The sequence below is a fragment of the Candidatus Planktophila sp. genome (assembly GCF_036734405.1).
In the GTDB taxonomy this organism is placed as follows: Bacteria; Actinomycetota; Actinomycetes; order Nanopelagicales; family Nanopelagicaceae; genus Planktophila.
Map to the genome: position 1 here is coordinate 309,251 of NZ_DAIMYR010000001.1, position 107,304 is coordinate 416,554.

General features: G+C 45.5%; 114 protein-coding genes, 3 tRNA genes and 1 riboswitch (1 of these 118 running past the window's edge). Of the genes, 90 read left to right on the plus strand and 27 right to left on the minus strand.

The genetic code is table 11. The features are described from left to right. From purL to AC9UC2_RS01550, 8 genes are all read left to right on the plus strand, one after another. On the plus strand, nt 1-1,106 hold the 3' end of the coding sequence (gene purL / locus AC9UC2_RS01515; RefSeq protein WP_509524433.1) for a phosphoribosylformylglycinamidine synthase subunit PurL. It extends 1,120 nt beyond the left edge of the window; only the last 1,106 of its 2,226 coding nucleotides appear in the window; the start codon falls outside the window, past its left edge; the stop codon is at nt 1,104-1,106. 4 nt (nt 1,107-1,110) lie between these two features. After that, nucleotides 1,111-1,407, plus strand: coding sequence for a sterol carrier family protein (locus AC9UC2_RS01520; RefSeq protein ID WP_509524435.1), 297 nt, complete (start codon nt 1,111-1,113; stop codon nt 1,405-1,407). Then, complete coding sequence (purF, locus tag AC9UC2_RS01525; RefSeq protein ID WP_509524438.1) at nt 1,404-2,867, plus strand: amidophosphoribosyltransferase; 1,464 nt, start codon at nt 1,404-1,406, stop codon at nt 2,865-2,867. The genes AC9UC2_RS01520 and purF overlap by 4 nt, the downstream gene beginning before the upstream one ends. After that, entirely contained in the window at nt 2,867-3,925 is a 1,059-nt protein-coding gene (purM, locus tag AC9UC2_RS01530; RefSeq protein ID WP_509524440.1) for a phosphoribosylformylglycinamidine cyclo-ligase, read from the plus strand. The genes purF and purM overlap by 1 nt, the downstream gene beginning before the upstream one ends. A 42-nt stretch (nt 3,926-3,967) precedes the next feature. Further along, nucleotides 3,968-4,144 carry a DUF3073 domain-containing protein gene (locus AC9UC2_RS01535; protein WP_445822001.1) on the plus strand — a complete coding sequence of 59 codons (177 nt, stop codon included), beginning with the start codon at nt 3,968-3,970 and terminating at the stop codon, nt 4,142-4,144. Further along, on the plus strand, nt 4,141-4,956 hold the full coding sequence (locus AC9UC2_RS01540; RefSeq protein WP_509524444.1) for a DUF8083 family protein: 816 nt from the start codon (nt 4,141-4,143) through the stop codon (nt 4,954-4,956). The genes AC9UC2_RS01535 and AC9UC2_RS01540 overlap by 4 nt, the downstream gene beginning before the upstream one ends. Before the next feature lie 95 nt (nt 4,957-5,051). Next, on the plus strand, nt 5,052-5,249 hold the full coding sequence (locus tag AC9UC2_RS01545; RefSeq protein ID WP_509524447.1) for a BldC family transcriptional regulator: 198 nt from the start codon (nt 5,052-5,054) through the stop codon (nt 5,247-5,249). Nucleotides 5,250-5,273: 24 nt separating this feature from the next. Beyond that, on the plus strand, nt 5,274-5,465 hold the full coding sequence (locus tag AC9UC2_RS01550; RefSeq protein WP_509524449.1) for a DUF5302 family protein: 192 nt from the start codon (nt 5,274-5,276) through the stop codon (nt 5,463-5,465). A 4-nt stretch (nt 5,466-5,469) separates the two neighbouring features. Here AC9UC2_RS01550 and AC9UC2_RS01555 read toward each other — a convergent pair whose 3' ends face one another. From AC9UC2_RS01555 to AC9UC2_RS01580, 6 genes are all read right to left on the minus strand, one after another. Continuing rightward, on the minus strand, nt 5,470-7,503 hold the full coding sequence (locus tag AC9UC2_RS01555) for a M3 family metallopeptidase (protein ID WP_509524451.1): 2,034 nt from the start codon (nt 7,501-7,503) through the stop codon (nt 5,470-5,472). A 29-nt stretch (nt 7,504-7,532) separates the two neighbouring features. Further along, nucleotides 7,533-9,656, minus strand: a complete 2,124-nt coding sequence (locus AC9UC2_RS01560) for a DEAD/DEAH box helicase (protein ID WP_509524453.1) — start codon at nt 9,654-9,656, stop codon at nt 7,533-7,535. A 157-nt stretch (nt 9,657-9,813) separates the two neighbouring features. After that, nucleotides 9,814-10,557 carry an energy-coupling factor ABC transporter ATP-binding protein gene (locus AC9UC2_RS01565; RefSeq protein ID WP_509524455.1) on the minus strand — a complete coding sequence of 248 codons (744 nt, stop codon included), beginning with the start codon at nt 10,555-10,557 and terminating at the stop codon, nt 9,814-9,816. Between the two features lie 2 nt (nt 10,558-10,559). Next, entirely contained in the window at nt 10,560-11,315 is a 756-nt protein-coding gene (gene cbiQ, locus AC9UC2_RS01570) for a cobalt ECF transporter T component CbiQ (protein WP_509524457.1), read from the minus strand. Nucleotides 11,316-11,356: 41 nt separating this feature from the next. Continuing rightward, nucleotides 11,357-11,665, minus strand: coding sequence for a PDGLE domain-containing protein (locus AC9UC2_RS01575; protein WP_509524459.1), 309 nt, complete (start codon nt 11,663-11,665; stop codon nt 11,357-11,359). Next, nucleotides 11,658-12,332: an energy-coupling factor ABC transporter permease gene (locus AC9UC2_RS01580; RefSeq protein ID WP_509524462.1), complete on the minus strand. Its 675-nt coding sequence runs from the start codon at nt 12,330-12,332 to the stop codon at nt 11,658-11,660. Before AC9UC2_RS01580 ends, AC9UC2_RS01575 begins: the two co-directional genes overlap by 8 nt. A gap of 118 nt (nt 12,333-12,450) precedes the next feature. Between AC9UC2_RS01580 and AC9UC2_RS01585 the strand changes: the two genes are divergently transcribed. Together AC9UC2_RS01585 and AC9UC2_RS01590 are read left to right on the plus strand one after the other, a co-directional pair. Then, on the plus strand, nt 12,451-13,401 hold the full coding sequence (locus AC9UC2_RS01585; protein ID WP_509524464.1) for a tetratricopeptide repeat protein: 951 nt from the start codon (nt 12,451-12,453) through the stop codon (nt 13,399-13,401). Further along, nucleotides 13,373-13,903 (plus strand): low molecular weight protein-tyrosine-phosphatase, encoded by a 531-nt coding sequence (locus AC9UC2_RS01590; protein ID WP_509524467.1) that lies wholly within the window; start codon nt 13,373-13,375, stop codon nt 13,901-13,903. The genes AC9UC2_RS01585 and AC9UC2_RS01590 overlap by 29 nt, the downstream gene beginning before the upstream one ends. Here the strand turns inward: AC9UC2_RS01590 and AC9UC2_RS01595 are convergent. Next, nucleotides 13,900-14,547: a TrmH family RNA methyltransferase gene (locus AC9UC2_RS01595; RefSeq protein ID WP_509524469.1), complete on the minus strand. Its 648-nt coding sequence runs from the start codon at nt 14,545-14,547 to the stop codon at nt 13,900-13,902. The two genes, AC9UC2_RS01590 and AC9UC2_RS01595, sit on opposite strands and share 4 nt — an antisense overlap. A 22-nt stretch (nt 14,548-14,569) precedes the next feature. On the opposite strand from AC9UC2_RS01595, the gene AC9UC2_RS01600 reads away from it, so the two are divergent. Then, on the plus strand, nt 14,570-14,917 hold the full coding sequence (locus tag AC9UC2_RS01600; RefSeq protein ID WP_509524473.1) for a hypothetical protein: 348 nt from the start codon (nt 14,570-14,572) through the stop codon (nt 14,915-14,917). Nucleotides 14,918-14,926: 9 nt separating this feature from the next. After that, nucleotides 14,927-16,093 (plus strand): D-alanyl-D-alanine carboxypeptidase, encoded by a 1,167-nt coding sequence (locus tag AC9UC2_RS01605; RefSeq protein WP_509524476.1) that lies wholly within the window; start codon nt 14,927-14,929, stop codon nt 16,091-16,093. On the opposite strand, the gene AC9UC2_RS01610 is transcribed toward AC9UC2_RS01605, so the two are convergent. Together AC9UC2_RS01610 and AC9UC2_RS01615 are read right to left on the minus strand one after the other, a co-directional pair. Then, the gene (locus AC9UC2_RS01610) at nt 16,090-17,163 is read right to left on the minus strand and encodes a YncE family protein (RefSeq protein WP_509524479.1); all 1,074 of its coding nucleotides are present in this window, start codon (nt 17,161-17,163) and stop codon (nt 16,090-16,092) included. The two genes, AC9UC2_RS01605 and AC9UC2_RS01610, sit on opposite strands and share 4 nt — an antisense overlap. Nucleotides 17,164-17,179: 16 nt before the next feature. Then, complete coding sequence (locus AC9UC2_RS01615; protein ID WP_509524482.1) at nt 17,180-17,596, minus strand: hypothetical protein; 417 nt, start codon at nt 17,594-17,596, stop codon at nt 17,180-17,182. A gap of 141 nt (nt 17,597-17,737) precedes the next feature. Between AC9UC2_RS01615 and AC9UC2_RS01620 the strand changes: the two genes are divergently transcribed. After that, nucleotides 17,738-18,574 (plus strand): heme o synthase, encoded by an 837-nt coding sequence (locus tag AC9UC2_RS01620; RefSeq protein WP_509524485.1) that lies wholly within the window; start codon nt 17,738-17,740, stop codon nt 18,572-18,574. Here the strand turns inward: AC9UC2_RS01620 and metZ are convergent. Then, on the minus strand, nt 18,563-19,789 hold the full coding sequence (metZ, locus tag AC9UC2_RS01625; protein WP_509524488.1) for an O-succinylhomoserine sulfhydrylase: 1,227 nt from the start codon (nt 19,787-19,789) through the stop codon (nt 18,563-18,565). The two genes, AC9UC2_RS01620 and metZ, sit on opposite strands and share 12 nt — an antisense overlap. 25 nt (nt 19,790-19,814) lie before the next feature. Between metZ and AC9UC2_RS01630 the strand changes: the two genes are divergently transcribed. The 16 genes from AC9UC2_RS01630 (at nt 19,815) to AC9UC2_RS01705 (ending at nt 36,218) form a co-directional block, all read left to right on the plus strand. Next, a complete protein-coding gene (locus AC9UC2_RS01630; RefSeq protein ID WP_509524491.1) occupies nt 19,815-20,720 on the plus strand; it encodes an ABC transporter ATP-binding protein in 906 nt (301 codons plus the stop codon). Then, nucleotides 20,720-21,511 (plus strand): DUF2705 family protein, encoded by a 792-nt coding sequence (locus tag AC9UC2_RS01635; RefSeq protein WP_509524494.1) that lies wholly within the window; start codon nt 20,720-20,722, stop codon nt 21,509-21,511. The genes AC9UC2_RS01630 and AC9UC2_RS01635 overlap by 1 nt, the downstream gene beginning before the upstream one ends. A gap of 76 nt (nt 21,512-21,587) precedes the next feature. Further along, nucleotides 21,588-22,790: a C40 family peptidase gene (locus AC9UC2_RS01640; protein ID WP_509524497.1), complete on the plus strand. Its 1,203-nt coding sequence runs from the start codon at nt 21,588-21,590 to the stop codon at nt 22,788-22,790. Nucleotides 22,791-22,810: 20 nt separating this feature from the next. Further along, nucleotides 22,811-23,773, plus strand: a complete 963-nt coding sequence (gene tilS / locus AC9UC2_RS01645) for a tRNA lysidine(34) synthetase TilS (protein ID WP_509524501.1) — start codon at nt 22,811-22,813, stop codon at nt 23,771-23,773. A gap of 8 nt (nt 23,774-23,781) precedes the next feature. Beyond that, nucleotides 23,782-24,333 carry a hypoxanthine phosphoribosyltransferase gene (gene hpt, locus AC9UC2_RS01650; protein WP_509524504.1) on the plus strand — a complete coding sequence of 184 codons (552 nt, stop codon included), beginning with the start codon at nt 23,782-23,784 and terminating at the stop codon, nt 24,331-24,333. Between the two features lie 18 nt (nt 24,334-24,351). After that, entirely contained in the window at nt 24,352-26,406 is a 2,055-nt protein-coding gene (gene ftsH / locus AC9UC2_RS01655) for an ATP-dependent zinc metalloprotease FtsH (RefSeq protein ID WP_509524506.1), read from the plus strand. Beyond that, a complete protein-coding gene (folE, locus tag AC9UC2_RS01660) occupies nt 26,393-26,995 on the plus strand; it encodes a GTP cyclohydrolase I FolE (RefSeq protein ID WP_509524509.1) in 603 nt (200 codons plus the stop codon). Before ftsH ends, folE begins: the two co-directional genes overlap by 14 nt. Nucleotides 26,996-26,999: 4 nt before the next feature. Next, nucleotides 27,000-27,755, plus strand: a complete 756-nt coding sequence (gene folP, locus AC9UC2_RS01665; RefSeq protein WP_509524512.1) for a dihydropteroate synthase — start codon at nt 27,000-27,002, stop codon at nt 27,753-27,755. Beyond that, nucleotides 27,752-28,114 carry a dihydroneopterin aldolase gene (gene folB, locus AC9UC2_RS01670; RefSeq protein WP_509524515.1) on the plus strand — a complete coding sequence of 121 codons (363 nt, stop codon included), beginning with the start codon at nt 27,752-27,754 and terminating at the stop codon, nt 28,112-28,114. The genes folP and folB overlap by 4 nt, the downstream gene beginning before the upstream one ends. Beyond that, the gene (gene folK, locus AC9UC2_RS01675; protein WP_509524518.1) at nt 28,111-28,560 is read left to right on the plus strand and encodes a 2-amino-4-hydroxy-6-hydroxymethyldihydropteridine diphosphokinase; all 450 of its coding nucleotides are present in this window, start codon (nt 28,111-28,113) and stop codon (nt 28,558-28,560) included. Before folB ends, folK begins: the two co-directional genes overlap by 4 nt. 53 nt (nt 28,561-28,613) lie before the next feature. Continuing rightward, entirely contained in the window at nt 28,614-29,366 is a 753-nt protein-coding gene (gene panC / locus AC9UC2_RS01680) for a pantoate--beta-alanine ligase (RefSeq protein WP_509524520.1), read from the plus strand. A 2-nt stretch (nt 29,367-29,368) separates the two neighbouring features. Continuing rightward, a complete protein-coding gene (locus tag AC9UC2_RS01685) occupies nt 29,369-30,133 on the plus strand; it encodes a type III pantothenate kinase (protein WP_509524523.1) in 765 nt (254 codons plus the stop codon). Nucleotides 30,134-30,153: 20 nt separating this feature from the next. Continuing rightward, the gene (lysS, locus tag AC9UC2_RS01690; RefSeq protein WP_509524525.1) at nt 30,154-31,659 is read left to right on the plus strand and encodes a lysine--tRNA ligase; all 1,506 of its coding nucleotides are present in this window, start codon (nt 30,154-30,156) and stop codon (nt 31,657-31,659) included. A gap of 2 nt (nt 31,660-31,661) precedes the next feature. Then, on the plus strand, nt 31,662-32,153 hold the full coding sequence (locus AC9UC2_RS01695) for an amino-acid N-acetyltransferase (RefSeq protein ID WP_509524527.1): 492 nt from the start codon (nt 31,662-31,664) through the stop codon (nt 32,151-32,153). Between the two features lie 135 nt (nt 32,154-32,288). Beyond that, complete coding sequence (locus AC9UC2_RS01700; RefSeq protein ID WP_509524530.1) at nt 32,289-34,790, plus strand: ATP-dependent Clp protease ATP-binding subunit; 2,502 nt, start codon at nt 32,289-32,291, stop codon at nt 34,788-34,790. A 63-nt stretch (nt 34,791-34,853) separates the two neighbouring features. Next, a complete protein-coding gene (locus AC9UC2_RS01705) occupies nt 34,854-36,218 on the plus strand; it encodes a metallopeptidase domain-containing protein (RefSeq protein ID WP_509524533.1) in 1,365 nt (454 codons plus the stop codon). Here the strand turns inward: AC9UC2_RS01705 and AC9UC2_RS01710 are convergent. The 4 genes from AC9UC2_RS01710 to AC9UC2_RS01725 are packed head-to-tail and all read right to left on the minus strand — an operon-like array spanning nt 36,211 to nt 39,747. Next, nucleotides 36,211-36,696 (minus strand): GNAT family N-acetyltransferase, encoded by a 486-nt coding sequence (locus AC9UC2_RS01710; RefSeq protein ID WP_509524536.1) that lies wholly within the window; start codon nt 36,694-36,696, stop codon nt 36,211-36,213. The genes AC9UC2_RS01705 and AC9UC2_RS01710 overlap by 8 nt on opposite strands. Further along, a complete protein-coding gene (locus tag AC9UC2_RS01715) occupies nt 36,693-37,544 on the minus strand; it encodes an iron-sulfur binding domain-containing protein (RefSeq protein ID WP_509524538.1) in 852 nt (283 codons plus the stop codon). Before AC9UC2_RS01715 ends, AC9UC2_RS01710 begins: the two co-directional genes overlap by 4 nt. After that, nucleotides 37,541-38,908 (minus strand): DNA repair protein RadA, encoded by a 1,368-nt coding sequence (gene radA / locus AC9UC2_RS01720; protein WP_509524540.1) that lies wholly within the window; start codon nt 38,906-38,908, stop codon nt 37,541-37,543. Before radA ends, AC9UC2_RS01715 begins: the two co-directional genes overlap by 4 nt. A 26-nt stretch (nt 38,909-38,934) precedes the next feature. Beyond that, entirely contained in the window at nt 38,935-39,747 is an 813-nt protein-coding gene (locus tag AC9UC2_RS01725; protein ID WP_509524542.1) for a DUF3109 family protein, read from the minus strand. Between the two features lie 39 nt (nt 39,748-39,786). Here AC9UC2_RS01725 and proC point away from each other — a divergent pair, with 39 nt between their 5' ends. From proC to AC9UC2_RS01740, 3 genes are read left to right on the plus strand one after another with little or no spacing between them, the layout of a single operon-like run. Further along, on the plus strand, nt 39,787-40,590 hold the full coding sequence (gene proC / locus AC9UC2_RS01730; RefSeq protein WP_509524545.1) for a pyrroline-5-carboxylate reductase: 804 nt from the start codon (nt 39,787-39,789) through the stop codon (nt 40,588-40,590). Beyond that, nucleotides 40,587-41,777 (plus strand): hypothetical protein, encoded by a 1,191-nt coding sequence (locus AC9UC2_RS01735; protein WP_509524547.1) that lies wholly within the window; start codon nt 40,587-40,589, stop codon nt 41,775-41,777. The genes proC and AC9UC2_RS01735 overlap by 4 nt, the downstream gene beginning before the upstream one ends. A 50-nt stretch (nt 41,778-41,827) precedes the next feature. Beyond that, a complete protein-coding gene (locus AC9UC2_RS01740; protein ID WP_009612566.1) occupies nt 41,828-41,926 on the plus strand; it encodes a 30S ribosomal protein bS22 in 99 nt (32 codons plus the stop codon). Nucleotides 41,927-41,930: 4 nt separating this feature from the next. Here the strand turns inward: AC9UC2_RS01740 and AC9UC2_RS01745 are convergent, their stop codons facing one another. Further along, on the minus strand, nt 41,931-44,306 hold the full coding sequence (locus AC9UC2_RS01745; protein WP_509524552.1) for a fibronectin type III domain-containing protein: 2,376 nt from the start codon (nt 44,304-44,306) through the stop codon (nt 41,931-41,933). Between the two features lie 95 nt (nt 44,307-44,401). Between AC9UC2_RS01745 and AC9UC2_RS01750 the strand changes: the two genes are divergently transcribed. After that, nucleotides 44,402-44,653, plus strand: a complete 252-nt coding sequence (locus AC9UC2_RS01750; RefSeq protein ID WP_509524554.1) for a glutaredoxin family protein — start codon at nt 44,402-44,404, stop codon at nt 44,651-44,653. Here AC9UC2_RS01750 and AC9UC2_RS01755 read toward each other — a convergent pair. The 4 genes from AC9UC2_RS01755 to AC9UC2_RS01770 are packed head-to-tail and all read right to left on the minus strand — an operon-like array spanning nt 44,616 to nt 50,332. After that, nucleotides 44,616-46,265 (minus strand): DNA repair helicase XPB, encoded by a 1,650-nt coding sequence (locus AC9UC2_RS01755; protein WP_509524556.1) that lies wholly within the window; start codon nt 46,263-46,265, stop codon nt 44,616-44,618. The two genes, AC9UC2_RS01750 and AC9UC2_RS01755, sit on opposite strands and share 38 nt — an antisense overlap. After that, nucleotides 46,258-47,319, minus strand: coding sequence for a M20/M25/M40 family metallo-hydrolase (locus AC9UC2_RS01760; protein ID WP_509524557.1), 1,062 nt, complete (start codon nt 47,317-47,319; stop codon nt 46,258-46,260). Before AC9UC2_RS01760 ends, AC9UC2_RS01755 begins: the two co-directional genes overlap by 8 nt. 9 nt (nt 47,320-47,328) lie before the next feature. Continuing rightward, nucleotides 47,329-49,518: a helicase-associated domain-containing protein gene (locus AC9UC2_RS01765; RefSeq protein WP_509524559.1), complete on the minus strand. Its 2,190-nt coding sequence runs from the start codon at nt 49,516-49,518 to the stop codon at nt 47,329-47,331. A 46-nt stretch (nt 49,519-49,564) separates the two neighbouring features. After that, the gene (locus AC9UC2_RS01770; protein ID WP_509524562.1) at nt 49,565-50,332 is read right to left on the minus strand and encodes an HAD family hydrolase; all 768 of its coding nucleotides are present in this window, start codon (nt 50,330-50,332) and stop codon (nt 49,565-49,567) included. Nucleotides 50,333-50,382: 50 nt separating this feature from the next. Between AC9UC2_RS01770 and AC9UC2_RS01775 the strand changes: the two genes are divergently transcribed. The 5 genes from AC9UC2_RS01775 to ccsB are packed head-to-tail and all read left to right on the plus strand — an operon-like array spanning nt 50,383 to nt 54,624. Further along, on the plus strand, nt 50,383-51,006 hold the full coding sequence (locus AC9UC2_RS01775) for a histidine phosphatase family protein (protein WP_509524565.1): 624 nt from the start codon (nt 50,383-50,385) through the stop codon (nt 51,004-51,006). Continuing rightward, a complete protein-coding gene (locus AC9UC2_RS01780) occupies nt 51,006-51,542 on the plus strand; it encodes a TlpA family protein disulfide reductase (RefSeq protein ID WP_509524567.1) in 537 nt (178 codons plus the stop codon). The genes AC9UC2_RS01775 and AC9UC2_RS01780 overlap by 1 nt, the downstream gene beginning before the upstream one ends. After that, nucleotides 51,539-52,264: a cytochrome c biogenesis CcdA family protein gene (locus AC9UC2_RS01785; RefSeq protein ID WP_509524569.1), complete on the plus strand. Its 726-nt coding sequence runs from the start codon at nt 51,539-51,541 to the stop codon at nt 52,262-52,264. Before AC9UC2_RS01780 ends, AC9UC2_RS01785 begins: the two co-directional genes overlap by 4 nt. Further along, entirely contained in the window at nt 52,264-53,733 is a 1,470-nt protein-coding gene (resB, locus tag AC9UC2_RS01790) for a cytochrome c biogenesis protein ResB (RefSeq protein WP_509524572.1), read from the plus strand. Before AC9UC2_RS01785 ends, resB begins: the two co-directional genes overlap by 1 nt. Next, nucleotides 53,734-54,624 (plus strand): c-type cytochrome biogenesis protein CcsB, encoded by an 891-nt coding sequence (ccsB, locus tag AC9UC2_RS01795; RefSeq protein WP_509524574.1) that lies wholly within the window; start codon nt 53,734-53,736, stop codon nt 54,622-54,624. On the opposite strand, the gene AC9UC2_RS01800 is transcribed toward ccsB, so the two are convergent. From AC9UC2_RS01800 to AC9UC2_RS01810, 3 genes are read right to left on the minus strand one after another with little or no spacing between them, the layout of a single operon-like run. Further along, a complete protein-coding gene (locus AC9UC2_RS01800) occupies nt 54,621-54,884 on the minus strand; it encodes a PLD nuclease N-terminal domain-containing protein (RefSeq protein WP_509524576.1) in 264 nt (87 codons plus the stop codon). The two genes, ccsB and AC9UC2_RS01800, sit on opposite strands and share 4 nt — an antisense overlap. A gap of 4 nt (nt 54,885-54,888) precedes the next feature. Next, on the minus strand, nt 54,889-55,737 hold the full coding sequence (locus tag AC9UC2_RS01805) for a 1,4-dihydroxy-2-naphthoate polyprenyltransferase (RefSeq protein WP_509524578.1): 849 nt from the start codon (nt 55,735-55,737) through the stop codon (nt 54,889-54,891). Beyond that, a complete protein-coding gene (locus AC9UC2_RS01810; RefSeq protein ID WP_509524580.1) occupies nt 55,730-56,782 on the minus strand; it encodes an AMP-binding protein in 1,053 nt (350 codons plus the stop codon). Before AC9UC2_RS01810 ends, AC9UC2_RS01805 begins: the two co-directional genes overlap by 8 nt. Before the next feature lie 80 nt (nt 56,783-56,862). Here AC9UC2_RS01810 and menB point away from each other — a divergent pair, with 80 nt between their 5' ends. The 3 genes from menB to menD are packed head-to-tail and all read left to right on the plus strand — an operon-like array spanning nt 56,863 to nt 60,206. Further along, nucleotides 56,863-57,702, plus strand: a complete 840-nt coding sequence (gene menB / locus AC9UC2_RS01815; RefSeq protein WP_509524726.1) for a 1,4-dihydroxy-2-naphthoyl-CoA synthase — start codon at nt 56,863-56,865, stop codon at nt 57,700-57,702. A gap of 3 nt (nt 57,703-57,705) precedes the next feature. Beyond that, nucleotides 57,706-58,635 carry an o-succinylbenzoate synthase gene (locus tag AC9UC2_RS01820; RefSeq protein ID WP_509524582.1) on the plus strand — a complete coding sequence of 310 codons (930 nt, stop codon included), beginning with the start codon at nt 57,706-57,708 and terminating at the stop codon, nt 58,633-58,635. Then, nucleotides 58,632-60,206, plus strand: a complete 1,575-nt coding sequence (gene menD, locus AC9UC2_RS01825) for a 2-succinyl-5-enolpyruvyl-6-hydroxy-3-cyclohexene-1-carboxylic-acid synthase (RefSeq protein WP_509524584.1) — start codon at nt 58,632-58,634, stop codon at nt 60,204-60,206. The genes AC9UC2_RS01820 and menD overlap by 4 nt, the downstream gene beginning before the upstream one ends. On the opposite strand, the gene AC9UC2_RS01830 is transcribed toward menD, so the two are convergent. Beyond that, nucleotides 60,199-61,419, minus strand: coding sequence for an isochorismate synthase (locus tag AC9UC2_RS01830; RefSeq protein WP_509524587.1), 1,221 nt, complete (start codon nt 61,417-61,419; stop codon nt 60,199-60,201). The two genes, menD and AC9UC2_RS01830, sit on opposite strands and share 8 nt — an antisense overlap. Nucleotides 61,420-61,503: 84 nt before the next feature. On the opposite strand from AC9UC2_RS01830, the gene AC9UC2_RS01835 reads away from it, so the two are divergent. Genes AC9UC2_RS01835 through AC9UC2_RS01910 form a run of 16 tightly spaced genes read left to right on the plus strand, consistent with a single transcriptional unit; the run spans nt 61,504 to nt 78,265 of the window. Beyond that, nucleotides 61,504-62,196 (plus strand): demethylmenaquinone methyltransferase, encoded by a 693-nt coding sequence (locus AC9UC2_RS01835; protein WP_509524590.1) that lies wholly within the window; start codon nt 61,504-61,506, stop codon nt 62,194-62,196. Between the two features lie 40 nt (nt 62,197-62,236). Then, nucleotides 62,237-62,608: an NADH-quinone oxidoreductase subunit A gene (locus AC9UC2_RS01840; protein WP_509524593.1), complete on the plus strand. Its 372-nt coding sequence runs from the start codon at nt 62,237-62,239 to the stop codon at nt 62,606-62,608. A gap of 3 nt (nt 62,609-62,611) precedes the next feature. After that, nucleotides 62,612-63,169, plus strand: a complete 558-nt coding sequence (locus AC9UC2_RS01845; RefSeq protein WP_509524595.1) for a NuoB/complex I 20 kDa subunit family protein — start codon at nt 62,612-62,614, stop codon at nt 63,167-63,169. Continuing rightward, nucleotides 63,169-63,810: an NADH-quinone oxidoreductase subunit C gene (locus tag AC9UC2_RS01850; protein WP_509524598.1), complete on the plus strand. Its 642-nt coding sequence runs from the start codon at nt 63,169-63,171 to the stop codon at nt 63,808-63,810. The genes AC9UC2_RS01845 and AC9UC2_RS01850 overlap by 1 nt, the downstream gene beginning before the upstream one ends. Then, nucleotides 63,807-65,144: an NADH-quinone oxidoreductase subunit D gene (locus AC9UC2_RS01855; protein ID WP_509524600.1), complete on the plus strand. Its 1,338-nt coding sequence runs from the start codon at nt 63,807-63,809 to the stop codon at nt 65,142-65,144. Before AC9UC2_RS01850 ends, AC9UC2_RS01855 begins: the two co-directional genes overlap by 4 nt. Next, nucleotides 65,144-65,770: an NADH-quinone oxidoreductase subunit NuoE gene (gene nuoE, locus AC9UC2_RS01860; RefSeq protein ID WP_509524602.1), complete on the plus strand. Its 627-nt coding sequence runs from the start codon at nt 65,144-65,146 to the stop codon at nt 65,768-65,770. The genes AC9UC2_RS01855 and nuoE overlap by 1 nt, the downstream gene beginning before the upstream one ends. Next, a complete protein-coding gene (gene nuoF / locus AC9UC2_RS01865) occupies nt 65,770-67,050 on the plus strand; it encodes an NADH-quinone oxidoreductase subunit NuoF (protein WP_509524605.1) in 1,281 nt (426 codons plus the stop codon). Before nuoE ends, nuoF begins: the two co-directional genes overlap by 1 nt. Before the next feature lie 22 nt (nt 67,051-67,072). Then, nucleotides 67,073-69,400, plus strand: a complete 2,328-nt coding sequence (locus tag AC9UC2_RS01870) for an NADH-quinone oxidoreductase subunit G (RefSeq protein ID WP_509524728.1) — start codon at nt 67,073-67,075, stop codon at nt 69,398-69,400. Further along, nucleotides 69,397-70,647 carry an NADH-quinone oxidoreductase subunit NuoH gene (nuoH, locus tag AC9UC2_RS01875; RefSeq protein WP_509524607.1) on the plus strand — a complete coding sequence of 417 codons (1,251 nt, stop codon included), beginning with the start codon at nt 69,397-69,399 and terminating at the stop codon, nt 70,645-70,647. Before AC9UC2_RS01870 ends, nuoH begins: the two co-directional genes overlap by 4 nt. Then, nucleotides 70,640-71,269 carry an NADH-quinone oxidoreductase subunit NuoI gene (nuoI, locus tag AC9UC2_RS01880; RefSeq protein WP_509524609.1) on the plus strand — a complete coding sequence of 210 codons (630 nt, stop codon included), beginning with the start codon at nt 70,640-70,642 and terminating at the stop codon, nt 71,267-71,269. Before nuoH ends, nuoI begins: the two co-directional genes overlap by 8 nt. Then, entirely contained in the window at nt 71,266-72,057 is a 792-nt protein-coding gene (locus AC9UC2_RS01885) for an NADH-quinone oxidoreductase subunit J (RefSeq protein WP_509524611.1), read from the plus strand. Before nuoI ends, AC9UC2_RS01885 begins: the two co-directional genes overlap by 4 nt. Beyond that, nucleotides 72,057-72,356: an NADH-quinone oxidoreductase subunit NuoK gene (nuoK, locus tag AC9UC2_RS01890; protein ID WP_509524614.1), complete on the plus strand. Its 300-nt coding sequence runs from the start codon at nt 72,057-72,059 to the stop codon at nt 72,354-72,356. The genes AC9UC2_RS01885 and nuoK overlap by 1 nt, the downstream gene beginning before the upstream one ends. A gap of 2 nt (nt 72,357-72,358) precedes the next feature. Then, on the plus strand, nt 72,359-74,248 hold the full coding sequence (gene nuoL / locus AC9UC2_RS01895; protein WP_509524617.1) for an NADH-quinone oxidoreductase subunit L: 1,890 nt from the start codon (nt 72,359-72,361) through the stop codon (nt 74,246-74,248). A 2-nt stretch (nt 74,249-74,250) separates the two neighbouring features. Then, nucleotides 74,251-75,759: an NADH-quinone oxidoreductase subunit M gene (locus AC9UC2_RS01900; protein ID WP_509524619.1), complete on the plus strand. Its 1,509-nt coding sequence runs from the start codon at nt 74,251-74,253 to the stop codon at nt 75,757-75,759. After that, nucleotides 75,759-77,276 carry an NADH-quinone oxidoreductase subunit NuoN gene (gene nuoN, locus AC9UC2_RS01905; protein WP_509524621.1) on the plus strand — a complete coding sequence of 506 codons (1,518 nt, stop codon included), beginning with the start codon at nt 75,759-75,761 and terminating at the stop codon, nt 77,274-77,276. Before AC9UC2_RS01900 ends, nuoN begins: the two co-directional genes overlap by 1 nt. Beyond that, the gene (locus AC9UC2_RS01910) at nt 77,276-78,265 is read left to right on the plus strand and encodes a polyprenyl synthetase family protein (RefSeq protein WP_509524624.1); all 990 of its coding nucleotides are present in this window, start codon (nt 77,276-77,278) and stop codon (nt 78,263-78,265) included. Before nuoN ends, AC9UC2_RS01910 begins: the two co-directional genes overlap by 1 nt. Here the strand turns inward: AC9UC2_RS01910 and rarD are convergent. Together rarD and AC9UC2_RS01920 are read right to left on the minus strand one after the other, a co-directional pair. Continuing rightward, nucleotides 78,233-79,123 carry an EamA family transporter RarD gene (rarD, locus tag AC9UC2_RS01915; RefSeq protein WP_509524626.1) on the minus strand — a complete coding sequence of 297 codons (891 nt, stop codon included), beginning with the start codon at nt 79,121-79,123 and terminating at the stop codon, nt 78,233-78,235. The two genes, AC9UC2_RS01910 and rarD, sit on opposite strands and share 33 nt — an antisense overlap. Then, nucleotides 79,124-79,615, minus strand: a complete 492-nt coding sequence (locus tag AC9UC2_RS01920) for a YajQ family cyclic di-GMP-binding protein (RefSeq protein WP_509524628.1) — start codon at nt 79,613-79,615, stop codon at nt 79,124-79,126. It abuts the gene before it with no gap. 104 nt (nt 79,616-79,719) lie between these two features. Here AC9UC2_RS01920 and AC9UC2_RS01925 point away from each other — a divergent pair. From AC9UC2_RS01925 to AC9UC2_RS01990, 14 genes are all read left to right on the plus strand, one after another. Further along, nucleotides 79,720-79,804: transfer RNA gene (locus tag AC9UC2_RS01925), tRNA-Tyr, on the plus strand. A 63-nt stretch (nt 79,805-79,867) separates the two neighbouring features. Then, nucleotides 79,868-79,980, plus strand: a riboswitch (SAM riboswitch). Nucleotides 79,981-80,045: 65 nt separating this feature from the next. After that, nucleotides 80,046-80,891 carry an ABC transporter substrate-binding protein gene (locus tag AC9UC2_RS01930; RefSeq protein WP_509524630.1) on the plus strand — a complete coding sequence of 282 codons (846 nt, stop codon included), beginning with the start codon at nt 80,046-80,048 and terminating at the stop codon, nt 80,889-80,891. Between the two features lie 36 nt (nt 80,892-80,927). Continuing rightward, nucleotides 80,928-81,794 (plus strand): amino acid ABC transporter permease, encoded by an 867-nt coding sequence (locus tag AC9UC2_RS01935; RefSeq protein WP_509524632.1) that lies wholly within the window; start codon nt 80,928-80,930, stop codon nt 81,792-81,794. Beyond that, nucleotides 81,794-82,540 (plus strand): amino acid ABC transporter ATP-binding protein, encoded by a 747-nt coding sequence (locus tag AC9UC2_RS01940; protein ID WP_509524634.1) that lies wholly within the window; start codon nt 81,794-81,796, stop codon nt 82,538-82,540. The genes AC9UC2_RS01935 and AC9UC2_RS01940 overlap by 1 nt, the downstream gene beginning before the upstream one ends. Beyond that, nucleotides 82,540-83,328, plus strand: a complete 789-nt coding sequence (locus AC9UC2_RS01945; protein WP_509524636.1) for an ADP-ribosylglycohydrolase family protein — start codon at nt 82,540-82,542, stop codon at nt 83,326-83,328. Before AC9UC2_RS01940 ends, AC9UC2_RS01945 begins: the two co-directional genes overlap by 1 nt. Then, the gene (locus AC9UC2_RS01950) at nt 83,321-84,175 is read left to right on the plus strand and encodes a carbohydrate kinase family protein (protein ID WP_509524639.1); all 855 of its coding nucleotides are present in this window, start codon (nt 83,321-83,323) and stop codon (nt 84,173-84,175) included. The genes AC9UC2_RS01945 and AC9UC2_RS01950 overlap by 8 nt, the downstream gene beginning before the upstream one ends. Continuing rightward, nucleotides 84,172-85,236, plus strand: a complete 1,065-nt coding sequence (locus tag AC9UC2_RS01955) for a M24 family metallopeptidase (protein WP_509524642.1) — start codon at nt 84,172-84,174, stop codon at nt 85,234-85,236. Before AC9UC2_RS01950 ends, AC9UC2_RS01955 begins: the two co-directional genes overlap by 4 nt. A 106-nt stretch (nt 85,237-85,342) precedes the next feature. Continuing rightward, nucleotides 85,343-86,743, plus strand: coding sequence for a hypothetical protein (locus tag AC9UC2_RS01960; protein ID WP_509524645.1), 1,401 nt, complete (start codon nt 85,343-85,345; stop codon nt 86,741-86,743). A gap of 35 nt (nt 86,744-86,778) precedes the next feature. After that, the gene (locus tag AC9UC2_RS01965) at nt 86,779-88,227 is read left to right on the plus strand and encodes an ABC transporter substrate-binding protein (protein WP_509524648.1); all 1,449 of its coding nucleotides are present in this window, start codon (nt 86,779-86,781) and stop codon (nt 88,225-88,227) included. A gap of 113 nt (nt 88,228-88,340) precedes the next feature. After that, complete coding sequence (locus AC9UC2_RS01970; RefSeq protein ID WP_509524651.1) at nt 88,341-89,189, plus strand: carbohydrate ABC transporter permease; 849 nt, start codon at nt 88,341-88,343, stop codon at nt 89,187-89,189. Beyond that, on the plus strand, nt 89,189-90,004 hold the full coding sequence (locus AC9UC2_RS01975; RefSeq protein ID WP_509524653.1) for a carbohydrate ABC transporter permease: 816 nt from the start codon (nt 89,189-89,191) through the stop codon (nt 90,002-90,004). Before AC9UC2_RS01970 ends, AC9UC2_RS01975 begins: the two co-directional genes overlap by 1 nt. A 2-nt stretch (nt 90,005-90,006) precedes the next feature. Next, nucleotides 90,007-90,720, plus strand: a complete 714-nt coding sequence (locus tag AC9UC2_RS01980; RefSeq protein WP_509524656.1) for a FadR/GntR family transcriptional regulator — start codon at nt 90,007-90,009, stop codon at nt 90,718-90,720. Then, the gene (locus tag AC9UC2_RS01985; protein WP_509524658.1) at nt 90,717-91,607 is read left to right on the plus strand and encodes a carbohydrate kinase family protein; all 891 of its coding nucleotides are present in this window, start codon (nt 90,717-90,719) and stop codon (nt 91,605-91,607) included. Before AC9UC2_RS01980 ends, AC9UC2_RS01985 begins: the two co-directional genes overlap by 4 nt. Next, nucleotides 91,607-92,488, plus strand: a complete 882-nt coding sequence (locus tag AC9UC2_RS01990) for a hypothetical protein (protein WP_509524660.1) — start codon at nt 91,607-91,609, stop codon at nt 92,486-92,488. The genes AC9UC2_RS01985 and AC9UC2_RS01990 overlap by 1 nt, the downstream gene beginning before the upstream one ends. On the opposite strand, the gene AC9UC2_RS01995 is transcribed toward AC9UC2_RS01990, so the two are convergent. Together AC9UC2_RS01995 and AC9UC2_RS02000 are read right to left on the minus strand one after the other, a co-directional pair. Continuing rightward, nucleotides 92,478-93,332, minus strand: coding sequence for a nucleoside hydrolase (locus AC9UC2_RS01995; RefSeq protein WP_509524662.1), 855 nt, complete (start codon nt 93,330-93,332; stop codon nt 92,478-92,480). The two genes, AC9UC2_RS01990 and AC9UC2_RS01995, sit on opposite strands and share 11 nt — an antisense overlap. Continuing rightward, nucleotides 93,332-94,435 carry a Gfo/Idh/MocA family protein gene (locus AC9UC2_RS02000; protein WP_509524664.1) on the minus strand — a complete coding sequence of 368 codons (1,104 nt, stop codon included), beginning with the start codon at nt 94,433-94,435 and terminating at the stop codon, nt 93,332-93,334. Before AC9UC2_RS02000 ends, AC9UC2_RS01995 begins: the two co-directional genes overlap by 1 nt. Nucleotides 94,436-94,561: 126 nt before the next feature. Here AC9UC2_RS02000 and AC9UC2_RS02005 point away from each other — a divergent pair, with 126 nt between their 5' ends. From AC9UC2_RS02005 to AC9UC2_RS02095, 19 genes are all read left to right on the plus strand, one after another. Then, nucleotides 94,562-94,864 (plus strand): UxaA family hydrolase, encoded by a 303-nt coding sequence (locus tag AC9UC2_RS02005; RefSeq protein ID WP_509524666.1) that lies wholly within the window; start codon nt 94,562-94,564, stop codon nt 94,862-94,864. Continuing rightward, nucleotides 94,843-96,009: a UxaA family hydrolase gene (locus AC9UC2_RS02010; protein WP_509524669.1), complete on the plus strand. Its 1,167-nt coding sequence runs from the start codon at nt 94,843-94,845 to the stop codon at nt 96,007-96,009. The genes AC9UC2_RS02005 and AC9UC2_RS02010 overlap by 22 nt, the downstream gene beginning before the upstream one ends. Next, entirely contained in the window at nt 96,009-96,947 is a 939-nt protein-coding gene (locus AC9UC2_RS02015; protein ID WP_509524671.1) for an NAD(P)-dependent oxidoreductase, read from the plus strand. The genes AC9UC2_RS02010 and AC9UC2_RS02015 overlap by 1 nt, the downstream gene beginning before the upstream one ends. Beyond that, nucleotides 96,948-97,934: an Ldh family oxidoreductase gene (locus AC9UC2_RS02020; RefSeq protein WP_509524674.1), complete on the plus strand. Its 987-nt coding sequence runs from the start codon at nt 96,948-96,950 to the stop codon at nt 97,932-97,934. Then, nucleotides 97,935-98,927, plus strand: coding sequence for a YeiH family protein (locus AC9UC2_RS02025; RefSeq protein ID WP_509524676.1), 993 nt, complete (start codon nt 97,935-97,937; stop codon nt 98,925-98,927). Between the two features lie 59 nt (nt 98,928-98,986). After that, entirely contained in the window at nt 98,987-99,100 is a 114-nt protein-coding gene (locus AC9UC2_RS02030; protein WP_509524679.1) for a DUF8730 family Cys-rich protein, read from the plus strand. A gap of 2 nt (nt 99,101-99,102) precedes the next feature. Then, nucleotides 99,103-99,390: a metal-sensitive transcriptional regulator gene (locus AC9UC2_RS02035; protein ID WP_509524682.1), complete on the plus strand. Its 288-nt coding sequence runs from the start codon at nt 99,103-99,105 to the stop codon at nt 99,388-99,390. A 9-nt stretch (nt 99,391-99,399) separates the two neighbouring features. After that, on the plus strand, nt 99,400-99,783 hold the full coding sequence (locus AC9UC2_RS02040; RefSeq protein ID WP_509524684.1) for a rhodanese-like domain-containing protein: 384 nt from the start codon (nt 99,400-99,402) through the stop codon (nt 99,781-99,783). Next, on the plus strand, nt 99,783-101,411 hold the full coding sequence (locus tag AC9UC2_RS02045; protein ID WP_509524687.1) for an FAD-dependent oxidoreductase: 1,629 nt from the start codon (nt 99,783-99,785) through the stop codon (nt 101,409-101,411). The genes AC9UC2_RS02040 and AC9UC2_RS02045 overlap by 1 nt, the downstream gene beginning before the upstream one ends. Nucleotides 101,412-101,427: 16 nt before the next feature. After that, the gene (locus AC9UC2_RS02050; protein ID WP_509524690.1) at nt 101,428-101,595 is read left to right on the plus strand and encodes a DUF8730 family Cys-rich protein; all 168 of its coding nucleotides are present in this window, start codon (nt 101,428-101,430) and stop codon (nt 101,593-101,595) included. Between the two features lie 188 nt (nt 101,596-101,783). Then, nucleotides 101,784-102,044: a methyltransferase family protein gene (locus tag AC9UC2_RS02055; protein ID WP_509524731.1), complete on the plus strand. Its 261-nt coding sequence runs from the start codon at nt 101,784-101,786 to the stop codon at nt 102,042-102,044. Continuing rightward, a complete protein-coding gene (locus AC9UC2_RS02060) occupies nt 101,989-102,324 on the plus strand; it encodes a hypothetical protein (protein WP_509524692.1) in 336 nt (111 codons plus the stop codon). Before AC9UC2_RS02055 ends, AC9UC2_RS02060 begins: the two co-directional genes overlap by 56 nt. Then, nucleotides 102,311-102,688, plus strand: coding sequence for a thioredoxin (gene trxA, locus AC9UC2_RS02065; protein ID WP_509524694.1), 378 nt, complete (start codon nt 102,311-102,313; stop codon nt 102,686-102,688). The genes AC9UC2_RS02060 and trxA overlap by 14 nt, the downstream gene beginning before the upstream one ends. 193 nt (nt 102,689-102,881) lie before the next feature. After that, nucleotides 102,882-104,198: an ABC transporter substrate-binding protein gene (locus AC9UC2_RS02070; RefSeq protein ID WP_509524697.1), complete on the plus strand. Its 1,317-nt coding sequence runs from the start codon at nt 102,882-102,884 to the stop codon at nt 104,196-104,198. 57 nt (nt 104,199-104,255) lie between these two features. Then, complete coding sequence (locus AC9UC2_RS02075) at nt 104,256-105,170, plus strand: carbohydrate ABC transporter permease (RefSeq protein ID WP_509524699.1); 915 nt, start codon at nt 104,256-104,258, stop codon at nt 105,168-105,170. Beyond that, a complete protein-coding gene (locus tag AC9UC2_RS02080) occupies nt 105,167-106,063 on the plus strand; it encodes a carbohydrate ABC transporter permease (RefSeq protein WP_509524702.1) in 897 nt (298 codons plus the stop codon). Before AC9UC2_RS02075 ends, AC9UC2_RS02080 begins: the two co-directional genes overlap by 4 nt. Nucleotides 106,064-106,082: 19 nt before the next feature. After that, nucleotides 106,083-107,033, plus strand: a complete 951-nt coding sequence (locus tag AC9UC2_RS02085; protein ID WP_509524705.1) for a quinone oxidoreductase family protein — start codon at nt 106,083-106,085, stop codon at nt 107,031-107,033. Nucleotides 107,034-107,102: 69 nt separating this feature from the next. Then, nucleotides 107,103-107,175, plus strand: a tRNA-Thr gene (locus tag AC9UC2_RS02090). A gap of 52 nt (nt 107,176-107,227) precedes the next feature. Then, nucleotides 107,228-107,301, plus strand: a tRNA-Met gene (locus tag AC9UC2_RS02095). Nucleotides 107,302-107,304 lie beyond the last annotated feature (3 nt).

A 107,304-nucleotide genomic window follows, 5' to 3' on the forward strand; every position in this document is an offset into this window, starting at 1 on the left:
TTCCACCTCGCACCGTTGCCCATGATGGCCCTGTATATAACCGACCATTGGCACAACCTGCATATATCGATCAAGTAAATATCCAAAAGGTTAATGTTCCAATTCCAGTAACTGCTGCCGAGATCAAAGCGACCGTTCTAAAATTAGCCGCAGCACCAAACCTTGCAGACAAATCCTGGGTTACTTCTCAATACGATAAGTATGTACAAGGAAACACAATTCAGTCTCAACCTGATGATTCAGGAATGATTCGCATCGATGAAAAGACAAACTTAGGTGTTGCAATCTCAACAGATGCAAATGCAAACTGGTCATATTTAAATCCTTATCAAGGAGCGAAGTTGGCTTTAGCTGAAGCTGCGCGAAACATTGCAACCGCAGGCGCTCGCCCATTAGCTGTCACAAACTGTCTAAACTTTGGTTCTCCTGAAGATCCAGGTGTTATGTGGCAGTTTGCCGAATCAGTACGTGGCTTAGCTGATGGTTGTCTTGAAATGGGCCTACCGGTAACTGGTGGCAACGTTTCCTTCTATAACCAGACAGGATCTGTCGCTATTTTGCCAACACCAGTTATTGGTGTGCTTGGTGTAATTCAAGATGTCCGCACACGAACTCCCATGAGTTTTACTAAAGCTGGATTAGATCTGTACCTACTAGGTGAAACCAATGAAGATCTTGCGGGTAGTGAATGGGCTTTCTTGCACAACCAACGCATCGGACAAGCTCCCACTGCTGACTTACAGCGTGAATTACGCCTTATTGAACTACTTCTTGAAGGTAACTCATTCTTTGCTGCAGCCCATGATCTAAGTCAGGGAGGACTAGCTGCAGGGTTGACCGAAATGGTTTTACGGTACAAAGTCGGCGCAACAATTCTGCTAGAAAATGCAGGAATCGCTTTAATCAGTGAAACTCCAGGGCGGGTAATTGTCGCAATTGATCCGGCGCATACTTCGACGCTGGCAGGATTAGCGGTTAAGAATTTAATTGCAATTACAAAAATTGGAACAACTGGAGGAAAATCATTGACTATTAATGATGCAGTTATTCCACTGACAGAACTATCGGACGCACACACAGCAACATTTCCACGGTTGTTTGGTTAGAACGATGCGTGATCCTCAGATTCTGGAACAGGTCAAGCGCACTCTTGTGCTTTTAACCATCAAGGCTCCTGGACGCGCAATCGAAGTTCGCGTGCCACCTTATGCTGCAGTGCAATGTGGTGAAGGGCCAACGCATACTCGAGGTACACCTCCTAATACAATTGAGATGGATGCTGATACTTGGCTATCACTTGCATCAGGAAAAATCAGTTGGAGTGCGGCCGTGAACAGTGGCGCGATTACAGCATCTGGGGTGCGTGCAGATTTAACTCAATACCTACCGTTAGGATCAGATGCATGAGACGCCCTGATGGTTTACTCAATCACGACGTTCTTGGCGAGGACAAAGGTCCACAAGATGCATGTGGTGTTTTTGGTGTGTGGGCCCCAGGCGAAGAGGTAGCAAAGTTAGCTTTTTATGGTTTGTATGCCTTGCAACACCGTGGGACCGAATCAGCAGGTATCGCTACAAGTGATGGTGAAAGAATTCTTGTCTACAAAGACATGGGCCTTGTTTCTCAAGTTTTTACTGAAGGTGATCTTGCAACGCTCAAGGGAAATCTTGCAATCGGACACTGTCGATACAGCACAACAGGATCAAGCACCTGGGTAAATGCTCAGCCAACATTGCGCCCAACTAAGTACGGAACACTGGCTTTAGCCCACAACGGAAACCTCACCAACACCGGAGATTTGGCAGAGCTGGTCCAAAAACTTGAAGCCACATATACCCGTGGGGCAACGACCGATACCGAAATCATGACTGCACTTATTGCGTTGCAAGATTCAAAAAATGTAGAAGCAAGTGCACTGGCCGTCTTGCCACAGTTAGAAGGTGCATTTTCATTGATATTTATGGATGAGCACACCTTGTATGCAGCACGCGATCGACACGGAGTTAGGCCACTAGTTCTTGGAAAATTAGAAACAGGTTGGGTAGTTGCATCTGAAAGTGCTGGATTAGATATTGTTGGAGCAGCTTTTGTTCGTGAAATCGAACCTGGAGAATTAATTTCCGTCGACGCACAAGGAGTTTGCTCTCAGCGTTGGGCAGATGCTCAACCTAAGGGTTGCTTATTTGAATACGTTTATCTAGCCCGACCAGATACAACTATCGCTGGTAGCGGTATCCACAAAACTCGTGTAGCCATAGGCGCACAACTTGCAATAGAACAACCAGCAGTTGCAGATCTAGTTATTCCTGTCCCAGAGTCTGGAACACCAGCTGCAATTGGCTATGCCAAAGAGTCAGGAATTCCATTTGGAATGGGATTAGTTAAAAACTCTTATGTCGGACGAACCTTTATTCAGCCTTCGCAGACGATTCGCCAATTAGGCATACGATTAAAACTCAATCCATTGCGAGAAATTATCGAGGGCAAGAGAATCGTTGTTGTTGATGATTCGATTGTTCGTGGCAATACTCAACGAGCAATTGTTCGAATGCTTCGTGAAGCTGGGGCCCGCGAAATACATGTTCGTATTTCTTCGCCACCAGTTAAATGGCCTTGCTATTACGGTATCGACTTTGCCTCACGTGCTGAACTGATAGCCAATGGTCTGGATGTGGAAGAAATCCGTAGGTCTATCGGAGCAGACTCGCTGGGGTACGTTTCACTAGAAGGTCTTATTTCTTCAACAGAAGTACCCTCAGAAAAGCTATGTTCTGCTTGTTTTACAGGCGAATATCCAATCCGCATTCCAGAAGACCTATCTGAGGGAAAGATGCGCCTAGAAATCACAGAAGTGTTCGGTGCCTAGTGGCTACGTATAAAGATGCTGGCGTTGATATCGATGCAGGTGATCGCGCTGTTGAATTGATGAAGGCTTCAATTGCAAAAGCTTCACGCCCAGAGGTAATCGGTGGCATCGGGGGATTTGCTGGTTTATTTGATGCAAGCAAATTAAAAAGTATGAAGCAACCCTTGCTTGCAACATCCACAGATGGAGTTGGCACAAAGACTGAAATCGCTCGCGTGCTAGGTAAGTTCGACACTATTGGTGAAGATCTTGTCGCTATGGTGGTAGATGACCTTGTTGTATGTGGCGCAGAGCCGCTCTTCATGACTGATTACATTGCCGTGGGCAAAGTTATTCCAGAAAACATTGCAGATATAGTTGCCGGAATTGCACGTGGTTGCGCAAAAGCAAATACTGCTTTGATCGGTGGCGAAACAGCAGAGCATCCAGGTTTACTTGAAGATGATGAGTTTGATATTGCAGGTGCTGCAACAGGTGTTGTTGATGCAGATCACCAATTGGGTGCCCATCGTGTTAAGCCTGGTGATTTAATTATCGCCATGCCATCTAGTGGTTTTCATGCAAATGGATTTTCGCTTGTACGACATATTATTAAGTCTTCAGGAATAGACTTAAATGCGAATGTTATTGAATATGGAAAAACAATCGGTGAAGTTTTCTTAACACCAACTGAAATTTACACGCTAGATTGTTTGGCGTTAATTAAAGCTATGCCAGAACATCTTCATGCCTTTTCTCACATTACTGGTGGTGGGATTGCAGAAAATACTGCGCGAGTAATTCCAGATCACTTGACTGCTACGTATGATCGTTCAACATGGTCCTTACCTGTGGAGATGGAGCTCACGGCAAAAACAGGTGGAGTTCCGCAACCCGACATGGAGCGCACATGGAACTGCGGCATCGGGATGAGCGCTTTTGTAGACCCATCAGTTGCCGATTTAGCCCTAAGCTCCTTGGCTGCTCGGGGCATGAAAGCCTGGGTTGCAGGGGTGGTTTCTGAGCGTGAAGGCTCAAATCCACGTTCATCTTTGGAAGGGGCGTACAAGGCGCGATAACCTACCCCCCTGACGCACAGCAATTAGTGAAGGAGGTCGCCCATGGGTCGCGGCCGCGCAAAAGCAAAGCAAACAAAAGTTGCACGTGATTTGAAATATAACGCGCAAGATATGGATTTAGATCGTTTAGCCAAGGAACTTCATGGCGAGATCGATACAACCTCACGCAAGGATGATGATGATCCATTTGCCGAGGGCAACTACATTCCACGTGCGTGAGACCTACACCGTACGTCGCTTCACTTCGTATCTACGAACCGCTGTCGGCATTTGAACCTGCTGATCGTTTGCGATGGCAGAGTATAGAAATTGATCCCTTCTCTTTCAATAAAGAAGAAGAACTAGCATTACATCGCGTTGTGCAACCAGAACCACCAGCAGGTCGACCAGATGGTGTGCACATCTTTGATCGTGATGGAATCCGATACGTGGCACCTTGGGCAACTGCGATGCGTTGCTGGGGTGCACTAGATAATTTTAAAGAATCTCTTCCAAGTACCGTTGTGCCATATTTTATTTCTCCTGCCATGGAGGATGTAATAACAGCTGGTGTCGACTTGCTCGAAGATAAAGTTCCTCACATTTTAAATGAGACTTGGATAATTCCTCCACGTTGGTTTATTTTGTTTTCACCAGAAGAGCGAACTCGCGGCAAAAATGCAGATGGCTTGTATTCACGTGCTTTAACAAGCATTGCAAATGCAAAACAACGTTGTGGCGGCGCACATGATGCTGTCCTTGGCGCATTTGGCGACGGTCCGGTCGAACAAGAGCTAGAAAATCTTTTGGCTTGGCTTGAAATGTTTCATCCAGAATCAATAGTTGAACTTGATTACGGTGGTCTGGCAAATTACATGGATCGTGCGTTACGTGATTCAGGTGAAGATGGCCTGGAATCGGATGCATCGATTGAAGATGTCACACATTCTGTTGCTGGCCTTGCTGCCGCAGATGGAATGATGGCTGGCGTTGGATATCAGCGATTGATGTCCCGTTGGCGCTTAGTTCAGGCATACGAACAAGCCTCGTAGGTATTGCTTCACGCTGATTTAATGGCAATACTTCACCCCAATACGGTCCAAAACGGACAGCCCACACTAGCCAGAACACGATTGAAGGAGTCACCATGAACCGCATCCCCGATGCCGAAGTTCTTTTGACCCCTAAAGAGGTTGCACAACGTTTTCACGTCAATCCAAAAACTGTTACCCGCTGGGCAAAAGCTGGAAAGTTAACCGCTATCCGCACATTAGGTGGGCATCGTCGCTATCGCGAATCAGAGGTTTTGGAACGTTTACGCGAATATAAAGAGTCAAGCTCTTAACAAGTAAGGCGGTAGACTCAACCCATGGCCGATAAGAATGATGACATGAAAGCAAGAATGCTTGCTGCCCTTGAAGCTAAGAAAAATAAGCCAGGTGCACCAGGAACTCAAAACCATTCTGAAGGCGGATCAAAGATTCGTGGTGGACAACGCAGTGGCGGTGCACCACAGGTGCAACGCAAAGCTGGTCCATCAGGATCTGGTTCTGCCGGCTAAACCTTTACAGCAAACCTCTGCGTTTTAACAGTGGTTCGATTTTTGAATCACGCCCACGGAAATTGCGGAACATCTGCATTGAATCAATTGATCCACCGCGTCCAAGAAGTGTGTTCTTAAAGTGTTCCCCATTTTCACGCTTTAACCCACCGTTTTCTTTAAACCAATCAACGGTATCTGCATCTAAAACTTCAGACCAGATGTATCCGTAATAACCAGATGAGTAACCGCCAGCGAAAATGTGACTGAAATATGTTGAGCGATAACGAGTTGGAACTGGCGCAAAATCCAATCCGTAATCCTTAATCGCTTGTGCTTCAAATTCAACAACATCGGTGACTTGAGCTGCCTGCTCAACGTTAAGTGAATGCCAAGCAAGATCAAGGGTTGCAGCCGCTAAATAACTAGTAGTTGCGTGACCTTCATTAAAGGTGCGCGCAGCGTTTAAGTTGTCGATCCATTCCTGCGGCAACTTTTCGCCAGTTTCATGGTGGCGGGCATAGTTTTCAACTACTTCTGGCCACAAAATCCACATCTCATTAACTTGTGACGGAAATTCCACGAAGTCGCGCTGGACACTTGTTCCGGAAACACGTGGGTACTTCACCTGAGACAAGAAGCCGTGAATTGCATGCCCAAATTCGTGGAACAAGGTTGTTGTCTCGTCATAAGTCAACAGCGTTGGCTTGCCTGCAGGTGGTTTTGGAATATTCAAGTTGTTTACAACGACAGGAAGTTGGTTGAACAAAAAGTTCTGATCAACCAGGTTGTTCATCCATGCTCCACCACGCTTTGAATCACGGGTGTAGAAGTCACCGATAAACAAACCAACTTTGCTTCCATCCTCATTGTTAATTTCAAATGCACGAGCTTCTGGATGGTAGGTAACAAGATCGGGACGCTCTTTGAAAGTAACGCCAAACAACTTGTTTGCGGCAAAGAAAACACCATCATGTAGAACACGTTCTAATTCAAAGTATGGACGCATCTTTGAGGTATCAATGTTGTATTTTTCTAAACGAACTTTTTCGGTGTAAAAGCCCCAGTCCCAACTTTCGATCTCTGATCCAGCAGCTTTCTTAAGATCAGCTGCTTCGGCTTGTGCATTGCGTACTGCAGCCGGTGCGATCTTGCGCAACATGGCATGCACGTTGTCTGGGTGTTCGGCGGTTTGAACTGCAATTACATGTTCAGCATGGGTTTCTTTACCAAACAATCTCGCACGTTCTGCGCGAAGCTTCACCATTTTCAGCAGAACTGGTTTGTTGTCATTGTCATTGGTGCGGTTTGCCTTAAGCAATGACGCCTGCATGATCTTCTTGCGTAGTTCACGATTAGTCAGTGAATCTAGAACCGGATTACCAGTGAAGTTGACCATTCCAATGAGCCATTTGCCTTCATGCCCGCGGTCTTTTGCGGCTGTAGCTGCGGCTGCGATTTCATTCTCGCTTAGCCCAGCTAGCTCTTCAATTGAATCAACCAGAACAGCCAAATCATTGGTATCTGCTAGAACATTTTTGGAAAAGAGAGTTTCAAGGGATGAAAGCTCTTCATTGAGCTCTTTTAGTCGTGCACGTTGTGCATCTGTTAAGTGCGCACCTGCGTGAATCAAATCCTTAAAGTAACGCTCCAAGAGCCAAGCATCTTCGCTATTTAGACCAAGTGATTCACGAGCATCGTAGAGATCTTTGATCCGCTTAAACAGCGCTGGATTTAAGTTAATTGAATCCTGGTGTGCAGCAAGCTTTGGTGCGATCTCTTCTTCAATTGCATCCAATGCATCGTTGGTATCACTGGAAGACTTGTTGTAGAAAACCAACAACATGCGCATCAAGTACTGCCCACTTTTTTCAAGAGCCACGATTGTGTTCTCAAAAGTTGCAGCACCCGGAGTATCAAGAATTGCCTGTGCTTCAGCTAACTGTTCCGTGCAGCCTTCATAGAATGCGGGCAGGTAGTGCTCCTCTTTAATTTGAGCAAATGGAGGCAGCTCATATTCAAGGGTGCTTCTTTGGGCAAATGGATTCGCGTTTGTCATAACGGGAAACCTATCAATTAAAGGTTGCTTTAACGAGGGCGACGGCGACGTTGGCTTGAGTTAGGACGTGGACGCTTTCCGCCGCTACGTACTGACTTTTCAACGATCGGAACGATGTAAGGAATACCTGATGGCTCCTGTGCTCCCGTAATCTTCATTAGCTCAGTGCTAAGTGGTGTAACTCCAACGAACTTAGGGGTGACACCCGCGCGCTGTGTAAGTCCACCGATCGACTTTTGCTGACGTGTAGTCGCAAGAGTTACAACAGTTCCGGCCTCACCCGCACGTGCAGTACGACCCGCACGGTGTAGGTAATCCTTGTGATCTGTTGGTGCATCAACATGCACAACAAGTGAAATTCCATCAACGTGAATACCGCGAGCTGCAACATCTGTTGCAACTAGTGCAGCATTTGCAGTTTCCTTGAAAAGTGCCAAAGTACGCGTACGTACAGCTTGTGACTTTCCACCGTGCAATGCACCTACTGGAACTCCAGCATGAGCAAGCTTGTCAGCCAAACGATCTGCACCGCGCTGAGTCTTTACGAACAAGATCGTCTTACCGTTACGAGCTGCAACCTGGTTTGTAATGTCATCTTTATCGGTTGGATTCATTACTAATACGTAGTGCTCCATAGTTGAAACAGATGCACGGTCATTTTGTAATGAGTGAGTCTTTGGATTCTTCAAGTACTGACGAACCAAGGAATCAACACCACGATCAAGAGTTGCAGAGAAAAGTAAACGCTGACCATCTAGCTTTGCCTGATCTAGAATTTCCTTAACAACCGGCAAGAAGCCCATGTCCGCCATCTGATCTGCTTCATCAAGAACTGTAATTTGTAATTGATCGAGTTGAACTTCACCCTTGTTAAGTAGATCGATCAAACGACCAGGTGTAGCAACCAAGATTGCAGTTCCGCGACGCATCGCCGTGATCTGCTTCGAATAAGACATTCCACCAGCAACTACAACTGATTCGTGACCAATTGATCGTGCAAGTGGCATCAAAACTTCATCAATCTGCTGCGCAAGTTCACGCGTTGGAGTCAAAACAAGCGCCAATGGCTTATGTGGCTTGGCAACCTTGCCATTGAGATTGTTAAGAAGTGCTAAACCAAATGCAAGAGTCTTTCCAGAACCAGTTTGTCCGCGACCCAAGATGTCATGACCTGCAAGCGCATCTGGAAGAGTTGCGATCTGAATTGGGAACGGATGCATGATTCCTTGCTTGCTTAGCGCGTTTACAAGCGGCGCTGCAATTCCAAGATCAGCAAAAGTTGTTGTGATTTCAGTTAGGGGAGTTGCATCAACAAGGTTTGCATCTGCAAGATTTGCTGAAATGTAATTGTCATCTGCACCGAAATCTACAGCGGCATTTGAATGAGATTTAGCGTGCTTCTTGAAATCATCACGAGCATAAGCTGGTGAATCATTGCGGCGATCGCGAACTGGACGTTCTGCACGGAAGTTAGCTGCGCGAGTATCAGGTGCAACACTGCTCTTCTTTGGACGTGTTGGATCAAACTTTTCACGCTTACGTGGCTCAAAGTTTGGGCGACCATCATCGGTGCGTGCAATCTTTGCTTTCACTGCATCGCGACGGTTTGTCGGACGAGTATCTGAATCCTTCTTAAATCCTGGACGTGAATCTTCACGCTTGAAAGCTGGACGCTCTGGTCGTTCTGCTTTCTTGTATGTCTTCTTAAATTCTGGACGAGTTGTTGGACGCTCTGATCGTTCAGTGCGCTCTGCACGTGGTGCAGATTCACGAACTTCGCGTTCTTTAACAAACTTCTTTGCACGAGAATCTGGACGCTGTGAACGCTCAATACGTGCCTTGCGTTCTTCAGGTGCTTCAGTCGGACGTGGCTTTGATGCCGTTTGCTCTTGGTAACGCTTTGCGCGCAACTTTGAACGTTCGACTAAACGAACTTCCTTCTTTGATGTTGCCGTTGGATCAGCATCTGAATAGCGACGAGTTGAAGCCGGCTTCGCTGATGCGCCTTTGCGAGCTGCTTTTTGTGCAGTCGTGTGACGTGCCTTAGGTGCTGCTTCTTTAAAAGCGACAGCCTTCTTTGCGCGCTTAGGCTTTCCTGCTGATGCTGCGCGACGAGCTTTTCCGGGCGCGCTAGTACGTGGCTGTAGAGACATAGAAATGCATACCAATCGAGACGACAAGCGCGTCTCGGGTATAGCTCGCACTTTTGGCGGCTAGGGCGAAAATAAGACTCGCATGTAGTGCTGCATTTGCAGCACTTGGGGGAAGTGCTTTGGTGCGGTCGCACCAACGGGTTAATTCTACCGTGGATTATTGAATGGAAAAACCAACAGGTAATTCAAGTCGATTAGCTGCTAATAACGCCGAATTTGTAAGGATTTCATGCGTAGAACCATCGGCAACGATGATGCCGCCCTTAAGGATTACAGAGCGAGGACATAGTTCATATGCATATGGAAGATCATGCGTCACCATCACCATTGTGATGTCCAGCGATCGCAAAATATCGGCTAACTCACGACGGCTTGCAGGATCTAGGTTTGAAGATGGCTCATCAAGCACAAGAATTTCAGGCTTCATGGCTAGCACGGTTGCAACAGCTACACGTCGGCGTTGGCCAAATGAAAGGTGATGCGGCGGGCGATCTTTAAATTCGCTCATTCCAACAAGTTGTAGCGCTTCATCAACTATCGCATCAAGTTCAGCGCCTCTTTTACCCATGTTGTATGGGCCAAAGGCAATATCTTCACCAACTGTTGGCATAAATAGCTGATCATCAGGATCTTGAAAAACAATTCCGACCTTTGAGCGAATCTCTTTTAGAGATGTCTTATCTTTTGCATCTACAAGTTGGCCCGCTACATGCACCGAACCATGCGATGTTGGGTGGATTCCATTCATGTGCATGACAAGAGTTGTCTTACCGGCACCATTTGGACCAAGCAGTGCAACGCGCTCGCCCTTTTGCACTGACAGATTTACACCAAATAGAGCTTGATTGCCATCGGGATATGCGAAGGCGAGCTCTTTGATTTCAAGGCTTGGTGTACTCATATTCAGAATCCTAACGCCAAAGTAGTAGTGAAAATTATTAAAGCGGTGATTGGAAGAGTCAGAGAGCGCAACCACAAAGAAAGCGGAATGCGTGGTGGTTCATCATGGGGCAAAACACCTTCGTAACCGCGAGAAAGCATTGCGAGATGAACTCGTTCGCCACGTTCGTATGATCGAATAAACAAAGCACCCGCTGCAGTTGCAACAACTTTCCAGTGCTGGATTCCGGTTGCTTCAAAGCCTCGTGATTCACGGGCAATCTTCATGCGCTCCATTTCATCATTAACAACATTTACATATCGCAACATAAAGGAAGCGATCTGGACCATCAATGTTGGAAGCTTTAGACGTTCTAGACCTCGTAGAATTTCACGAGCGGTAGTGCTTGTAGAAAGAATGATTGCGGTGATTACACCCAAAGTACCCTTGATAAAAATACCGGCACCAGCAAGCAAACCTTCTCGATAGAGATTAAGTGGACCAACTTCGAATCTCTCGCCAGTTCCAAAAAATGGCATAAGTAGGGCAAAGAAGATGAAGGGAATTTCAATTAATGCACGCTTGAACATCAGCGTGAAAGGAATTTTTGCCGCAGCCACAGTAATGAAAAGAGCTACGAAGTAGCCCACAAAGGCTTGCCAGCGATGAATAGGGGTTAAAACACCAACCAAAATAAACAGCAACGCCGCAACGATTTTTGCATGCGAAGGCAGTGAATGGATTACAGAGTGACGGTGAAGGTAAAGGCGTTCACCCACATCATGGCCGTGATGGTGACCATGTTTATGGGATTTAAGCTCTATTTGTTTACCTTTTTTGGCTTACGCGCGATGAATGTAAACATTGCACCAGCAACGACAGCGGTACCAATAACACCAATAACACCTGCTACACCAACAGATGCGCGCTCATTCTCAATTCCTTTGACACCGTAATCAGCTAATGCACCATCGGCATATGTGTGATCTTTTGCAGTTTCAATAAACCCGATGTCCCCTGCCACTTTTTCTAATCCATCTGGATCAGATGATGCGTAGAAGGAAACGACGCCAGCTAAGAAGATTGAAACTAGAAATCCAGCAGCTAAAAACTTTTTATTCTTATCCATGGCGAATCTCCAATTGTGTTTTGTTACCTTTCCAGCCATAGACAAGATCACTACGGCTTGCAATAACGGCGCTCACCGTCAGACCAGTAATGAGCGCTTCTCCGATTCCAATCAACACATGTGTACCAACCATTGCTCCCAGTACTGTTGTTACAGAAAACGTTCCTGTCGCACCGATTGCGTATTGAAGCGTGAAACCAAGTGCAGCTGCAGGAACTGAAACAAGTGCTCCAATTCCGGATGCAACAACAATCGAAGATTTGGTTTTTGGAAGAATCTTTTTAACAAGCAGGAATACGCCGTAACCAACCCAAACCGAGATTATGCTCATATTGAATGTACTTAGACCCAGTGCTGTAAGCCCACCGTCGGCAAAAAGAAATGCTTGCATAATGAGCACCACAGTTAGTGCAAGAGTTGCAGCCCAGGGGCCAACAAGAACTGCGGCGAGTGCGGCACCAATTAAGTGACCACTTGTTCCTGCAACAACAGGGAAGTTGAGCATTTGAACTGCGAAGATAAAGACTGCAGTTAGTCCGGCCAGCGGAGCGCTTTTTTCATCGAGTTGCGCGCGCGCACCCTTGAGCGAGACCGCGATGCCTGCCGCAGCTAAGCCAGCAAATGCGGCTGAGGTTGGAATATCAATGAAACCATCAGGAATATGCATGGGAAAAGGTTAATGCAAACCATTTGCATCTGCCACTTATAGGCAGAAGGCTGAGAATTCATGTCTCTGGAGCCTAATCCTGAGCCCTGGCTCACCTAGTAAAGATAAGGTCACGCACATGAGTGAAGACGAAGGCATGGAAGAGCTCGTCACCGAGGAAATGTTGTGGGATCGAATCCCCGAAGTTGAAGGTGAAGAACGTGCCAGTACTTACTACGAATTAAGTGCACGAATTTATGCTCGTGGTCAATATGACGAAGCGCTCGCACTTGCAGAAACTGCTCGAGATATCTATTCACAACTTGGCGAAACAGTTTCTTCAGAGGGATTAGCACAAGCATATTCGGCGATCGGTTATAACTTAAACCAGCTTAAGCGCATGGATGAGGCAGCTAATGCAATGAGCAAAGCTGTTGAGATTTTGCGCGAAAACAAATCTCCAATTGCTTTAGAGCTTGCTTGCACGCTTGGTGAATGGTGGTATTCATCAAAGAACTACGACAAAGTAGTAGAAACGATGAACGAATGCGCACAAGAGCACCTAGTCGATGGAAACGAAATTGGCGCAGCAAATGATTTGCATTTGATTGGCTGCGCAGAGCGCGAGTTAAAGAATTACGAGAAAGCAATCGAGGCTTTTAAAGAAGCTCGATCTTTGTTCAAGCGCAACAAAGAAGTAATTCATGTAGCCAGATGCGATCAGAAAATGGCATCGTGTCTTATCGAATTAGGTGAAGGTGAACTTGCGCTAGAAACTGCGCGCAAAGCAGTTGATGTATTTGAAACCGGTCATGATCACCGCCGTGAAACTTTTGCTTCCTTTGAATTCGGCAAAGCTCAAATCTTGCTTGAAAAATATGATGAAGGATTGGCAACTTTAGAAAATGTTTTGGCGATTGTTAGTGAAGATGAGCCTAAGGATTTCGAATTCATTGTTGATATTGAATCAAGAATCGCCAAGATCTTGCGCATGCAAGGTCGGGTAGAAGAGGCTGATGAAATTGAACGCCGCTTGAAATCTGTTCAAGAAGCGTTAGAAGATGAACCCGAGCGTGATCTCCTCAATTAAATCTCGGGACCAAATCAGTATCACCATGGTCTGTTTGGGCAATATTTGTCGCTCACCCATGGCAGCAGCGGTATTGGCTAATAAAATGAAGGCAATTCAATCGCCAGTTATCACTGTTGATAGTGCAGGCACTGGCCCTTGGCACATTGGGCAAGGCCCACATCCGTCATCAAAGAAGATCTGGGAAAAAGCTGGCTATAAGCATGAGCACACAGCGAAGCAGTTCACAGTTAATGATTTTTATGTCCATGACTTAATCCTTGTGATGGATTCTAGTAATTATCACAACGTTGTTTCTTTGGCCGAAAGTGAAGAACATCGCTCAAAAGTCTTCTACTTAAGAAGTTTTGATCCAGCGCTTAAGGGAATTGATCCAACTTCTGCAGACTATTTCAAACTAGAAGTTCCAGATCCATATAATCAAAGTGATGAAGCGTACGAAGCTACGTTAGCTATGGTTGAACGTGCAGTAGATGGATTGCTTGCCGAATTAAAAGCTTAACGAGGTAAATGCTGCAAGGCCCAGTGATACATTGCAATTGCACCGGCAGCAGATGCGTTCATAGATCTAGTTGAACCATATTGATTAATTTCATACAAAACTTCGCACACGGCAATTCCTTCATCAGACATTCCAGCGCCCTCTTGACCAAATAAAAGAACACAGCTTTCGGGCAAATCTGCAGGTTCTAATTGCTTAGAACCCGGGACGTTATCAATACCAATAATTGGTAAACCTTGTTCTTTGCAGTATTTTGCGAAATCTTCAATTGTTGGGTGATGCAGAACAGTCAAGTATCGATCAGTCACCATTGCTCCGCGCTTGTTCCAATCGCGTTTTCCGACGATATGTACTGCTGAAACATTAAATGCATTTGCAGTTCTTACGATTGATCCAATATTTAGATCGTGTTGCCAATTTTCAATTGCAATCTGCAATTTATGTCGCTTAGTGTTTAAATCCGCAACAATTGCTTCTACAGTCCAATATCGATAGTGATCTAGGACATTCCTGCGATCACCATTCAGTAATAATTCAGGGTCGTATTGATCCCCTTCAGGCCAAGGCTTCTCATGGGGACCAACGCCGACAACAGGGAAAAATTCACCTGGGCCAATACTGGCGGGGGTTGTTGGAGAAGACATGTAGGCACTCTAAACTGAATGCATGTCAGCTATCAACACAGTCGCGTATGTAATCCACCTACTCTCTGTAATCGGGATATTAGTTCTGCTTTTTCTTCAATGGAACAAGTCTCCACGTAAGTTAAATCCAGGGGTACTTCATGCTGGGCTAACTGCGCTAGTTGCCGGAATAGTGCTGGTTGGTCTGCACAACAATGTAAAGCCAGATGAAGAACTGAATCACATAAAAGTCGGAATTAAGTTTATTTTCCTTCTTATCATTCTGGTTTTGGGCTACACAAATGTTAAGAAGCCGGAACTTCCAAAGAATGTTTGGTTAACGATGCTCGGGTTAACAGTCGCCAACATTATTATCGCCTCCTGGCGCTAGAAAGTAACTATGACTTTCCTGTACCGCTTTTTTGCAATTGTGCTTGCAACAATATTTTCGGTACTTCCAGCGCAGGCAGTGCTAGGACCAGATTCGATTCCAGCAGTCTTTGATCAACTCCTAAAGAACAAGAATCTTTCTAACCCAGCCATGATTGTGATTGATGGTAGTACCGGTGCGATTGTGTACAAAAAGAATGCTTACCAGCAGCGCAAACCTGCATCGGTCATGAAGATTTTGACTGGTGCAGTGATGCTTGAGCACCTTGATCCATTGGCAACATTTAGCACTACGGTAGGCATCAATCCCGAGTTAGGCACTGTGGTTATAAAAGGTTCTTATGATCCCTGGATGAGTCCAAATCACACCATTGCACGAAAGATGAATCGAGCATCTCTTCCTCACATCGGAACTCGAACAATGAATTCTGTAAAGGAATTCAATGGCGGATCACTTCAGAATTACAAAGTTATCTATACCGGACTTCACTCAGATGATGTTACAAACCTGAAAGCATTCTGGGCTCAGCGTAATTTCAAACCGGTGATGAAAGCAGTCAGTGGTGATGAAGCACTATTGTCTTTTGGGCAGCAGATAGTTGCAGAGAATTCGCCAACTGTGGCTGCTATGTTGGAATGGATCATGCTTTGGAGTGATAACCAAATGTCTGAGCGATTAGCGCGATTGTCAGCCAAAGCAGCTGGATTCACGAAGGATGCAAAAGGTGTGGAAGCAGTTTTTAGAGATATTTTGTTCAAGCTTGAAGTAGATGACACGCAGTTGGTTGTTGCTGATGCCAGTGGGTTGTCTAGAAAGAACAAGATCACTGCAAAACTAATGGGCGAATTACTCTACAAACTTCGAAAAGATGAAAAGTATGCCTTGATTTATTCAGGCTTACCGGTGGGAGGAGTTTCTGGAACACTTGAAACACGTTTCCTAACTACTGCACCAACTGCAGTCGGTTTAGTTAAAGCTAAAACTGGAACACTTAACGGAACTGCAACTCTTGCTGGATATGTGCAATCTACTGATCGCGAATATGTCTTTGTAACTTTGGCTGATGAGATTCCCGGTGGAAATACTGCACTGGATAAAGCTCGAGCAGCGATAGATCGGGTACTTGGGCGAATTGCTGCTCCAAATATTCCAGCTGAAATTTCTCCTGCGCCTTAATTATTAGAATATATTTTTATCTGACCTTTATAGCAAGCGACCCATGTGTTTGATGTTTCAACATCGTAAGTAATTCCAATTGGCTCGTTACAAACTTTAATGTTTTGAGTTACTTTCATGTCACTTGTCCGCACTCTGGACATTGTGTCACTCTTGTAATTAACAACGTATAAAGCTGAACCATCTTTTGAAATTGCAAGACTGCGAGCAGCATTTCCGGTCTTTACAGATTTACCAAGGATGTTGGTAACAAGATTCCAAGAAGCAACTCGACCTGACAAATTCATGGTCACGTACATGGTGGAGTTATCGGGGGACAGCACTATTGCGCGCGGATTACTACCAATAGGTATGAAGGAAGTTGAGAAATCTTCAAGATTAATCACATGAATTCGATTTCCACCCATTTCAGCTACATATGCTTTTGTTGAATCGTTGTTAACCGCTATTCCGCGTGGGTATCGTCCAATTTTGATGGTCTTTACGATCTTGTTTTTCTCTACTGAAATAACAGAAACTGTGTATGAGCACCAATTGGCGACTAAGACATATTGATTGTCCGGAGTAACCTCAACTACCTTTGGTACGGATCCAACTGGGTACACCGAATCAATTTGGTAGTTACTTCGATTAATTCTGTAGACAAAACTCTTGTCATATCCATCTGCTGGTGAGCAAGTGTCAGTTCCTTCTTTGTTGAACCCTTTTCCATACATGGCGTAATTGCTCACATACAGATACTTGCCATCGGGCGAAAAAGTTCCTTCAACAGGTGAGCCTTTGTAATTGCCAACTGTTTTTGAAAAACCAAAATCTTTTAGGGAAACCGAATCAGAAACTGTGTGCAGTAATTCAAAGGATTTAGCGTCATAAACCGTAACTGAATGTCGGTACATCATGTTGTGCGCGCTCACCACTTCATCGCCCGAAGAACGAACTGATTTAGGAGCAATTGACCCGTTGATAGTGTGGATCAACTTCATGGATGGAGTTACGACTTCACTCTGCGCCGGTACTACAAAAGCACAGAGTAAAAAGATTGAGGTTAAGAGAACAAATCTTGAGCGCATTACCTAACTGTACTAGTTAGTGGTCATCGTCCTCATCGTCATCGTCATCGTCCTCATCGTCCTCGTCGTCATCATCGTCATCTCCGCCACCAGTTGGCAACTGTGCAATCGATGGATTTGCCAACTTGTTCGTGGCTGCGACGCCTGCGACAACCACTACAGCTGTAGTAGTTGGATCTGCGACCACTGACTTAACTGCAGAAACTGTTTGTGTAGTTGGATTACTTTCAACTGAAGAGGACAGAGCTGAAGAAGCTACAACAGCAGAGGTAGGCGTCTCACTCTGGGTTTGGGCGACCACTACGCCAGCTCCAAGAATCAGCGCAGCAACCATCACAGCGCTTACTGGTAGTGACTTTGATACTTTGCGAAGCTCTGGCTTCTCATCTGCATCAGTAATCTCAAACCATTCGGGCTTGTTGTTCTGAGTCATAGTTCTACCTTTTCTTCTTCGTCTGCGACCTTCGTTGAGAGCAAGGTAACTATTTCCCCTGTGAGAGGTCTGGGAGGCGTACTTCCAAAGGCTGAGTAATCTTGGCGCGTGAGCAGCGCTATGCGGGGATACCTGGATCTAATGAAGTTAAGAGTGGTAGAACTCTTACTCGTTTCAACTTTACCGGCGATGGTTTTAGCTGCCAAAGGTTTACCGAGTTTTGGATTAGCTCTGGCAACAATTTTTGCAGGAACTCTTGCCGCTGGAAGTGCCAATGCTTTCAATATGGTTATTGAAAGTGATCTTGATAAGTTGATGGCACGAACTTCAAAGCGACCGGTTGTTACTGGGCAGATTTCAAAAAAGAACGCAACTGTTTTTGCAACACTTATTGGAGTTCTTTCACTTGCCCTCTTCTGGATTTTCACAACACCACTAGCAACTCTTTTAGCCTTAATCGCAATTGTTTTTTATGTCGTTGTATACACAATGTCTCTGAAGCAACGAACAGCGCAAAATATTGTTTGGGGTGGAGCCGCAGGCTGTATGCCAGTACTTATTGGTTGGGCAGCGGTTACTAATTCATTATCAGTCACAGCTTGGGCTTTCTTCTTTGTCATTTTCTTTTGGACTCCACCGCATTTCTGGGCACTAGCAATTAAGTACAAAGATGATTACGCGGCCGCTGGAACACCGATGCTTCCTGTTGTTGCAACAAAGGGTCGAGTTCTGAAGGAAATGTGGTTCCACACAACATTGATGATTGCATCATCGGTGTGGTTGATTCTTGCCGCTGAATTACCAATGTGGTCACTTACAGTAACTGTTGCACTTGGCCTTGTATTTGCGCGTCAACTAATTGCACTCAAAGAGGGTTCACCAGAATACACAAAAGTAGCTGGCAAGATTTTCCAATGGTCAATTACTTATTTAAGCTTGCTATCTGTTTTGCTGGTTGTTGCTCAGCTACTTAGCTAAAGCTTGCTGCAAATCCTTAATCAAGTCGCTGGAATGTTCTAAGCCAACCGATAAACGCAATACCGATGGGGTAATGCCCATTTCAGCTTGAACTTCGGGCGCTAAACGACGATGTGTTGTCGAAGATGGATGAGTGATTAGTGATTTGCTGTCGCCTAAATTGTTGGAAATATCAATGACGCACAGCTTATTCATGAAGGCAAAAACTTCTTCTTGAGAAGCCTTGAATTCAATACCAATCGTTGATCCGCCGCCATTACTCATTTGCTTCATGGCTAATTCATGACCTGGGTGAGACTTCAATCCTGGGTAACGTACAGATTTGATTGCAGGTTGCTTTTCCAAGAATTCCGCAACTGCTTGTGCATTTGAAACCATACTTTCAACGCGCATATGCATAGTCTCAAGAGACTTAACCAATACCCAAGCATTAAATGGGCTTAGTGCAGGACCTGTATGACGCACGAAAGGTAAGAGTTTTTCTTGAATATATGAAGCCGAACCTAACAAGGCACCGGCAAGCACTCGGCCTTGTCCATCGATGTGCTTTGTTGCTGAATACATAACCACATCTGCGCCAAGTGCTAAAGGCTTCTGCAAAACCGGTGATGCCATTACGTTGTCAACAATTACTGTCGCACCAACCTTGTGTGCAAGATCGCTCACCATTTTGATGTCAACAATCTCTAACAAAGGGTTACTTGGCGTTTCGATAAACACAGCCTTGGTGGTTTTGCTTAAAGCTTTTGCCCACACAGCCGGATCATTCCCCTTTACTAATTCAAAGGTCACGCCCCACTTAGGCAAGAATTCGGTAATAACAACATGGCAAGAAGAAAACATTGCAGCTGATGCAACGATGTGGTCGCCTTGTTCTACTAGGCATGCAAGAGATGCAAACATCGCCGACATTCCAGAACCAGTTGCTACGCACATTTCAGCACCTTCAATTGCGGCTAAACGTTTTTCAAACATCGCAATCGTTGGGTTATGGAAACGGCTATATAGATAGTGATCAGTCTCTTCAGCAAAAGAATCAAAAGCCTCTTCGGCCGATGTGTAAGTAAAGCCACTATTTAGAAATAAAGCCTCAGATGTCTCACCAAAACCTGTACGAGCAAGACCAGCACGGACTGAATGTGTTTGCGGATGTAATTCCCAGTCGGGTCCCAGAGTTTCTGGGCGAGGCTGATAACCCCAAGGTCGTTTACTCATGGCTTAATTGTGGCAGAGTAAGACCATGACTAATACTGCTATTTCAGTCTCAGATCTTTCGAAAAAGTATGAAGATCGCTTAGCCGTCTCTCATATCAACTTCGAAGTACCGCTCGGCACCGTATGTGGCTTTGTTGGACCCAATGGTTCTGGCAAAACAACCACAATGCGCATGCTTCTTGGCTTGATTACCCCAACAACGGGGCAAGGACACATCCTTGGCGAACCAATAGAACATCCCGAAAAGTACTTAAGCCGAGTTGGCGCGATGATTGAAGGACCCGCTTTTTATCCAGCTCTATCAGGTCACGAAAATTTAATGGTGCTGGCACGTCTTGGTGGATTCCCTGTCGAACGAGTTCAAACTCTTTTAGAAAAAGTTGGACTTGGGGAACGCGGAAAATCAAAGTACAAAACTTATTCATTAGGTATGAAGCAACGTCTGGGTATTGCTGCGGCTCTATTGCCTGAACCTAAGTTACTTATGCTGGATGAACCTACAAATGGTTTAGACCCCGAAGGTATTCAAGAAGTTCGTGCTTTGCTACGTGATCTGGCAAACGATGGAACCACGGTGTTTGTTTCTTCACACTTGCTTTCCGAACTTGAAATTATTAGCGATTACATTGTGATGCTTCGCAAGGGCGAAGTTGTGTTTGCCGGTCCAATTGGTGAATTAATGGCTCAGCAGCAACCAACAATCATCGCAAGATCACTCAAGAAATCTGACCTAGCGCGCATTGTTAAAATCGCAAAGGATGCAGGGCATCATGCCGTAATTCGGGATGATTCAGTGCATGTGTTAGCCGATATGAAGTGGGCCCCAGTGCTAAATGAAGCAGCATTTGATGCAGGAATAGTTTTGGCCCAACTTGCACCACAACTGCCAAATCTTGAAGAAACATTTTTTGAAATGACGGGGGACAAGTAATGCTTAATGTAGTCAGAGCTGAACTGCGCAAGCTTCGCCGTCCCACATTGTTTCTGGGCACCATGGGTGCGGTCGTATTTTTTAGTGGACTTTTTTCCGCTTTGCTATATCTATTGATTGATTCACCACAAGGAAATGCTGACCGTGGACGGGTCATCAGTCGTGAAGTATTAGCTTTAGCAAGCGGCGGAGTTCAAGGTTTTGCAAATGTCGGTGGCTTCTTAGGAATTATTGCCTTGTGCGTTTTCGCCGCTCAGACTGCCCAGGAATACACATATGGAACACTTCGCAATTTGTTGGTACGTCAACCAAGCCGAATGAAAATTTTGGCCGGTAAGTTGATATCAATGGTTATCTTTGCGTTAGCGATGATCACCATATCTGCAATTGTCAGTATTGGAATTTCGACGATTTTGGCACCGACCATTGATGTGTCAACGGAAATGTGGTTTTCAAGTGCGGGTATTGAGTTCATTTACACAACTTTTGTAAATGTAGTTATCTCGGTGGTTGGCTACGGAATCATTGGGATGGTTCTAGGGCTGCTTCTGCGCTCTCCCATTAGTGCCATTTCATTCGGAGTTCTTTGGTTATTAATTGTTGAGACCTTGCTGATAGCGGTGAAGAATTCTCTGCAATCTTGGATGCCTGGTTATCAATTAAGCACGATCGCTTCAGGTGGAAGTGCTGATGTCACCTATACACATGCACTTACTGTTGGTGGGCTTTATGTGGGGGTAGGAGCGATCATCGCCTCAATACTCTTTGTCCGTCGTGATGTAGCTAATTAAGGACACTCACACTTAAAAACACGGTTTTCCAAGGTTGGGCATTTATTCTTGAACCCTTCCCTTCCGAAAGGTAATTGTGAAAAAGAGCTTTAGGGCGATTTCCCTTGCTGTAATTCTGGGGCTGGCGATTTCGTCAGTACCGGCATTTGCAGCCCCTAAACCAACCGTGGCTGAAATTGAAGCTGCAAAGAAAGTTGAAGCAGCAAGGAAAAAAGCTGCAGATGCACAGGCAAAGAAATTAGCAGCCGCCAACCAAAGTTTAAGAACACTAACCGCGAAGGCAAATGCAGCGACTGCGTTGTATCGAAAAGCGCAAGCGGAGTTAGCGGTTGCGACTACTGCAGCAAACATTGCGGCAAAACATGCAGCCGAAACCGCGGCAGCAGTTTCCGAAGCACATAAAACAATTGGAAAACTTGCAGCTAACGCTTACATAATGGGTGGCAGCCTTACGGACGTTCAATCACTATTAAGTGCAAATGGTCCACAGGATTTAATTGATCAACTTTCAACCCTTGGAACACTCGGTTCGCAAAATTCTGTAGCACTTGATCGATTCAAGGTCGCAGAAGAAGAAGCGCGCAAGGCTAAGAAGATTGCCGATGATGCAAAGGCTGTGCAGCAAGTTGCAACTGAAAAAGTTGCATCAGCGAAAGAAGTTGCTGATGATGCAAAAGCAGAGCAAGCAAAAGAAGTAGCAAAGCTGCAAAAAGTTCAAGATGAATTAATGCGCCAATTAATGAGTGCACGTAAAGTAAGAACAACGCTCGAACAACAAAGACAGCTCGCCTTACTTGAAGAAAGCCAAGCAAGCACTGCAACGCAGACACCGGGGCAAAAAAGTGTGTGGCCAGATCGCGGATTTAAAGGTAGATCTACAATTAGAACTACCCAAGCACAGCGAGACAAGGCGGTTGCATTTGCTAAGACTCAGGTTCTTGCACGTAAGCCGTACATCTGGGGTTCAGAGGGACCTAATTCATTTGACTGTTCTGGACTTGTTTATGCTGCATATCGTGCAGCTGGCTTAGGTTGGCCTAACTGGGATCGACTCAATTCAGCGCTTTATTCAGGCTACACAATGCATGTTTCGCTTAAGGAACTAGTCCCAGGGGACTTACTTTTCTACTCGTACAAGGGAGATATTTCAACCATTCACCACATCACGATTTACGCCGGAAACGGAATGATGTGGGAGGCTAATTCAAAGGGTAAGGGATTGCTGTATTCAAATATGTACAGCATCAAGGGCTTGATGCCATTTGGTGGCCGCGTCTAAATCAGCACTACGCTTAGGCTATGACTACAGCGGTCCCAGCAGTTCGAAATGCTGTGCGCACCTGGCTTGAAAATTACGAAGCCGGCGACACCATTCTTGTTGCAGTTTCTGGCGGTGCAGATTCTTTAGCACTAGCCCATGCTTTATCAATTGAATCAAAAGAGTATGTAATTTCCGTTATTGGGGTGACGATTGATCATCAACTACAAGAACAATCTGGTGCTCAAGCTGAAAAAGTAAAGTTGCAATTAAAGGAATTTGGCCTGGACTGCATCATTAAGAAAGTTACAGTTGATATTAAAGATGGCCTGGAAGCGTCTGCTCGTACAGCTCGATATGAAGCGTTACAAGAGGTTGCTAAGGAAAAAAATGCGGTTGCGGTATTTCTAGGACATACACGAGATGATCAAGCGGAAACTGTTTTACTTGGGTTAGCTCGTGGATCCGGAACACGTTCACTTTCCGGAATGGCACATCACAACGGTCTCTATGTTCGACCGCTACTTGAAATTACCCGAATTCAGAATGAACTGTATTGCGAAGAGTTAAAGTTGCAGTACTGGAATGACCCACACAATCAGAATCCAGAATTCTCAAGAGTTCGAGTTCGAAACGATGCGTTGCCAGCTCTGGAAAAAAGTATTGGTCCGGGAATTGCAGAAGCATTAGCGCGCAGCGCACATCTTTTACGTGATGATGCTGATGCGCTAGATCATTGGGCTAAGCGCGAAGAGATTCATTTAGATCTGGCGGATTTGGATTGCTCCCATTTGGAAGCATTACCTCGCGCCATCCGGACCCGAATTATTCGAGCGGCGATCTATGCCTCCGGTGCCCCTGCCGGCATGGTCACTTTGGAGCATGTGAGCGCGGTAGAGGCCCTAATTTCTGCCTGGAGCGGCCAAGGTGCGCTCAATTTGCCGGGCGGTGTGAAGGTTGAGCGGATTTCGGGCAGACTTTCGCTCTTACAGCACCGACCTTAGGGAGAACCGTGGACTTAGAAGCAGTCAAGGGCGATATTGAACGCGTAGTCGTAACCGAAGCACAGTTGCAAGCACGACTAAAAGAGCTTGCAGCTCAGGTCGAAAAAGATTACGAGGGCAAAGATTTGCTTCTTGTCGGAGTTCTTAAGGGCGCAGTAATGGCGGTTGCGGATTTTTCACGCGCATTACAACGCCATATCGATATGGATTGGATGGCGGTTTCTTCATACGGGTCCGGAACAAAGTCCAGCGGAGTTGTTCGAATCCTGAAAGATCTTGATCGCGATATCACTGGGCGAAATGTTTTGATTATCGAAGACATCGTTGATTCAGGTTTAACTCTTTCCTGGCTTAAGGCGAACCTGGAATCCCGCGGAGTTGGATCAGTGGAGATTCTTTCAATTCTACGAAAGCCAGAAGCTGCAAAGGTTGAAGTTGATGTGAAATATGTTGGCTTTGATATTCCAAAGGATTTTGTAATTGGTTACGGACTTGATTTTGATGAAAAGTATCGCAACCTTCCCTTTATCGCTGTGCTTGCTAAGCACATGTACGAATAGTTTCTGGAGTCCCCATAGATGTCACAAGTTCAAAAGCCGAAGAAGCAAGTTAAGAAGAGTTTTTCAGGTAAGCAACCTGCAAAAAAGGCGCCAACAAAAAGTCAAAAACTTTTCCGAGGGCCACTTTTCTGGATTGTTGCCGCAATCTTTGCTGTGACTGTTTTTGGGCAGATATCTTCTGCGGGCAATAGCTACACAAAGATTGAAACTTCACAAGCTTTGGATGCAATTTCAAAGGCTCAGGTTCAATCCGCAGAGCTTGTTGATAGAGATCAAAAGATTCGCTTGATACTCAACCCTGGCACAACAATTAAGGGCTCATCAAAGGTTGAAGCTTTTTATGTTGCCCGACAAGAACCAACAATTGTCGATGCTTTAACTGGTAATCCGCCTCCAAAGGGTTGGAATGTAAAGGTTCCTTCTCAATCAATTCTTGTTTCTTTCCTATTTTCCATAGTTCCATTCCTATTAATTGGCCTCTTGTTCTTCTGGTTCATGAGCCAAGCACAAGGTGGCAATAAAGTTTTCCAATTTGGAAAGTCACGTGCCAAACTTCAAGATCCTGACGTACCTAAGACAACTTTCAAAGATGTAGCAGGCGCAGATGAAGCTCTTGCAGAGCTGGATGAAATTAAAGATTTCTTAGCTAAGCCAGAAAAGTACGCACCGCTTGGCGCAAAGATTCCTAAGGGAGTTTTGTTGTTTGGCCCTCCGGGAACCGGAAAAACTCTGCTTGCTCGTGCGGTAGCTGGCGAAGCCGGAGTTCCTTTCTATTCAATTTCTGGATCTGATTTCGTGGAAATGTTTGTTGGTGTTGGTGCAGCACGCGTGCGCGATCTTTTCAATCAAGCTAAAGAGAATGCTCCTGCAATTGTTTTCATCGACGAAATTGATGCTGTTGGTCGCCAACGTGGTGCCGGTATGGGTGGCGGTCACGATGAGCGCGAGCAAACCCTTAACCAACTTCTTGTTGAGATGGATGGCTTTGAAGAGAATTCAAAGGTTATTTTGATTGCTGCTACAAATCGTCCGGATGTTTTGGATCCTGCATTGCTACGACCAGGTCGTTTTGATCGTCAGATTGCAGTTGATCGTCCAGACCTAAAGGGACGCGAAGCTATCTTGCAAGTCCACGCAAAGGGCAAACCACTAAGTGATGAAGTAAAGCTAGTTGATTACGCACGTCGTACCCCTGGTTTTACGGGCGCAGACCTGGCAAATGTTCTCAACGAGGCTGCACTTCTTTCGGCCAGAACTGACAAGGCAACAATTGGAAATATCGAATTAGATGAAGCAATCGATCGCGTGATGGCTGGACCACAACGTAAATCTCGCTTGATGAATGATGATGAACGTCGCGTTACCGCTTACCACGAAGCTGGTCATGCACTAGTTGCACATGCTTTGCCACACACTGATCCAGTTCACAAAGTAACGATCATGCCTCGTGGACGCGCACTTGGTTACACAATGGTTCTACCTGATGAAGATAAGTATTCAACCACTCGCAATCAATTGCTTGATCAATTGGCGTATTCGCTTGGTGGTCGCGCGGCTGAAGAGTTAATTTTCCATGACCCATCAACGGGTGCATCAAATGATATTGAAAAAGCAACTGCGCTTGCTCGTGCAATGGTTACCCAATATGGAATGACAGAATCAATTGGCGCTATCAAACTTGGGGGTGGTTCTACTGAACCATTCTTAGGCCGAGATTATGGTCATCAACGCGATTACAGTGAAAACATTGCAGCAGTGGTAGATCGTGAGATTCGCACCTTGATCGAAAACGCACACCAAGAAGCTTTTGATATTTTGGTTGCCAATCGCAAGATTCTCGATGAAATGGTTATTCAACTTCTTGAAAAAGAAACTCTCAATAAAGAAGAGATTGCTCAGATATTTAAGAAGGTAAAGTTAGTTACGAAGCGTCCAGCTTGGACAGGTTCAGCAAATCGCATTCCTTCAGAACAACCACCGGTTGATATTCCTGAACGCCTAGTTGTAGAGCCGCCGGTAGAGGAAAAGAAGAAGCCGACCCGACGCAAGAAGGCCGCAAGTGACGGTAAATAAAGTCACCGTAACCGATGGCCGCGCTTCTGGTCCTTATGACCAGGAACGCGCGGAAAAGGCGGTCCGTGAACTGCTTTTTGCACTTGGAGAAGATCCAGATCGCGAAGGCTTAAAGGAAACTCCTGCACGAGTTGCTCGCGCAATGAAGGAAAACTTTGAAGGTCTGTGGCAATCACCCGAAGATGTTTTAACGACAACTTTTGACATCGGACATGAAGAACTAGTGATTGTTCGTGACATTGAAGTATTTTCACATTGCGAACACCACTTAACGCCTTTCCATGGTGTTGCACATATTGGCTACATTCCTCGTGGAAAGATCACCGGATTATCAAAGCTAGCGCGTTTGGTTGATTTGTATGCAAAGCGTCCACAGGTGCAGGAACGTTTAACAACTCAAATTGCAGATGCTATGGTCAATATTCTTGATCCACTTGGAGTAATTGTAATTATTGATTGTGAACACTTGTGTATGTCGATGCGTGGGGTCAAGAAATCACATGCGCGCACAACTACATCTGCAGTTCGTGGAGCCCTAACAAATCCTGCTACACGAGCAGAAGCAATTTCCCTAATCACTAAGAGCTAATCACATGTTAGTGATGGGCATTTTGAATGTAACGCCAGATTCATTTGCCGACGGTGGAAGACATAATGAATTTGATACCGCGGTTGAACGTGGCTTAGAAATGATCGCAGAAGGCGTCGACATCATTGACATAGGTGGCGAATCAACTCGACCAGGTGCTGAACGAGTAAGCGAAGAAGAGGAATTGAAAAGAACAATTCCAGTAATTGCTGAATTAGCTAAACATGGCGTCACAATAAGTATTGACACAATGCGAGCAAGCACAGCTGAGGCTGCAGTTAATGCCGGTGCATCGATAATCAATGATGTCAGTGGGGGATTAGCCGATTCGCAGATGTTACAAACTGCGGCACGGTTACAGGTTCCTTACATTGCTATGCATTGGCGTGGGCAGTCAAAAGATATGAATTCCAAGGCTATTTACACTGATGTAGTCAATGATGTGATCGCTGAGCTAAATGAGCGCATCGAAGCCGCATTAGATGCAGGAATTGATAAAGATAATTTGATCATTGACCCAGGTATAGGTTTTGCAAAAGATGCCGAACATAACTGGGCGATTATTGATTCAATTGAACGCTTTGTGGCGATGGGTTATCCAGTCCTTGTTGGCGCATCCCGCAAAAGATTTTTAGGCGGGGATTCACCCGATGAAAGAGAAGCAGCCACGATCGAACTTACTAAACGCCTTGGCACAACTGGTGTTTGGGCGGTTAGAGTTCACAGCGTGAAACCACATAAGGAGGTGCTTAGTTCATGAAGGATCAGATTGTTTTGACCGGAATTCATGGTTTTGGGTACCACGGCGTCTTTGATCACGAAAGAAAAGATGGACAGGATTTTTTCGTGGATTTAACTCTAAGTGTTGATCTAACGCTGCCTTCTAATTCAGATGCCATTGAAGACACCGTCAACTATGCAGAGATTACTGATTTAGTAGTTGAAGAAATTACTAGCAATCCGGTAAATCTGATTGAGAAACTAGGTGGACGAATTGCAGAGCGAGTTCTAAATCAACACCTTAAGGTGCAGGCGGTAACTGTGACAGTTCATAAGCCACAAGCACCTGTTGCAGCGCAATTAAAAGATATCGCAGTGGTTGTAACTCGAAGTCGATGAAAGCTGTAATTGCATTAGGTGCCAATATTGGCAACCCGAAAGAGAATCTAGATTTAGCTATTGCGCTATTGCGCGAAGCAACTGATGTTAAGGAAGTTTCTACTTACTTTTCAACCGCGCCAATAGGTGGGCCAGAACAACCTGATTACTTAAACGCAGTGTGCATAATTGATAGTGATTTGCCAGCTATGGATTTACTTTCCTTGCTCCACGGAATCGAAAAGAGTTTGGGTCGTGAACGAATCGTGCATTGGGGTCCGCGGACGATAGACCTAGACCTGATTCAATATGGCGGACTTTTGAGCAAAGCAGATGAATTACAACTGCCGCACCCTCGTGCGCACCAACGCCGCTTTGTTTTGGAGCCTTGGTTTGAAATTGAGCCTGATGCAATCTTGCTTACACATGGGCCAATCAAGGAACTTTTGGAGCAATTGCCCGCTTAGCGGTAAACTTTGGAACATCTCGCCCGGTACCTGGAAGGACTGGAGCAACTGTTATGACTGTATTAGTGCCGACTATGGGTGCCTTGCATAAAGGCCACCAAGCGTTGATTAAACGTGCGCGCACATTGGATAAAGATGTGATTGTGAGTATTTTTGTTAATCCACTGCAGTTTGAAAACAAAGAAGACCTCGAAAAGTATCCAAGAACTCCGCAACGAGATATTGAAATCGCAACAATTGCTGGAGCTAACGAAGTTTGGTTTCCCGAATACGAAGATCTGTACCCAGAAGGTTTCACAACCTTGAGCTCTGGTGAACTAGGAAATAAATTTGAAGGCGCTTCTCGACCTGGTCACTTTGATGGCGTAGTAACCGTTGTTGATCGACTATTTGCAATCGCTAAGCCCGATAAAGCAGTTTTTGGTGAAAAAGATTTTCAGCAATTAACAATTATTAAAGCAATGAAGAGCAAGGTAGAAATTGTGGCCGTGCCAACAGTTCGTGAATTTGATGGCTTAGCCCTGTCTTCGCGCAATGTTCGTTTAAGTGAATCTGGACGAGTTGCAGCGCTGGTTATTCACCGTGCACTGGCTGCCGCAAAGCTTGCTCCAACTGTAGAAATTGCCCAAGAGGTGCTTAATTCGACTTTAATGACCGAGCCAGCTTTTGAAAAAGATTACGCAACGATTATTGATGAGAAGGATTTTTCAATCGCACATGACGGCACCGAAAACCGCAGAGCGATTATTGCAGGCTGGGTTGAAGGAGTTCGTTTAATAGACAATATGCCAATGGTGGGGAGATAACGATGTTACTAACTGTTGATGTCGGAAACACAAATACAGTACTTGGAATCTTTGATGACAAGGAAATGATTAGATCGTGGCGTGTAAAGACGGATCCCCGAAGTACCGCCGATGAATTGTGGCTGCAGTTTCGAGCTTTAGTAGATGACTACAACTTAACCGGACTAGCTGTTTGTTCTACGGTCCCAGCAACTTTGCGCGAGCTGCGGACAATGATTGCCGATTATTTTTCTGATGTTCGCGTAACAATTGTTGAACCTGGGATCAAAACGGGAGTTCCTCTACTAGTTGACAATCCAAAGGAAATTGGTGCTGATCGAATTGTGAACACGTTGGCAGCCCACACATTGTTTGGTGGACCTGCAATTGTTGTAGATTTTGGAACATCAACTAACCTTGATGTGGTTTCACCAAAGGGTGAATTCCTTGGTGGGGCGCTTGCACCCGGAATTGAAATTTCAGTAGATGCACTGGCATCACGCGCAGCTCAGCTTCGTAAAGTTGAACTGATTAAACCTAAAAATGTAATTGGTAAAAACACTGTTGAAGCGCTTCAATCTGGAACCATCTATGGTTTTGCTGGCCAGGTTGATGGCTTAGTGGATCGAATTACAGCCGAACTTCTAGAGTCTTATTCTGAAAAGCCAACTGTGATTGCTACCGGCGGATTGGCCCCACTAATAATTGGCGTTTCAGAAACAATCGACCATCATGAGCCAGATTTGACGCTCATTGGCCTTCGATTAATTCACGAACGAAATGCCTAACTCGGTAGACTTCGCGTCCTATGAGTACAGAGAATTTACCCACTGAAGAGGATCTGCCTGAGCAGCTCCGAATTCGACGTGAAAAGCGTGCATCGTTACTAGAGCGCAACGTCGAGCCATATCCAGTATCTGTGCCTCGCACCAAATCATTAAAAGAGATCCGTGAGAAATACCTTGGTTTAGAAATCGATGTCGCAACAGGTGATGTTGAATCGCTAACAGGTCGAATTATTTTTAAGCGCGATACGGGCAAGCTGTGCTTTGCAACTTTGCGCGAAGGTGATGGAACCGAACTTCAGGCGATGTTGTCACTAGATAAAGTTGGACAAGAGACCCTTGATTCATGGAAGTCAGATATTGATTTAGGTGACATCGTTTCAATTACTGGTGAAATCATCACATCAAAGCGCGGCGAACTTTCCATTTTGGCAACATCATGGACCTTGGCTTCAAAATCTTTACGTCCACTACCAAATGATCACAAGCCAATGTCTGAAGAGACACGCGTTCGTATGCGTTATGTAGATTTAATTGTTCGCCCCGAAGCGCGCAGCAATGCACGTTTGCGTCCTGCGGTGATGAAATCTCTGCGCGATACTTTCGATAAAGCAAACTTTATTGAAGTTGAAACCCCAATGCTTCAGGTGATGCATGGTGGAGCCGCGGCACGTCCGTTCAAATCTTTCTCCAATGCATATGACATGGATCTATACCTACGAATTGCGCCAGAACTATTCTTAAAGCGGTGCGTAGTTGGTGGAATTGAGCGCGTTTTCGAAATCAACCGTAACTTCCGCAATGAAGGTGCTGACTCATCTCACTCTCCAGAGTTTGCAATGATTGAAAGTTATATGGCCTACGGGGATTGGATGTCGATCGCTGATCTAACTCGCACCCTTGTTCAAAATGCTGCAATGGCAGTTGCTGGTTCTCATATTGTGACCCATCACGATGGTCGTCAATCGGATCTGGGCGGGCAGTGGAAACAAATCTCTTTATATGACGCCATTTCTAACAGTGTTGGCCAAAGCGTCACAGCCCTTACCCCGTATGCAGAATTGAAGACGATCGCTGAAAAGCTAGGGATGAAAATTGATCCAAAGTGGATCACAGGAAAGCTGGCAGAAGAGATTTTTGAGCATGTAGCTCGTCACGAATTAGTTGAGCCAACATTTGTCATGGGATTCCCAGTCGATACATCTCCACTTGTTCGTGCACATCGTGCACTTCCAGGAGTTGCTGAAAAGTGGGATCTATATATTGATGGATTTGAATTAGCAACAGGTTATTCAGAACTTATTGATCCAGTTGTACAACGTGATCGCTTAGTTGAACAAGCAACTTTGGGATCTAAGGGCGATCTAGAAGCGATGCAAGTTGATGAAGATTTCTTACGTGCAATGGAGTTTGCAATGCCCCCAACTGGTGGCATGGGAATGGGTGTTGATCGTTTGCTGATGGCACTAACAGGCCTTGGTATTCGGGAAACTATTTTGTTCCCACTTGTTAAACCTGAAATTGATTAACAATGCAGATTCGTCCAGCTCGCACTAGTGACATTAAAGGTATTCGCCAATTAATTGATTCATATGCACCACAAGGCCGATTGCTTTCCAAAGAGACAGTTACTTTGTACGAAAGCGTTCAGGAATTCACCGTTGCAGTCGAAGGCGATGAAGTTGTTGGCTGCGGAGCACTGCACGTATTGTGGGAAGACTTAGCTGAAGTTCGCACCGTTGCAGTTGCAGAAAGCTTGCGTGGCAAAGGTGTGGGTCATCAAATTTTGGATTCGATCATTGAGCGCGCCCAAGTGATCGGCGTTAAGAGAATTTTCTGCTTAACTTTTGAAACAAAGTTTTTTGGAAGCCATGGCTTTGAAGTAATTGAAGGAACACCAGTTGAACCCGAGATTTATAAGGAGCTCCTGCGCTCCTACGATGCCGGTGTGGCCGAATTCTTAGATCTCGAGTCGGTAAAGCCCAACACCCTGGGAAATACCCGAATGCTTAAGAAGCTCTAGAGCCCCAGATTTAGTCCATTTTCGGGCATAACCCCGCCACATTTGGGGTTATAGAAGACAGCAGCAATCCGCCTCGCGGGCCTGCCCATGCAGGTATTAGGCTTAACGAAAGAACGATCCAAAGGAGCACCGCCCATGTTTGAGCGCTTTACAGACCGAGCCCGTCGCGTTGTCGTGCTGGCCCAAGAAGAAGCACGCATGCTCAACCACAACTACATCGGCACCGAGCACATTCTTCTGGGTTTGATCCACGAAGGTGAAGGCGTTGCTGCAAAAGGTCTAGAAGCACTGGGCATTTCACTTGAAGGCGTCCGCGCTCAAGTTGAAGAAATTATCGGTCAAGGTCAGCAGGCTCCAAGTGGTCACATTCCATTTACTCCGCGCGCAAAGAAGGTCCTTGAACTTTCACTTCGCGAAGCGTTGCAGTTAGGACACAACTACATTGGAACCGAACACATCCTTCTTGGATTAATTCGTGAAGGTGAAGGCGTTGCTGCACAGGTTCTTGTAAAGCTTGGTGCAGATCTCAATCGTGTTCGTCAACAAGTTATTCAACTTCTTTCTGGTTACCAAGGAAAAGAAGCCGTACAAACAGGTGGGCCAGCCGAAGGAACACCATCTACATCATTAGTACTTGATCAATTTGGGCGTAACCTGACACAAGCAGCACGTGAAGGAAAGCTAGATCCTGTTATTGGTCGCGAAAATGAAATTGAACGCGTGATGCAGGTTCTTTCACGTCGCACAAAGAACAACCCAGTTCTAATCGGAGAACCGGGTGTTGGTAAGACTGCAGTTGTCGAAGGTCTTGCACAAGCGATTTATAAGAATGATGTTCCAGAAACTTTGAAGGATAAGCAGTTGTACTCACTAGATTTGGGCGCACTTGTTGCAGGTAGCCGTTACCGCGGCGATTTCGAAGAGCGCTTAAAGAAGGTGCTAAAGGAAATCAAAACTCGTGGTGACATCATTCTTTTCATCGATGAAATTCATACACTTGTAGGTGCAGGTGCAGCAGAAGGTGCAATTGATGCAGCTAGCATTCTGAAGCCAATGCTTGCACGTGGCGAACTACAGACAATTGGTGCAACAACACTTGATGAATATCGTAAGCACGTTGAAAAAGATGCAGCGCTAGAGCGTCGCTTCCAACCAATTCAGGTGAAAGAGCCATCAGTTGCTCACACCATTGAAATCTTGAAGGGTCTTCGCGATCGCTACGAAACTCATCACCGAGTATCAATTACAGATGGTGCACTCGCAGCGGCAGCAAACATGGCTGATCGCTATGTTTCAGATCGTTTCTTGCCAGATAAGGCAATTGACCTAATTGATGAAGCAGGATCACGCCTTCGCATTAAGCGCATGACTGCGCCAGCAGAGCTTCGCGAATTCGATGACAAAATCGCAAGTGCTCGTAAGGAAAAAGAGTCTGCGATCGATGGTCAAGATTTTGAATTAGCAGCAACACTTCGCGATAAGGAAAAGAATTTAATCGCAGAAAAGGTTGAAGCTGAAAAGAATTGGAAGGCTACAGATCTAGATAAGGTCACTGAAGTTGATGAAGAACTCATCGCGCAGGTGCTTTCTCTGTCAACTGGAATTCCAGTGTTCAAACTGACAGAAGAAGAGACTGCACGTCTGCTTCGCATGGAAGATGAACTTCACAACCGTGTTATCGGACAGGATCAAGCGATCAAGGCGTTGTCACAAGCAATCCGTCGTACTCGGGCAGGCCTAAAGGATCCACGTCGTCCTGGTGGATCATTTATCTTCGCTGGTCCTTCCGGTGTTGGTAAGACCGAACTTTCTCGCACACTTGCTTCATTCTTGTTTGGTGATCAAGATGCGTTGATTCAACTTGATATGTCTGAATACTCAGAGCGTCACACCGCTTCACGTTTGTTCGGTGCACCTCCAGGGTATGTTGGATATGACGAAGGTGGACAGCTAACTGAAAAGGTTCGCCGTCGTCCATTCTCAGTTGTTCTCTTCGATGAAATCGAAAAGGCACACCCGGATATCTTCAACTCACTGTTACAGGTACTTGAAGAAGGTCACCTAACAGATTCACAAGGCCGACGCGTAGATTTCAAGAACACTGTCATCATCATGACAACAAACCTTGGTACTCGTGACATCTCTAAGTCACTTGGACTTGGCTTTGCAAATAGCGATGATGATTTAACCAATTACGAGCGTATGAAGGCCAAGGTTGGCGACGAACTTAAGTCACACTTCCGTCCGGAATTCCTCAACCGTATCGATGACATCATCGTCTTCCACCAGTTAACTAAGCCACAGATCATTCAGATCGTTGATTTGATGCTTAAGAATCTGGATGATCGTTTGCACGCCAAGGACATGGGCATTGAGCTCACTCCGGCTGCGAAGGATCTCCTTGCAGAGCGTGGTTACGATCCGTTGCTAGGTGCGCGTCCGTTGCGTCGCGTAATTCAGCGCGAGATCGAAGACGGATTGTCAGAGCGCATTCTGTTTGGTGAACTAAAGCCAGGCGAGATCATCGTTGTAGATGTTGAAGGAGAAGGCGCTGAAGCAGCCTTTACTTTCAAGGGAGCACCAAAGGCAACTTTGCCTGATACTCCTGAAGATCTTGCAGAAGCACCAACTGCTTAAGTTTGAGCACAAAGGCCCCGTTTAGTTATTCACTAAGCGGGGTTTTTGCTTTACCTTTGCTCAATGCGCAAACTGCGAGTTGGTCTTGTTATCGTTCTATTCTTTTCATTGATCTCTACTCAAGTTTCAGTTGCGTCCGTAGCTCCAGGATCAAAGTGCTCTAAAGCCGGATTAACTTCAACTTTCAAAGGTAAGAAGTACACCTGTATAAAGAGCGGTAAGAAGTTAGTGTGGAATAAGGGAGTTTCTCTTCCTAAACCTGTTGCCACACCAACGCCAACACCTACGCCAACACCAACACCAACACCAACACCAACACCAACGCCAACGCCAACGCCAACAGTTGACTCTGTCGCTGAATGCAAGTTACCCGTTGCAGATGGTCGTGGGGATGTATCCATTGGTGGATGGCCACGGATCAATGAACGCTCAAAGGTTTTAGGGGATGTAACAGCAACAGTAATCATGGTTGATTTTCCAGATGCGCCTGCGACTATGACTCCATCTGAAGCTCTGGCACGAATTTCACCTGCACAAGATGTCTTCAAAGAGATGTCGTATGGGAAATTGAGCTACAACCTTAAACCGCAACTGAAGTGGTACCGAATGAGCAAGAACTCAAGCGAGTATGTAGCTGGTGGTTGGACATTTTTTAAACACAGAGATTACATAAGCGAGGCTGCAAAACTTGCAGATTCTGAAGTTGATTTTAGTAGTACCGATAATTTGATTATTCTGGCCAATCCCGATGCGAAGGGGATGGGATATTCAGGTCCAGCTTTTGCAGCAGTAAGAAACAGTGGAATAACGCTGGATGGGAAGTACATTTCTAATGGAGCAACTTCGGCTTACGATTTAAACAATTGGAAATCTATTTGGCTTAATCACGAAATTTCTCACAGTATGGGCCTTGTCGATTTGTATGCATTCACTTCTAGCAATTCAACAAATAGATATGACGGTCTTCGATTTACAGGCGAGTTTAGCTATATGGGCTTGAGTAGTTATGAGAGTAATTCCCCAAGCTTATTAGCATTTGAAAGATGGAATCTTGGATGGATTGAAGATTCCCAAATCGAATGTACGAAGAGTTCTAAGTTAACAAAATTGATTTCGCCAGTTCAGGTGAGCGGTGGAACAAAAGCTATAATTATTCCGATATCAAAAACAAAAGCAGTAGTGGTTGAAAGTAGGAGAGCTCTTGGGATTGATAAGGCACTAAGTAAATCTGGTGCCCTGGTGTATGTAGTTGATTCTTCCATTCAGTCTGGCTTAGGTCCTATAAAGGTATTCCCATCCGACTTAGTCAATGACCCACGATACTTAAATGCACCACGGACTACCGGAGAGTCGGTTACCGTTGAAGGTGTAACAATTAAAGTTGTTCAGTCGGATGCAACAGGTGACACAGTAGAGATTACTAAGTAGTAGACCCTAATTTTTTAAGTGCATCTCCGCTAACGCGATAGACCGTCCACTCATCCATGGGCACTGCCCCTAGGGATTTGTAGAAGTCGATGCTTGGTTGGTTCCAATCCAGAACCCACCATTGCAATCTTTCATACTCGCGTTCTACGCAGATCTTTCCTAACTCTTTTAGGAAAGCTAAGCCGTAACCCTTGCCGCGGTATGCAGGATCAACGTAGAGATCTTCCAGATAGATACCTGGCTTGCCAACCCATGTTGAGTAGTTAAGAAACCAGATAGAGATTCCAACTACCTGACCGTTATCTTCTGCAACGTGGCAATAAGCAACTGGGTTGTCTCCAAAAATTGTTTCTTCGATTTGTTCGAGCGTTGCCTTGGCCTCGAGCGGCGCTTTTTCGTATTCGGCAAGATCTTTTATCAGCTGATGGATACGTGGGATATCAGCTTTAGTGGCGTAACGAATCCCAGACTGTGTCATTGCGGCAGTCTATATCTGCGCCGGGGAAGTGCCTGAATCAATTGGTCTTCAAGCAGTGTTTTCAGGGCTTTTTCAACCTGCGATTCTTCAGGCCACAGTTTCTTTATGGCAGATTCAGTGAGTGATTCATTGTCACGAAGTGCCTGAACAATTGTTCCGCGGCACTTGCGATCTGTGCCATGCCAATCCTGTGATTTTCTAACCAGCCCTGTTTTTGGATAACCATTTTTGCGCCAATTACATTGACCAATGATTGGACACAGTTCGCATGCTGGATTCTTTGATGTGCAAACAAGTGCGCCAAGTTCCATGGTTGCAGCAGCCCACACATGTGCATTCTTAGTTGGCAAAATTGCCAAGTGCCTAGCTTTTTCTCTAGCAGTTGGTGCTGGCTTTGGATGCTCTTGCCCGTCTATTGCACGCACAAGTAAACGTCTTATGTTTACATCCATGACTAATGAACGATGCTCAAAAGCAAAAGCTGCAATTGCTGCTGCGGTGTATTCGCCAATACCGGGTAGCAATCGCAAAGTTTCTTGATCTTCCGGAACTTTGTTGTTGAAATCTTCAGCGATGATTTGTGCGGCTGCATGTAAACGAAGTGCCCGCCGTGGATATCCCAGTCTGCCCCAAGCTGTGATTACCTGTGCTGGTGTTGCCTTAGCTAAATCTTTAGGAGTTGGCCAGCGCTCCATCCATTCTTGCCATTTGGGAAGAACGCGGTTAACTGGAGTTTGTTGCAACATATATTCACTGACCATTACACCCCAAGGGGTTGTATTTCTCCACGGAAGGTCGCGCTTGTTTTTCTTAAACCAATTAACAATTGGTTTTTCTAACGAACTCATTCGCCGTTAATTTTTACCCGTTTTAGCGCGGCATCAAGTCGTGAGACTTCTACGATTTCCATGCCATCAATCTTTGTATCTGATCCCGTTGGAACTAGTGCGCGCTTAAAGCCAAGTCGGTAGGCCTCTTGAAGTCTGCGGTTAACGCCACTTACCTTGCGGATTTCTCCGGCTAATCCAACTTCGCCAATTGCTACTAAATCCGCTGGTAGGGCTAAACCTTTTGCAGCCGATGCAACAGCTAGTGCCAGTGCTAAATCAGCTGCAGGTTCGGTCATTTTCATGCCGCCAACTGTTGCCGCGTACACATCACGTCCGCCTACACGCACATTTGCACGTAGTTCAAGGACTGCAAGAGTCATTGATGTGCGAGCAGAGTCCAAACCAGAGACAACTCGACGTGCATTTCCATAATCATTTTCACGTCCTGCAGAAACGAGTGCCTGAATTTCTGCCAGCAAAGGGCGGCGTCCTTCAAGAGTAACGGTGACACATGTTCCAGGAACTGGTTCGGTGTGACGAGATGTAAACAAACCTGTTGGGTCTAGTACAGATTCAATTCCAGTATCACTTAAATCAAAACATCCAACTTCATCAGATGCACCAAAGCGATTTTTGATTGCTCGAATTAAACGAAGACGTGAATGGCGCTCACCTTCAAACTGCAAAACAACATCAACGATGTGTTCTAGTAAGCGGGGGCCCGCAATTGATCCATCTTTAGTCACATGCCCAACCAATAGCAAGGTGATGTCACGATCTTTGCAAATACGAATCAACGCACCGGCAACTTCGCGAACTTGGGTAACTCCACCAGGTGCACCATCTGCTGCAGAACTTCCGATAGTTTGGACAGAGTCAATGATTAGTAACTGTGGCTTAACAGAATCAATGTGTGCAATTACTGCGCCTAGATCTGTTTCGGATGCAAGGAATAATTGCGGATCAATCGCGTTGATTCGCTCGGCGCGAAGTCGCACTTGGGATGCGGATTCTTCACCACTTATGTATAGCGCTGGAATTCCCTTTGCTGCAGTTTGTGCTGCAACTGAAAGCAAAAGCGTTGACTTACCAACACCGGGTTCACCAGCAAGCAAAATCGCAGCTCCTGGTACTAAACCACCACCAAGTACGCGGTCTAATTCTGTGACACCTGTTGGACGAGCATGAGCCGCGGATAGATCTACATCGCCAATAGGTGTTGCTTTAGCGGTTACATTTCCTGCAACGAGCGAAAGTTTTTTAGGTGCAGCAATCTCTTCAACAGATCCCCACGCCTGGCATTCACCGCAACGACCTACCCATTTTTGGGATGTCCAACCGCACTCGGTGCAGCGGAACGGTTCTTTTTCTACCTTGGCCATGAGGTAACCCTATGACAAGGGGCTGACTATTTCTTCTGGGCAGCCAATGTTGCTGGATGCTGGATGATAAATAGTGGAAGCGAGCGGGCAGCAGCATCTCGAATGTGTTCCATTCGGACATCGCACAAACGAGCTAATTCAGCGTAGGCGTCCTTGCCCATCAAGAGTTCTAGTTCATACTTGTTGGAGACATAAACAGGTTGTGTGCCAACGTGTGCATCGCTGTTACTTGTGCAGTACCAATCAAAGTCATCGCCACCATCGCCCCATGCAAGACGCTCATATTCACCAATTACGGTAACTGAATATTCACGTTCACCGTATTCGCGAGTTTCAAAGCTACGTCGCAATGGCAACTGCCAGCAAACATCTGGCTTGGTATCGGCGAAGTGTTTTCCATCGCGTTGTGCAACATGGTGAAGTACGCAACCAAATGTTCCGGTAAAACCTTCTGCTTCATAACCTTTACGGTTTAAGAAAATACATCCATCTTCAACGCGACGAGTCTTTCGTTCGCCATCTTCATCTTTTTCTGAAATTCGTAATGGCCCACCAGGCTTCTTTGGACGAGCCTCTCCGTAGAACTGCCACATTTCTGGAGTTAAATAAGCAGCAGCTTTGACTGTGCGCGCCTCATCATCTTCATCGCTGTACATCGCACCTTCGGTGCAACACCCCGAATTAGGCTGATTCTTAAAGACACCTTGGCAACCATCGCCATAAATACAAGTCCAGTAGGAAGTTAACCAAGTGAGATCGCACTTAAAGATTGTCTCTTCATCATTAGGGTCAAAAAATTCAACCCAATCACGCGCAAATCCTGCTTTAACTTCTGACATAGTCGCAGAGCCTACAGGCATAAAGGATAGACTTCATACATGAATCAGCAATCAAAGGTTGCCGTTATCGGTGCCGGTGTAATGGGCGAGGCCCTTATTGCCGCTTTGATTTCATCTGGTGTTAAGCCAGATCACATTACAATCTCTGAAAAGCGCGAAGATCGTGCACAAGAGCTGATATTGAAGTATTCAATCAAGGTTGCATCTCTTACCGCCAATGTTGCAGATGCAGATGCACTGTTGTTGGTTGTGAAACCACAAGATATGGCAGCAGTCCTTGAAGAAGTAAAGGGTGCGATTAACCCAAAAGCAGTGGTAATCACCTTTGCTGCTGGCAAGACAATTTCTTTTATAAGCAATGGGCTTGGCACCGGTAACCCTGTGGTTCGGGTAATGCCAAACACCCCAACATTGGTTGGAAAAGGTATGGCCGCTGCTTCAATTGGCGCGGGGGTCACCGATGCACAGCGTGATTTTGTTCTTGGTTTTCTAGCAGCAACAGGCAAAGTGATTGAAGTTTCTGAAGATTTACAAGATGCGGTAACTGCCACCAGTGGTTCGGGGCCCGCTTACTTCTTTGCTTTTGTTGAAGCGATGGTTGCTGGTGCACAAGAGCTGGGGCTCTCTGAAAAAGATGCAACGACTCTTACTGTTCAAACAATGCTTGGGGCTGCACAGTTGCTTGAAGAATCTGGAAAAAGTGCAAAAACTTTGCGCGAAAATGTAACTAGTCCTAATGGCACAACCGCTGCCGCCCTTGCATCGTTTGGTAATGACAATTTGAATTCTATGGTCGCTAAAGCTATGAAGGCGGCTCGCGATCGTTCGCAGGAATTAGCGTGAAACGCTTACTTTCCTTTGTATTAATTGTTGCTTTTCTTGTGGCTCCCGCGGCGCACGCAGCTCCAAAAAAGATTGCTGTTAAACCACTTCAATTACTGACAACTGTAGGTACACCTGAAGAAGTAAGCGGAGTTGTGGCTTCTGGAAAAACCTTGATTGTCTATGGAAGTAAGGCAGCTAAAGCGTACGCACGCGCAGTTGATACTACGGGTAAAGAGTTGTGGAACCTACCTTTAGATCAATCTGCAGCATCAATTGCAACTGCAGCAGCAGTTGATTCGGCAGGAGACATTTGGATCGTTGGTGCTACACCTTTAGCGTTGGGTTTGACGCCCCCAAGTCCTGCAGTGACTCCTGCTAATCCAGACAATGCAACCGTTCCAACAAATACTGCTATCGGTAATTTGCAAGCGATCACACTGTGGAAAGTTACCGTTGTGGGGCTACTTACCGCTACAAGTTCTTTGCCAACAAGTTCAGTTGTATTACCAACTTCTATCTCGGTTGATCGAAATGGTGTATCGATTGTTGGAATTGTTGGAACTGAGAAAGGCAGTGCAGGATTCTTTGTAAACACTGATAAAGCTGGATTATTTGGCAAGCTTCTACAAATTGGTGCCGTATCGACAACTGCAGATGCGGTTGTTCGTCATTTAGATGGAAGCTTTACTGTTGTTGGTTCAAGCAGTGAAATCTTAGCTGGTAAGAAAGTCGCCGGAATAACCGATGGTGTACTGATTAAGATTTCTAAAGCGCTAAAGATTACTAATGTGGTCCGAAGTTCAGCGGCTAAAGGAAAGCGAATCTGGAACAGCGCAACTTCTACTTTGCTACTAGGTGGCGAAGTTGTTGCTGGTGGAAAAACAGAAACTGCCGTAACTAAATTTTCATCATCCTTTGCACCTTCTTGGACCTATCGTTTTCCATCTACTGGTCCGGCTTTAACTATTGGATCAACCTATGCGCTCTTTGTTTCGACTGGTTCAACAGCTCAACTGAACTGGAATCCTAAGGTTGCAACTCCATTGCTTGTGACTTTTGATGCAAAAGGAACAGTAGTAGCGGCCGATAGGGGGCCAGTAGGGCAGATAGAAGTACTTGGAGCGCTACTTTCAAAGGAGTTAGGGGTTTTGGTGGTCACATCAAGCGCAGATACGGTTTCGATTTTTACCCTCATTCCGCGGTAACCTAAACCCCCGCACACACAGTGCGTACATTAGAAATGAGAGCGTGACATATGGGTTCCGTAATTAAGAAGCGACGCAAGCGCATGGCGAAGAAGAAGCATAAGAAGCTTCTGAAGAAGACTCGCATTCAGCGCCGTAACGCTAAGTAATAAATTACGGTTTAAGAAGTGCAAGCTTTCCATTTATAGTGGCAAGCAAATACTTGATTTTATTTACAGTCACCCAAGCGCTCTGAGTAGGTTCAGGGCCTTGGGTGCTGCTAACTAAGCGGATAGCAGATTGGCCAAGATCCTTCTTGCTTGTATCTAGAGCACACAATCTTTCTTGGCAGTTGAAAATAATTGTTTTTCCATCTGTGGCCAAATACTTATCTGGTGTTCCAAAGTTTTCGGTAGTCAATTTATAAATCTTTGTGGAATCTTTGAGCCAGGTCCAGCGAATTTGATCAGGCTTTGGAGTTGATGCAGCAGATGCCGCCAACCAGGTTGCAAATACACCCGCAGAAGTTCTAGCTAAGGCAACATCAAAGCCAAATACCAACGCGTCCTCAGTTGAAATATCAAGTGTTTGATATTGCCATGCTGTTGGTTCAGTTGAACTTCGAGTTGCAATTCGAATAGCACCCGATGTTATTTCTTTCTTTTGATTCATTGAAACAACTGAATCATAAGCAACATATGTTGTGTTGCCATCAAAAATTGCCTGAATGTGGAAGCCAACATCTCCAGTTGTTCGACCATCGCTCTTGCGATCGCCATCTACTAATTCATATCGCCAGGAACTTCCTCGGGATTTAACTGCACCCAGCAAAACACCTTGTGATTCATCACGATAAAAGACTTGGATGGCGCTAGCTGAAGCAACGCAGGCGTTAGCAACACTGACATCACTGGACGTACGGACTCTAACTGGGTCTTCATAATCATTCACAGAAGGACCATTTCCATCAACAGTTTCAAAGGTAAAGCTTCGGCCATTAAATGTTGAGTAACGAAGATCTTTTTCAGTGGCATCGGTATAAAAAATGTGCAAAGTTTGCTTTAGACCACTGCCATTAACGCACATACTTATTGCACCCGAGAGATTGTGGGATGTTCTACCACTGCTGCCACCGGCACCATCAACAGTTATCTTTTTCCAACTCTTGCCATCAAATGTTGCAAGCTTTAGGTCACCGCTTTTGGTATCTGTGTATGCGATGGCTGGCTTTCCATTAAAGGTAGTGCTTGCGACAGTTTTTCCATCAGCGGTGCTATCTAAAACAGAGCTGCTCCAGGCAGGCTGAGGTGTCACTGGCTTTGTAATCGCTGGTTCAGAATTGCCTAGAGAATTTCGAGCAGTGACGTTAAATGTGTAAGAAGTTCCATTTTTTAAGCCGGTCATTAGCACAGGACTTGATAGTGACTTCTTTTCTACACCAGTCTTTAAATTCTTTACAAGGTATTCAGTAACTTGTGAAGTACGTAGATTTGCTGGTGGATCAAAGGCAATTAAGGCCGATGCATTGGCTGTGAAAGCTTGTGCGTTACGGGGTGACGATGGGAGTTCAATTGCGATTCCAGCAGGCGGCTTACTTCGCATATCTTCCATCATTGCAAGCAATAGCGGTCCCGGCTCTTTAAATATTTCACCTGGATCAAGGTTTGGAGTCATTACCGAATCAGGTCCAGCTTTTGAGAAAGTTGCTTCATCAAGGTGAGAAGTTGATGACCCTGCTTCATATCGCTCAGGTGTGTACATCTTTGGCTTTACGCCACCGTTGGCTTTTATTCCTTGGGCACCGTTCCACACCAAAGAAGTTGTTAATGCAGTTCCAAGTTCTTTGGATGGGGTTGGAAGATCGGGTAATCGACGGCCATCACTTGTCTGAAGATAAGCATCAAAGGGAGTTGGCTGATCCAAACTTCCTAAACCAAAGAAAGGGTCATATGCATCATTAGAGAGAAAACCAAGACCGTGACCAAGTTCGTGCAAGAAAACAGATTGCAAGTCATACTCATTACCTGATGGAACGCCATCTCCTCTGGAATTCCACGGCGCTGCAGAGTTAACTTGAATCACAATTTCTGGATTCTTCTTATCTAAATCTCTTCCAGCCAAAGCATTTGCAAGTGCTGAGGGATACCAAAGAGAGGGATCTGGAGCGCCAGAAAAAGCTGAAAAGAAACTTCCTGGCCGCGCACTACCTAACACACCCCATGAACTTGAACGCCCCCACGAAGCATCAACGGAGATAACAACTGAAGATTTAAAGTTTGCAGACCAAACATCGATAGCGGTCTGAACTTCTTTCTTTGCCCACTCTGGAAAATTGTTGTACTTAACTTGGAAGGTAGATTTAACTTCCAGATTTTTACTTCTTGTGGGGCTTGGTTTTGTAGTTGTTGGTTCAGTGCCTGCATAAATATGTCCCCAGTTTGTCGCTGGAATCTGTTTGAAGGAAAGTGCAGGCGCGGCTGGAGCGGTTAATAATCCAAGAATTAATGCGCCAGCAAGGGCAAAAGGCCCCATTCTCTTTAAGCGCATCATGGTCACACGCTATCAGGGCTCTTAGCGTGGTTTAAGGTCAGGGGTAGGAATTACCAATTCTCTATGCAAATTAGCAGGGTCGAAGGGGCGAATTAATGACCATCGTGACAATTTATGGCCGAACTGGTTGCCATCTTTGTGAAGATGCATTAAAGGTTTTACAGTCACTTAAAGATGAATTGAATTTTGAGATTAAAGAGATTTTGATAGATGGAAATGAAGAGTTACAAAGTTTGTACGGGGAACAAATCCCAGTTACACATATTGATGGAATTCACCATGATTATTGGCGAGTAGATCCAGAAAGATTTAGATCTTCCCTTGAAAAACATCGTCAGCGTCAATGATCTTGTAGCTATAACCCTGCTCAGCTAAGAAGCGCTGACGGTTCTGTGCGAAGTCTTGATCAATAGTGTCCCGTGAAATAACAGAGTAAAACTTAGCTCCGCGACCATCAGACTTTGGGCGCAAGATTCGACCTAAGCGTTGTGCTTCCTCTTGGCGGCTACCAAATGCGCCAGAGACCTGAATTGCAATTGTTGCGTCAGGTAAATCAATAGAAAAATTAGCAACTTTAGAAACTACTAAACACTTAATCTCTCCGGACCTAAACTTATTAAAGAGAATCTCTCGCTCTTTGATTGGAGTTTCGCCTTTGATGAGCGGGGCTCCTAAAACTTCGGACAGTTCATCAAGTTGATCAATGTATTGACCAATAACTAAAACTTGATCATCAACATGTTTTTCTACCAAAGCTTCAACAACATCACGCTTAGTACGAGTAGTGGCACAGTTTCTGTAGCGATTTTCGGGTTCGGCAGTTGCATACGCTAAACGTTCAGTTTCGGTCAGATTAACTCGAACCTCTATACATTCAGCTGGCGCAATGTATCCCTGTGCTTCAATCTCTTTCCAAGGAACATCGAATCTCTTAGGTCCAATAAGAGAGAAAACTTCACCTTCCATGCCATCTTCTCTTACCAAAGTCGCGGTTAGCCCTAGACGACGACGAGATTGAATATCTGCAGTAAAGCGGAAGATCGGTGCTGGCAGCAAGTGAACTTCATCGTAAATAATCAAACCCCAGTCATATGAATCAAAGAGATCTAAGTGGGCATAAACCCCATTCTTCTTCTTTGTCATAACTTGGTAAGTGGCAATAGTTACAGGGCGAATCTCTTTCTTTGATCCTGAATACTCACCGATTTCATCCTCGTTCAAAGTTGTGCGCTTTAACAGTTCATCACGCCATTGGCGAGCTGCAACTGTGTTGGTTACCAATATCAATGTTGTTGCTTTGGCATGAGCCATGGCGGCTGCGCCCACAATAGTTTTTCCGGCACCACATGGAAGAACAACTACACCTGAGCCACCATGCCAAAAACCTTCAGCCGCTAATTCTTGATAAGGGCGGATCTTCCAATCCTTTTGAACCAAACTAATGTCATGGGCTTGCCCATCTACATAACCAGCGAAATCTTCTGCTGGCCAACCTAATCGCAACAGTGATTGCTTAATCTGGCCGCGTTGACTTGGAAGAACGGTAATTGTTTCGGCATCAATACGCGCACCAAGCAAAGGAGCAATTTTCTTTGCGCGAATAACTTCTTCAAGAACTGCGGTATCGGTTGTAATCAAAATCAATCCATGAACTGGATCCATTTCAAGTCGCAAACGTCCGTACCTAGACATTGTTTCGGCAACATCTATAAGAATTGAATGAGGTACTGCGTAACGTGAATACTTGATGAGAGTGTCGATAACCTGTTCTGCATCATGTCCTGCAGCGCGGGCATTCCACAACCCAAGTGGGGTCAAACGATATGTGTGAATATGTTCGGGGGAGCGCTCTAGTTCAGCAAAAGGAGCAATTGCTCGTCGACACTCAACTGACATTGGATGGTCGATATCGAGCAGAAGCGTCTTGTCGCTCTGAACAATTAGTGGACCATCACTCATTAAGTAAATCCTTTATTAGCGCATTCAATAGTTTGCTGCGATCTTCAAGGGTACTGATGTCCACCCATTCGTGCGCGGCGTGAGCACCAGCTCCAACTGCCCCAAGACCATCTAGAACTTGTGCACCTGCTGCGGCAGCAAAGTTTCCATCACTTGCACCGCCTACAGATGCGTGACCTAGGGGTGGCATTCCAAGTGATTGCGCAACTTTTTCCGCGCGCTCGTACAGAGCCATAGTTGATGAAGTTTCAAGTGGCGGACGGTTGAAACCACCAGTGACTTCATAACGTGTATTTGAGTTAACTGGCTTTAAACCTTTGATTGCAGCATCTACGCGTTGCAGATCTGCCATCGAATATGAGCGGATATCAATATCAAGAACCGCCAAATCAGGAACGGTATTTGTTGTGTTGCCGGCATGCAATGTTGTTGGAACAACTGTTGTTCCGTGCTCTGCACTTTCCATTGCTGCAATTGCTAAAACAGCATGCGCAATTTCAGTTGTTGCGTTAACACCCTTTTCTGGTTCAAGACCTGCATGTGAAGCCTTGCCATGAATCTTCACCTGATACATCGCTGTACCTTTTCTGCCAGTCTTTACTTTTCCATCCAATGTAGCTTCTAAAACTAAAACTGCTTTAGCTTTTGCTGAAATCTCTTTGATGAACTCTTTGCTAGTTGCACTGCCAGTTTCTTCATCAGTGGTTGCAATCAGCGCTGCATTACCTGTGATTCCCTTCATCGCATACAAAGCTTGAATGAATCCAGCTTTCATGTCGAAAACTCCGGGACCGCGTGCTGCTGTGCCTTCTACTTGCCACAAAGGTTGGAATGAACCTTTTGGCCACACGGTGTCTAAATGTGCAAGCACAACAACTTCAGGAGTTGCAGAACCCCACCAAAAAACTGGACGACCATTTACTTCACGGATCTCGGCAGCTTTTCCTAAAACACGGGTGGCTATTTCATTTGCTAAAGCGATGACATCGCGGCATGCCTGAAGATCTTGCGTTGGTGATTCCAACTTAACTAACGCTTCGAGGTCGGCCAACATGGGATAAGTCTATAGCGGGGCTACGCCGGTGATACGGGGAATTCTGAAGGATTGGACCTCGCCCGTTGCATGGTCTTTGGCAATTAAGGCTCCAGCGCTTATTCGGATGGGATCGATTATTCGATGCGTAACTCCACCGTTGTTATCGGCATAGCCAATAGAGAGCGTTTTTTCATCAGCGATATATTGATTCAGAATTTCCATTGTCTCATTGGCGGTCGTTCGTGGAAGTTGGCCTAATGCTTCACTTGCAACTTGGCGAAGTTTAGATTGACGATGTGTTGATTTTTCCCCAGTACGTAACACTCTTATTGCAGCACTAACTACATCTGGCGTTGGTGTTTCAATTTCACCAATAATGCGTGGAGGTCTTGGTTTAGCCATTGAACGGTTTGATTTAGGTCCAGTTAACATCATTCCGTTGGCTGACTCTCCGGCAGGTAGATAGCCCGCTTCTCTTAAGACTCGCATTGCATCAGTTGCATCCATGTCGCAAATGACAACTTCGGGTGCAATTCGTCGCAAAGACAAAAGTTCTAGCTTTTTGTCATTCATGATTTGGGAAATCAATGCAGTATCTTCGCAACGTATAAATGAAGATGTATTTCCAACTCGAAGTTTTCCATGCTTCTTTGCTACATCAGCAATCAGATATTCAAGAGGCTGCGGCATCGGTGTTTTTGAAGTTTTGGTAAGAAAACTCTTAATCTCATCACCTGTTTTACCGTGATCTAAAGCTCGGCGAATGGTTGCCGCAGTAAAGCGATAAACAGTTGCACCGCCGCGACTTTCGATTTCAGCCATCATTGCTAGTGCTTGCGAAATTTCGTGTTCCAACGGGCCAGGTGCAATTGCAGTGTTATCACTTTGAATCAAAATATGATCAACTGTCTTTGGTAGATCCTCATTAATTGAACTGAGATCATCACCATTTAAAAATTCCATACCAAACTTGGAAATCGCTCCTTGTCCGGTGATTCCAAGCCATTCAGCTTCCCGCAGCGTCCATTCAGCTAGTTCCTCTTGTAATGAAGAGTTTCTACGCACGGGTGCTCGCCACGAAATGACATCCTTGAAGCTCTTCCATTCTGGCGCGAGACCAGCGTTTTCACGCAATAGATCTAGAGTTAAAGCGCGCACACGTGCTGCATTAACTCTGTCCAGTTCTGGGCCAAGTGCAGCAACATTTTTAGCCTCTACGCGACCTACTAATCCGCTTACGCGCGAAGTAATTAACCATTGAGAAGCCAGCATTTGCCAACGATCGGCCGGGGTTTGCATCAACCAGATATCAAACTTATTGCTTGGCAGAATTCTTTCATCACCATCAATACTGACAAGAGATGCCAGGTAAGCAAGTTCAGCAATAAATGCCGTACACGATTCATCTACACCTAAATGAGTTGAGATTATTTTTAAATCTCTAACGCCAAGACCACCGGCCCTTAATGCATCTGCAGGTTCATCTGCCCAAAAGTTAAGCAACTCTTCAACCCAACGAAGAACCGTTGATACATTTGCAATTGCTGCAAGATTAACTTGTTTCTCATCGCGCTTGCTACCTTTTAATTGAGGCTGATTAATAAATCGCTCTTTGTGAATTTTTCCTCCGCGAAGATGTATACCAACTTCGCGCGTCAAGATCACTGTTCGTTGATCAAGCGGAACAAGAAACTTCTTGTCCAGAAGCCAAGCAACTCCAGGACCTGGATTTTTAATGTCTCCAACGCTTCCTCGTGGAGGTCCCCACGTTAAACGCTCTAAAACTTTCTTAGCATCAGCAGGTGCATCATCCAGTTCATTTAACTTCAGTTTGGCTAAGGATGCTGGCCCTAGACCAGCTGGTTCAGCGCCCATCACTTCGCGCAATTGAGTTGGCAAGCGCATTCCATCTTCTGATGGATAGATCAAACCAATCATGACTAAATGCACCAAAGCTGATTTAGCTTCCTTTTCTGTTAAAGCAATAACTTGTTTGTCCGAGAAAGGCTCGTTTATTGATGCAGCAGCTTCCAATACTTGGTACTGCCATTGGTTCAGTGAATCAATTGCGCGGGCAAGGCTTGGCGCAGAACAGGCACGAACTGCAAGTGATGCGATGTCTGAAGGCACTGGAGTAATCAGATCTGGGCGAGCGTTAAAAAGATTTAAGAAGGCAGCATCATCAACACTACGTAGGTAGTCTGAAAAGGAGCGCATTTCCATAACTTGCCTACATTACTGGCAAATCAGGTGTTCTTGTTAATCAGCCTCGACGTTTACGCGGGGTAAGCCAGGTGGCAAGAGCAGCTAGCCGAACAACTAGTGGCGAGATTGCTTTACCTATAAAACGTGCTTTACGAAAATCATGAATTGGCCAACCTTCTGCCATCGCACGCAAACCAAGTAAGGCATCCGGATTAATTGCAGATGGATGTCCAACACATAGCAAGAGCGGAAGATCATTATTACTATCTGAAAAAGCCAGACACTCTTTTAAGTCGAAGCCTTTTTCTTTTGCAAGCTGGGTAACTGCTACAGCTTTTTCTTTTCCATGTAACAAGGGACCATTCATTTGGCCCGTATATGTGCCATCGCTGATTTCGGCCTTACTGCCAAGAGCGCCGGTTAAACCTAATCGCTGCGCAATCAAAACTGCCATGTCTTCGGGTGCTGCGGTTACTAAATAAACTTCTATACCTTCAGCAACTAATGTTTGAGCAATATCAATTGTTCCTTGCCACATTGCAGGCGAAACATATTCATCATAAATTTCTTGAGCAATTGCTTCGATATCTTTAACGTTGTGGCCACCAATAAAATCTGTGGCCGCATCCTGAAATCTTTGTATCTCTTCCTTGTTTTCTTTACCCGTTAAGCGAAATCTCAGGTTGGCTAAAACAAAACGGGAGATATCCTTCTTGGTGAAGTAACCACGCTGATACATACCTCGGCCCAAGAAGTAAATTACTGAACCGCGAATAAGCGTGTTATCGACATCGAAGAAGGCAGCCCGTTTGCTCGTGAGTGCCATGTCACTACCTTAGCGAGAGAAGTGCTTTAGGGACGCTTTATGCTTTACCAATGAGTTCAACGGTGCATGTAGTTCGTCATGGAGAAGTCCATAACCCTGACAAGATTTTGTATGGACGCCAGCCAGGTTGGAGATTGTCTGAGCGCGGACAAGAGATGGCACAGACAATTGGTCAATGGTCTAAAGCACTAGATCTTGGTGCGCTTCATGTCTCACCCCTACAGCGTGCTCAAGAAACCGCTGCACCTATTGCCGCGGCACACAATATTTCAATCACAACTGACGAACGCTTGATTGAAGCGGCAAACATTTTTGAAGGTAAACCATTTGGTGTTGGTGATGGAGTTTTGCGTCATCCAGCAGCGTGGAAACATTTGTGGAATCCATGGAAACCTTCCTGGGGCGAGCCTTATGAAGAACAAATTAGCCGAATGCTTGCTGCAATCTTTGCAGCACACAAAGCTGCAAATGGTAAAGATGCGATTTGTGTTTCACACCAGCTACCAATTTGGATTTTAAGAAGTGCAATTGAAAATCGTCGACTACTTCATGATCCTCGCAAACGAGAGTGCACATTGGCATCTGTGACAAGTGTTCACTTTGATGATGAAGGAATGATCTCGGGTCTTACATATTCAGAGCCAGCTCGCCACTTATTGCCAGAGAAGAAGTAATGAAAAGAATCGCTGCATTTATTGTCCTTGCTTTTGCATTGACGGCATGTGGCGGTGGAGGCAATTCAGCCTCTGAAGAAAGTTTTGTTTCAGGTGATGGGTCTACGACATTCATAAAGATTGCAGATCGAAAGATAGCGCCGGCAATTACAGGAATGACCTTGTCAGGGGAAAATTACACTTACCAAAAAGATAAAGTTGCAGTAGTAAATGTTTGGGCTTCATGGTGTTCTCCTTGCCGCGCCGAAGCTCCAACACTTGTTGCGTTGGCAAACAAATACACAGATGTCGCTTTCATTGGAATTTTGACGCGCGACAATCCAGCTAACGCTGAAGCCTTTGAACGCAGATTCAAAATTCCTTATCCAACGGTCATTGATGACTCAATTCTGCTTGGTTTTAAAGGCTCTTTACCAGCTAATGCAATTCCTACAACAGTTATTCTGGATAAATCAGGGTATGTAGCCGCCAGAATTTCTGGCGTTGTTACTGTCGCATCCCTTTCTAAACTTATTGAGAAAGTCTCGGCAGAATGAGAGAAATCTTCGTTGAGCAGATCTTTTCGGGATTTTTAGTAACCGCTTTCCCCTTTGCTTTTATTGCTGGTGTGATTTCATTTCTTTCTCCTTGTGTTCTGCCACTTGTTCCGGGCTATTTATCCTTTGCGGCAGGCTTTTCAGTCAGCCGTGGCAAGGTACTGCTTGGTTCAGTCTTGTTTGTTCTGGGTTTTAGTTTAGTTTTTGTTTCCTACGGCGCAGTTTTTGGCGGCCTTGGAAATCAACTTTCAGCAAATGAAGAATTGATTTCACGCATCCTAGGAATTCTGACCATATTTTTAGGTTTTGTTTTTTATGGTCGCTTTCCCTTTTCTCCAACCATTCGCCCAAAGATGCGAACTACCGGCGGCTTACTAGGTGCACCAATGCTTGGCATTCTGTTTGGAATTGGTTGGACTCCTTGTATTGGTCCAGCACTTGCCGCAGTTCAAACTTTGGCGTTTCAAGAATCAAGTGCGGTTCGTGGCGCGGTTCTATCCTTTGGCTACTGCTTAGGTTTAGGTTTGCCATTTATTTTGTCTGGATTATCTTTAGATAAATCAGCAAAACTTCGTTCACTGATTTACCGTCGCGGCGATGTCATCTCAAAAATTGGTGGAGTCTTCCTGATCACTCTTGGCTTGTTACAAGTCTTGGGTTTTTGGAGTCAGATAATGAACTCAATGCGTTCTCTAATCTCTGACTTTATTCCGGTGATCTGATGAGCCAGCAAACTCAAATTCCTGAACTAGATAACGTTGGCTTACTGCGCTTTGCGTGGAGACAGCTAACCAGTATGCGTACGGCATTGATTCTGCTTTTATTGGTGGGAATTGCAGCTATTCCGGGATCTTTGGTCCCACAGAGAACTCAAAATCCACTTCAGGTAGGCCAATACTTTAAGGATTCACCAGAACAGGCCCGCTGGATGGATCGCTTCTATTTGTTTGATGTCTACGGATCACCATGGTTTAGTGCGATTTACATCCTGTTGTTTATTTCTTTAATTGGCTGCGTGCTTCCACGCACCGTAGAACACTTTAAGGCGGCACGAGCCTTGCCACCCGCAACACCAAAGAATTTATCTCGCTTAGAACATCATGAAACGTGGAGCGCACAAGGCAACGAGCTCGAACTTGCTCGAAACTGGTTTAAATCAAAGCGATTTAGAGTTTTGGAATCTGATGGCGCTATATCAGCTGAAAAGGGTTTTACTCGCGAAACTGGAAATTTATTCTTTCACTTAGCACTTATTTTGATCCTTTTAGGAATTAGTTTTAGTTCGCTTTTTGGAATGCGCGGTGAAGCGATTATTAACGTTGGTGAACGGTTTGTTAATACTTCAACTAGTTACGACACATTGATGCGTGGAAAGTTGTATCAAGATTCAAGCATTCCTGCATTTATGTTGACAGCAGATAAATTCGTTGCACAGTACAACCTTGAAACCAGTGCACCTGAAGATTACACACTCGATGTTTCTTTACTTCGAGATGGTTCTACGACAATAGAAAAGAAAACGATCAAAGTTAATAGCCCCATGACTATTGGTATGACCCGCATCTACTTACAAGCCAATGGTTATGCACCTGTTGTAACAGTTCGGGATTCCAAAGGTGATGTTGCCTTCCAGGGACCCGTAACTTTTCTTCCGCAAGATGCAAACCTTCGATCGATTGGTGCAATTAAAGTTCCAGATGCCATTCCACAAGTTGGGTTCTTGGGAACTTTCCTTCCGACATATGTTCGCGATGGCGCCAATGGAGGACAAAGTGCTTTTCCTAAAGCCTTAAATCCACGTTTGTTACTTTCGGTGTGGAGCGGTGATTTGGGTCTGGACTCAGGAATCCCACAATCTGTCTACCGACTTGATACATCAGAAATGACGCAGATTGGGTTAAAGGGCTTAAAGCCAGGTGAAAGCTTTAGTTATGAAGGTGGATCAATAACTTTTGAAGGTTATCTGCAGTGGGTGAACCTTAACTTTGTTGCAGATCCTGGAAAGCACCTTGCATTACTTGGAGGTATTGTTGCCATCCTCGGGTTATTAGCATCTTTGTTTACACGTAGACGACGAATTTGGATTCGAGTAGGTGACCAAGTCGAAGTTGCGGGATTGGCAAAGAATGCAGCCCCAGGCTTAGAAGTTGAAATGCAAGGTTTTGTGAAAATGTTAAAGGGAGAGAAGTAGATGTCACGTTCGTGGGCTTTTGCATCAAATTATTTGGTGTATTCAGCGATGGCTGTCTATGCCTTCTCATTCCTGGCACACCTTGTAGAAACTGCCTGGGCGGTAAAAGTACCGACTGATAAAAATGCGGTTTTGGACTACAAGCGCACTGAAAAAGTTGCACGAATTGCAACCGCGCTGATGATTTTAGGTTTTGTTCTTCTTTTTGCCGGAGTTATTGCACGAGGTATTTCTGCTGGAAGAGTTCCTTGGGGAAACATGTATGAGTTTTCTATTACTGGAGCTTTAACTTTCTCTGGTGCATATCTTGTGGCACTGAGAAAGTACGACCTTCGTTGGCTAGGGCTCTTGATTTCTTTTTCTGTTCTTTTAACTCTTGGAACTGCAATCACAGTCTTGTATGTACCAAGTGCACCACTGGTACCTGCGCTTAAGTCCGAGTGGCTTGTTATTCACGTTTCAACTGCAATTATTTCTGGTGGCGTCTTCTTACTTTCAAATGTCATCGCCTCTGCATACCTGTACTTAGATCGAATGGAAAAAAAGGGTGAGCGCGCACCTTGGGCTAAGCGTTTGCCGGATTTAGAAACATTAGATCTGTTGTCTTACCGTCTTGTGGCTTTTGTATTTCCGTTATGGACATTTTCTGTCATATCGGGTGCTATTTGGGCCGAGAGCGCATGGGGACGTTACTGGGGCTGGGATCCAAAAGAGACCTGGGCATTTATTACCTGGGTTGCATATGCGGCATATCTTCACGCCCGCGTAACTATTGGTTGGCGCGGTCGAAGAGCAGCGTGGTTGTGTTTATTTGCGGGCTCAACATTCTTGTTTAACTATGTTTACATAAACATTTGGGGAACTGGAAAGCACACGTATTCGGGGCTCTAGAGCTTCCTTAAAAAATCTGGATCATCATCTGGTGGAACTATGCGGCGCTTAGGCCCCTTACCTCTTTTTGGTTTGTTTCTACCGGCAATTAGATAAGAAACAGGACCAATAGCAAAAAGAGCTGGCCCCAAGAGAATAATAATTAACAGCCAGCCCCACTTCGGCAAGTTTTTAATCTGTGATTCATCCGCGCGGGCACAATCAATCAGTGCATAGATTGTTACTCCAAAAACTAGGACTAACAGGATGACTCTTGACATGTGATTATTGTATCCCTAACCCGATAGCAAACAAGATGGCAAAAAACATTTGAAGTTTTCCGGTCCTGCCCAGGACTGGAATCAGGTCCTTACCTGAAATACCACTTAGAACCTGCCTTGAAATTGAGAAGCTCATAGGCAGTGCTAGCAAGGTAAGCAAGGTAGTCGGAATCAATGTAGCAACGGCAGCGACATGAGCAAAAACCAGAAGCCCCACATACAAAAGTCGAGCTTTGCGATCACCGATACGCACGGCAACAGTTTGCTTTCCAACTAACTGGTCCTTAGGTCTATCGCGAAGATTGTTGATTGAAAGAATTGCGCAAGAAAGTGCGCCCATCGGAATAGAGACAATAAAACTTAAGAGAGTTAGCTCTTCAGTTTGTGCGTAATAAGTACCCATGGTTGCAATAACACCGAAGAACAAAAATACAGAAAGTTCACCGAGACCTCTGTAGCCGTAAGGATTCTTGCCTCCGGTGTATCCCCATGCTGCCGCAATAGAGAAAATTCCGACAAGGATAAGTAGAGGTGAGGTTAAAAGTGCGAGCCAAGTTCCCGCCATGCTTGCGATTGCAAAAGAGATAAAAGCTGCGAACTTAACTGACCTGGCCGTTGCAATTCCGCTGGCAACTAAACGAATTGGACCAACTCGATCAGCATCTGTTCCCTTAACGCCATCGCTATAGTCGTTGGCAAAGTTCACGCCAATCTGTAGCCAGACTGCAACCTTTAATGCCAGAACCGCACGGAGCCAATTAATGTCATTTCCAACTAATGCAACTGCTACCAGGACAGGGGCAATAGCAGCAGGAAGTGTGCGGGGTCTGGCACCCAAAATCCACTTATTCATGGGTTACTCCTTGTGCCAACTTTTTACGGTCCACTTTTCCAATACCGAGCAAAGGTAGCGAATTCATGAAATGAATTCCTTTTGGTTTTGCAAAAGCGCCAATCTTGCTTTCAAGTATTGATGTGATGCTGCTTTTATCTACGTCCCCAACAACTGCAAGGTGAAGAGTTTGTCCCCACTGAGAATCATTAATGGTGAATGCAGCAGATTGGATAGCTGGGAAATACTCATTCAAAATACTTTCGACATTATTAAGGGAAAGATTTTCCCCGCCAGTAATAATTACATCATCTGACCTGCCAATAACAATCAACTTTTCATCGATGAATTCGCCTAAATCACTAGTCTCAAACCAGCCATTGTTTAATTCAAGGTTAAGCGCCAGCACTTCTCCTTGGATAAAAATAATTCCGCCACGAACGTCAACTGCCACACCATCTAGAATCTGACCGTTGTACACACAACCTCCGGATGTTTCACTCATTCCATATGTTGTAACAATATTGATTCCTGCAGCAACTGCTTGGTTGCGCATACTGGCAGATAGTGGTGCACCACCAACAAGAACTTTTTGTGCACTTTGTAAATGCTTCAGCAAATCTTCGTCGCCATTTAGTGCTTTAAAAAGTTGAGTTGGAACAATTGCGGTGAAATCAACGCGTGGATATTGACCAACATGATTGCGAAGATCTACGGGGATTGTTCCTAATTCGATTGCACGGATAAAGACATTAACTGCAGCCACATGAGTTAAAGGTAAAAGTAATGACCAGGTGTCACCGGGTTTTGCTCCAATAAATTTATTGGACGCTCGAGCAGAGGCCAACAAAGCACGAGCTGAAAGCGAAACTTCCTTTGGAGTACCAGTTGTTCCAGATGTTCCAATAACTACGGCGGCCTGAGGATTGGCGAATTCGGAGGCGGTTTGACCAAATCCAAGGGTGGGTCCAACGCCTGCGAGAGCCGCTGTGATGTCCCTCGCTAATTGAGGAGTTTCGCATGCAGGGCTGACCCACAGAATTTTTCGTTGTGACGAGTTATCCATTGCCGTCGTAGGCTATCGCTAGCAACGACGATGGGGGAAATGTGAGCAAGCCGATCAAGCGCGAATTTGGTAGCCGTGAGATTCCACAATGGGTGACCGCACCCGGCGGAGAAGATTTCGTAGATATCAGATATCAAATGGGTGATGGAATTGCCAAAATCACGATTAACCGACCTCAAGTCCGTAACGCGTTTCGCCCACAAACCATTATTGAATTAATCGAAGCATTTAATTTGGCGCGCGACAATGAAGAAGTTGGCGTGATTATCTTTACCGGTGAAGGTACCGAAGCATTCTGTTCCGGTGGAGACATCAGCGTTCGTGGTGATGACGGGTACTTAGGCGAAGACAAGTTGGCGAAAAAAGGTATTGGACGCCTTAATGTTTTAGATCTTCAAGTTCAGATTCGTCGCACTCCGAAACCAATTGTTGCAATGGTTGCAGGGTGGGCAATTGGTGGTGGACACGTACTACACGTGGTGTGCGACTTAACGATTGCTGCAGACAATGCAAAGTTTGGCCAAACAGGTCCCATGGTGGGTTCATTTGATGGTGGTTATGGCGCAGGATTGTTAGCAGAACATGTTGGACAAAAGAAAGCGCGTGAGATTTGGTTTATGACCCGTGAATACAGTGCGCAAGAAGCACTTGATATGGGATTAGTAAACACTGTTGTGCCGGTTGCCGAACTAGAAGCAGAAACAGTTTCATGGTGTCGCGAAATGCTTCGCAACTCACCGATGGCATTGCGTTTGCTAAAGGCTAGTTTGAACGCTGCAACCGATGGATTAGCTGGCGTTCAGCAATTAGCTGGCGATGCAACTCTTTTGTTTTACATGACAGAAGAAGGTCAAGAAGGTCGCGATGCGTATCAAGAGAAGCGAAAGCCTGATTTCGGGAAATTCCCAAAGCGTCCTTAATTTATGGATCAACAACTCCTGAACACTCTGCGCGTAATTGCGCTGCCAATGAAAACTAATTTTCGTGGCATCTCTGTTCGTGAAGTTGCACTGATAAAAGGCTCACATGGATGGGGGGAGTTTTCCCCATTTCTTGAATATGACGATGCTGAATCAGCCCCATGGTTAGCCAGTGCCATTGAAGCTGCAACAACACCACAACCACAGCTATATCGTTCATCGGTAGCGGTCAATGGAACTATTCCAGCGCTCAATGACCCAGCAGATCTAGCCAGAATGGTTGACTCTTTTCCAGGTGTAAATACTTTTAAAGTAAAAGTGGGCAATGACCTAGCCGAAGATTTGGCTCGAGTTAATGTAATCCGGCAGCTACAACCACAAGCGAAAATACGAATTGATGTCAATGGACTTTGGAGCGTTGATCAAGCTGAAGAGTTTTTAACTTTAGTTGGTCAGATCGAATATGTAGAGCAACCATGTGCAACTATTGAAGAACTACGTGAATTAAAAAGTAGAACATCAGTAAGAATTGTGGGAGATGAAATTCTTCGCAAAGCACCGAACCCTTTTGAGATTGATTTAACAGGTGCAATTGATTATTTGATGCTTAAGGTTCAACCACTGGGTGGCATTAAACGTGCCCACGCTCTTGCAGAGCATCACAAATTGCCAGTTATTGTTTCAAGCGCACTAGAAAGTGCGGTGGGAATCAATCACGGACTAATGCTCGCTGCATCTTTCAAGGAAATGAACTTTGATTGTGGCCTTGGTACTGGTTCATTGCTTGCCGCTGATGTCGCTCATTTGCCAATCGTTGATGGAAAGATCGAAATTTCCCAGTTTGAACCAAAGTTAGACGGATTAGATGTGGCACCAGACCGCTTCGATTGGTGGAAGAATCGGATTATGAGAACCGCGGAGCTTTTGAAGTGAATAACTCAACCTCACTGGCTCGCGTTGTCGTACGCCAAATAATTGAATCAGGAATTACAGATGTTGTGGTCTCACCTGGTTCACGCAATGCGCCTTTATCACTGGCATTTTTTGCTGCTGCCGAACAAAAGTTGATCAAAATTCATGTGCGCATTGATGAGCGCACGGCAGCCTTCTTTGCTTTAGGAATTATCAAAGCAACTGGTCGACCTGTTGCAGTTGTCTGCACGAGCGGCACAGCGGTCGCCAACTATCACCCAGCAGTTCTTGAAGCCCACCACACAAATACTCCGCTGCTTGTTTTAACTGCAGATCGCCCAGCGATGTTGCGTAGAACAGGTGCGAACCAAACTACAGAACAAGCTCGAATCTTTGGTAAAGCGGTTCGATATTTTGCAGATGTTGATGGCCCGGTTTACCCAATGGAATTACCGCTAGATAGTTTGCGCTTAGGACCTGTTCACTTAAATTTGCAATTTGATGAACCCTTGCTTCCAGATGATTCAACCGACTGGCTCTCTGAGATTGTGGTTGCTCCAAAGAGCTTTGAGAATCGAAGCAAAGCAGGCACCTTGCGCTTAGTCGGCGCGCGTGGAGTTGTTGTCATCGGCCACGATCGCGCAGGATTATCAGTTGAAGAAATCACCAAGTTTACAAAAGCCATTGGCTGGCCGGTTATTGCCGAAGATCCTTTGTCATTTCCTGATGCAATCGCCCATGCCTCAATTTTCTTAACCTCTCAAGAAATCAGAAGCACTTTGATTCCGCAATCGGTTCTGGTTATTGGTCGAACCACTCTTTCACGTTCAATTAACGCCTTTATTAAATTAAGTCCAATTGAATATGTTGTGGATCCTCGCACGGCAACTGTTGATACCGACCGCCAGGCTGAACGTGTTTTTACTGCGCTTCCAGAATTGCAAGGTGTCATCCAATCTGATGAATGGATCGCTACCTGGAACAAAGTTTCAGAGCGAACTAAGAAACTGATTGCAGCACTTGATGGTTGGAATGAAGCGGTCATTGCACGAACAATTGCCGCAGCAATTCCGGATGAAACGGCTTTGTTTGTTTCATCCTCTCGGCCAATTCGAGACCTTGAAGGTTTTGCGGTCCCACGCGGCGGTATTCAAACTTATGCCAACCGAGGTTTAGCTGGCATCGATGGCAATATTTCTACCGCGCTCGGTATTGCTTATTCACACAAAGCAACTATTGCAATTTTGGGCGACCTTTCATTCTTGTTTGACTTAACTGGTTTGATTAACAAAGAGCCGATCAATTGCCGATTCATTGTGATTAACAATGATGGTGGCGGTATTTTTTCAACCTTGCCGCAACGAGGTTCAGAAGGCTTCGAAACAGTCTTTGGAACTCCGCATGGACTTAACCCCGCAGAGATTGCTAACTCAATGGGAATATCTGCAAAAGTTATTTCTAGTGTTAAAGATTTAGAAACTGAAGTTAAAGTGCCAGTTTCCGGAATCAGTGTTGTTGTTTGTGATGTACCAAATCGTGAAAGCAATGCAGATAACTTAAAAGCAATTTATGAATCTTTGAACTCTATGTAAGCGCGCTCCGCATTGGAGCAAACTTTGCATACGTTTCAGCTAGCTCAATTTCAGGATCTGAACCATCGACAATTCCGCATCCAGCAAAAATTCGAATTGAATCTCCATTAATCTGCCCGCAGCGCAAAGCAATACCAAGTTCGCCGTCTCCGGCAGCGTCAATCCAACCAACCGGTCCGGCATAGCGACCTCGTGGCATTCCCTCTATTTCAGCGATCAACTTGGCGGCTTGTGGACGTGGAGTTCCGCACACAGCTGCAGATGGATGAAGTTGTTCCAAGATTGTAAAAGCATCAACCTGTGAAAGCGTTTCAACTAAAGCACCAGTTACATCTGTTGCAAGGTGCATGACATTTGCCAGGTGCAACACAAATGGTGATTCAGGAACATTTGTAGAAGAACAAAATGGTTCGATGGCATCTGCAACAGAGCGCACTGCATATTCGTGCTCTGCAAGGTCTTTTGAAGAGCGGGCGAGCGAGCCTGCCAGAGCAAGATCTTTTGCATCATCGCCGGTCTTGCTAATTGTTCCCGCAAGAACACGTGAAGTAATCATGCCCCTTGAAAGGCGTAGCAATAGTTCTGGAGTTGCTCCAACTAATCCCGAGATCGCAAACTTCCAGGTTGTGGGGTATTCCAGCGCAAGCTTGTTTAAAATAGAACGTGGATCAATAGCTTTGCTTGATGTAACAGTTATGTCGCGCGCCAGAACTACTTTGTCTAAGTCGCCCTTTTGAATTCGAGAAACCGCAGTTGCCACTCTTTCTTTCCATAATTCGTTGGCTTGTGGTTGTTCATCCCATTTCATTTCTCCATTTGAAAAATGATCTGGTGTAGTTTTCAAATCAGGTTGTGAATCTGAACCGATCCAGGTAATCCAGGATTTTCCACTCTTTGTTCCAACAACTACTTCAGGAATTACAAGAACAGAAACATCATCAGGTGCAAAAGAGAAAGAGGCAAACAAAACTGGACCCGTTCCACTTCCATGCACTGTGTTGTTTACGGTTAATTTTTCTAATTGCTTTTGCCACCAATGACGTGCATCAGCAAATCTATGTGGGCCACTAACTGTTGTTGTCGCATACGTTCCCCAACCAACTAAACCTTCGCCACTTCGAACCCATGCAAGTGGCTGGGTGTCTGGAAGTAAATCCAACAACGGCAAATGCTCGCCCAGGCGGGCCGTCGTGACTGGAACCAGTTGAACCATTGGGGAAAAGCTCTCCTCTAAATCATGCCGCTGTTGATGTGGCGTTGAGTTGTGGATGAGCCTACTTCAAGGGAGAATATGCGCATGTCCCGCGCTAATCTGAATAAAGATCCCGATGAAGTTGCGGCAATGTTTGATGGAGTCGCCAAGCGGTATGACTTGGTAAATGATCTATTGAGTTTGGGTCGAACCAAGGCTTGGCGCAAGGCGGCAACCAAGATCATTGCTCCTGCACCTGGAATGGTGATTCTGGATTTGGCGGCAGGACCTGGATCTTCATCAGAACCCCTGTTTAAGGCTGGGGCCACCGTTTTTGCCACAGATTTCAGCGAGGGAATGCTGGCCCAGGGCCGCAAAGCCCGCCCGTATCTGAACTTTTCCAAGGCTGATGCCCTCAATCTGCCCTTCGAGGCGGACCGTTTTGATGTTGTCACCATCTCGTATGGTCTGCGAAACACGGCAGATTTCGACAAAGCGCTCGCCGAAGCCCGCCGGGTAACAAAGCCAGGGGGTCGAATGGTGGTCGTTGAATTCAGCCACCCAACCTGGCGCCCATTCCGGACCATATATACCGAGTATTTGATGCGGCTGCTGCCGATGATTGCCAAGCGAACCGCTTCCAACCCTGACGCCTATGTCTATTTGGCCGAATCCATCCGGGCCTGGCCAGATCAGGCTGGCCTTGCCGCCCATATGCAGAAGGCGGGCTGGACCCAGGTCAGCTGGAAAAACCTAACTTTTGGTGTTGTTGCAGTTCACAGCGGGATTAAGGGCTAGCGGTCGAGGGCATACGCCTTTCCACCTTAGGATTTCGACCGTGATATCCACATCCAATCCATACATCCCAATCCTGGTGATAGGGGCGATCGGCTTTGGCTTCGCAGTTTTCTCAGTTGTTGCAGGCGCGCTGACAGGTCCAAAGCGTTACAACCGAGCAAAGTTAGATGCATACGAATGTGGAATCGAACCTTCGCCGCAAGCTGCCGAAGGTGGAAGATTTCCGGTTAAGTACTTCTTAACTGCGATGCTCTTCATCATCTTTGATATTGAAATTGTCTTTTTATATCCATGGGCAGTTGCTTTTGATTCTCTTGGTGTGTTTGGTTTGGTTGAAATGGCAATCTTTATTGGAACAGTTTTTGTTGCATTTGCGTACGTTTGGCGCCGCGGCGGATTGGAATGGGACTAAACCATGGGTCTTGAAGAGAAAATCCCAAGTGGGTTTGTTTTAACCACTGTTGAAAAACTTGCAGGTTATATGCGCAAAAACTCGCTATGGCCAGCAACATTTGGCCTTGCATGCTGTGCAATTGAAATGATGGCTGTTGGTTCGGCAGCCAAGTACGACATCGCTCGATTTGGTGGCGAAGTTTTCCGTGCATCCCCACGCCAAGCAGATCTAATGATTGTTGCTGGCCGTGTTTCAAACAAAATGGCACCTGTTTTGCGTCAGATTTACGATCAAATGTCTGCACCAAAGTGGGTTCTTGCAATGGGTGCATGTGCATCATCGGGTGGAATGTTTAACAACTATGCAATTGTCCAAGGCGTTGACCACGTAGTTCCAGTTGATATTTATCTTCCGGGCTGTCCACCACGTCCAGAAATGTTGCTTGATGCGATCTTGAAGTTGCATGAACAAATCAGCGATACAAAGCTTGGTGCAAACCGCGCTCAGGTCATCAAAGAAGTTGAACTTGCTGCAATGAATGCAAAGCCAACTCATGAGATGAAGGGCTTACTCGCGTAATGAGTTTTAATGATCAAGCAGATGGCATGTTTGGTGCAAAGGGCACCGGAGATACATCCGGATATGGTGGATTAGTTCGCCAAGCCGCTAATTTTGGCTCTTCTGAGCGTCCATACGGTTCTTATTTTGATGAAGTAGCCGATGACCTAGAGCGCGCTTATCCAGAGTTTTCAGAAGCAATCGAACGCGTTGTTGTAGATCGTGGCGAATTAACTCTTCATGTAAAGCGTGAAAAGTTAGTTGAAGTTTCCATGATCCTTCGCGACAAGTTGAAGTTTGAAATGTGCATGGGCGTTAATGGTGTTCATTACCCAGAGCAAACCGGTCGCGAAATGCACGCTGTGTACCCACTGCTTTCAATGACAAAGAATCAGCGAATTCGTTTAGAAGTTTCTGTTCCAGATGCAGATGCACATATTCCATCTGTCGTAGAAGTTTGGGCTGGCAATAACTGGCATGAGCGCGAAACTTTCGACATGTTTGGAATTATTTTTGATGGCCACCCAGGTTTAACTCGCATCTTGATGCCAGATGATTGGGAAGGTCACCCACAACGCAAGGATTACTCACTTGGCGGAATCGCAGTTGAGTACAAGGGCGCAACGACGCCACCTCCTAGTGAAAGAAGGAGTTACAAGTGACAACTTTTGATCCATATGCACCATCACGTGAAACCACCGAAGGAAAAGTTTTCTCCGTTACAGGTGGCGACTGGGATGCATTAGTCCAAGATATTGGCGCAACCAAAGAAGAGCGCGTAGTAGTCAACATGGGTCCTCAACACCCATCAACTCACGGCGTGCTTCGTTTAGTTCTAGAACTTGAAGGCGAAACAATTACCGAAGCTCGTTGCGGAATTGGGTATCTGCACACAGGTATTGAAAAGAACATGGAATACCGCAGCTGGACTCAGGGAACAACATTTGTAACTCGAATGGATTACCTAGGACCTTTGCATAATGAAACCGCTTACTGCCTTGCAGTAGAAAAGCTTTTGGGAATTACAGATGATGTTCCAGAGCGCGCAAGTGTTATCCGCGTAATGATGATGGAACTCAACCGTATTTCTTCACACATGGTTGCTTTGGGAACAGGTGCGCTAGAACTAGGCGCTATGGGCCCTATGTTCTTTGCTTTCCGTGACCGCGAAACAGTCCTAGAAATCTTCGAAATGATTACTGGGCTTCGCATGAACATGGCTTACATCCGCCCAGGTGGAGTTCAGCAAGATCTTCCAGAAGGTGCGTTAACCAAGATTCGTGATGGCGTTAAGTTGATGCGCAAAAACTTTAAAGACAACGCAACGCTTCTGATTGGTAACTCAATTTGGATGAAGCGCACACAAGGAATTGGTTACTTAGATCTAGCAGGTTGCACAACGCTAGGAATCACTGGACCGGTACTTAGATCAACTGGAATGCCATGGGATTTACGCAAGCTTCAACCGTACTGCGGTTACGAAAACTACAACTTCGACGTTGTTACTGCTGATACTTGTGATGTGTATGGTCGCTTCTTGATTCGTATGAACGAACTAGAACAATCACTTCGCATCATCGAACAATGCGTAAACAAACTAGAAAAGCTTGAAGGTGCACCAGTAATGGTTGCAGACAAAAAGATTGCATGGCCTGCACAACTTGCACTCGGTGGTGACGGACTTGGTAATTCACTAGATCACATCCGCCAGATCATGGGCACATCAATGGAATCTTTGATTCACCACTTCAAACTAGTCACCGAAGGCTTCCATGTTCCAGCTGGTCAGGCATACGTTGCAATCGAATCTCCTCGCGGAGAACTCGGCGCTTCAGTTGTTTCAGATGGTGGAACAAAGCCGTACCGCGTTCACTTCCGTGAACCATCTTTCAATAATTTGCAAGCAACAGCTGCGATGAGTGAAGGCGGAATGGTTGCCGACATCATTGGCGCAGTGGCTTCGATCGATCCAGTTATGGGAGGCGTTGATCGCTAATGGCATTTTCATCTGAAGATCTACAAATCATGGATTCGATCATCAAGCGTTATCCACGCTCTCGTTCTGCAATCATGCCTTTGCTTCATTACGTGCAATCAAAGGCTGGTTATGTAACCAATGAAGGAATTGAGGTTATTGCAAAGCTGCTAGATCTAGAGAGCGCTGAAGTTACTGCTGTGTCTACCTTTTATACCCAGTACAAGCCAACGCCAGTTGGTGAATACCACGTGGGTGTTTGCACAAATACTTTGTGCGCGATTATGGGTGGAGATGCAATCTTTGCTTCCCTCAAGGATCATCTAGGAATTGGCAATGATGAAGTTACGGCTGATGGAAAAGTATCTTTAGAACATATCGAATGTAACGCTGCATGCGATTACGCACCCGTTGTTATGGCCAACTGGGAATTTTACGACAACCAGACAGTTGAATCTGCAAAAGATTTAGTTGATTCAATGCGTGCTGGTAATCCAAAGCCACCAACTCGTGGACCAAATCGTTTAGTTACTTACAAAGAGGCATCCGCGGTTCTTGCTGGTTTAAATGACGGACTTGCACACGAAGGTGTTCAAGCCGGAGAGCCAACATTGCTTGGCCTAAAACTTTCGAAAGAGGGCAAGTAATGACAAAGCTAGCTCCAGTTTTATCTGCGCATTGGGATGAGAAAGATTCATTCACACTTGAAGGTTACAAGCGTCATGGTGGATACAAGGCTGCTGAAAAAGCATTAGCAATGGATCCAGATGCTGTTATTCAACTTGTAAAGGATTCTGGATTACGCGGTCGTGGTGGTGCAGGTTTCCCAACAGGTATGAAGTGGGGATTTATCCCGCAAGGCGATAACAAAGATCACTACTTGGTTGTAAACGCAGATGAGTCAGAGCCAGGAACTTGCAAAGATACGCCTTTGCTCATGGCTAACCCACACGTTTTAATCGAAGGTTGCATTATCGCTTGCCACGCAATTCGCGCAAAGCATGCATTCATTTACATTCGTGGTGAAATCACGCATGTTGCTCGTCGCGTTAATCAAGCAATTGCAGATGCATATGCAGCAGGAATTCTTGGAAATGGAATTGATGTTGTTCTACACGTAGGTGCCGGCGCCTACATCTGCGGTGAAGAAACAGCGCTGCTTGATTCACTAGAAGGCTTCCGCGGACAGCCTCGTTTACGCCCACCTTTCCCAGCTATTGCTGGACTTTATGCACGTCCAACAGTTGTAAACAACGTCGAATCCATCGCATCAGTTCCAGCAATCGTGATGAATGGTGCCGAGTGGTACCAATCAATGGGAACTGAAAAGAGCAAAGGAACAACGCTTTACTCATTGTCAGGTCACGTTGTTAATCCAGGACAATTCGAAGCACCTCTTGGAATCACACTTCGTGAAATTTTAGATCTTGCAGGGGGAGTTCGCCCAGGACATAAGTTGAAGTTCTGGACACCAGGTGGATCTTCAACACCATTGTTTACTGATGCACATCTAGATGTTCCTTTGGATTATGAAGGTGTAGCAGCAGCTGGTTCCATGCTTGGAACTAAAGCACTTCAAATCTTTGATGAAACTACATGTGTAGTTCGCGCCGTTCTTCGTTGGACCGAGTTCTACAAGCACGAGTCATGTGGAAAGTGCACACCTTGCCGCGAAGGTACTTGGTGGTTAGTACAGATTCTTCGTGATCTCGAAGAAGGCAAGGGAACAGAAGCAGATCTTGCTAAGTTGCTAGACCTTTGCGACAACATCATGGGCCGTTCATTCTGCGCACTTGGAGATGGTGCAACAAGTCCGATTACATCTTCAATTAAGTATTTCCGTGAAGAATATATTGCACACGTAACAAATGGTTCATGCCCATTTGATCCAGTTGCATCAACACTATTTGTTGGGGCAGGTGCATAAGTTGAGTACTGAAGTTTCAGAGATGATTACCGTTGTAATTGACGGTTTCGAAGTTACAGTTCCAAAGGGAACGCTTGTAATTCGTGCTGCAGAACAATTAGGAATTCAAATTCCACGTTTCTGCGATCACCCATTGCTAGATCCAGTTGGTGCTTGCCGTCAGTGTTTGGTTGATATTGAAATTAATGGTCGTGCATTTCCAAAGCCTCAAGCTTCTTGCACAATTCCTGTAGAAACCGGAATGATTGTTAAGACCCAATTAACTTCATCAGTGGCTGAAAAAGCACAGCGTGGAGTGATGGAACTTTTGCTTGTAAACCACCCACTTGATTGTCCAGTGTGTGACAAGGGTGGCGAGTGCCCACTTCAGAATCAGGCAATGAGCAATGGTCAAGGCGCATCCCGTTTCGAAGGCGTTAAGCGTACTTTTGAAAAGCCAATCAATATTTCTTCACAAGTACTTCTTGATCGTGAACGCTGTGTTTTGTGCGCACGCTGTACTCGCTTTTCAGAACAAATTGCCAGCGATCCGTTCATTACTTTGAATGAGCGCGGTGCATTGCAGCAAGTTGGTATTTACGAGAACCAACCATTCGAGTCTTACTTTTCTGGAAACACAGTTCAGATCTGTCCAGTAGGAGCACTTACTGGCGCTGCATACCGTTTCCGTGCACGTCCATTTGATTTAGTGTCAACGCCATCTGCGTGCGAGCACTGTGCATCTGGTTGTGACATGCGCACAGATGTTCGTCGTGGAAAGACTTTGCGTCGTTTAGCTGGCGAAGATGCATCAGTTAACGAAGAGTGGAACTGCGATAAGGGTCGTTGGGCATTTAAGTATGTAACAGCTGTTGATCGCCTAAAGGTTCCAATGATTCGTAATGCCGCAGGTGAATTAATTGAAGCATCATGGCCAGAAGCCCTAGCAGTTGCTGCCGAAGGTCTTAAGTCTGCGAAAGCTGCAGTCCTTGTTGGTGGACGTGCAACACATGAAGATGCGTACGGATATAGCAAGTTTGCGCGCGTTGCCTTGGGAACAAATGACATTGATTTCCGTGCCCGTCTTTCATCAGATGAAGAACGCGAATTCATTGCCGCACGTGTAGTTGGTTCAGCTACAACTTACCGTGACATCGATAAGGCTGATCAAATTCTGCTCGTTGGTTTTGAGCCAGAAGAAGAGTCACCAATTGTTTTCTTGCGTATTAATAAGCAGTTCCGCAAGCGTGCGTTAAAGGTAGTTTCAATCGGTACCAAGGAATCTATCGCGGTAGACAAACTAAAGGCAGAGTTTGTAAAGGTTGCCCCAGGACAAGAAGCAGTAGCAATTGCAGCCCAGAAGTTAACTGATAAATCAGTGATTCTGGTTGGAGAACGCGCAGCGGAAAGTGCTGGTGCTTTGAGCGCAGTTGCAGCACTTGCAGATGCAACTGGTGCAAAGCTTGCCTGGATTCCACGTCGCGCAGGCGAACGTGGTGCAATCGAAGCTGGCGCAATTGGAAATCTTTTGCCAGGCGGACGTCCGATTACTGATGCAGCAGCTCGCGTTGATATCGCAGCTGCATGGAACACAAAAACTATTCCAGCTGAAATTGGTCGTTCAACTTCACAAATCATTGATGCAGTTAACGCGGGTCAGATCGGTGCGTTGCTTGTCGGTGGAGTAGATCCACTGGATAGCGATAACAGTCAAGCAACACTTTCTGCGCTAGATAAAGCATTTGTTGTATCACTAGAAATCGCACCAAGTGCGGTTACCGCCCGAGCAAATGTTGTACTTCCAGTAGCGGCAGTGACTGAAAAGTCTGGTTCTTTCCTTAACTGGGAAGGCCGTGCTCGCTCTTTTGATGCAGCAGTTGCTGATTCACTCAATCGCAGTGACTTGAGAATTCTTTCGATGATTGCCGAAGAGATGGGAATCTCGCTCAATCTCGGAACAGTAACTGCAGCAGCTAAGGAAATTGCAGCTCTTGGAAAATGGGATGGTGCACGCGCAACCCTGAATTCCGTTTCTGCACAGGCACAACCTGCACTTAACGCGGATCAGGCATTAATCACTTCATGGCGTCGCCTGTTAGATCTGGGAACCTTACAAGAAGGCGAAGAGCACTTAGCAGGAACTGCTCGCAGAACCGTTGCGGTTATTTCTCCAAAGCGTGCTCAAGCAATGGGTGTAGTTGATGGGGATCAAGTAAAGATTTCAACTGCGCAAGGTTCAGTAACACTTTCAGCGCTTGTTGAAAATATTCATGACGATGCTGTTTGGGCGCCACGTAACTCACGTGGTTCTCAATTATTGGTAAACCTAGGCGTCGCACATGGCGCAGTAGTTACGGTGGTGAAGGCATGACAAATGCAGAACTAATTGCAGGAGATCCAGGTTGGCTGATTGCAGTCAAAGCCCTGATTGTTTTCGCGATCTGCGTATTACTAACCTTGATGTCTGTCTGGGGAGAGCGTCGCATCGTTGGACGCATGCAGCAACGTCCCGGGCCAAACCGTGTAGGTCCATTTGGTTTGATTCAATCTCTAGCTGATGGCGTAAAGCTTGCGCTTAAGGAAGACATTATTCCTACAGCTGCTGACAAAATTGTCTTTGTTATCGCACCAATCATTAGCGTAACTGCAGCCTTTATGGCCTTTGCTGTTATCCCAATTACTGGTGAAGTTAATTTGTTTGGTCGTCAAACAGCTATGCAGTTAACAGATTTGTCAGTTGGAGTTCTTTACATCTTGGCAGTTGCATCAGTCGGTGTTTATGGAATTGTTTTGGCTGGTTGGTCTTCAGGCTCGACATACCCACTTCTTGGTGGTCTTCGTTCAAGTGCTCAAGTAATTTCCTATGAAATTGCGATGGGCCTTTCACTTGTAGCGGTGTTTATTTACGCAGGTTCAATGTCAACATCTGAAATTGTTGCTGCTCAATCTTCCTGGTGGTTTGCAGTCGTTCTCTTCCCATCCTTTGCTATCTATGCGATCTCAATGGTTGGCGAAACTAACCGTGCTCCATTTGACCTAGCAGAAGCAGAAGGTGAACTCGTTGGCGGATTCCACACTGAATACTCATCATTAAAGTTTGCGCTCTTCTTCTTGGCCGAATATGTAAATATTGTGGCTGTTTCTGCACTTGCAACCACCTTGTTCCTTGGTGGCTACAAAGCGCCTCCAGGGCTTGGCTTTACTGAAGCTTGGCTTGGTGGCTGGTTTACCGCGGTGTGGTTCTTTGCCAAGGTGATTACATTCTTCTTTGTATTCGTTTGGCTACGCGGAACACTTCCACGCCTTCGTTATGACCAGTTCATGCAGTTTGGTTGGAAAGTTTTAATTCCTATTTCGATCCTTTGGATCTTGGTAGTTGCAACCTTGCGTGTTCTTTCACTTCAGGGTGCACCTAGATCAGTTGTTATCGCCTTTGCAAGCACTGTTGTTGTTCTGATCATGGCGGCAAATATTGGCTTTGAGAATTCAAAGAAGAGAAAAGAAGCAGCTGTACCCGATGGCGACAATAAAGAGGCGCCATCGTTTGCTGTGCCTTCATTACCTATGGAGGTTTCAACTATTAATGTCTCAAAAAACACAGGAGGCGACCGTGGCTGAAAACCTCGAACCGTTAAAGCCAAAAGATCTTGGAATTAACGATGTTGAATTTTATGAAGTCGAACAAACTCCGCCCGTGGGCTTTTTGGGTGCCATGAAGGGATTTTGGGTTACTTTCTCAACGATGTTCAAGAAGCCTTTGACCGTTGAATACCCTGAAGTTAAAGCACCAACTGAAGAGCGTTTCCATGGTCGCCACCAGTTAAATCGTCACCCAGATGGTTTAGAAAAGTGCATTGGTTGCGAACTGTGTGCATGGGCATGTCCAGCAGATGCGATTTACGTCGAAGGTGAAAGCAATACTGAAGAGAATCGTATGTCTCCGGGTGAGCGCTACGGCAAGGTTTATCAAATTAACTACCTGCGCTGCGTTTTCTGCGGATTGTGTATCGAAGCGTGCCCAACACGTGCATTAACAATGACAAATGAGTACGAGCTTGCCGATGACACTCGAGCAAAGTTGATCTTTGAAAAGCAAGATCTATTGGCTCCATTGCGCCAGGGAATGCTTATGCCGCCGCATCCAATGTACCCAGATATGAACGATACAAACTATTACAACGGTGATGTGAAGGGTGCACACCCATCACAGGCTAAAAATCCGGGGGATATTCAGTCATGATGCAGTTAGCTTTAGAAGTCGGCCAAACAGCTAAACCCGAAGCGGTTATGTTTTGGATTCTTGGACCGATGGCTGTTGTTGCAGCTCTTGGAATGCTCCTTGTTAAGAAAGCTGTTCATTCAGCAATCTTGATGGCATTTGTAATGGTTGTTTTGGCAATTTTTTATATTGCACAAGATGCGGTCTTCCTTGGAATTGTCCAGATTGTTGTTTACACCGGCGCGGTAATGATGCTCTTCCTCTTCATTTTGATGCTGGTTGGTGTTGATTCATCAGATTCACTCACTGAAACAATTGCAGGTCTTCGACCAATAGCGATCACAGCCGCAGTTGGTTTTGGTGGATTGATGGTCGCACTATTGGGACGCGCAACTTTAGGCCGCGATGCCATTGGATTATCTGGAGCAAATACCAACGGCAATGTTGAAGGAATCGCGATGGAGCTTTTCTCAACTTACGTTTTTCCATTTGAAGTTGTCTCAGCCTTGCTGATCACAGCAGCGATGGGTGCGATGGTGCTTGCGCATACGCAACGCACTACGGCCCGCCCAACTCAGCGTCAGCTTTCAATTAATCGTTTCCGCGGAAAGTCATTAGCAAGTGCAGCCGGACTTCCAGGTCCTGGTGTTTACGCTCGTCACAACGCGGTAGATGTACCAGCACTTCTTCCAGATGGAACTCCCGCACCAACATCTGTAAACGCAAGCCTTGAAGCTCGCGGAGATATGTTGGATTACAAGAAATTTGATCTCTCTGAAGTAAACACCCAGATTGAGGAGGAGAAGTAATGGACGCCTCCAATTATCTTTATATTTCAGCACTTCTCTTCACTATCGGAGCTGTCGGTGTTGTAGTACGTCGCAATGCAATCGTAGTTTTCATGTGCATTGAACTGATGCTCAACGCAGCAAACCTTTCATTAGTAACGTTCTCACGAATCAACGGCAACCTAGATGGCCAGGTTATGGCTTTCTTTACAATGGTTGTTGCGGCTTGCGAAGTAGTAGTTGGTCTAGCAATCATCGTGGCCATTTACCGATCACGCCAATCAGCATCTGTTGATGATGCAAGTTTGTTGAAGCGATAACCATGACTACTTCAACCTCATTGATTTATTTGATTGCTCTGCCATTGGCAGGTGCAGCACTACTTCTTCTAGGAGGACGTCGCACTGACAAGTGGGGACACCTACTTGGAACTGCGATGTCGGCTTCAGCATTTGGAGTCGGTCTTTATCAATTGATGTTGATGCTGGACCGCCCAACGGAGCAACGCCCTGTTTCGCAAAAGCTTTTTGAGTGGATCAACGTTGGAGATTTCAAAGTTGATGCAGGCTTGCTGCTTGATCAGCTTTCAATCTGTTTCGTGCTTTTGATTACTGGCGTTGGAACTTTGATCCACATTTATTCAATCTCATACATGTCACACGACAAGGATCGTCGTCGTTTCTTTGCTTACCTAAACCTGTTTATTGCAGCGATGTTGGTTTTGGTGCTTGGCGATAGTTACCTCAGTCTTTATGTGGGTTGGGAAGGCGTTGGTCTTGCCTCGTACCTATTAATTGGTTTCTGGAACCAGAAGCCTGCATATGCAACCGCTTCTAAAAAAGCTTTTGTTATGAACCGCGTTGGCGATATGGGATTGTCCTTTGCGATCATGATCGCTTTTGCGACTATGGGCACAGTTTCTTTTGCTGGAGTTCAAGAGCAGGTAAGTAACACTTCTGAAGCAGCGTTGACAGGTATGGGAATCATGCTTCTGGTTGCTGCAGCAGGTAAGTCTGCTCAGTTCCCATTGCAGGCATGGTTGGGCGATGCGATGGCTGGACCAACACCAGTTTCAGCCCTTATTCACGCTGCAACAATGGTTACAGCAGGCGTTTACTTAATTACTCGTTCAAACTTTGTATTTGATGCCGCTCCAACTGCGCAGCTACTGGTTGTGATTGTTGGAGCAATAACTTTGATGTTCGGTGCAGTAATCGGTACCGCTAAAGACGACATTAAGAAAGCGCTGGCAGCTTCAACAATGTCACAGATTGGCTACATGACCTTGGCTGCTGGATTAGGTCCAGTTGGATATGCATTTGCAATCATGCACTTGCTGACACATGGTTTCTTTAAAGCTGGAATGTTCTTGGGTGCAGGTTCTGTAATGCATGGAATGAATGACGAAGTAAATATGCGCAAATACGGTGCACTTCGTAAATTCATGCCAATTACTTTTGTAACTTTCGGTCTTGGATATCTGGCAATTTTGGGTGTTCCACCATTTGCTGGTTTCTATTCCAAAGACATGATCATTGAAACTGCATTTGATGCAGGTGGAGCCAAGGGAATTATTCTTGGAATCACCACTTTGATTGGTGCAGCAATTACCGCTTTCTATATGACTCGCGTAATGATTCTTACCTTTACCGGAACAAAGCGCTGGGACGAAGATGCTCACCCACACGAATCTCCATGGCTAATGTGGCTTCCAATGGCAATTCTTGCAATTGGTTCAGTTTCATCTGGATACCTATTACATCGCGGCGATGCTTTAGAAAACTGGCTACATCCGTTGTTTAATCACAGCGAGGAATACCAGAAGCACCTACTAGAGCCAATTGTGGTTTCTGCACTTGCCTTAACAATGGTGTCCATCGGAGTAGCGATCGCTTACTTTAAGTATGCGCGCAGTGAAGTTGCGTCAACGGCGCCAGAAGATGTTTCAGTCTTTACCAAGATTGCTCGTCAAGACTTGCTGCAGGACCGATTCAATGAAGCGGTCTTCATGCGCCCAGGACAAGCCTTGACAACTACATTGGTTGCAACTGATGAAGCCGTTGTTGATGGCGCAGTTCGTGGCGTTGGACAGGTAGCCATGAGTTCAGGTTCAGCCCTGCGAGGTCTTCAAAATGGTTACGTTCGAAGCTATGCAGCAATGATTTTGGTGGGCGCAATTGCGCTTATCGCAGCTATTTGGGTGGTGGTTTAGTAATGAAGTGGTTATCGCTGTTAATGCTTTTGCCTTTGGCGGGAGCGGCAATTATTGCTGCGCTTCCAAAGAGCAATGAGAAAGCTGCCAAGCAAGCTGCTTTAGGAACGACTCTTGTTGTTATGGCTGTAACGATCGCGATGGCGGTTGGTTTCCAGCGTGACAATGTTGGTCTGCAGTTTGTCGAAAAGTACGAATGGATTCCAAGTTTTGGAATTAACTTTGCACTAGGTGTAGATGCAATTGCACTTGTCTTGATTTTGATGTCAACAATTCTTGCGCCAATCGTTGTGCTTGCTGGCTGGGATGAAGCCCATGGTGGTCGTTGGAGGGTCAAAACTTTCTACATTTTAATTCTTGTCCTTGAGACAATGATGATCGGTGTATTTGCAGCAACCGATCTTTTCTTGTTCTATGTAATCTTCGAAGCAATGTTGATTCCGGTCTACTTCCTGATTGGTGGATACGGCACTGCAGAGCGTTCGGCCGCAGCAGTTAAGTTCTTGCTGTACTCACTATTCGGTGGATTGCTGATGCTTGCTTCGATAATTGCCCTCTATGTCATGTCAGGTGCGCAAGGTGGACACACATTTGATTTGGATAAGTTGTCACAACTTGAGATGAGTTCTACAACTCAGAATTTACTATTCCTTGGCTTCTTCATCGCCTTTGCGATCAAGGCTCCGTTATGGCCGTTCCATACCTGGTTGCCAGATGCTGCCAAATCTGCGACTCCCGGAACATCAGTTCTTTTGCTTGGCGTACTAGATAAAGTTGGTACTTTCGGAATGATCCGTTACTGCCTCACTTTGTTCCCTGATGCAAGCAAAACATTTACACCGGTGATTATGATTTTGGCCGTTATATCCATTATTTACGGCGCTTTCTTAGCAATTGGTGCAAAAGACATTAAGCGCTTGATTGCTTACACATCGATCTCTCACTTCGGTTTCATCACTATGGGTATCTTTGCGATGACGAGCCAAGCTCAAAGTGGGGCTATTTTGTACATGTTTAACCATGGATTCTCCACTGCAGCGCTATTCCTAGTTGCTGGCTGGATGATTGCCCGCCGTGGATCTTCAACGATCGCAGATTTTGGTGGCTTACAAAGAATCACTCCAGTAATGGCGTGGAGCTTCTTTATTGCAGGTTTGTCATCGCTGGCGTTACCAGGACTTTCCAGTTTTGTTAGTGAATTCCTAGTTCTAGTTGGAACATTTACGCGCTACCCAATTCACGCAATCGTTGCAACCTTCGGAATTGTTTTGGCTGCTTTGTACATCTTGATTCCAGTGCAAAAGGCTTTACACGGCCCTACAACTGCTGGAAATGAGAATCTCAAAGATCTCAATCTTCGTGAGAAGTTAGCAATCGCCCCGGTCGTCGCAATCATTGTTGTGTTGGGCTTCTACCCATCGCCACTGTTGAATGTAATTAATCCGGCAGCTAAAAATGTGGTTTCACAAATGGGATTCACCGATCCTGTACCAAGTAATGGGAGCAAGTAATGACATTTACATCACCAGTTCTTAATTACACACTGCTATCACCAATCTTGATTGTGCTTGGTGGAGCACTTATCGGCGTTCTTGTAGAGGCCTTCGTCTCGAGAGCACTTCGCCCAGTTGTTCAGTTAACTCTTTCTCTTGGCACATTTATGCTGGCATTGATGCAGGTCTGGCGAATTCGGGGAGAAGAATCGTTAACTCCTGCAATGGGTTCATTAGTAATTGATGGCTCTGCAGTTTTGCTTCAAGGCACAATTTTAATAATTGCAATCATTTCAATTTTCTTGATCGCAGATGTCGAACATTTCACACCGCTTGCAGCTGCACTACCTGGTTCAGATGAAGAGCGAGAAGCAGCCCAAGCTGGAAATCAGGTAACTGAGGTCTATCCACTAACTACCTTTGCTGTTGCCGGAATGATGATCTTCCCAATCGCAAGTGATTTGATCATGCTCTTTGTTGCCCTAGAAGTGTTGTCACTACCTCTGTACTTAATGGCAGGACTCTCTCGCAGACGCCGATTGGCCTCGCAAGAATCAGCGCTTAAGTACTTTTTGCTTGGTTCGTTTGCATCCGCCTTTTTCCTCTTCGGAGCAGCGTATTTGTATGGTTATTCAGGCTCACTTACCTTCGCGGGAATTCGTGAATCCGTAGTTGGCGGCAGTGGAAATGATGTTCTATTGCTAATTGGCATGGCTTTCCTAACTGTTGGTTTGCTCTTTAAGGTTGGCGCGGTTCCATTCCATTCTTGGTCACCCGATGTTTACCAAGGCGCACCTACTCCAATCACAGCGTTCATGGCTGCGGCAACCAAGGTCGCAGCATTTGGTGCCATGCTTCGAATTTATTACACAGTTTTTGCAAATGCAGAATGGTCCTGGAATCCAGTTATCTCTGCGATCGCAATCACCAGCATGCTCTTGGGTTCACTTGTTGCGATTTCACAGCGCGATGTAAAGCGTATGTTGGCTTATTCATCAATTGCTCATGCGGGCTTCTTGCTATCTGGAATCATCGCCCTTAACAAAGCTGGACTAGATGCCACAATCTTCTATTTGTTTGCCTACGGTGTAGCAACAGTCGGTGGATTTGCAGTTGTGACATTGGTTCGCGATTCATCAGGTGAAGTTACAGATTTGAATCGTTGGAAAGGTCTTGGAAAACGTTCGCCATTTGCTGCATCTGCTTTCGCGCTCTTCTTACTTACCTTTGCTGGAATTCCGCTTACAAGTGGTTTCATCGGAAAGTTTTCCATCTTTTCAGCTGCATATGAGAATGGTGCAACCGCAGTAGTTATCACTGGTGTGCTTTCAAGTGCGATTGCGGCATTCTTCTATATCCGCGTTATTGTCTTGATGTTCTTTACAGATGCAGTCGAAGATGGAACTGCAGTTGAAATTCCATCAATTCTTACCCGCGCAACAATTGTTATCGCGGCGGTAATCACGTTGGTATTGGGTGTTTATCCAGCGCCAGTACTTGATTTCATTACCGAACTAGCTATCTTCATTCGCTAATGTCCACATTTGGCATTCCCAATGTTGCGCCAGCTTTAGAGACGCAGTTAATAAGCCAAATGGCACAAGTGGAATCACTTCTGCGAAGCCACACACGTAGTGAGTATCCATTTGTAGATGAAACCGCCCACCATCTTGTTGCAGCTGGCGGCAAGCGTTTACGCCCGTTATTGACCCTTTTAACTGCGCAATATGGTGATCCAGATACTGAAGGCGTTATAGCTGCCGCGGTTGCCTGCGAAATCACACACCTGGCAACTTTGTATCACGATGATGTTATGGATGAAGCACCACTTCGTCGCGGAGTCGAAAGTGCCAACATGCGTTGGGGAAACACAATTGCGATTTTGACTGGAGATTTTCTCTTTGCGAAATCATCAGATCTATTAGCCGATCTTGGTCCTGCAGCAGTTCGCTTACAAGCCCGAACATTTGAGCGTTTGGTGATTGGCCAGATCATGGAAACCCAGGGTCCAAACCCTGGACAAGATCCTTTAGAACATTACCTAAAGGTTGTTGCAGATAAGACAGGTTCCCTAATTGCAGCTTCTGCACGTTACGGCGGAATGATTTCTGGAGCACCTGCTGCCATTACCGACACAGTTACTGTATTTGGTGAAAAAATTGGTGTTGCTTTCCAACTAGCAGATGATGTTATTGATATTGCAAGTGAATCAAATCAGTCTGGTAAAACTCCAGGAACAGATTTGCGTGAAGGTGTTCCAACATTAGTAACTCTTAATGTCATGAGATCTACTGATTCTTCAGATGCCGAACTCAAGCGATTACTGAGCGCTCCAATTGAAGATGAAACAACGGTTCAGGAAGTATTGGTTGCGCTTCGCAATCACAAAGCGCTAGATGAATCTCGTCAGCAATTGATTCAAGTTGCAAAAGAAGCTCGTGGTGCGCTGGGTCCATTGCCAATCAATGATGCAACCGGTGCTTTGATGTCGCTATGCGACGCTGTTATCGACCGTTCTGCTTGATCTGATTAAATCAATAGCTAAAGTCACCAGCGCTGCCCAAATAATCAAGAAACCAATCCAACGTGCTGTTGGCATATCCTCATTTAAAACCCACACACCTATAGAAAATTGAAGCGTTGGGGTTATGTATTGCAGTAAACCAATCGTTGTAAAGGGAAGTCTGTTAGTTGAGCCATTAAACAATAGAAGCGGAATTGCAGTTACCGCTCCAGCGCTAATAAGTAGAACTGTTAAGCCCCAACTCTGGCCAAACTGACCGGTGCCTTGATTACCTATGTAAACCAGGTACGCCAGGTAGAAAAAGCTAGAAATGAAGGTTTCAATTGCTAATCCTTCAAGAGCTCCCAGACCTAGCTGCTTCTTTATCAATCCATAGCTGCCCCATGAAACGGCTAGCGCTAGTGCGATCCATGGCAAGCGACCGTAATCAAAAGTTAAAACCAAGACTCCAAGGGTTGCAATTGAAACCGCCGCCCACTGTAGTGGCCGCATCTTTTCCTTTAGGAAGATAACTCCAAAACCAATAATAATCAGAGGGTTGATGTAGTACCCCAGCGAAGCTTCTACTACGTGCTCATTATTTGTAGCCCAGATGTAGACCAGCCAGTTAATGGAAATCAAAAGGGAAGAAAGAAAGAGTTTGATCGCAACTGTTGGACGTTTCAAAGTTACAAGAGTTGACTTCAGCGCTTTAGTGGCAGCCAGCACAATGAAGCAAAAAACTAATGTCCAAACAGCACGGTGAGAAACAATCTCTAGAGGACTGGCTGGTTCAAGCAGCGGCCAGTACAAAGGAAATGCGCCCCATAAAGAGTATGCACTTACTCCGAATAAAAGTCCGAGCTTATTTTTACTCAATTATCTAAAGTTCGTAAACTGAACCGCAAAATCCCAGCCACCATCTTTAATCATGGCCATTGTTTCTTGCAGATCATCGCGGCTCTTTGAAGTAACACGAAGTTCATCGCCTTGGATCTGTGTCTTTACAGATTTTGGACCTTCATCACGAATCATCTTTGCAATCTTCTTGGCATTCTCAGTTGAAATGCCTTCCTTCAAAGGTGCAGCAATTTTGTAAATCTTTCCTGATAGTTGTGGCGCACCGGCATCTAAATGCTTCAGTGAAACTCCACGCTTAATCATCTTGTCTTTCACAACATCTAAAGCCGCCTTTGCGCGCTCTTCAGTATCTGCTTCAATCAAAACCTTTTCGCCTTCAAGTTCAATCTTTGAACCTGTGTTTTTGAAATCAAAGCGGGTCTCAATCTCGCGGACCGCCTGATTAATGGCGTTATCGAGCTCCATGCGGTCGATCTTGGAGGTTACGTCAAAACTTGCATCTGCTGCCATGGTGGTGGCTCCTTCACTCTAAAAACGCATTTTGTGCGTGTACCTACCTAAGGTATCCTTTCCCCTCGCACTATCCATAATTGCCGCACTACTTGTTCGACCTTGGCGGGTTGCCCGAGCGGCCAATGGGAGGGGACTGTAAATCCCCCGGCTCTGCCTTCGAAGGTTCAAATCCTTCACCCGCCACCAGCTTCTTTGTTGCATCTAATTTGCAAGTCGACAACTGGCATACCCACCAATAATATTTGCAGTGGTCACGAGTTCCAGCATTAAGCCCCGGCTAACTGGACGGCAACCCTCCACCGCGGCGGGGTGCTCCGGGTGAAGACCAGGCCGATAGCCACCATCATCGGCAAGCGTGGGTCTAACTAACTGTTCTGATCTAGTTAGTTTAGTTAGTGATGATCCCCTGACACTTTAGGAGATTACGTTGAACAAGCGTTTCGGAATATTTACAGCTGTTGTAATTGCAGCAGCGTTAACACTTTCAGGATGTTCATCTTCAGATTCAGCAACATCTGAATCAGCATCATGTGAAAAGGCAGATCTTGCAACAGTTACTGAAGGCAAGCTAACAATTGCAACAGGCGAGCCTGCTTACTACCCATGGGTTATTGATGATGCACCACAAACCGGAAATGGTTTTGAAGGTGCAGTTGCATACGCAGTTGCTACGCAACTCGGATTTGATGCAGCAGATGTCACATGGGTTCGTACAACATTTGATTCAGCTGTGACACCAGGAGAAAAGAACTTCGACTTCAACTTGCAGCAATTCTCAATCACAGAAGAGCGCAAGAATGCTGTTGATTTCTCATCTCCTTACTACACGGCACCACAGGCAATCGTTTCATTCAAGGGAAGCAAGATCGAAGGAAAGACAACTCTTGCAGAACTCAAGGGAGCAAAGCTTGGCGCAGCAGTTGGAACAACTTCACTTGATGCAATTGAAAACCAGATCGGTTCAACACCTCAGGTATTCAATGACAACGCAGCGGGTGTTTCAGCACTGAAGAACAAGCAGATCGATGGTCTAGTAGTAGATCTACCAACTGCTTTCTACCTATCAGGAGTTGAAGTTCCAAACGGAATTATCGTAGGACAGTTGCCATCAACAGGTTCAGGAGACCAGTTCGGTCTCTTGCTAACTAAGGGCAGCAAGCTAACTTCATGCGTGTCTGGCGCAGTTGATGCAATCACTGCAGATGGCACTTTGGCAGCAATTACAGAGAAGTGGCTAGCAACTGATGCTGGCGCTCCTGTATTGAAGCCTTAATAGGAACTAAGAAGTAAAGACGGTAGTTTGGCGACCATGTCAGAGAAGCAAAGCTCTGCGTGGTCGCCAAGCTCACGTGAATTAGAACGCCGCAAGTCTCGGCGCGCGATAAGCCGCAAGCAAGCAAGTATTGCTGCGGCTTCTTCCATTTTTGTACTTGGCACATTGTTTTTAATTCTTGTAACAAGCCCAGGTTGGGAAACAGTTAAAACAACTTTCTTTGATATTGAATACGGCAAAGAGGTTTTTCCAACAGTCATAAAGGGTTTATGGATTAACTTGCAACTCACCTTCATCGGGGGAGCAGCAATTGGAGTTATTGCTTTAGGTCTAGCGCTGATGCGCACAACGAAATCCCCAGCGCTTACTCCATTTAGATTTTTAGCTACCGCCTACGTGGACATCTTCCGTGGTGCACCACTTATCTTGATCATTTTGTTAGTTGGTTTTGGCGTTCCGGCACTTGGTCTGACCGGCATTTCAAGCAACGTAATCTTCTTGGGCACAGTTGCAGTAGTACTTACTTACTCTGCCTACGTCGCCGAAGTTATTCGAAGTGGAATTTTATCTATCCACCCAAGTCAACGCGCAGCTGCACGTTCGCTAGGTTTGACTTCAGGGCAGACCATGCGCTTTGTAGTTTTGCCGCAAGCAATTCGCCGGGTAGTTCCACCACTTCTTAATGATTTTGTCTCGCTGTTAAAAGACACCGGTCTTGTTTCCATCTTAGGCGTGACAGATGCGGTTCGAGCAGCCCAAATCAATGCCAGCCGTACCTTTAATTACACCCCATATGTTGTAGCAGCAATCTTGTTCTTGCTTATAACAATTCCTTTGACTCGTTACACAGATAGAGTAATTAGACAACGCACCAGTGCTCAGAACTCTGAAGGTGCGATTTAATGAGTAATGTCCTAGAGCTAGTAAATATTCGTAAATCTTTTGGGGCCGAGCTTGTTCTAAAGGATTTATCCCTGACAGTTCCAGAGCACACAGCAACTGTTTTGATTGGCGCATCAGGGTCAGGTAAATCAACATTGCTTCGTTGCATTAACTTGCTGGAATCAATCGATGATGGACAAATCTTTCTTGATGGAAAAGAAATTTCAGATCCTCTTATAAATGCAGATGAAGTTCGCCGCCGACTGGGAATGGTTTTTCAATCATTTAATCTATTTCCGCACAAAACCGTTTTAGAAAACATCGCCTTGTCGCCGATCAAAGTTCATGGCAAGAGTAAGGATGAAGCAAATACCCACGCGATGCATCTGCTGAAGCGCTTTGATCTAGCTGATAAAGCAGATCAATATCCCGATCGCCTTAGTGGGGGACAGCAGCAACGTGTCGCAATTATCCGTTCGTTGGCGGTAAGCCCTCGCTTACTACTGCTTGATGAAATCACATCTGCGCTAGACCCTGTTTTGGTTAATGAGGTACTAAGTGCCGTTCGTGATTTAAAGAGCGATGGAATGACAATGGTTCTTGCAACCCACGAGATGGGATTTGCTACTCAAGTTGCGGATGAGGTTTGCTTCCTTGAATCAGGCAATATTGTCGAACGTGGAACTGCCGAACAGGTACTGCATAACCCTCAGAATCCAAAGACGCAAGAGTTTCTAAAGCGGGTACATCAAGCCGGACGCCTGTAGTGAGAGAATTTCCTAAGATTGCTACGCCGCTATTGGCCTATGCAGCAGGTGATGCCTTCGGAGTTTTCTACGAATTCATGGAAGATACTCCAGAAGTTATTCCTCAGAAATTGTTACCGAAAGAGGGATGGCCACTAGGCGGGGTAAGCGATGACACTTTGCTCTCTGTCTTAACAATTCAGTCACTAAAAAAATCTTCACCAGAAGAAGCTGCCGAAAATTTCTTAATCCAGTTGCACAAGGCTGTTCCTAGACTGCGTGGACTTGGTCCAACAACACGTACTGCACTTGGGTTAGAGGTTAAATCAGGAGAGCGTGGTGTCATTGGTGAGACCAATGGCGCAATCATGCGAACCGCACTTTGCGGTTTGTACTTGAATCAAAATCGCGATGAGTGGATTAAGGCCCTAGTGGAAGTAACTCATAAATCTCCAAAAGCGATTGAGTGCGCACAAATTGCAGCAGGTTTATTTGCTGGTGAAGATCTCCCTGATTACGCAAATTGGACTCCACCAGCATCTGGTATCTCTTTGGATCCACTTGAGACTTTGCAAGCAGTTGTTTGGGTTGTGAATAAGGCGAATAATTGTGCTGAAGCTTTTGCACTAGCGTGTTCATTAGGTGGAGACACAGATACTGTCGCAGCTCTATCTGGGGCACTGTTTGCCGCTAGATGGCCGGAGAAAGCAGATTTCTATTCAATCCCGTGGATTAAGGATGTTGCTTGGGATGAAGTTGAGGAAGATTTAATGGCTTGTGCAGAAATGTTGGTAAAAATTCATGAGTAAAAGAGTTTGGGTTCAAGGACCGATAGCAATTGACACCGTTGTGTATGTTGAAAAGTTCCCAACACCAGGAACTTTTATGAACTCAATTAGAACTGTAGAAAGAACAGGTGGTACTTCTGCCAATGTTGCATTAGGGCTGTGTACCACCGGAGTAGAAACAAACTTTGTTGGCTACCTGGGTAATGACGACAATGGAAAGAAATTACGTAAAGTCTTGGATAAGAGCGAGATTAAGTATTCAATCATCACAGAAATAGATGGACCAACCTCGAACGCTCTTATTTTGATCGATGACAAAGCTGAGCGCACAATCATTTCGATGACAAAGCCATACTTGCGCGAATTACGAATGGACAATGTGCCATTTTCAGAAGGCGACGTAGTTGCCATTATTTTGTGGAGAGAAGAATTTTTAAATGACCTTCTGCGAGCAGGGACATCAGGTTGTTTAACAGTGGTTGGAGCAGCAGCATTAGTGGATGCAAATGTTAGCCATGCACATTTGGCTATTGGTTCGGTCTCAGACATTCCAAGTGGCGTGAATCCAGAAGATCACTTAGATCGTTTTGATGAGATTGTTTTAACCGATGGCCTCAATGGTGCTCGATACTATTCAAAGAAACAGAAGCTTGAACAGTCAGCCTTGAAAGTCGATGCAATCGATGTAACTGGCGCGGGGGATGCATTCATTTCTGGCTATTTGGCAGCCTTAGCAAACGAATTAGATCCCTCACAATGCTTATTGATGGCGACCCGATGGGCAGCCTCTGCAGTTCAAGTGAATTCTTCTATCCCACCGGCCTTTGACCTTGTTCGCAAGGAGTGGGGAATAGAATTGCCACTATGAGCGACTTTAATCAACGCCTTCAGCCACTTCGCGAACTGATGACGGAAAAAGGACTAGATAGCTTTGTTCTGCGCCGTAATCCAAACCTTGCCTGGGCTATTGCAGGTCGTGCTCATGTGCCAACGACCATCGATATGGCTTGCTTTGATTTAATCATCACGCAGGATTCTGCGACAGCAATTACAAATGTTGTTGAAGCACCTCGATTAATTGCCGAAGAATTACCTAGCGAGGTAACGGTAAAAACAATTAAGTGGACTGAAGGCCGAGATCCACTTCTTCCAACAGGGCCAAAAGTTGGAAGTGATCAACCAGGTGCTGACCGAATTGATTTGGGTATCGAAGTTGAAATGATTCGGGCATCTCTAATTGATTCAGATCTTGCTCGATTCAAAGAAATATGTGTCGATGCTGCAGTTGCTTTAGGAAATGCAATGAAGCAGGTAGAAAGTTCAGACCGCGAAATTGATGTTGCAGGATTAATTACTCATTCCTTATGGCAGGCAGATTTAGAAATCGCTTTCTTAGGTGTTGCAGGCCAAGAACGTGTGCACGCATTTAGGCACCCATTGCCAACTGATGCAGTTGTTGGCAATCGAGTAGCAGCCTCAATTTGTGCAAAGCGCAAAGGTTTAATCGCATCAGTTACGCGCATTGTTACTTTCGGCGAAGTAACAGATCAGATGGTTTCTGATTACACAGCAATCTATAAAGTCGAAGCAGCTTTGCTAGATGCAACTGTTGTAGGTGCGCCATTTTCAGATCCAATCAATGCAGCTATTGCGGCATATCCTGCCAATGGCTTTGATGCCGATGAATGGACAAAGCATCACCAGGGCGGTCCAACAGGCTTTCTGCCTCGCGATTGGCCAGCCAACCAAGGCTCCACACGCTTGATTGCCGACAACCAACCCATTGCCTGGAACCCAACCGGTAAGGGTTGGAAGGCCGAAGACACCATTGTCGCCACCGATTCAGGCGTAAAAATGCTCTCGGTTGACCCTGATTGGCCCACATTTCAGGTCAATGGTCGGACCAGAGCATTTCTTCTCAGTAAATAATCACCCATCACAGTCTTATAACAACGCGTAAAAATGCCCTTTCAGCATTGACTCGCGCCTTATCCAGTGGCACGCTCTGCCAAGAGGTCTTACCACTGGAGGTTTAATGAGCACCGTTGCTCTCGTTGCATTAGCGCGCCCTACCTTCGACCTCGTCTGCGCCCAAGCCAACTTTGATTCTGCTCGTGCATTGCTTACCGAGCTTGGCGCAACAGTTGTTGGCCCCGCTGATCTAGTGATGACAGTTGATGATGTTGCAGCAGTAACTCTTCCAGAAGCTGATCTACATATTTTGTTTATGGCCTCATTTTCCGATGCTTCTCCAGCGGTTGAACTTTTAGGAAAAGTTAAAGGACCTGTACTTGGTTGGTCAATGCGTGAACTTGGTCAAGTCGGCGAACGTTTGAAACTGAATTCAATGTGCGGAGTGAACCTTGCTGCGCATGCATTAATGAATGTTGGACAATCAATTCGCCATATTCATGGAAATGCAGATGAACCGCAAGTGCGTACTGCAATCAAGGATGCGCTCGCAGGAAAACTTCCAGCTGCATCAACTCCAGAAAATATTGTTGGCGAACTCGGATCAGAAGCCGATGCACAAAAAGCATTTGATTGGATGAAGGGTAAAAAGATAGGCGCGGTTGGCGATGCACCAATTGGTTTTACTCCTTGTGTTTACGATGCACAACAAATTCGTTCTTTATTTGGTTTAGATATCCGCCAAATAACTATCGATGATGCTTTTGGGAAAATTTCAGAAGTTAAGGAAGAAACCCGCGAACTTGCATATGCAGGCGCACTTGCTGCGCAGCCTTCGCTTGCATCAGTAAATGTTGATGAAGCAAAGAAGGTTTACGGAGTCGAAGTAGCGCTAGATAAATGGCGTGAAGATGAGCTACTAGATGCAATTGCAATTCGTTGCTGGCCAGAGTTCCCAACTGAAATGGGAGCCTGCATTTGTTCATCGCTTGGACGTCTTGCAGATCGTGGCACAGTAACTACTTGTGAGCGAGATGTTCTGGGCGCAGTAACAATGATGATGTGCGAAGCACTTGGTTCAGATGAAAATTATTTGGTCGACATTGTTGATCTTGATGCTTCACAAGGTTTAGTACGTTTGTGGCACTGCGGATCTGCAGCAACAAAACTTGCAGCTGATCCAACAAATGCCACGCAATCAACCCACTGCAATCGCAAACTTGGCGTTGCAGGTAATTTTCCGCTCAAGACCGGACCAGTAACCCTGTTCCGCATTGATCGGGATGTAGATCCGAGCAATCGCACGGGTTTACGAATGGTTGTGAGCCGAGGGGAATCGATCCCAGCTCCCAATCACTTCCAAGGCAATACAGCAACGGTGATCACTCAACCTGATGCCGCTGCGTTAGTGAATGGAATAGTCACTGGCGGATATCCGCACCACTTGGTCATTTCATGGATCGATGTGCGACCAGGTATTCGCCAAATGGCAAAGATGTTAGGGATACCCCTCACAGAATGGTAAACAACAACAACCAACCCTCGAAAGCAAGGATAAAAATGAAAACTAAAGGACACAAAGCCTTTGCTTCACTCCGTGCTGGTGTAGTTGCAACAGTTGCTGCGGCACTTGTTATCACTCCACTTGCAGTTGTAAACGCAGCCGAAGTTCCAACATTCGGTAAGCGTTGTACAACAGAAGGCGTAAGCACAGGACAAAAGACAACCTCACTCATTTGTGCCGAAAACTCTGCTGGAAAGTTAACATGGCAGCGCGTGCGCCTAGGTTCATCAAAGGCAGCACCAGTTGCAGCACTTACTCCGCCAAAGGGAACAATTGAGTTCCACCACTGGCGCGGAGAAGATAAGGCTGTTCTTCAGAGCATTATCGACAAGTACGAAGCACGTTATCCAGGAACAAAGGTCAACCAAGTCATCATGACTTCAGGTGACTATGGAAACCTTGCACTCACAAAGATCAGCGCAAATCCAAAGGCTGCAGTATTTGTGACAATGCGTGGCGGACAATTCGATAACTTCTACAAGGCTGGCCTGCTGAAGGATCTTTCTACTCAGCGTTACGCACAGCAAAACTTCATCCAGAGTGCGTTACAGCCAGGAACTGTTGATGGCAAGGTCTTTGGTCTTCCATATCAGTCACTATTCAACAACCCAATTTACAACGCAGAACTATTCCAGAAGCAGGGTTGGAAGGTTCCAACAACTTGGAGCCAGACACTTGCATTCTGTAAGACTGCCAAGGCTGCTGGATTTATTCCATTTGCATGGCCAGGCGGAACCCGCGGTAACGCAGGTCAGATCCTCAATGCTTTCATGATGAACTCTGCTCCATATGCAACAGTTTTGAAGAACGCAACTGACATCGATAAGGGTCGCGCTGATCTAACAGGTGATTGGTTTACTGGAATTGCAAAGCAGTACAAGCAAATGGCTGACGCTGGATGCTTCCCTGCAAATGCAACTGGTTACACCGACACTGTTGCACCTGCAGATTTTGCAGCAGGTAAGGCAGCTATTTATCCAACTGGAACATTCGGTATGAGCTCAGTTACAAAGCTCAATCCAGCAATGGCCGGAAAGATGAAGATCATGGGTCTCATCACAACTGATGCAAAGCCTTACTATGAAGGAATTACAAACAACACCTTCATCTTGAGCGTGAATGCTAAAGCGAATTCAACAGATCAGAAGATTGCTAACTCGTTCATCTCATTCTTGGCTACAGCACCAATTGCACAGGAATACGCAGTTGGAACTTCTCAGCACGTATCAGTGATCAACGTGGATTACTCCGCAAACGTTGATCTATTGAATACATCAGACATCATGGGTAAGAAGCTACTTCTAGCTCCACGCTTCTTGTTCCTAAATCAAGGTGTAGTACGTGACAAGCTAGAAGATGCATTGATCGCAATTGTTGGCGGTGCCGATATCACAAAGACACTGGCTGACACTTCTAAGATCATCAAGCAAGGACTAGGTGCCTAATTAGCACAGTAGTTAATAACCAGGCCAGCCCTACCGCACCTAGCGGTAGGGCTGGAACTGGCCTACCGAAAAAGAAAAAGCCAAAATTCTTTGATTCCAAAGTTTTGGTTCTTATGGCTCTACCAGCTTTCGCTATTTACTCATTTTTGTATCTATACCCATCGGTTTCAAATCTTTGGAATTCAACAAAGCGTTGGGATGGTGTTCTTCCGCCTGAATTTATTGGTGCTAGAAATTTCACTTATCTGGCAACAAATGATGATCTTTTTCTTAAAGTATTAGGTAACAACTTTCGCTTTGCATTAGTTGTCGTAGTTCTACAGACTTCATTCTCACTCTTGTTCGCCACATTCTTATTGAAGAACACAAAAACAACAATTTTCCTTCGAGTTGTTTATTTCTTCCCTACTATTTTGTCCTCTGTATCGGTCGGACTAATTTGGCTTTTCTTATATAACCCAAACTATGGATTAATCAACGCGACCGCAAAGAGGATCGGAATCATGAACGATCCCGGGGTCAATTGGCTCGGTGATGGGCGATATGCGCTTTATGCCATCGCTATAACCCAAGTGTGGTTTCACACCGGACAAATGGTTGTAATTTACGTCGCTGGTTTGCAACAAATCCCTGCAGAGCTATATGAGGCGGCAGAAGTTGATGGTGCATCTCGCTGGCAACAGTTCAAGAGCATTACTTGGCCAATGGCCCTTCCAACCACAGCCGTCGTTGTTGCCTATACGACAATTCAAAGTTTTAGAGCATTTGATCTGGTGTATGCAATGACCCAAGGTGGTCCTAATAACGCCTCCGATGTTCTTGTTACCCTGATTTACAACACCGCTTTTGCAAGTTACAAATTTGGATATGCATCAGCGCAATCAGTTTTACTTGTAATTATGGTTCTACTTATTACATGGCTTCAGAGGCGCACTTTGCGAGTGAATTATGGGGATAAATAATGGTTTATAAATCCACAAAGAATTTCTTACTAACAGCCTTCGCTTTCATCGTTCTGATCCCATGTTCTATCGTTGTTTTAGGATCATTTAAAACTGATGCTGAGATTTATTCGACACCTTTGGCACTGCCAAAGACTTGGACTTTAGATAATTTCCGTACGCTCTTTGATTCTGGAGGATTATTCATCCCCTTTAAGAACAGCGTTATCGTGTCAGTTTCTTCAGTATTCATCACATTGATCTTGGCCAGCATGGCAGCCTATGCAATCGCAAGATCGGTAACTATTTCAGGCAAGGTGTTGTTCTTCTTGTTTACCCTTGGACTTGCAATCCCTGGTCAAGTAAACATCATTCCAATCTATGTACTTTTTGTGAAGTTGCACTTAAACAATTCACTCATTGGGTTAGTTCTGGTAAATATCGCTTTAACTCTGCCTATTTCAATATTTATTTTGAGCGCATTCTTTAAAGATCTGTCAAAGGAAATGTTCGAAGCAGCCAGTATCGATGGAGCCGGACACTGGAGAATCTTTAGATCTGTTGCACTTCCACTCTGTCGACCAGCCATGGGAGCAACAGGAATCTTCCTGTTTGTTATTTGTTGGAACGACTTGCTATATCCACTGATGCTCATCAGCGAGCTAAGCAAGAAAACACTTCCATTGATTTTGATTGACTATAGAGGTGAGTATTTCTCTAGCTTCAGTATGTTGTTCACGGCAATCTTTGTGGCATCAATACCGATGGTTATTATGTATTTGTTCTTCCAGAAGTCATTTATTGCTGGAATTACTGCTGGCGCAGTAAAGGGCTAATGATGAGTGCAGTTACACCGTTAGCTCCACAAAGGGCTGCTCGCATCGCAACTCAGTTGATGGAGTTAATAGAACTTCAGAAGTTGATGCCAGGGGATAAGTTGCCACCAGAGCGTCAACTTGCAGATTTACTCGAAGTAAGTCGTCCGAGTTTGCGGGAAGCGCTTCATATTTTGCAGGCACAGGGATTAGTACAGATAAAGCATGGTCAAGGAACTTTTGTGCAAGAACCTGTCGTAGCTCAAGAGCTTCGCGCTTCAGTTATGACCAAGACTCATGGACTCAATGAGCTCTTTGATGCCCGCGAAGTTCTTGAAGTACCAGCCTCTAGGTGGGCGGCAGAAAAAGCAACAAAAGAGGATATTCGTCTTCTGCGCGCTACTTTAAATCAGATAGATACGATTACCGCTATCAAGCCAGTTGATTTTGACCAGCTGCAAGCGTTGGATGCAAAGTTTCACTTAACAATTGTTGGCATTGCAGGCAACCGATTCATCAATCAAACATTAAACGTGCTGCAAGATGTAATGAAGATGTCTATGGAAACAACTCTGCGCCTTCCTGGACGATCAGATATTTCCCGCAGTGAACACAATGAAATTTTGGCAGCAATTGAAAGTGGCGATGGAGAGCGAGCCTCAAAGTTAACATTTCAACACATTACTGGTGCTCGTGCGACTGCTTTGGCAGATGCAAAGAAGAAAGATAACAATTGAGTTCTGTTCAAGCCGTATGTGTTGGTGTCATTACTATCGACACAATCGCACTTGTAGATAAATACCCTGGCGAAGATGAACGAGTTTTAGCAGAAGAAATTATTCGTGCTGGCGGTGGACCCGCTGCAGTTGCTGCCGTTGCACTAAGTCGCTTAGGAATAAAGAGTGCAATTGTTGGAACAATTGGCGATGATGCAGATGGCAAAGAAGTTTTACGTATTTTTGCGCAAGAAGGTGTGGATACCTCAGGTATTTCAATTGGGACAACGCCTACGGCAGGAAGCGTCATAGTTGCTTCAAAAGAACACAGTGCACGTGCGATTAGTACTCGCCAACCTGTAACACAGGCAGCCATGAATGATGCAGCGAAAAAGTTAATCGCATCTGCGCAGTGGGTGCATGTGGATCATGTCGGCGTGAAGCGGTTAGATGAAGCGGGGATTTCTCGAGGCAAGGGACCACAGATTTCATTTGATGCGGGATACGGAGTCGAAACTTTTGATCCAATAGTTGTGGACTTATTTGTTCCAACTGATCGCCAGATGGCACTTCGTTATCCAGGTGTTGATCTTGCTGTTGCTCTAGAAAATGATTCTATGAAGGCTGGAAACACAGTTGTTGCTACTCAAGGATCAGCTGGCAGCGCAGGTTTTTCACCTGAAACTGGGCTTGTTACAGCACCTGGTTTCAAGGTCGATGTAACAAGCACGCTGGGTGCTGGGGATGTTTTTCATGGAGCTTTAGTAGCTCAACTGATTCAAGGACATCCTTTACAGGAAGCTATGCGTAGAGCAAATGCTGTAGCCGCACTTTCATGTCGCGGCCTAGACGGTCAATCAAAGATTCCAACTACTTCTGAACTGAACGCTTACCTGGAGGCACACTGATGAGAAAACTACTAACTAATTTGGCAAGACCATCAGGTGCTTTAGCAATGGTTGCTGTAGATCAAAGAGAAGCGCTACGCGGAATGTTTGCTCCACATCAAAGCACCCCAGTTCCTGATTCACAACTAACTCAATTTAAAGTCGATGTTGCACGCGAGCTTTCACCATTTGCATCAGCACTATTAGTAGACCAAGAGTTTGGCATCGATGCGATTATCGATCAGAAAGCGCTCAACAGTGGATGTGGATTAATTGCTGCCGCAGATTTGTTAGTAGGTCCTGCAGGTGGCGCAGCAACTGATACGGCAATAGATCCAGATGTTGATCCAATTCGTATGCGCGATATCGGCAGCGTTGGACTTAAGTTTCTAGTCTTATGGCGCAATGATGAATCACCAGATGTGCGAGCGAAGTTAGTTGAAGATTTCAACAAACTATGTGAAATATCTGGTCTTCCATCAATTATCGAAATTATCGTTAAGCCACCAACAGATTCTTCTCGCAGTTTTAATCGTGAGGAGGAGTTGATTATCGCTGCACGTGAAGCCGCAGCCTGGAAGCCAGATCTTTACAAAGCAGAGGTTCCGTTCCATGGTGAAGGAGATTTGAATCTTGTTACCAAAAATGCTGACAGAATTTCAGAGGCAATCGGTTCACCATGGGTTGTTCTTTCAAATGGTGTCAAGCAACCATTCTTTAATGAAGCAGTTAAGGCTTGTGCAATGGGTGGAGCCAGTGGCTTCCTTGCAGGACGTGCGGTGTGGGCGGACATTGTCAGTTCGCCAGATATTCCAAAAGCACTGCGTGAAATCTCTATTCCGCGCTTAGAACAGTTAGCAGAGATTGTTGACACCCATGCAAAGCCTTGGACTAGTTGGTAATTAGTTCAATCATTCTCTGAATTGCCAACTCTGGCTGAACTGGATTTAAGAGCACCACATTTCCTGTTGGTGATTCGTTCCAAAAACTCATACCTTCAGGATCGATTGTTACATTTCCGGCAGGTGAAGTTTCAAAAAACTCGGGTGAAATTAAAGCTAAAGCTGCGATGGGATCATGGGGAATCGTCCAGTCTTGATTTCTAGGCTCAATCCAACTCATGATTTCTGAGTAAAGAAGTGCTCCGAACACGGGAGCATTTCTGATCTGCTCGATTTCCTCCATTCGAATGATGGTTTTCTGAGAGCTAGGTAAGTCTAAGATCGAAATTGGAATACTTGATTCTAGAACTATTCTGGCCGCATCAACATCACACTTAAAGTTATGTTCCACTCTAGATTGAGTGAAGTCGCCCCCCATAATCCAAACTCGTTTGACCTTCTTTTCAAAATCTTGATTACTCTGAATTGCTCGTGCAATATTTGTCAGTGGTCCAATCGCAATTACATCAGTAGCTTCAGGTTGGGTAACAACTGTGTTTACAAGAAAATCAACCGCTGACGTAGGTTGAGGCGTAAATGAATCTAAGTCCTTGAAGTTCTCTCCTTCTGATCCCGACATCCAAACTTCACGACCAGAAATGGGATTATTCTCGCCATTAAATGTTGGGATTGTTCTATTCTGTAAAGAACACAAATGCATCGCTATCGTGGAACGTAGGTTGGCATCACCATAAACAGTCGTTATTCCGATTAAATCAACATCTTTTGAGCCCAACAGAACTGCCAAAGCCAGTGCATCATCGACATCGGTACCTATATCGGTATCGAGGATGATTTTATGCATTAGCCCCAGAGCTCTTTGATTTCGACTACTCGGCCTTCATTGATGCTCTTGTGAGCGGCAAGGCCAGTTACAACGCTAGTTACGCCATCTTTTAGGGAAACCTCTGCTGGAGTTGAGTTCAAGATTGCATCGCGAAATTTTGTGTGCTCGATGTACGAAGCACCGTAATGGTGGCCCATGTACTTGACATCGAAGTTATGAACAATCTTTTGTTCACTACCAGGGGTACGTGATGCACCAGTCTTCCATCCTGAAAGCTTGCCTATTGATTCGCGACGAGAAGCGCGCAAAACTTGTGAAGGCAAGAAGGATTCGATCTTTCCTTCATCACCAACGATTGTCAGAATCTCTTTATCAAAAGTTCCTTCACCAAACATGCACAGATCCAACATTCCGCGGGCCCCGTTTGCGTATTCAAGAATTACAAAAGCGTTATCCAACATATCTGCTTGCTTGCCATCGTACTTTTCATCTAAGTGATTAACGCTTTGACCACCTGATGCAAAAACGCAAACAGGAGTTTCTCCAACGACGATGTCCATTAAGTTGAAATAGTGGCAACACTTTTCAACCAAAGTTCCACCCGTGCGCTCTGCAAAACGATTCCAGTTATCAACCTTTGGATAAAAAGGCTCGCGATGTTCACGAATAGAAACTTGGTGAATCTTTCCTGCTTCGCCTTCTTTTGCCCGAGCGATTGCTTCAGCAACAGGTGGCATGAAACGGTACTCAAGACCCATCCATGTCATTGCACTTCGCTTGTCATCCCAGGCAAGAATTGATTTCAAATCTTCAACGGTTGTTGCAAGCGGCTTTTCAACAAAGACAGCTAAATCTGTTTCGAGCGCATCCTTCAAAACTGCAGCATGTGTGTCATTCGGAGTAGCGATAACAACGGCATCGATTAATCCAGAATCCAGCATTGCGCGATGGTCAGAGAAAACGGTGGCCCCAGGCGCCATGGCCAGGGCGGCATCTTGAGATGGCTTATGGGGATCGCTGATCGCAGTTACAGCCGCTCCACCCATGACTTTGATGTTCTCAATATGCTCGCGGCCCATGCTGCCCGCACCGATAATCCCGTACCGAAGCTCTGTTTTCATGGCAACAGGTTAGACCACTGAGAGAATTTTGGGCAGGGGGGTAGACGAAACACGCTCAACTGTCCTAGACTCCCGCAAGAGGTCAGACCACTACCCATTTATATGCGAAGAGAGGCATGTGTAGATATGGCAATAACTCCGCCGCAGTATCTGCTTCATCATGATGGCGACAATGTTGCTGTTGCGATGGAAGATCTGCAACCAGGAACTCTTAAAGGCCGTTCCGTAAAAGAAGGAACCGAGGGCACTGCAGTGCTTAATCACGCGATTCCGCTAGGTCATAAATTTGCACTCACAGATCTTGCTGAGGGCGACGCAATTATTAAGTACGGCATCAAAGTCGGACTTGCATCAGCTGCCATTAAAAAGGGCGATTACATTCACACACACAACATGAGGAGTTATCGATGGGAAGCAAGCCGCGCTTAACTGGATACCGTCGCGAAAACGGCACTATGGGTATCCGCAATCACGTAATTATCTTGCCTCTCGATGATCTTTCGAATGCAGCTGCAGAAGCGGTCGCAAAAGTTATTCCGGGCACAATGGCACTACCTCACGCTTTTGGTCGTCTGCAGTTTGGTGATGATCTACAACTAACTTTCGACACACTTATTGGAACTGGCGTTAACGCTAACGTTGCAGCAGTTGTTGTTATTGGTATCGAACCAAAGTGGACACAACGTGTTGCAGATGGAATTGCAAAGACTGGAAAACCAGTTGCAGCATTTTCAATCGAAGGTAAGGGCGATCTACAAGTTATTCAAGAAGCTAGCCGCGTAGCAGCAATGTTCTTACAAGATGCATCAGGTCTTGTTCGCACTGAAGCTGAAATGGGCGACATGATTATGTCGATCAAGTGTGGAGAATCAGATACAACATCTGGTCTTGGCTCTTGCCCAACAACTTCTGAAGCAGTTGACCGTTGGGTTGAAGCTGGTGGAACTGTTTTCTTTGGAGAAACTTCAGAGCTAACTGGCGGAGAACACCTGATTGCAGAGCGTTGCATCGATGCAGCTACTCGCGATTTGTTCCAGCTGACATATGACAACTACATAAAGGTTATTGAAGCAACTGGTGCGAACCTACTTGGCTCACAGCCAACACAAGGAAACATCGCTGGTGGCTTAACAACTATCGAAGAAAAGGCACTTGGAAACATTGCAAAGACTGGCTCCGTCCCTGTTGTTGGTGTTTTAACACCTGCACAAATGCCAGATCCTGCAAAGCCTGGCTTGTACTTCATGGATTCATCATCAGCAGCAGCAGAGTGCGTAACTCTGATGGCAGCTGGTGGAGCTGTCATTCACTTGTTCCCAACAGGTCAAGGCAACGTTATTGGTAACCCAATCGTTCCTGTTCTGAAGTTAACGGCAAACATCAAGACTGCTAAGTCAATGACTGAGCACATCGATCTAGATGTTTCAGGTTTGCTTCGTTACGAATACGACCTAACCAAAGCTGGTGACATGATGATGGATGTCATTTATGACACTGTAAATGGTCGTCTCTGCAAGGCTGAAGTCATGGGTCACCGTGAATTCACATTCACAAAGTTGTACATCTCTGCATAATGATTCTGATTTCTGAAGATGTATGGGGAACTCCCTTCCAAACACTGGAAGGGAGTTTTCCCATTACGCGTAATGATGATTTATGGAATAACCCTGAAGAGCTTAAAACTGCACTGAAGGATGTAAGGGCACTTGTTGTTCGCAACCGTACAAAGGTAACTGCTGATGTAATCGCAGCGGCGCCTAATCTGAAAGTTATAGCGCGCGCAGGTGTTGGCTTAGACAATATTGATATCAAGGCTGCAGATGCAGCAGGTGTTGTAGTTGTTGCAGGACTTGGAGCTAACGCAGTTAGCGTTGGTGAATTAACTCTTGGTCTTGCACTTTCGCTCCTTCGCAATGTTCCAGGCCATGATGTTGCTACGCGTGATGGCGGTTGGGTGCGCACTCCTGGTCGCGAACTATCTGGATTAACGTGGGGCCTCTTGGGTTGTGGTGCAACCGGTGTTGCAACAGCTAAATTGATTCAAGGTTTCAACTGTTCAGTGTTGGGTTATGACCCATATGCAAAGAATGTTTCAGGAGTTGAGCTAACTACTTTTGAAGATGTCTTAAAGCGAAGTGATGTTGTCAGTATTCATATGCCATCAACACCTGAAACAAATGGAAGCATTAATGCAGCAACGCTTGCTTTGATGAAGAAGGATGCCATCATCGTCAATGTTGGTCGTGGAGAAGTCATCAATGAGGCCGATCTAATTGCAGCGCTAAAGGCTAAAACCATTGCCGGAGCAGCACTTGATGTTCGAGCGCAAGAGCCGCCGACAACAGGTGAAATGGAAACAATTCTAAATTTGATCCTAACCCCACACGTTGCTGGCATTACAAAGGAAAGCCAACTACGTATCAATCAAATTTTGACCGCAAACATTGAATTAGTTTTGAACTCAAAGCCTGCCACACACGCAGTTGGCGCATTAAAGGAAAGTAATAATTAAATGCCACAGCTAACGATTGGAACAGCGATAGCTAAAGCGCAGCAACTTTTGCAAGCGGCAGGCGTTCCCACAGAGCAAGCAACAACAACGGCAAGATGCATCGTTGCAAGTGATCGCTGGGGAATCGGAAGCCATGGTTTGATGCGCCTCCCTTTTTATCTCTCTCGCTTAAATGCTGGTGGAATCAATCCGAATGCAGAACTAAAAACTGTTACTGATTTACCAAGTCTTGTTGTCTTTGATGGCAATGATGGTCTTGGACATTGGCAGCTACAAAAAGCTGCAGAGATTGCATCAGAGCGTGCCTTAGTTAATGGCGTTGCAGCTGTAGGTGTTGGACGTTCTAATCACTGCGGTGCGTTAGGTATTTATGTGTGGCCCATGATTAATCGTGGCTTAGTAGGAATTGCGTTTAGTACGGGCCCTGCAGTGATGCCTCCTTGGGGTGGAAACAAAGCATTGCTTTCGACTTCGCCAATTGCGGCAGGTATTCCGACGAATCCTCCAACTGTTGTTGATCTTGCAACCAGCGCAGTAGCACGTGGAAAGATTCAAGCAAAGGCACAAGCAGGAGCAGAACTTGAACCAGGGTGGGCATTTACAAAAGACGGTGCACCAACAACAGATGCAAAGGAAGCACTGGCAGGAATGCTTGCTCCGCTTGGTGGAGTTAAGGGATATGCCGTTGCAGTCTTAGTTGAATCTCTTACCGGAATGCTAATTGGGCCGACACTTGCAAAAAACATTCCAGATATGTTTGCCGCTAGTCAAGATGCGCTTCCGCAACAGATTTCTCACTTCATCATTGCCATAGATGCTGCCAAGCTGTCAGTTGATGGAAATACTGGCCGAACAACTGAATTTGCCTCAGAAGTAAGTGCTGCAGGCGGGCGCTTGCCAGGCTCGAACCGAGTTAACCCAGAGAAGTTAAATCTTGATGATGAAATCACAATCACTGATCAAGTATTTGGGCAGTTAGGTTTCTAAGTGGTTAAAACTTATGTGCCAGGTTTTGCATTAATCGGCGCACTTGTTGCTGTTGCATTTCAGATAAATCAGTTTCAATCTGCAATTAGCCCACTTGCTTTATGCGTAGCTTTTGGATTTATTGTTGCAAATCTTGCTAAATGGCCAGAATTTGCAAACCCCGCAACTAAGTTATCAAGCAAGACCATCATGCGAATTGGTGTTGCACTACTTGGTGCCCAGGTAAGCGTTGTATCACTGAAAGAAATTGGTTTGAAAGGCGTGATCACAGTAGTCATCGTGGTCACCCTTACTATCTTTGGGATTTTAGGTTTAGCTAAACTATTTAAAATGTCTGGCGAACTTGGGCTTCTTATTGGAGTTGGCTTTGGAGTCTGCGGCGCAACGGCAGTTGCTGCCATACGTCCTCAGACACGAGCGACCGAAGAAGAAACTTCCTATGCGATTGGTTTGATCGCACTGTGCGGAACGTTATCTATTTTCATGCTTCCACTCATTGGACATGTGATCGGATTAGATACCCGCGAATTTGGAGCATGGGCTGGAGCTGCAGTTCATGATGTTGGTCAAGTGGTGGCAACAGCATCTGTGTGGGGAGATGATGCAGATAAATATGCGATCGTAATCAAGCTTTCGCGGGTTTGTTTACTTGCACCCATTGTTTTGATGCTTTCAATTCGCCATCGCCGTTGGTTAACTTCGCAGGGCAAGCAAGAGGTTGAATCTGCAAAGGTTCCACTTATTCCATTCTTCGTACTTGGCTTCATTGCAGTTGCAGTTCTAAATAATCTTGTTGATATCAATGATGGCTTGCATGGCAACATTGTTTTGCTCAGCAAGTTAATGCTTGGAGCTGGCCTAGTTGCCCTGGGTTCTGGGGTCCGCTGGAAGGCAATTCGCGCCATAGGGCCGCGCCCAATGGCTATGGGAATGGTGGCCTGGGTGCTTGTTGCAGGCGTAGCCCTCGCCGCGGTCAAGATCACGGGTCTTTGACAGATACCCCCGGGGGTATGGTACTTTTTCCTTAGTCAAAACAACTAAGGAGTTAAACCATGTGTTCAAGAGTTACATGTCATGTTTGCAAGAAAGCCACTTGGTCAGGGTGCGGAGAGCACATCGAGCAGGCATTAGCTGGTGTAGCTGAAGCAGATCGCTGTTCCTGCTAATAATGGCTACCAAAAAAATTACGCATGTTCTTTCAGATGAAGAACAAATCATCGCAATTGCAAAAAGAATCAAGCGAGCTCAAGGCCAACTTGGCGCTGTAGCCCGCATGCTTGAAGAAGGCAGAAACTGCGATGAGATTGTGACTCAAATGTCAGCGGTTTCAAAAGCTGTCAATACCGCAGCTTTTACTTTGATTTCGGCAAGTTTAAAAGAGTGTATCGTCGAGGGTAAGAACAACTCAGATGCTGTAACTGCACAATTGCAAAAACTATTTCTAAGTCTGGCATAGGGGAAACTAATGAAAAAATTCATCGCATTAATTGCTTCAGCGCTGCTACTAGCTGGATGTTCATCAAGCTCTAGCGCAATTGATCTAAGTGTCACCGAGTTTTCAGCCAAGGTTGCAGAAGCTGGTGTTATTACTTTGGATGTGCGAACACCTGGCGAGTTTGCAGAAGGCTATATCCAAGGTGCGCGTTTGATTGATTTCCAAAGCGGCAACTTTGAAAATGAGATTGCAACACTAGATAAGAATGCAACGTACGCGGTCTATTGCCGCAGTGGAAACCGTTCCGGTCAAGCTGTGAAAGTCATGCAAGATGCCGGATTTACCAATGTCTTCAATATGAACGGTGGAGTTATCGATTGGGCTAATGCCGGATTACCACTGGTGAATAACTAATGAGAATTGTTGTTATCGGAGGTGTTGCAGGCGGCATGTCTGCAGCTACTCGACTGCGCCGCTTAAATGAAAAAGCAGAGATTATTGTGCTTGAAAAAAGCGGCCATGTTTCATATGCAAACTGTGGCTTGCCGTACTACGTGGGCGGCGTAATTGAGAATGAAAAAGATTTACTTTTACAGACTCCAGCTTCGCTTCATGCTCGCTTTCGCCTAGACGTTCGAGTCAATACCGAAGTACTAGCGATCAACCCTGCCAAGAAGGTTGTTGCAATCAAGAATCTTGTAAATGGGGAAACCTCTGAACTTGATTATGACAAGTTGATCTTGAGCCCAGGCGCATCACCTGTTGTTCCACCAATTCCTGGCATCGAACGAGGAATGACACTTCGCACCGTTGAAGATGTTGAAAAGATCGCAACCAGTGTTGGAAAGAATCCAGCTAGTGCTGTTGTAATCGGTGGTGGATTCATTGGTGTTGAAATCGCAGAAAATTTGATTCATCGCAAGATTCCTACCGCATTGGTTGAAGCAACTCATCAAGTATTAATGCCACTGGACCCAGAGCTAGCAACCTTGGTTGCCAAAGAGATGCGCACGCACGGTGTGGATCTTCACCTTGGTGCAAGTGTTGTAAAGATCAATTCAGATTCAGTTGAACTTTCAAATGGTGCGGTGTTACCAGCAGAAATGGTTATTTTGGCAATCGGAGTTCGCCCCGAAATCGGATTAGCAAAGGCTGCCGGCCTTGAAATCGGTACGCGCAATGGAATCAAGGTTGATGAGTTCAATCGCACTAGTAACCCAGATATATATGCCGTGGGAGATGCTGCCGAAAAGACCGATGCACTTGATGGCAGCGCGACATTAGTTCCGCTTGCAAATTTGGCAAATAGACATGGTCGGGTTGTTTCTGATCACATAAGTGGCTTAACAGTTCGACCTGTCAAAACAATTGGCACAGCAATCGTAAAAGTATTTGATTTAATGATTGCTACAACCGGTTGGAATGAAAAGCGATTGAAGGCTGCAGAACGCCCTCATCAGGCAATTCATATTCATCCAAATTCACATGCTGGTTACTACCCAGATGCAAAGCAAATGACTTTGAAATTAATCTTTGATCCAAAGACAGGTGAAATCCTTGGGGCACAAGGTGTTGGAATCGAAGGCGTTGACAAGCGTATTGATGTAATTGCAACTGCAATGCGCGGAGGAATTACAGCTCCAGAACTTGCTGATCTAGAACTGGCATATGCGCCACCATTTGGTTCAGCAAAGGATCCAGTAAACATGCTCGGCTATGTGGCGGAAAATGTTGTTTCAGGTTTAAGCAAAGTAGCTCAATGGCATGAGATCGATGAGTATCGCGAAAATGGTTACGAACTTCTGGATGTTCGATCAGTAGAAGAGTGTGGCCGCGGCATCATCCCAGGAGCAATCAATATTCCTGTAGATGAAATTCGCGCTCGATATTCAGAATTGACCAACAAAAATCTATTGGTGAATTGCCAAGTTGGATTACGAGGTCACACAGGGTCAATGCTCTTGAAAGAGCTAGGTTTTAATGCAGTAAATCTTGATGGTGGATACCTCACCTGGAGCAACTCTCCAGCAATGAGCAAATAAGAGAAAAGAGAGAACGATGTGTAGCAGAACAACATGCCGTAAATGTGGAAAGCCAACCTGGTCAGGTTGCGGACAACATGTAGAAATAGCGCTTAAGGGCGTTGCAAAGAAAGATCGTTGCCAAGGTCATGCCAATGACCCAAAGGAGCCAAGTTTCTTCAGCAAGATGTTTGGTAAGAAGTAACTATTAAAGCAAAAGCGCTCGTTGCGCTCCAGTTTGGCCTCCTAGGAGTTCTTTTCCTAAAGCCAGCTGGGGCAATACTTGTTGAATCAGATATCTTTACTTGGATTTCTGCAGCACTTTATGTTGGAGCAATAACTATTTTTGCTTTTGCCTATATTGCCCTACGTCCCTCTTTACGAGTTTCGCCAATACCAAAGCCAGGCGCTCCATTGATCACTGTCGGTATATACAAGCGGTTTCGGCATCCAATGTACCTAGGGGTCCTTATGTTTGGGCTAGGAATGCTACTTAATAATTTCAATCTCATCTCTGTTGCTACCTATGTAGTTTTAGGAGCGAACATGGTTGTTAAAGCTAATTACGAGGACCAGTTGTTAAGGGCACGCCATTCCAATGCACTTGAGTATCAGCAAAGAGTTTTCGGCTTATTGGGGAGAAAAAGTGCCTAACTGTTTTACCTCACTACTTACATGGAGTGCCAAGAGATGGATAGTTGCTATAAGTGTTGGCCTACTTACCTTCTTTGTAATTGCAATTCCAACAGCAGTAGTTCAAAACCCGGTCTTTGGTAGAGAAATTGGTGTAACAAGTTGGTCTGTGACCGTGATTGTTGTTTCATCCATTCTTACCGGATTGCTGACTGCAACCTATGTAAAAAATGAGTATTCATGTTCACTTCCTTTTCAAAGTACAAATAAAGCGATCGGAGAAAAAGATGGCAGCAATTAATGTGACCGAGGCACAGTTTGAGGAGTTAATCCTTAAGAAAGGCATCGTTCTAGTTGATTTTTGGGCTGCATGGTGTGGACCTTGTCGCTCATTTGCACCTGTCTACGAGGCGGCATCAGAAAAGTATCCAGATCTGACTTTTGCAAAGGTTGATACAGAAGCGGAGCAGTCACTTGCTGCAGCTGCAGCAATCACATCTATTCCAACGTTAATGATTTTTAGAGATGGCATTTTGTTGTTTAGCCAACCAGGTGCGCTTCCAGGATCTGCTCTTGATGATCTAATTTCACAGGTTTCAGCTCTGGATATGGATGAGATTCGTAAGGAAATTGCCGCAGATCCGGCTAAACCTTCCAGCATCTGAGATAGGCCCATTGGCGACGATTTGGTGGGACTTATAACCCTTTTTGCGCACATCTATGCTTAAACGTGACCTTTTTGTTACCTGAACTTCCTATCTATTGAGCCTACCCAGGCGTAGATTTCCCAGTGTCCAAGGGATTTGACCCCTCAAACCCAATGACCTTCGAAGGCTCAATTAACAGAAAAGGACGATGATGTCAGATCTAAATAATGGCATTTCCCGCCGCTCAGTACTTAAGGGTGCTGCAGTCGGTGGTTTAGGAATCGCAGCAGGTGGATCACTACTTGCAGGTTGCGGTTCAGGTGCAACAGGACCTCTTGCATACGGAGCTCGCTCTGTTGATGCAGGTCCAACAGCACAAAACGAAGCACTGCTTGCTGCGTACACAGCAAAGACAGGCAACGAAGTTAAGTACAACGCAACTGAGTCAAATGCATTCCAGAACAACCTCTCACAGTATCTACAGGGAACACCTGATGATGCATTTGAGTGGATGGCTGGATATCGCATGCAGTTCTTCGCAGAGCAGGGTCTGCTTGCAGATCTAACTGGCGTATGGGACACAATTGGCGATCAGTATGACGAAAGCTACAAGATCGCTTCAACAGGTCTTGATGGAAAGCAATACTTCGTACCACGTTCATGGTACCCATGGGGTCTCCACTTCCGTAAGTCAATGTTCCAAGATCTTGGTCTAAATGCTGACAACGTAACTAACTGGGATGAATTCCTAAAGATGCTTGATGGCATGAAGAAGAAGGGTCTTGTTGGTTTCGCTGCCGGAGATAAGGGCGGCTGGGAAGCAATGGGAACTTTCGACATTCTTAACGCACGTATCAACGGTTACCAGTTCCACGTTGACCTACTTGCTGGCCGCGAAAAGTGGACAGATGCAAAGGTCACAGAAGTATTTAAGTACTGGGAGCAATTGATTCCTTACATGAATCCAAACGTTCTAGACCTCGAGTGGGATGGAGCTATGCAGCTTCTTCTACAGAAGAAGGCTGGATCAATGCTTATGGGTTCATGGTTCGGTGGAAACTTCAAGGAGCAGTCAGAAGCTGACTACCTAGATCTTTCAATCATTCCTTTCCCAGAAATCAATCCAGAGCACGGTCGCGACACAATCGATGCACCAATTGATGGCTACTGCGTAGCTGCAAACGGTACAAACAACGAAGGTGGCGTTGACTTCTTGAAGTACGCTGGAGATATCGAAGGTGTAAACGCAATTCTTGGTGCCAAGGATGCAAACGGAGCAAGTATTCCGATGACATCTGCGAACAAGGGTCAAGACACATCTTCATACGATCCATTCCAGAAGGAACAGCTTGCTGTTATGGCAGAAGCCAAGTACATCACTCAGTTCCTTGATCGCGATACTCGTCCAGACTTTGCAGGTCCAGTTGTTGGTCCAGCAATCCAGTCATGGTTCAAGAATCCAAAGGATGTAGCAAAGATCCAAGAGACTTTGCAGACACAGTGGGATGCACTACCTCCTCTAGCTTAATTAGTTGTTAATTTTTTAATTAACAATAAAGATTGAATTAGAGATAGGGTTATAAGTATGAGCTCGACGGCGAAAGACATCACTAAAGTCTCTCGCCGTCGAGCCTTTTCCAAGGCAGATCGCACAACACTCGCCGCATTTGTTGGCATTCCGCTTTTCTTTCACTTACTGCTCGTGTGGATTCCAGCAGTTTTAACAATTCTTCTTTCATTTACATATTGGTCAGGTATTTCAATCAGCCGAATCAAATGGGCTGGACTTGCAAACTATAAAAATATTTTCTTTGACACTCCTGCATTTTGGGAAGGTTTACAAAACAACACCATTTGGCTTTTGTGGTTTGCGGGTATCGCTACACCACTAGGAATTTTGCTTGCCTACCAAATCGATCGACAGATTCGTGGTCACAAGTTTTACGAAACCGCTTACTACTTGCCTGTAGTACTTTCATTAGCGGTTACCGGAATCATTTGGAACTTCTTACTTCGCCCAGATGGCTTTGTTAATGGCCTCTTTGGTCGCGATATTGATAATGCAATTTCATTCTTTGGTAATTACGACATCAATATTTATGTCATTTTAACTATCGCTTCGTGGCGGCATATTGGCTACATCATGCTTTTGTATTTAGCTGGCTTGAAATCAGTCGATTTAGCCCTTCGTGAAGCTGCATCCCTTGATGGAGCGACTGAATGGCAGACCTTCAAGAAGGTTGTTTTTCCATCTATGAAGCCTGTAAACATCATCGTTATCGTTATTACAATCATCGAATCTCTGCGTGCATTCGACATTGTTTACATTATCTATGGGTCATCAGCAGGGTTCCCTATTCTGGGTACCTTGGTTTTCCAAAATATCGCAGGAGAAGGCGCATCTATGAAGGGTGCTGCCTATGCGGTTATTCTCTTTGTTTTCTCTATCGGTCCGATTATTGCCTACCTACGCGCCACCTTTAAGAGTGATGTCCAATGACCATTGACCTAGATCTACAAAAGGCTGCTAAAAAGTACAAGAACAAGCAGAAGGTAAAAGATCGCTTTATCTCTGGCTTCATCGGCATCTTTGCAATTGTCTGGATCTTTCCAATTGCATGGACGATCTGGACCTCATTGCGCCCTTACAAAGATGTGCGAGCTAATGGACTGTTTTCTATTCCTAAGACACTGAATCTTGATAATTACAGCCAAGCAATTTCGCGCATGGATTTACCTTTGTATTTTTGGAATACAGCGCTAATCACAATTCCTGCGGTGTTTCTGACACTTTTCTTTGGCTCACTTATTGCATTCGTAGTTAGTCGCTACTCATTCAGATGGAATGTTTCGCTGCTTCTTCTATTTACAGCGGGAAATCTGCTTCCAGCACAGCTTGTATTTATTCCAGTATTCAAGATGTACATCACTTTTGGTAAAGCGATCGGAATGCCACGTATTTTGTATGACTCTCCATGGGGCGTTGTTTTGATTCACGTTGCATTCCAGATGGGTTTTGCAACCTTCGTTCTTTCAAGTTATATGAAAACAGTTCCAAAAGAGATTAGCGAATCAGCCATGGTTGATGGCGCAAGCGTGTTTACTCACTACACAAAGGTGATGCTGCCATTACTACGTCCAGCACTTGCTTCACTAGGTGTACTAATGACGACCTGGATTTACAACGACTTCTTCTGGGCACTTGTGCTTATGTCTTCGGATTCAAAACGACCGATTACATCGGCCCTGGGTCGACTGCAGGGAGAATTCGTAACGGATTACAACCTCTTGGCCGCCGGTGCCACTATTGCGGCTTTGCCTACTTTAATTGTGTTCTTCTTGCTGCGTAAGCAGTTTGTTTCAGGCTTAACACTCGGCTCAACAAAGGGCTAATTTAAGAAAGTTGGAGGCAATGAAAGCAATTCAGATCACCGAATTTGGTGGTCCAGATGTCATGCACCTCGTAGAGCTAGAAGATCCAAAACCTGCAGAAGGTTTAGAACTAATCAATGTTTCTGCAATCGGAATCAACTATGCCGATACTCACCAAACCGAAAACTCTTACCTTTCTCCTCAAAAGCTCCCAATGATCCCAGGCGGCGAAGTTGTTGGTACAACTTCAAAAGGTATTCGTGTTTTAGCACCCACAGATGGTGGGGGATACGCGCAAAAAGCTGTGGCACATCCAGCAGCGATGATTCCAATTCCTGATGGTGTCTCTGATGAACAAGCATTGTGCATGTTGATTCAAGGATCAACTGCTTGGCATATCTTGAAAACCGTTGGCCACTTACAACCTGGTGAAACAGTCGTTATTCATGCGGCTGCCGGTGGCGTAGGAACAATTGCAATTCAGTTGGCAAAGATGTGGGGCGCAAAGGTTATTGCCGTTGCTTCATCAGAAAGTAAGCGTGCACTTGCAACATCTTTGGGTGCGGATGCGGTTGTAGAAGCAACACATGAAAATTTAGGAGATGCAATTCGTGCAGCTAACGGTGGTAAGCGCGTAAACCTGATTCTTGAAATGGTTGGCGGAAAAACATTTGATGACAGTTTAGAAATCCTGGCACCCTTTGGTCGCTTGGTTACTTACGGAATGGCATCACGAGTTGCCCCAACAATGATTCAACCTGCCACACTTATGGGCGGAAGCAAGACAATTGTTGGATTTTGGTTGTTACATTGTTTTGGAAAGAAAGAGTTAATGAACGATGTAATCGAAAAACTCTTCGCGCTAGTTGTTGAAGGAAAGCTCAAGCCAGTTATCGGTGCGACGTATCCACTGAGCGAAGCCAGCAAAGCCCACAAAGCGATGCTTAGTCGCGAAACATCCGGCAAGATCACGCTAAATCCAGCGCTATAAATAGGCCATTTTTCCAAAGTGGAAGTTAGAAGGTAGGCTCAGCACTCGACTAAACACCGAGCGATCGGTGCCCCCCTAGCTCAGTCGGTAGAGTGTTTCCATGGTAAGGAAAAGGTCACCGGTTCGATTCCGGTGGGGGGCTCGAAAGAGGTTCTTCACCAAGAAGCACCGATCTTTTTAAACGCACAACCCTTGGCGGGGTAGCTCAGCTTGGTAGAGCAAGCGGCTCATAATCGCTGTGTCGTGGGTTCAAATCCCGCCTCCGCTACTA

Excerpts from the sequence above, each read along its gene's own strand:
- AC9UC2_RS01520 (WP_509524435.1), top strand. The coding sequence starts at position 1,111 with ATGCGTGATCCTCAGATTCTGGAACAGGTCAAGCGCACTCTTGTGCTT.
- purF (WP_509524438.1), top strand. The coding sequence starts at position 1,404 with ATGAGACGCCCTGATGGTTTACTCAATCACGACGTTCTTGGCGAGGAC.
- AC9UC2_RS01535 (WP_445822001.1), top strand. The coding sequence starts at position 3,968 with ATGGGTCGCGGCCGCGCAAAAGCAAAGCAAACAAAAGTTGCACGTGAT.
- AC9UC2_RS01545 (WP_509524447.1), top strand. The coding sequence starts at position 5,052 with ATGAACCGCATCCCCGATGCCGAAGTTCTTTTGACCCCTAAAGAGGTT.
- AC9UC2_RS01550 (WP_509524449.1), top strand. The coding sequence starts at position 5,274 with ATGGCCGATAAGAATGATGACATGAAAGCAAGAATGCTTGCTGCCCTT.
- AC9UC2_RS01555 (WP_509524451.1), bottom strand. The coding sequence starts at position 7,503 with ATGACAAACGCGAATCCATTTGCCCAAAGAAGCACCCTTGAATATGAG.
- AC9UC2_RS01560 (WP_509524453.1), bottom strand. The coding sequence starts at position 9,656 with ATGTCTCTACAGCCACGTACTAGCGCGCCCGGAAAAGCTCGTCGCGCA.
- AC9UC2_RS01565 (WP_509524455.1), bottom strand. The coding sequence starts at position 10,557 with ATGAGTACACCAAGCCTTGAAATCAAAGAGCTCGCCTTCGCATATCCC.
- AC9UC2_RS01575 (WP_509524459.1), bottom strand. The coding sequence starts at position 11,665 with ATGGATAAGAATAAAAAGTTTTTAGCTGCTGGATTTCTAGTTTCAATC.
- AC9UC2_RS01580 (WP_509524462.1), bottom strand. The coding sequence starts at position 12,332 with ATGCATATTCCTGATGGTTTCATTGATATTCCAACCTCAGCCGCATTT.
- AC9UC2_RS01585 (WP_509524464.1), top strand. The coding sequence starts at position 12,451 with ATGAGTGAAGACGAAGGCATGGAAGAGCTCGTCACCGAGGAAATGTTG.
- AC9UC2_RS01590 (WP_509524467.1), top strand. The coding sequence starts at position 13,373 with ATGAACCCGAGCGTGATCTCCTCAATTAAATCTCGGGACCAAATCAGT.
- AC9UC2_RS01595 (WP_509524469.1), bottom strand. The coding sequence starts at position 14,547 with ATGTCTTCTCCAACAACCCCCGCCAGTATTGGCCCAGGTGAATTTTTC.
- AC9UC2_RS01600 (WP_509524473.1), top strand. The coding sequence starts at position 14,570 with ATGTCAGCTATCAACACAGTCGCGTATGTAATCCACCTACTCTCTGTA.
- AC9UC2_RS01605 (WP_509524476.1), top strand. The coding sequence starts at position 14,927 with ATGACTTTCCTGTACCGCTTTTTTGCAATTGTGCTTGCAACAATATTT.
- AC9UC2_RS01610 (WP_509524479.1), bottom strand. The coding sequence starts at position 17,163 with ATGCGCTCAAGATTTGTTCTCTTAACCTCAATCTTTTTACTCTGTGCT.
- AC9UC2_RS01615 (WP_509524482.1), bottom strand. The coding sequence starts at position 17,596 with ATGACTCAGAACAACAAGCCCGAATGGTTTGAGATTACTGATGCAGAT.
- AC9UC2_RS01620 (WP_509524485.1), top strand. The coding sequence starts at position 17,738 with ATGAAGTTAAGAGTGGTAGAACTCTTACTCGTTTCAACTTTACCGGCG.
- metZ (WP_509524488.1), bottom strand. The coding sequence starts at position 19,789 with ATGAGTAAACGACCTTGGGGTTATCAGCCTCGCCCAGAAACTCTGGGA.
- AC9UC2_RS01630 (WP_509524491.1), top strand. The coding sequence starts at position 19,815 with ATGACTAATACTGCTATTTCAGTCTCAGATCTTTCGAAAAAGTATGAA.
- AC9UC2_RS01635 (WP_509524494.1), top strand. The coding sequence starts at position 20,720 with ATGCTTAATGTAGTCAGAGCTGAACTGCGCAAGCTTCGCCGTCCCACA.
- tilS (WP_509524501.1), top strand. The coding sequence starts at position 22,811 with ATGACTACAGCGGTCCCAGCAGTTCGAAATGCTGTGCGCACCTGGCTT.
- ftsH (WP_509524506.1), top strand. The coding sequence starts at position 24,352 with ATGTCACAAGTTCAAAAGCCGAAGAAGCAAGTTAAGAAGAGTTTTTCA.
- folP (WP_509524512.1), top strand. The coding sequence starts at position 27,000 with ATGTTAGTGATGGGCATTTTGAATGTAACGCCAGATTCATTTGCCGAC.
- folB (WP_509524515.1), top strand. The coding sequence starts at position 27,752 with ATGAAGGATCAGATTGTTTTGACCGGAATTCATGGTTTTGGGTACCAC.
- folK (WP_509524518.1), top strand. The coding sequence starts at position 28,111 with ATGAAAGCTGTAATTGCATTAGGTGCCAATATTGGCAACCCGAAAGAG.
- panC (WP_509524520.1), top strand. The coding sequence starts at position 28,614 with ATGACTGTATTAGTGCCGACTATGGGTGCCTTGCATAAAGGCCACCAA.
- AC9UC2_RS01685 (WP_509524523.1), top strand. The coding sequence starts at position 29,369 with ATGTTACTAACTGTTGATGTCGGAAACACAAATACAGTACTTGGAATC.
- lysS (WP_509524525.1), top strand. The coding sequence starts at position 30,154 with ATGAGTACAGAGAATTTACCCACTGAAGAGGATCTGCCTGAGCAGCTC.
- AC9UC2_RS01695 (WP_509524527.1), top strand. The coding sequence starts at position 31,662 with ATGCAGATTCGTCCAGCTCGCACTAGTGACATTAAAGGTATTCGCCAA.
- AC9UC2_RS01700 (WP_509524530.1), top strand. The coding sequence starts at position 32,289 with ATGTTTGAGCGCTTTACAGACCGAGCCCGTCGCGTTGTCGTGCTGGCC.
- AC9UC2_RS01705 (WP_509524533.1), top strand. The coding sequence starts at position 34,854 with ATGCGCAAACTGCGAGTTGGTCTTGTTATCGTTCTATTCTTTTCATTG.
- AC9UC2_RS01710 (WP_509524536.1), bottom strand. The coding sequence starts at position 36,696 with ATGACACAGTCTGGGATTCGTTACGCCACTAAAGCTGATATCCCACGT.
- AC9UC2_RS01715 (WP_509524538.1), bottom strand. The coding sequence starts at position 37,544 with ATGAGTTCGTTAGAAAAACCAATTGTTAATTGGTTTAAGAAAAACAAG.
- radA (WP_509524540.1), bottom strand. The coding sequence starts at position 38,908 with ATGGCCAAGGTAGAAAAAGAACCGTTCCGCTGCACCGAGTGCGGTTGG.
- AC9UC2_RS01725 (WP_509524542.1), bottom strand. The coding sequence starts at position 39,747 with ATGTCAGAAGTTAAAGCAGGATTTGCGCGTGATTGGGTTGAATTTTTT.
- proC (WP_509524545.1), top strand. The coding sequence starts at position 39,787 with ATGAATCAGCAATCAAAGGTTGCCGTTATCGGTGCCGGTGTAATGGGC.
- AC9UC2_RS01740 (WP_009612566.1), top strand. The coding sequence starts at position 41,828 with ATGGGTTCCGTAATTAAGAAGCGACGCAAGCGCATGGCGAAGAAGAAG.
- AC9UC2_RS01745 (WP_509524552.1), bottom strand. The coding sequence starts at position 44,306 with ATGATGCGCTTAAAGAGAATGGGGCCTTTTGCCCTTGCTGGCGCATTA.
- AC9UC2_RS01750 (WP_509524554.1), top strand. The coding sequence starts at position 44,402 with ATGACCATCGTGACAATTTATGGCCGAACTGGTTGCCATCTTTGTGAA.
- AC9UC2_RS01755 (WP_509524556.1), bottom strand. The coding sequence starts at position 46,265 with ATGAGTGATGGTCCACTAATTGTTCAGAGCGACAAGACGCTTCTGCTC.
- AC9UC2_RS01760 (WP_509524557.1), bottom strand. The coding sequence starts at position 47,319 with ATGTTGGCCGACCTCGAAGCGTTAGTTAAGTTGGAATCACCAACGCAA.
- AC9UC2_RS01765 (WP_509524559.1), bottom strand. The coding sequence starts at position 49,518 with ATGCGCTCCTTTTCAGACTACCTACGTAGTGTTGATGATGCTGCCTTC.
- AC9UC2_RS01770 (WP_509524562.1), bottom strand. The coding sequence starts at position 50,332 with ATGGCACTCACGAGCAAACGGGCTGCCTTCTTCGATGTCGATAACACG.
- AC9UC2_RS01775 (WP_509524565.1), top strand. The coding sequence starts at position 50,383 with ATGAGTTCAACGGTGCATGTAGTTCGTCATGGAGAAGTCCATAACCCT.
- AC9UC2_RS01780 (WP_509524567.1), top strand. The coding sequence starts at position 51,006 with ATGAAAAGAATCGCTGCATTTATTGTCCTTGCTTTTGCATTGACGGCA.
- AC9UC2_RS01785 (WP_509524569.1), top strand. The coding sequence starts at position 51,539 with ATGAGAGAAATCTTCGTTGAGCAGATCTTTTCGGGATTTTTAGTAACC.
- resB (WP_509524572.1), top strand. The coding sequence starts at position 52,264 with ATGAGCCAGCAAACTCAAATTCCTGAACTAGATAACGTTGGCTTACTG.
- ccsB (WP_509524574.1), top strand. The coding sequence starts at position 53,734 with ATGTCACGTTCGTGGGCTTTTGCATCAAATTATTTGGTGTATTCAGCG.
- AC9UC2_RS01800 (WP_509524576.1), bottom strand. The coding sequence starts at position 54,884 with ATGTCAAGAGTCATCCTGTTAGTCCTAGTTTTTGGAGTAACAATCTAT.
- AC9UC2_RS01805 (WP_509524578.1), bottom strand. The coding sequence starts at position 55,737 with ATGAATAAGTGGATTTTGGGTGCCAGACCCCGCACACTTCCTGCTGCT.
- AC9UC2_RS01810 (WP_509524580.1), bottom strand. The coding sequence starts at position 56,782 with ATGGATAACTCGTCACAACGAAAAATTCTGTGGGTCAGCCCTGCATGC.
- AC9UC2_RS01820 (WP_509524582.1), top strand. The coding sequence starts at position 57,706 with ATGGATCAACAACTCCTGAACACTCTGCGCGTAATTGCGCTGCCAATG.
- AC9UC2_RS01830 (WP_509524587.1), bottom strand. The coding sequence starts at position 61,419 with ATGGTTCAACTGGTTCCAGTCACGACGGCCCGCCTGGGCGAGCATTTG.
- AC9UC2_RS01835 (WP_509524590.1), top strand. The coding sequence starts at position 61,504 with ATGTCCCGCGCTAATCTGAATAAAGATCCCGATGAAGTTGCGGCAATG.
- AC9UC2_RS01845 (WP_509524595.1), top strand. The coding sequence starts at position 62,612 with ATGGGTCTTGAAGAGAAAATCCCAAGTGGGTTTGTTTTAACCACTGTT.
- AC9UC2_RS01850 (WP_509524598.1), top strand. The coding sequence starts at position 63,169 with ATGAGTTTTAATGATCAAGCAGATGGCATGTTTGGTGCAAAGGGCACC.
- nuoE (WP_509524602.1), top strand. The coding sequence starts at position 65,144 with ATGGCATTTTCATCTGAAGATCTACAAATCATGGATTCGATCATCAAG.
- nuoF (WP_509524605.1), top strand. The coding sequence starts at position 65,770 with ATGACAAAGCTAGCTCCAGTTTTATCTGCGCATTGGGATGAGAAAGAT.
- AC9UC2_RS01870 (WP_509524728.1), top strand. The coding sequence starts at position 67,073 with ATGATTACCGTTGTAATTGACGGTTTCGAAGTTACAGTTCCAAAGGGA.
- nuoH (WP_509524607.1), top strand. The coding sequence starts at position 69,397 with ATGACAAATGCAGAACTAATTGCAGGAGATCCAGGTTGGCTGATTGCA.
- AC9UC2_RS01885 (WP_509524611.1), top strand. The coding sequence starts at position 71,266 with ATGATGCAGTTAGCTTTAGAAGTCGGCCAAACAGCTAAACCCGAAGCG.
- nuoK (WP_509524614.1), top strand. The coding sequence starts at position 72,057 with ATGGACGCCTCCAATTATCTTTATATTTCAGCACTTCTCTTCACTATC.
- nuoL (WP_509524617.1), top strand. The coding sequence starts at position 72,359 with ATGACTACTTCAACCTCATTGATTTATTTGATTGCTCTGCCATTGGCA.
- AC9UC2_RS01900 (WP_509524619.1), top strand. The coding sequence starts at position 74,251 with ATGAAGTGGTTATCGCTGTTAATGCTTTTGCCTTTGGCGGGAGCGGCA.
- nuoN (WP_509524621.1), top strand. The coding sequence starts at position 75,759 with ATGACATTTACATCACCAGTTCTTAATTACACACTGCTATCACCAATC.
- AC9UC2_RS01910 (WP_509524624.1), top strand. The coding sequence starts at position 77,276 with ATGTCCACATTTGGCATTCCCAATGTTGCGCCAGCTTTAGAGACGCAG.
- AC9UC2_RS01920 (WP_509524628.1), bottom strand. The coding sequence starts at position 79,615 with ATGGCAGCAGATGCAAGTTTTGACGTAACCTCCAAGATCGACCGCATG.
- AC9UC2_RS01935 (WP_509524632.1), top strand. The coding sequence starts at position 80,928 with ATGTCAGAGAAGCAAAGCTCTGCGTGGTCGCCAAGCTCACGTGAATTA.
- AC9UC2_RS01940 (WP_509524634.1), top strand. The coding sequence starts at position 81,794 with ATGAGTAATGTCCTAGAGCTAGTAAATATTCGTAAATCTTTTGGGGCC.
- AC9UC2_RS01950 (WP_509524639.1), top strand. The coding sequence starts at position 83,321 with ATGAGTAAAAGAGTTTGGGTTCAAGGACCGATAGCAATTGACACCGTT.
- AC9UC2_RS01955 (WP_509524642.1), top strand. The coding sequence starts at position 84,172 with ATGAGCGACTTTAATCAACGCCTTCAGCCACTTCGCGAACTGATGACG.
- AC9UC2_RS01960 (WP_509524645.1), top strand. The coding sequence starts at position 85,343 with ATGAGCACCGTTGCTCTCGTTGCATTAGCGCGCCCTACCTTCGACCTC.
- AC9UC2_RS01965 (WP_509524648.1), top strand. The coding sequence starts at position 86,779 with ATGAAAACTAAAGGACACAAAGCCTTTGCTTCACTCCGTGCTGGTGTA.
- AC9UC2_RS01970 (WP_509524651.1), top strand. The coding sequence starts at position 88,341 with ATGGCTCTACCAGCTTTCGCTATTTACTCATTTTTGTATCTATACCCA.
- AC9UC2_RS01975 (WP_509524653.1), top strand. The coding sequence starts at position 89,189 with ATGGTTTATAAATCCACAAAGAATTTCTTACTAACAGCCTTCGCTTTC.
- AC9UC2_RS01980 (WP_509524656.1), top strand. The coding sequence starts at position 90,007 with ATGAGTGCAGTTACACCGTTAGCTCCACAAAGGGCTGCTCGCATCGCA.
- AC9UC2_RS01990 (WP_509524660.1), top strand. The coding sequence starts at position 91,607 with ATGAGAAAACTACTAACTAATTTGGCAAGACCATCAGGTGCTTTAGCA.
- AC9UC2_RS01995 (WP_509524662.1), bottom strand. The coding sequence starts at position 93,332 with ATGCATAAAATCATCCTCGATACCGATATAGGTACCGATGTCGATGAT.
- AC9UC2_RS02000 (WP_509524664.1), bottom strand. The coding sequence starts at position 94,435 with ATGAAAACAGAGCTTCGGTACGGGATTATCGGTGCGGGCAGCATGGGC.
- AC9UC2_RS02005 (WP_509524666.1), top strand. The coding sequence starts at position 94,562 with ATGGCAATAACTCCGCCGCAGTATCTGCTTCATCATGATGGCGACAAT.
- AC9UC2_RS02010 (WP_509524669.1), top strand. The coding sequence starts at position 94,843 with ATGGGAAGCAAGCCGCGCTTAACTGGATACCGTCGCGAAAACGGCACT.
- AC9UC2_RS02015 (WP_509524671.1), top strand. The coding sequence starts at position 96,009 with ATGATTCTGATTTCTGAAGATGTATGGGGAACTCCCTTCCAAACACTG.
- AC9UC2_RS02020 (WP_509524674.1), top strand. The coding sequence starts at position 96,948 with ATGCCACAGCTAACGATTGGAACAGCGATAGCTAAAGCGCAGCAACTT.
- AC9UC2_RS02030 (WP_509524679.1), top strand. The coding sequence starts at position 98,987 with ATGTGTTCAAGAGTTACATGTCATGTTTGCAAGAAAGCCACTTGGTCA.
- AC9UC2_RS02035 (WP_509524682.1), top strand. The coding sequence starts at position 99,103 with ATGGCTACCAAAAAAATTACGCATGTTCTTTCAGATGAAGAACAAATC.
- AC9UC2_RS02040 (WP_509524684.1), top strand. The coding sequence starts at position 99,400 with ATGAAAAAATTCATCGCATTAATTGCTTCAGCGCTGCTACTAGCTGGA.
- AC9UC2_RS02045 (WP_509524687.1), top strand. The coding sequence starts at position 99,783 with ATGAGAATTGTTGTTATCGGAGGTGTTGCAGGCGGCATGTCTGCAGCT.
- AC9UC2_RS02050 (WP_509524690.1), top strand. The coding sequence starts at position 101,428 with ATGTGTAGCAGAACAACATGCCGTAAATGTGGAAAGCCAACCTGGTCA.
- AC9UC2_RS02060 (WP_509524692.1), top strand. The coding sequence starts at position 101,989 with ATGCACTTGAGTATCAGCAAAGAGTTTTCGGCTTATTGGGGAGAAAAA.
- trxA (WP_509524694.1), top strand. The coding sequence starts at position 102,311 with ATGGCAGCAATTAATGTGACCGAGGCACAGTTTGAGGAGTTAATCCTT.
- AC9UC2_RS02070 (WP_509524697.1), top strand. The coding sequence starts at position 102,882 with ATGTCAGATCTAAATAATGGCATTTCCCGCCGCTCAGTACTTAAGGGT.
- AC9UC2_RS02075 (WP_509524699.1), top strand. The coding sequence starts at position 104,256 with ATGAGCTCGACGGCGAAAGACATCACTAAAGTCTCTCGCCGTCGAGCC.
- AC9UC2_RS02080 (WP_509524702.1), top strand. The coding sequence starts at position 105,167 with ATGACCATTGACCTAGATCTACAAAAGGCTGCTAAAAAGTACAAGAAC.
- AC9UC2_RS02085 (WP_509524705.1), top strand. The coding sequence starts at position 106,083 with ATGAAAGCAATTCAGATCACCGAATTTGGTGGTCCAGATGTCATGCAC.